80 protein-coding genes, 1 tRNA gene and 4 pseudogenes are annotated in these 106,346 nt (G+C 66.8%); 39 read left to right on the forward strand and 46 right to left on the reverse strand.

Going from position 1 to position 106,346, the window contains the following annotated elements; translation table 11 throughout:
* Positions 1–137 precede the first annotated feature (137 nt).
* The 8 genes from L6Q96_10715 to L6Q96_10750 form a co-directional block, all read right to left on the reverse strand.
* Entirely contained in the window at positions 138–476 is a 339-nt protein-coding gene (locus L6Q96_10715) for a type II toxin-antitoxin system PemK/MazF family toxin (protein ID MCK6555034.1), read from the reverse strand.
* Positions 473–709 carry a ribbon-helix-helix domain-containing protein gene (locus L6Q96_10720; protein ID MCK6555035.1) on the reverse strand — a complete coding sequence of 79 codons (237 nt, stop codon included), beginning with the start codon at positions 707–709 and terminating at the stop codon, positions 473–475. The genes L6Q96_10715 and L6Q96_10720 overlap by 4 nt, the downstream gene beginning before the upstream one ends.
* Positions 710–1,269: 560 nt before the next feature.
* The gene (locus L6Q96_10725) at positions 1,270–1,680 is read right to left on the reverse strand and encodes a type II toxin-antitoxin system VapC family toxin (protein MCK6555036.1); all 411 of its coding nucleotides are present in this window, start codon (positions 1,678–1,680) and stop codon (positions 1,270–1,272) included.
* Positions 1,680–1,937, reverse strand: a complete 258-nt coding sequence (locus L6Q96_10730) for an AbrB/MazE/SpoVT family DNA-binding domain-containing protein (protein ID MCK6555037.1) — start codon at positions 1,935–1,937, stop codon at positions 1,680–1,682. The genes L6Q96_10725 and L6Q96_10730 overlap by 1 nt, the downstream gene beginning before the upstream one ends.
* A 253-nt stretch (positions 1,938–2,190) precedes the next feature.
* On the reverse strand, positions 2,191–2,433 hold the full coding sequence (locus L6Q96_10735; protein MCK6555038.1) for a type II toxin-antitoxin system Phd/YefM family antitoxin: 243 nt from the start codon (positions 2,431–2,433) through the stop codon (positions 2,191–2,193).
* Complete coding sequence (locus L6Q96_10740; GenBank protein ID MCK6555039.1) at positions 2,430–2,729, reverse strand: type II toxin-antitoxin system RelE/ParE family toxin; 300 nt, start codon at positions 2,727–2,729, stop codon at positions 2,430–2,432. Before L6Q96_10740 ends, L6Q96_10735 begins: the two co-directional genes overlap by 4 nt.
* Before the next feature lie 677 nt (positions 2,730–3,406).
* Positions 3,407–3,697: a putative addiction module antidote protein gene (locus L6Q96_10745; protein ID MCK6555040.1), complete on the reverse strand. Its 291-nt coding sequence runs from the start codon at positions 3,695–3,697 to the stop codon at positions 3,407–3,409.
* A complete protein-coding gene (locus L6Q96_10750; protein MCK6555041.1) occupies positions 3,694–3,957 on the reverse strand; it encodes a type II toxin-antitoxin system RelE/ParE family toxin in 264 nt (87 codons plus the stop codon). Before L6Q96_10750 ends, L6Q96_10745 begins: the two co-directional genes overlap by 4 nt.
* A gap of 467 nt (positions 3,958–4,424) precedes the next feature.
* Here L6Q96_10750 and L6Q96_10755 point away from each other — a divergent pair, with 467 nt between their 5' ends.
* The 5 genes from L6Q96_10755 (at position 4,425) to L6Q96_10775 (ending at position 10,750) form a co-directional block, all read left to right on the forward strand.
* The gene (locus L6Q96_10755) at positions 4,425–4,673 is read left to right on the forward strand and encodes a hypothetical protein (GenBank protein ID MCK6555042.1); all 249 of its coding nucleotides are present in this window, start codon (positions 4,425–4,427) and stop codon (positions 4,671–4,673) included.
* 23 nt (positions 4,674–4,696) lie between these two features.
* On the forward strand, positions 4,697–5,017 hold the full coding sequence (locus tag L6Q96_10760; protein MCK6555043.1) for a type II toxin-antitoxin system PemK/MazF family toxin: 321 nt from the start codon (positions 4,697–4,699) through the stop codon (positions 5,015–5,017).
* A gap of 519 nt (positions 5,018–5,536) precedes the next feature.
* Complete coding sequence (locus L6Q96_10765) at positions 5,537–6,328, forward strand: SDR family oxidoreductase (GenBank protein MCK6555044.1); 792 nt, start codon at positions 5,537–5,539, stop codon at positions 6,326–6,328.
* An 82-nt stretch (positions 6,329–6,410) separates the two neighbouring features.
* Positions 6,411–9,530 (forward strand): hypothetical protein, encoded by a 3,120-nt coding sequence (locus tag L6Q96_10770; GenBank protein ID MCK6555045.1) that lies wholly within the window; start codon positions 6,411–6,413, stop codon positions 9,528–9,530.
* Between the two features lie 146 nt (positions 9,531–9,676).
* Entirely contained in the window at positions 9,677–10,750 is a 1,074-nt protein-coding gene (locus L6Q96_10775) for an ecdysteroid 22-kinase family protein (protein MCK6555046.1), read from the forward strand.
* Positions 10,751–10,851: 101 nt separating this feature from the next.
* Here L6Q96_10775 and L6Q96_10780 read toward each other — a convergent pair whose 3' ends face one another.
* Positions 10,852–11,364 (reverse strand): Uma2 family endonuclease, encoded by a 513-nt coding sequence (locus L6Q96_10780; GenBank protein ID MCK6555047.1) that lies wholly within the window; start codon positions 11,362–11,364, stop codon positions 10,852–10,854.
* Positions 11,365–11,458: 94 nt separating this feature from the next.
* Positions 11,459–12,835 carry a nucleotide sugar dehydrogenase gene (locus L6Q96_10785; GenBank protein MCK6555048.1) on the reverse strand — a complete coding sequence of 459 codons (1,377 nt, stop codon included), beginning with the start codon at positions 12,833–12,835 and terminating at the stop codon, positions 11,459–11,461.
* 153 nt (positions 12,836–12,988) lie between these two features.
* Here L6Q96_10785 and L6Q96_10790 point away from each other — a divergent pair, with 153 nt between their 5' ends.
* Both L6Q96_10790 and L6Q96_10795 read left to right on the forward strand, forming a co-directional pair.
* On the forward strand, positions 12,989–14,599 hold the full coding sequence (locus L6Q96_10790; GenBank protein MCK6555049.1) for a fumarate hydratase: 1,611 nt from the start codon (positions 12,989–12,991) through the stop codon (positions 14,597–14,599).
* A gap of 159 nt (positions 14,600–14,758) precedes the next feature.
* Positions 14,759–15,250 carry a hypothetical protein gene (locus L6Q96_10795; GenBank protein MCK6555050.1) on the forward strand — a complete coding sequence of 164 codons (492 nt, stop codon included), beginning with the start codon at positions 14,759–14,761 and terminating at the stop codon, positions 15,248–15,250.
* Positions 15,251–15,383: 133 nt separating this feature from the next.
* On the opposite strand, the gene L6Q96_10800 is transcribed toward L6Q96_10795, so the two are convergent.
* From L6Q96_10800 to L6Q96_10810, 3 genes are all read right to left on the reverse strand, one after another.
* Complete coding sequence (locus tag L6Q96_10800) at positions 15,384–16,841, reverse strand: glycosyl hydrolase family 57 (protein ID MCK6555051.1); 1,458 nt, start codon at positions 16,839–16,841, stop codon at positions 15,384–15,386.
* Between the two features lie 118 nt (positions 16,842–16,959).
* The gene (locus tag L6Q96_10805) at positions 16,960–18,150 is read right to left on the reverse strand and encodes a glycoside hydrolase family 57 (GenBank protein MCK6555052.1); all 1,191 of its coding nucleotides are present in this window, start codon (positions 18,148–18,150) and stop codon (positions 16,960–16,962) included.
* A 197-nt stretch (positions 18,151–18,347) separates the two neighbouring features.
* Complete coding sequence (locus L6Q96_10810; GenBank protein MCK6555053.1) at positions 18,348–19,682, reverse strand: aspartate aminotransferase family protein; 1,335 nt, start codon at positions 19,680–19,682, stop codon at positions 18,348–18,350.
* 122 nt (positions 19,683–19,804) lie between these two features.
* Here L6Q96_10810 and L6Q96_10815 point away from each other — a divergent pair, with 122 nt between their 5' ends.
* Both L6Q96_10815 and L6Q96_10820 read left to right on the forward strand, forming a co-directional pair.
* Entirely contained in the window at positions 19,805–20,953 is a 1,149-nt protein-coding gene (locus L6Q96_10815; protein MCK6555054.1) for a nitronate monooxygenase family protein, read from the forward strand.
* Positions 20,954–21,083: 130 nt separating this feature from the next.
* Entirely contained in the window at positions 21,084–21,461 is a 378-nt protein-coding gene (locus L6Q96_10820) for an RNA-binding protein (GenBank protein ID MCK6555055.1), read from the forward strand.
* Positions 21,462–21,600: 139 nt separating this feature from the next.
* On the opposite strand, the gene L6Q96_10825 is transcribed toward L6Q96_10820, so the two are convergent.
* Genes L6Q96_10825 through L6Q96_10835 form a run of 3 tightly spaced genes read right to left on the reverse strand, consistent with a single transcriptional unit; the run spans position 21,601 to position 25,677 of the window.
* Positions 21,601–22,602, reverse strand: coding sequence for an NAD(P)H-quinone oxidoreductase (locus tag L6Q96_10825; GenBank protein ID MCK6555056.1), 1,002 nt, complete (start codon positions 22,600–22,602; stop codon positions 21,601–21,603).
* Between the two features lie 42 nt (positions 22,603–22,644).
* Positions 22,645–23,964: an MOSC N-terminal beta barrel domain-containing protein gene (locus tag L6Q96_10830; GenBank protein MCK6555057.1), complete on the reverse strand. Its 1,320-nt coding sequence runs from the start codon at positions 23,962–23,964 to the stop codon at positions 22,645–22,647.
* Between the two features lie 36 nt (positions 23,965–24,000).
* Entirely contained in the window at positions 24,001–25,677 is a 1,677-nt protein-coding gene (locus L6Q96_10835; GenBank protein ID MCK6555058.1) for a hypothetical protein, read from the reverse strand.
* 177 nt (positions 25,678–25,854) lie between these two features.
* On the opposite strand from L6Q96_10835, the gene L6Q96_10840 reads away from it, so the two are divergent.
* Complete coding sequence (locus L6Q96_10840; protein ID MCK6555059.1) at positions 25,855–26,610, forward strand: TetR/AcrR family transcriptional regulator; 756 nt, start codon at positions 25,855–25,857, stop codon at positions 26,608–26,610.
* 71 nt (positions 26,611–26,681) lie between these two features.
* On the opposite strand, the gene L6Q96_10845 is transcribed toward L6Q96_10840, so the two are convergent.
* Positions 26,682–27,881 carry an arabinogalactan endo-1,4-beta-galactosidase gene (locus tag L6Q96_10845; GenBank protein ID MCK6555060.1) on the reverse strand — a complete coding sequence of 400 codons (1,200 nt, stop codon included), beginning with the start codon at positions 27,879–27,881 and terminating at the stop codon, positions 26,682–26,684.
* Between the two features lie 266 nt (positions 27,882–28,147).
* Between L6Q96_10845 and zwf the strand changes: the two genes are divergently transcribed.
* Both zwf and L6Q96_10855 read left to right on the forward strand, forming a co-directional pair.
* Positions 28,148–29,668: a glucose-6-phosphate dehydrogenase gene (gene zwf / locus L6Q96_10850; GenBank protein ID MCK6555061.1), complete on the forward strand. Its 1,521-nt coding sequence runs from the start codon at positions 28,148–28,150 to the stop codon at positions 29,666–29,668.
* A gap of 677 nt (positions 29,669–30,345) precedes the next feature.
* Positions 30,346–31,053, forward strand: a complete 708-nt coding sequence (locus L6Q96_10855) for a PEP-CTERM sorting domain-containing protein (protein MCK6555062.1) — start codon at positions 30,346–30,348, stop codon at positions 31,051–31,053.
* 407 nt (positions 31,054–31,460) lie between these two features.
* Here the strand turns inward: L6Q96_10855 and L6Q96_10860 are convergent, their stop codons facing one another.
* Positions 31,461–34,343 (reverse strand): hypothetical protein, encoded by a 2,883-nt coding sequence (locus L6Q96_10860; GenBank protein ID MCK6555063.1) that lies wholly within the window; start codon positions 34,341–34,343, stop codon positions 31,461–31,463.
* A gap of 655 nt (positions 34,344–34,998) precedes the next feature.
* Between L6Q96_10860 and katG the strand changes: the two genes are divergently transcribed.
* Positions 34,999–37,194: a catalase/peroxidase HPI gene (gene katG / locus L6Q96_10865; GenBank protein MCK6555064.1), complete on the forward strand. Its 2,196-nt coding sequence runs from the start codon at positions 34,999–35,001 to the stop codon at positions 37,192–37,194.
* Positions 37,195–37,404: 210 nt separating this feature from the next.
* On the opposite strand, the pseudogene msrA reads toward katG, so the two are convergent.
* Together msrA and L6Q96_10875 are read right to left on the reverse strand one after the other, a co-directional pair.
* A pseudogene (gene msrA, locus L6Q96_10870) lies at positions 37,405–37,887 on the reverse strand (peptide-methionine (S)-S-oxide reductase MsrA).
* 150 nt (positions 37,888–38,037) lie between these two features.
* On the reverse strand, positions 38,038–38,835 hold the full coding sequence (locus tag L6Q96_10875; GenBank protein MCK6555065.1) for a hypothetical protein: 798 nt from the start codon (positions 38,833–38,835) through the stop codon (positions 38,038–38,040).
* 807 nt (positions 38,836–39,642) lie between these two features.
* Between L6Q96_10875 and L6Q96_10880 the strand changes: the two genes are divergently transcribed.
* From L6Q96_10880 to L6Q96_10890, 3 genes are all read left to right on the forward strand, one after another.
* The gene (locus L6Q96_10880) at positions 39,643–39,930 is read left to right on the forward strand and encodes a hypothetical protein (protein MCK6555066.1); all 288 of its coding nucleotides are present in this window, start codon (positions 39,643–39,645) and stop codon (positions 39,928–39,930) included.
* A 114-nt stretch (positions 39,931–40,044) separates the two neighbouring features.
* The gene (locus L6Q96_10885) at positions 40,045–40,317 is read left to right on the forward strand and encodes a type II toxin-antitoxin system Phd/YefM family antitoxin (protein ID MCK6555067.1); all 273 of its coding nucleotides are present in this window, start codon (positions 40,045–40,047) and stop codon (positions 40,315–40,317) included.
* A gap of 34 nt (positions 40,318–40,351) precedes the next feature.
* The gene (locus L6Q96_10890; GenBank protein ID MCK6555068.1) at positions 40,352–40,600 is read left to right on the forward strand and encodes a type II toxin-antitoxin system RelE/ParE family toxin; all 249 of its coding nucleotides are present in this window, start codon (positions 40,352–40,354) and stop codon (positions 40,598–40,600) included.
* Positions 40,601–40,891: 291 nt separating this feature from the next.
* On the opposite strand, the gene L6Q96_10895 is transcribed toward L6Q96_10890, so the two are convergent.
* Positions 40,892–40,964, reverse strand: a tRNA-Thr gene (locus L6Q96_10895).
* 216 nt (positions 40,965–41,180) lie between these two features.
* On the opposite strand from L6Q96_10895, the gene L6Q96_10900 reads away from it, so the two are divergent.
* The 11 genes from L6Q96_10900 to L6Q96_10950 all read left to right on the forward strand — a co-directional run bounded on the left by L6Q96_10900 (position 41,181) and on the right by L6Q96_10950 (position 52,826).
* Positions 41,181–41,585 carry a hypothetical protein gene (locus L6Q96_10900; GenBank protein MCK6555069.1) on the forward strand — a complete coding sequence of 135 codons (405 nt, stop codon included), beginning with the start codon at positions 41,181–41,183 and terminating at the stop codon, positions 41,583–41,585.
* Between the two features lie 221 nt (positions 41,586–41,806).
* Positions 41,807–42,442, forward strand: a complete 636-nt coding sequence (locus L6Q96_10905; GenBank protein ID MCK6555070.1) for a carbonic anhydrase — start codon at positions 41,807–41,809, stop codon at positions 42,440–42,442.
* Positions 42,443–42,481: 39 nt separating this feature from the next.
* Positions 42,482–44,809, forward strand: a complete 2,328-nt coding sequence (locus tag L6Q96_10910) for a sulfate transporter (GenBank protein MCK6555071.1) — start codon at positions 42,482–42,484, stop codon at positions 44,807–44,809.
* Between the two features lie 163 nt (positions 44,810–44,972).
* Positions 44,973–45,281, forward strand: a complete 309-nt coding sequence (locus L6Q96_10915) for a cytochrome c (protein MCK6555072.1) — start codon at positions 44,973–44,975, stop codon at positions 45,279–45,281.
* Positions 45,282–45,347: 66 nt separating this feature from the next.
* Positions 45,348–47,540, forward strand: coding sequence for an OmcA/MtrC family decaheme c-type cytochrome (locus L6Q96_10920; protein MCK6555073.1), 2,193 nt, complete (start codon positions 45,348–45,350; stop codon positions 47,538–47,540).
* A gap of 43 nt (positions 47,541–47,583) precedes the next feature.
* A complete protein-coding gene (locus tag L6Q96_10925; protein ID MCK6555074.1) occupies positions 47,584–48,990 on the forward strand; it encodes a hypothetical protein in 1,407 nt (468 codons plus the stop codon).
* A complete protein-coding gene (locus L6Q96_10930; GenBank protein ID MCK6555075.1) occupies positions 48,987–49,640 on the forward strand; it encodes a hypothetical protein in 654 nt (217 codons plus the stop codon). Before L6Q96_10925 ends, L6Q96_10930 begins: the two co-directional genes overlap by 4 nt.
* Entirely contained in the window at positions 49,637–49,954 is a 318-nt protein-coding gene (locus tag L6Q96_10935) for a hypothetical protein (GenBank protein MCK6555076.1), read from the forward strand. Before L6Q96_10930 ends, L6Q96_10935 begins: the two co-directional genes overlap by 4 nt.
* Positions 49,951–50,667 carry a hypothetical protein gene (locus tag L6Q96_10940; GenBank protein ID MCK6555077.1) on the forward strand — a complete coding sequence of 239 codons (717 nt, stop codon included), beginning with the start codon at positions 49,951–49,953 and terminating at the stop codon, positions 50,665–50,667. Before L6Q96_10935 ends, L6Q96_10940 begins: the two co-directional genes overlap by 4 nt.
* Positions 50,664–51,281: a hypothetical protein gene (locus L6Q96_10945; protein ID MCK6555078.1), complete on the forward strand. Its 618-nt coding sequence runs from the start codon at positions 50,664–50,666 to the stop codon at positions 51,279–51,281. Before L6Q96_10940 ends, L6Q96_10945 begins: the two co-directional genes overlap by 4 nt.
* A 45-nt stretch (positions 51,282–51,326) precedes the next feature.
* Entirely contained in the window at positions 51,327–52,826 is a 1,500-nt protein-coding gene (locus L6Q96_10950) for a NapC/NirT family cytochrome c (GenBank protein ID MCK6555079.1), read from the forward strand.
* 71 nt (positions 52,827–52,897) lie between these two features.
* Here L6Q96_10950 and lspA read toward each other — a convergent pair whose 3' ends face one another.
* Positions 52,898–53,419: a signal peptidase II gene (gene lspA, locus L6Q96_10955; protein ID MCK6555080.1), complete on the reverse strand. Its 522-nt coding sequence runs from the start codon at positions 53,417–53,419 to the stop codon at positions 52,898–52,900.
* A complete protein-coding gene (gene ileS / locus L6Q96_10960; protein MCK6555081.1) occupies positions 53,416–56,235 on the reverse strand; it encodes an isoleucine--tRNA ligase in 2,820 nt (939 codons plus the stop codon). The genes lspA and ileS overlap by 4 nt, the downstream gene beginning before the upstream one ends.
* 131 nt (positions 56,236–56,366) lie before the next feature.
* On the opposite strand from ileS, the gene L6Q96_10965 reads away from it, so the two are divergent.
* From L6Q96_10965 to L6Q96_10975, 3 genes are all read left to right on the forward strand, one after another.
* Positions 56,367–57,449, forward strand: a complete 1,083-nt coding sequence (locus tag L6Q96_10965) for a phosphotransferase (GenBank protein ID MCK6555082.1) — start codon at positions 56,367–56,369, stop codon at positions 57,447–57,449.
* Positions 57,437–58,183, forward strand: a complete 747-nt coding sequence (locus tag L6Q96_10970) for an NDP-sugar synthase (GenBank protein MCK6555083.1) — start codon at positions 57,437–57,439, stop codon at positions 58,181–58,183. Before L6Q96_10965 ends, L6Q96_10970 begins: the two co-directional genes overlap by 13 nt.
* A gap of 294 nt (positions 58,184–58,477) precedes the next feature.
* Complete coding sequence (locus L6Q96_10975) at positions 58,478–59,824, forward strand: patatin-like phospholipase family protein (protein MCK6555084.1); 1,347 nt, start codon at positions 58,478–58,480, stop codon at positions 59,822–59,824.
* A 304-nt stretch (positions 59,825–60,128) separates the two neighbouring features.
* Here L6Q96_10975 and L6Q96_10980 read toward each other — a convergent pair.
* From L6Q96_10980 to L6Q96_10995, 4 genes and pseudogenes are all read right to left on the reverse strand, one after another.
* Positions 60,129–60,257: pseudogene (locus L6Q96_10980) on the reverse strand (hypothetical protein).
* 335 nt (positions 60,258–60,592) lie between these two features.
* A pseudogene (locus L6Q96_10985) lies at positions 60,593–61,213 on the reverse strand (M48 family metallopeptidase).
* An 8-nt stretch (positions 61,214–61,221) separates the two neighbouring features.
* Complete coding sequence (locus tag L6Q96_10990; GenBank protein MCK6555085.1) at positions 61,222–61,434, reverse strand: hypothetical protein; 213 nt, start codon at positions 61,432–61,434, stop codon at positions 61,222–61,224.
* 3 nt (positions 61,435–61,437) lie between these two features.
* Positions 61,438–62,211, reverse strand: coding sequence for a TrmJ/YjtD family RNA methyltransferase (locus L6Q96_10995; protein ID MCK6555086.1), 774 nt, complete (start codon positions 62,209–62,211; stop codon positions 61,438–61,440).
* A gap of 168 nt (positions 62,212–62,379) precedes the next feature.
* Here L6Q96_10995 and gap point away from each other — a divergent pair, with 168 nt between their 5' ends.
* The 3 genes from gap (at position 62,380) to gltA (ending at position 67,078) form a co-directional block, all read left to right on the forward strand.
* On the forward strand, positions 62,380–63,414 hold the full coding sequence (gene gap / locus L6Q96_11000) for a type I glyceraldehyde-3-phosphate dehydrogenase (protein ID MCK6555087.1): 1,035 nt from the start codon (positions 62,380–62,382) through the stop codon (positions 63,412–63,414).
* Positions 63,415–63,506: 92 nt separating this feature from the next.
* Positions 63,507–63,980 (forward strand): universal stress protein, encoded by a 474-nt coding sequence (locus L6Q96_11005; GenBank protein MCK6555088.1) that lies wholly within the window; start codon positions 63,507–63,509, stop codon positions 63,978–63,980.
* 95 nt (positions 63,981–64,075) lie between these two features.
* The gene (gene gltA, locus L6Q96_11010) at positions 64,076–67,078 is read left to right on the forward strand and encodes an NADPH-dependent glutamate synthase (protein MCK6555089.1); all 3,003 of its coding nucleotides are present in this window, start codon (positions 64,076–64,078) and stop codon (positions 67,076–67,078) included.
* Between the two features lie 73 nt (positions 67,079–67,151).
* On the opposite strand, the gene ald is transcribed toward gltA, so the two are convergent.
* The 5 genes from ald to bioF all read right to left on the reverse strand — a co-directional run bounded on the left by ald (position 67,152) and on the right by bioF (position 72,029).
* Positions 67,152–68,264 carry an alanine dehydrogenase gene (gene ald / locus L6Q96_11015; GenBank protein ID MCK6555090.1) on the reverse strand — a complete coding sequence of 371 codons (1,113 nt, stop codon included), beginning with the start codon at positions 68,262–68,264 and terminating at the stop codon, positions 67,152–67,154.
* Positions 68,265–68,367: 103 nt separating this feature from the next.
* Positions 68,368–69,099 carry a dethiobiotin synthase gene (gene bioD, locus L6Q96_11020; protein ID MCK6555091.1) on the reverse strand — a complete coding sequence of 244 codons (732 nt, stop codon included), beginning with the start codon at positions 69,097–69,099 and terminating at the stop codon, positions 68,368–68,370.
* A gap of 58 nt (positions 69,100–69,157) precedes the next feature.
* Positions 69,158–69,319 carry a hypothetical protein gene (locus tag L6Q96_11025; protein MCK6555092.1) on the reverse strand — a complete coding sequence of 54 codons (162 nt, stop codon included), beginning with the start codon at positions 69,317–69,319 and terminating at the stop codon, positions 69,158–69,160.
* Positions 69,320–69,507: 188 nt separating this feature from the next.
* The gene (gene bioA, locus L6Q96_11030) at positions 69,508–70,863 is read right to left on the reverse strand and encodes an adenosylmethionine--8-amino-7-oxononanoate transaminase (protein ID MCK6555093.1); all 1,356 of its coding nucleotides are present in this window, start codon (positions 70,861–70,863) and stop codon (positions 69,508–69,510) included.
* A complete protein-coding gene (gene bioF / locus L6Q96_11035; protein ID MCK6555094.1) occupies positions 70,863–72,029 on the reverse strand; it encodes an 8-amino-7-oxononanoate synthase in 1,167 nt (388 codons plus the stop codon). Before bioF ends, bioA begins: the two co-directional genes overlap by 1 nt.
* A 162-nt stretch (positions 72,030–72,191) precedes the next feature.
* Here bioF and L6Q96_11040 point away from each other — a divergent pair, with 162 nt between their 5' ends.
* A complete protein-coding gene (locus L6Q96_11040) occupies positions 72,192–72,545 on the forward strand; it encodes a 2Fe-2S iron-sulfur cluster-binding protein (GenBank protein ID MCK6555095.1) in 354 nt (117 codons plus the stop codon).
* Between the two features lie 275 nt (positions 72,546–72,820).
* On the opposite strand, the gene L6Q96_11045 is transcribed toward L6Q96_11040, so the two are convergent.
* Positions 72,821–74,323: a hypothetical protein gene (locus tag L6Q96_11045; GenBank protein MCK6555096.1), complete on the reverse strand. Its 1,503-nt coding sequence runs from the start codon at positions 74,321–74,323 to the stop codon at positions 72,821–72,823.
* Entirely contained in the window at positions 74,320–75,246 is a 927-nt protein-coding gene (locus L6Q96_11050) for a hypothetical protein (GenBank protein MCK6555097.1), read from the reverse strand. Before L6Q96_11050 ends, L6Q96_11045 begins: the two co-directional genes overlap by 4 nt.
* A gap of 227 nt (positions 75,247–75,473) precedes the next feature.
* On the opposite strand from L6Q96_11050, the gene L6Q96_11055 reads away from it, so the two are divergent.
* Genes L6Q96_11055 through L6Q96_11070 form a run of 4 tightly spaced genes read left to right on the forward strand, consistent with a single transcriptional unit; the run spans position 75,474 to position 82,399 of the window.
* Complete coding sequence (locus tag L6Q96_11055) at positions 75,474–75,941, forward strand: GNAT family N-acetyltransferase (protein MCK6555098.1); 468 nt, start codon at positions 75,474–75,476, stop codon at positions 75,939–75,941.
* Between the two features lie 3 nt (positions 75,942–75,944).
* The gene (locus tag L6Q96_11060) at positions 75,945–80,813 is read left to right on the forward strand and encodes an NAD-glutamate dehydrogenase (GenBank protein ID MCK6555099.1); all 4,869 of its coding nucleotides are present in this window, start codon (positions 75,945–75,947) and stop codon (positions 80,811–80,813) included.
* Positions 80,814–80,826: 13 nt separating this feature from the next.
* Positions 80,827–81,582: an MBL fold metallo-hydrolase gene (locus tag L6Q96_11065; protein ID MCK6555100.1), complete on the forward strand. Its 756-nt coding sequence runs from the start codon at positions 80,827–80,829 to the stop codon at positions 81,580–81,582.
* A gap of 13 nt (positions 81,583–81,595) precedes the next feature.
* Positions 81,596–82,399, forward strand: a complete 804-nt coding sequence (locus L6Q96_11070; protein ID MCK6555101.1) for a crotonase/enoyl-CoA hydratase family protein — start codon at positions 81,596–81,598, stop codon at positions 82,397–82,399.
* A 336-nt stretch (positions 82,400–82,735) separates the two neighbouring features.
* On the opposite strand, the gene L6Q96_11075 is transcribed toward L6Q96_11070, so the two are convergent.
* The 12 genes from L6Q96_11075 to L6Q96_11130 form a co-directional block, all read right to left on the reverse strand.
* Positions 82,736–84,658: a thrombospondin type 3 repeat-containing protein gene (locus L6Q96_11075; protein ID MCK6555102.1), complete on the reverse strand. Its 1,923-nt coding sequence runs from the start codon at positions 84,656–84,658 to the stop codon at positions 82,736–82,738.
* Between the two features lie 490 nt (positions 84,659–85,148).
* Entirely contained in the window at positions 85,149–88,220 is a 3,072-nt protein-coding gene (locus L6Q96_11080) for a DEAD/DEAH box helicase family protein (protein ID MCK6555103.1), read from the reverse strand.
* 217 nt (positions 88,221–88,437) lie between these two features.
* Positions 88,438–88,611, reverse strand: coding sequence for a hypothetical protein (locus tag L6Q96_11085; GenBank protein ID MCK6555104.1), 174 nt, complete (start codon positions 88,609–88,611; stop codon positions 88,438–88,440).
* A 38-nt stretch (positions 88,612–88,649) separates the two neighbouring features.
* Positions 88,650–89,765 carry a hypothetical protein gene (locus L6Q96_11090; protein ID MCK6555105.1) on the reverse strand — a complete coding sequence of 372 codons (1,116 nt, stop codon included), beginning with the start codon at positions 89,763–89,765 and terminating at the stop codon, positions 88,650–88,652.
* A gap of 118 nt (positions 89,766–89,883) precedes the next feature.
* Positions 89,884–91,239, reverse strand: coding sequence for a hypothetical protein (locus L6Q96_11095; protein MCK6555106.1), 1,356 nt, complete (start codon positions 91,237–91,239; stop codon positions 89,884–89,886).
* 522 nt (positions 91,240–91,761) lie between these two features.
* Complete coding sequence (locus tag L6Q96_11100) at positions 91,762–92,148, reverse strand: PIN domain-containing protein (GenBank protein MCK6555107.1); 387 nt, start codon at positions 92,146–92,148, stop codon at positions 91,762–91,764.
* On the reverse strand, positions 92,145–92,363 hold the full coding sequence (locus L6Q96_11105; GenBank protein MCK6555108.1) for a type II toxin-antitoxin system VapB family antitoxin: 219 nt from the start codon (positions 92,361–92,363) through the stop codon (positions 92,145–92,147). The genes L6Q96_11100 and L6Q96_11105 overlap by 4 nt, the downstream gene beginning before the upstream one ends.
* Before the next feature lie 259 nt (positions 92,364–92,622).
* Positions 92,623–97,230, reverse strand: a complete 4,608-nt coding sequence (locus L6Q96_11110) for a right-handed parallel beta-helix repeat-containing protein (protein MCK6555109.1) — start codon at positions 97,228–97,230, stop codon at positions 92,623–92,625.
* Positions 97,231–97,399: 169 nt separating this feature from the next.
* Positions 97,400–99,727, reverse strand: coding sequence for a hypothetical protein (locus L6Q96_11115; protein MCK6555110.1), 2,328 nt, complete (start codon positions 99,725–99,727; stop codon positions 97,400–97,402).
* Positions 99,728–99,799: 72 nt separating this feature from the next.
* Entirely contained in the window at positions 99,800–101,347 is a 1,548-nt protein-coding gene (locus tag L6Q96_11120; GenBank protein ID MCK6555111.1) for a hypothetical protein, read from the reverse strand.
* Between the two features lie 125 nt (positions 101,348–101,472).
* A complete protein-coding gene (gene rnr / locus L6Q96_11125; protein MCK6555112.1) occupies positions 101,473–103,806 on the reverse strand; it encodes a ribonuclease R in 2,334 nt (777 codons plus the stop codon).
* Between the two features lie 704 nt (positions 103,807–104,510).
* Positions 104,511–105,116 carry a hypothetical protein gene (locus L6Q96_11130; protein ID MCK6555113.1) on the reverse strand — a complete coding sequence of 202 codons (606 nt, stop codon included), beginning with the start codon at positions 105,114–105,116 and terminating at the stop codon, positions 104,511–104,513.
* A 498-nt stretch (positions 105,117–105,614) separates the two neighbouring features.
* Here L6Q96_11130 and L6Q96_11135 point away from each other — a divergent pair.
* Positions 105,615–106,073 (forward strand): annotated as a pseudogene (locus L6Q96_11135) (phage integrase N-terminal SAM-like domain-containing protein).
* Positions 106,074–106,346 lie beyond the last annotated feature (273 nt).

Consider the following 106,346-nt stretch of genomic DNA (forward strand, 5'->3'; position numbering starts at 1 on the left):
GAGACACCTGTACGATTCACGGGTGAGCGGTGGGGCAGAGGAACTGACGAGACGTCGACATGCGCGCCCCGCAACCGCGGGGCTCGGAGACAGCCACGCTGCCACCCGTCCAGGTGATGCTGCATATCGACGGGGACTCAGTAATCCCAGCGGAGATCGAGGGCACACGCCAGGGCGCGATCGAGCTCGACGAGCTTCGCCGCCGGCAACATTCCGACGAAGTGTGTCAGCTTAGACTTGAACATCAGCGTGAGGAAATCACACCGAATCGCACTGGTCTTCGGCAAGCCGTCTTGCTCCCCGAGAACCACTTCCGTCGTCAGCCCGAGCACCTCGCTGTACGCCGGGGCGCAGATGACGGTCGACACATCATCGTTGCGCGCAATGAAGCTGCGCGACACCACGACATAGAACCCCGGCTTGTCGCCGCGCTCCGCCACGCGCTCGCGCGTGCGATAGATCTCGCCGCGGTTCATGAACCCGCTTGCTCGGCGATCAACGCCCGCGCCTGCCGCGACAGGCGCTGCCGATGCTTGCGCACCACCTCGCGCTCACGCTCCTCTGCCAGCCGGCGCAGCTCGTCCGCCGCAAACGCCCGTACGGCAACCCGGACCACCGCCGACCGAGTCCGCAGGAGACTCGATCCGGCAACGAGTCGATCCACGGTTTCGAGGGTCGATTCGTCTATGCTGATCGCAATAGTTTTCATATCGGCGATACTATTATGATTGGATGCGTTCGCAAGTCCTTCCACGAGCCGCAGGCGATCGGGACAGGGAACTGACGAGACACCCACATGCGCGCCCCGCAACCGCGCACGCGGATTGGCAATCGGCAAGCGGGCGCGCCGACGGCGGCGTGACACGGCGGTTATCCGAGTGCTCTTCGCAGCACGCGGGACTCCCGACCTCGACGTGTTCGACGTGACCACGGCGTTGCCCACGTTCACGCGGGTCGCACCACGACAACCCGCGGTAATCCCTGGCATTCGCTCACCGGAGCGGGTCGATTTCGCGTCCATGGCTTCGTTTTCGACGGCAAAACCGGCGCCATACGCTCCCGCGTCCTCGCGCTGGACAGCCGAGTTCTCGATCGCGTCGATCGCGCGAAGATGTCCGCGGCTTCCCACCTCGCGCTGCCTACGGGTGACGAGCTCGCGACCTCCCGCCGCCAGGCTCTCGGTGCCGTGCGCCGGCCGCTGCCGCTCGACCGACACCACCGTGTCCTCACGCACGCAGTGTCGTGGCCCCAACGCCGATCTCGCCGCCCTCACTCGCGCCGCCAGTTCTCGATCACAAGGCGCGGCACCCGGGCGAACTCCCGTTCGTTGTCAGTTACAAGCACCGATCCGAGAGCGCGGGCATGAGCGGCGATCAGCAGATCGTTGGGTCCGATGGGCGTTCCGGCGCGTTCGAGGTACGCACGGATGTCGGCGTAGTGCTTGTCGATGGGCGCCTCGATCGGCAGCTGCGGAATCTCTCGAAGGAGGACATCGAGCCGCCTCGCCAGGCGCTTCGAACCGCTCTTTACGGCACCGAAGCGGACTTCGCAGGCCACCACGACGCTCACCGCGACGTGCTCGGCGCCCACCTCGGCCAGATGCCGGGCAACCGCGCCCTGAGGATCGCGCGCCAGGTCGGAAACGATGTTGGTGTCGAGGAGATAGCGCGGGGCCGCCATTAGGACTCTACATCCTCGAGCGGCAAGAGACCTTCATCGACGTCAGGGAACGGATCGGGAATCGGCTTCCAGCGGGCGAGCACCTCGACGAGCCGGCTGCGCTGGACGATTGGCTCGAGGACGACTCGCTTCCCTTCCTTGTAGATCCGCACCCGGTCGCCGGGCATTTCGAGCTCGCGAGGAATGCGGACGGCCTGGTTCCGGCCGTTACGAAACAGCCGGGCCTGACGATCAGGAGCTTTTGCCGTCGAAGGCATAGGCCAAGCCTATGCTGCACCGCTGCGACGATCAAGTTCTCCTGCCGTTCCGGGCAGGAGCTTTGGAAGGAACTGACGAGACACCTGTACGATTCACGGGTGAGCGGTGGGGCAGAGGAACTGACGAGACGTCGACATGCGCGCCCCGCAACCGGCGCCCGAATCGGCGACATGTTCATGAGCCTGATCCACACCGCCGAGCTGAACGGCGCCAATCCCTTCGAGTACCTGGTCGCGCTGATGCGGCCGGTGTTCACACGTCGTCGAGCGACGTCCAGCCCTTGTTCTCGGCGCGCCGCAGGGCACGGTCGTAGGTCTGCCAGAAGCGCTTGTTCTGGGAGATCGCCACGATCTCGAGGTCGGTGTCTTCCGTCACCGGCATCAGGACGGCGCAGGGCCGACCGTTCTTCGTGATCACCACCGACCCCTCCTCCGCGAGGGCACCGACGATCTTGCTGAGATTGGCCTTCACCTCGCGAATGCTCTCGATCTTCATAAGATGAACCTCTTGCCGTCGATGATCAGAAAACTGCCGCTCTTCCGGCCGACCAGGACCACCTGCACGGTCTCGTCGACGACCCGATAGAAGACACGCCAATCCCGAATGCGCAGCTCGTAGTCTGCAACCCGAGAAGGGCGCCGCAAACGGAAGCGGTTCCGCGTCTCCTGCGTGGCATCCGATTCGCCGAGTTGCTCACGCATCTGGTCCTGCACGAGACGGCGATCGGATGCGCGGAGCGCCCGCAACTGACGTACGGCATCCGGGGAGAGCGCCACTCGCCGCTTGACCACACTCCGCTACGTAGTCTCAATTGAGACTACACGCAAGCAAGCCCTCGCGGCGACCGGCGCGACTGAGTTCACGCGGGTCGCACCACGACAACCCGCGGTAATCCCTGGCATTCGGTCACCGGAGCGGGTCGATTTCGCGTCCATGGCTTCGTTTTCGACGGCAAAACCGGCGCCATACGCTCCCGCGTCCTCGCGCTGGACAGCCGAGTTCTCGATCGCGTCGATCGCGCGAAGATGTCCGCGGCGTCCCACCTCGCGCTGCATACGGGTGACGAGCTCGCGACCTCCCGCCGGCAGGCTCTCGGTGCCGTGCGCCGGCCGCCTCGATCGGCAGCTGCGGAATCTCTCGCAGGAGTGCCCATGACCTGGCGGTCGTCTCAAGACGATGAAAACGCGGTCCCCTCTGCGGGGTCGGGGTCGGAATCGCTATCGGGATCGGGGCATTCGAATCGATACCGATTCCGATACCGATGCCGACCCCGATGGCTGCCCGCCGTTGCGCCTGGTCGGGCGTTTCCGGACCCCACCCACCGCCGGCCACCGCTCCCCCCAATTTCCGAAGGAGTACATCGAAGCCGCCTCGCCAGGCGCTTCGAACCGCTCTTTGTGGCACCGAAGCGGACCTCGCAGGCCACCACGACGCTCACCGCGACGAGCTCGGCGCGCACCTGCCGGTCTCACGCCGCTCGCGTTCGCTCGACGCTCAGCTTGAGGCCGAGTGCGCGAAGCAGTTCCATGACGGTCTCGATCTTCGGGTTCCCCCGGCGCGACAGCGTGCGGTAGAGACTCTCACGGCTCACCCGGGCAGCGCGCGCCAGAGTGGCCATCCCGCCCTTCGCCATCGCCACATTGCGCAACGCCTCCAACAAGACGGCCGGCTTGCCATCCTCCAGAGCGGCGTTGAGATAGGCGACGATGTCCTTCTGCGTCTTCAGATAGTCCGAACCCTTGTATGCGGTTGCCTTCATGCTTGCCTCCGATACTCTCGCCAATACGACCGGGCTCGCGTGATGTCGCGGCCCTGAGTGGATTTCTCTCCCGCACAAAGAAGCACGACGACGGTCATTTTCTCCCTTGCGAAGTAGACGCGATATCCCTTGCCTTCCCGAATCCGCAGCTCGAACACCCCCGCACCGACCGCTTTCCAATCGCCCGGAAGTCCCACCCGCAGGCGATCGAGTTGAACGAGGACCCGGGCCTTCGCACGCACATCCTTCAGCGTCGCCATCCAGCGATCGAACGGAACGACACCATCGTCGCGACGATACTTCCGGATTTCGACCACCAGCCGACCGTAGCCCATAGGCTACGGCGGCGCAACGCGAGGCTCTAGGTGCCGGGGGCAAGAAGATAGCCTTCATGCGCGGCGCGCCTGCGCGACATTGCGCCGGCGGAGGGAGGGACAGAAGACGCTCGATGGCATCTTAGAGTGTCAGGGGACGATGGTACTCTTGGCACGGCACGCGAGGGGGGATTCAGTGACGCGGGGATTACTGGCACGAATCAGCCGCGAGCCTTGACAATACCTGTCGGTCACGTCTGGTCACGCGAGGGGGGCATGCTCGTGAAAGATTCTGCCGTCAGGGCCCCTTGCTCGTGAAAACCAACCCTGCCGACCCGCGCCGCAGCCGAGCAGGTGCCGCGTGTCGCAAGCCCCGCGTTGCGTCCGGCGCGGTCGTCAGGCATTACACAGGTATGAAATCTAATGCAAAATCGAGCATCACCCTGCCACCGGCCGAGGTCGATTTGGTGCAGTCGTTGAAAGCGCGTCTGAAGCTGAAGAGCAACGTCGAGGTCGTGCGCCGAGGGCTTCGCCTGCTGCAGGAAACCACCGAACGTCGGGCGCTTCGCGACGCCTACCGTGCGGCATCTCGCGCCACGCGTCGATCGCTGGCTCGTGAGATCGACGAGCTCGATCATCTCTCCGGCGAGGGGCTCGATTGAAAGCGCCGATACGCCAAGGAGGCTTGTATCTGGCTGACCTGAATCCGCGCCAGGGCACCGAGCCGGGCAAGGCAAGGCCGGTCCTGGTAGTTCAGAACGATCTGCTCAACGACACCGACCACCCATCGACCTGGGTCCTTCCCTGCACGACTCGACTCACGGGGGAGAACCTTCTGCGGGTGCCGCTGCCGCGTGGCATCGCCGGCAACACAGCGGACTGCGAGGTCATGATCGACCAAAGTCGTTCGATCGACAATCGCCGCTTTCGGAAGGCACTCGGCCGATTGCCTCGACCGCTATTGGACGAGGTGAAGGTCAAACTGAAACTGCTCGCCGACCTGTAGTCGTGCCGTTCGGCCTCGCGCCTTGTCGGCGCCACCCTGGAGAAGGTTTTAGCCAATCGCTTCCGCTGAACCGCTTGGCGCGGTTTACGCGGGTCGGACCACGACAACCCGCGGTAATCCCTGGCATTCGGTCACCGGAGCGGGCCGATTTCGCGTCCATGGCTTCGTTTTCGACGGCAAAACCGGCGCGCTACGCGCCCGCGTCCTCGCGCTGGGAACTGACGAGACACCTGTACGATTCACGGGTGAGCGGTGGGGCGGAGGAACTGACGAGACGTCGACATGCGCGCCCCGCGCCGTGCACGCGCGTTGGCAATCGGCAGCCGGGCGCGGCGGCGGTCTGATACAGCGCTCCTACGACCCGTCGTCACGCCGACCACTTCTAACGTTTCTTTCAGGGGCCGTATCGAGGGGCGGCGGCAGATTCACGAATAGCCCGGGTCAGCCCCGGGTTGACCTCGCAACCCGGGGCCAAGTTCCGCTACACCTTTGGCGTACGACGCAACCGTGGAGGACTGCATGACCGATCTCAGAGGCAAGACCGCGCTGGTCACCGGCGCGTCGAGCGGTTTGGGCGTGGACTTCGCCACCATCCTCGCCGAGCGTGGCTGCCATCTCGTCCTCGTGGCGCGACGCGAGGACCGTCTGCGCGCGCTGGCGAACGATCTGGCGCAACGCCATGGGGTGCAGGCGCAGGCGATCGCCATGGACCTCGCGGTGCCGGGTGCGGCGCAGGCGCTCTACGACCGCCTCGCGGCGCAGAAGGTCGCCATCGACGTGCTCATCAACAACGCCGGCTTCGGCGTTCACGGGGCGTTTCTGGAGATCCCGTGGGAACGCGAGGACGAGATGTTACGGCTCGACATTGTCAGTCTCGTACACCTCACCAAGCTCTTCGTGCGCGACATGGTGGCGCGCAATTTAGGGTACGTCTTGCAGATCGCGTCGATCGGCGCTTATCAGCCGACGCCTACCTACGCCAGTTACTCGGCCGCGAAGGCGTTCGTACTGAGCTTCGGGGAGGCGCTCGGCTACGAGTTGCGCCACACCAACGTGAAGGTATCCGTCCTTTCCCCGGGCGTTACCGCCACCGAGTTCCTCGCAGTCGCCGGCCAGCGGCACAGCCTCTTCCAGCGCCTGTCGATGATGCAAAGCCGGCCGGTGGCGGAGATCGGTATCGACGCCATGCTGCGCGGCCGTCCGAGCAAAGTCGCAGGCGCGATGAATGCTCTCGCCGCCTGGAGCCTGCGCTTCGTGCCCCGTCGCTTGCAGGCCGCGATGGCGAACTTCGCGATGGTTGCCGGCGCGTAGAGGGCTCGGTCGACCTCGGGCGCTAATTCGGCTTGCGACTTCCAGCCCGCTGTTGCAGTGTGGCGGGCGAAGGGGGTTGCCCATGCACGCACGAATCCTCCGCTGTCTCGTTCTGCTCGCGCTCGTCGCCGCCACCGCGGCGCGGGCGCAGCCGGCGTTCGTCGCCTTCGAAAGCGGGCCGGTGCGCCCGTTGGCGCTGTCGGCGGACCGTACTCGTCTGTACGCGGTCAATACGCCCGACGGGCGGCTCGAGATATTCGACGTCGGGCGCGGCGGCATCGCGCGCCGAGCCTCGATCGCCGTCGGTCTCGAGCCGGTTGCCCTCGCCGTTCGCGGTCAGGGGGAGGTCTGGGTGGTCAACCACCTCTCCGACAGTGTGAGCATAGTCGACACTATCGCCGTGCCGCCGCGTGTTGTCCGTACGCTCCTGGTCGGCGACGAGCCGCGCGACATCGTTTTTGCGGGGCCCGATCGCGCTTTCGTTACCACGGCGCACCGCGGTCAGCATCGCACCGATCCGTCGCTGACGAACGTGCCCGGCGCTGGCGATCCGAAACTCACCACGCCGGGTGTCGGCCGTGCCGACGTCTGGGTCTTCGATGCGCGCGATCCCGGCCCCGGCCTCGGCGGTACGCCCCTGCGCATTGTCGAGCTCTTCGGGGACACACCCCGCGCCCTTGCGGTCAGTACCGACGGCAACACCGTCTACGCCGCCGTCTTGCACTCGGGCAACCTGACCACCACCCTCTCGGAGGGGGTCGTGTGCGACGGCTTCGCCCCCGAGAAGCCGTGTTTGGTCGGCGGCGTCACCTATCCGGGCGGCAATCCGGGACCGGCGAAGAATCACGAGGGCCGCAATGCTCCGGAAGTCGGTCTCATCGTCAAACTCAATCGCGATTCGGGGCACTGGGAGGACGAACTCGGCCGCAACTGGGACAATGCCGTTCGTTTCAATCTGCCCGACAAGGACGTGTTCGCGATCGACGCCAACACGTTACAGCCGGGGAGCACGTTCGCCGGTGTCGGGACGACGCTGTTCAACATGGTCGTGAACCCGGTCAGCGGGAAGGTGTACGTGTCCAACACGGAGTCGCGCAACGAGGTGCGGTTCGAAGGACCGGGCGTATTCGGGGGCAGCACGGTGCAGGGACACCTTGCCGAGGCGCGCATCACGGTTCTCGCCGACGGCGTTGCCACCGCACATCACCTCAACCCGCACATCGATTATTCCGTTCGACCCGCGCCGGCGGGGGTCGGGGAGAAGAGCCTGGCCACGCCGCTCGATATGGCCGTGTCGGGCGACGGTCGGACCCTGTACGTTGCCGCCTTCGGTTCGGGCAAGGTCGGCGTGCTGGACACCGAGAAGCTGGAAACCGGGGCCCTGGACCCGGCGGTGGACAGCGCGGGGTACATCGCACTGAGCGGGGGCGGCCCCAGCGGGCTGGCGCTCGACGAGACGCGTCGCCGTCTTTACGTCTTGACGCGGTTCGACAACGCCATTGCGGTCGTCGATCTCGATGCGCGGACTGAAGTCGACAAGGTCGCCCTGCACAACCCGGAGCCGGCGGCTGTGGTCGGCGGTCGGCGCTTCCTTTATGACGCGCTGGAGACCTCGAGTAACGGCGAAGCGTCGTGTTCGAGCTGTCACATCTTCGGCGACATGGATCACCTCGCCTGGGACCTCGGCGATCCGGACAGCAACGTCGCATTCAATCCGATCCCCATCCGCCTCGAGAACGGGGCCGGGGTGTCGTCCTCGCCCATCAACGGCACCGGCAACACCAAGCACTTCCATCCCATGAAGGGACCCATGACCACGCAGACCTTGCGTGGCATGGTGAACTCGGGGGCGATGCACTGGCGCGGGGACCGATCGAACGGCTTCTTCGGCCGCGACGCGTTCGACTCCGATCTGTCGTTCCGCAACTTCGTGGTCGCCTTCGACGGCCTCGTCGGCCGGGCGGAGAAGCTATCCGAGACCGACATGCAGGCGTTTAGCGACTTCGCGCTGTCGCTGGCGCTGCCGCCGAATCCGGTGCGTGCCCTCGACAATTCGCTGACCCCGGCGCAGGCGGCGGGCCGCGCATACTTCCTTGGCGAGGACGGACCGGACAGCGGCGGTGGGCACCGCGCCGACGGCGTCCCTTTCCTCGCCGACATGGGTTTCACCTGCAACGGATGTCACGTCCTCGATCCGGCGCAGGGTTTCTTCGGTACCGACGGGCGGGCCAGCTTCGAGAACGAGACGCAAATCGTGAAGATCGCGCACTTGCGCAATCTCTATCAGAAGGTCGGCATGTTCGGCATGCCGGACATCGACTTCATCGATGCCGGCGGCAACGGGCCGCAGGGCGATCAGATCCGCGGCTTCGGCTTCCTGCACGACGGCAGCATAGATACGGTGTTCCGCTTCCTGCGCGCCTCGGTGTTCCGCTCGGCGTTCGAGGGCATGGTCGGGTTTTTCAACGGCGATCCGCAGCGGCGCGACGTCGAGCAGTACATGCTCGCCTTCGACACCGATCTCGCACCCGTGGTCGGGCAACAGGTCACTCTCGACAGCGGTAATGCCGCCGTGGTCGGTCCCCGCATCGACCTGCTCCTGGCGCGGGCCGCGGCGCCGTTCACTTCGAAGATTCTCGGACCCAACGCGACCGAGTGCGATCTTGTCGCTCGGGCCGTGGTCGGCGGGGGCGAGGTGGGATACGTGCGCCGGGCTGGCGGCCTATTCGAGCCGGACGATGGCAGTGCCGGACTCGACGACGCGGCCTTGCGCGCTCTGGCGTCGGCGCCAGGCGGGCGGGTGACGTATACCTGCGTACCGCCGGGCTCGGGCGAACGCGTCGGGGTCAACCGCGACGGCGACGCCCGGTTCGACGGCCTCGACAATTGCCCGGAGATCGCCAACGACGCTCAGGAGGATGCCGACGGTGACGCTGTAGGAGACGCCTGCGACAACTGCCCGGCGGTCGCTAATGCCGGGCAGGGCGACCGCGACGCGGATGGCGTGGGGGACGCCTGCGACGATCCCATCGGCGACTGCAACGGGGACGGATCGGTGACCGTCGACGACATCGTCATCGGGGTCGACATTGCGCTCGGCAATACCACGGTAGAGACTTGCCCGGCATTCGATCCGGACGGCGACGGAACGGTCGACGTCAGCGCCCTGGTCGCGGCGGTGAACGCGGCCCTGGGGCTATAGAGCCGGACCGGGGAGCCGAACGGAGGATGGGCCGGTCGAGAGTCGAACGTCGGAGTTCGAGGCGCGAAGGTCGGCGCTCGGCTTGACGCGATAGTTCCGGGTCCTAGAGTCCCAGCGCACCAACGCCGACGCAGGAGCACAGTTGCATGCCCAGTATTCCGACACCGGAGACGATCGACGCCGCCTGGTTGACCGAGCGGTTGCGCGAGGCGGGCCACGCGGGGGCCGCGGTACGCCAGTTCACGGCAACCCCCATCGGTACCGGCCAGATGGCGAAGAGCGTGCGGTTCGAGTTGTCGCTGAACGGTGCCGCGGCGACGGTGCCGCGCAGCCTGGTTGGGAAGTTCCCGTCCGACGATCCGATGAGCCGCCAGACCGCGGTGCAGCTACGCAATTACATCAAAGAGGTGTCCTTCTATCGCGAGCTGCGCCCGCGGCTGACGATCTCGGTGCCGCGCTGCTACTTCGCGGCGATCGAGGGCGACGGTCCGGAGTTCGCCCTGCTGCTCGAGGATCTGGCGCCCCGGCAACAGGGTAATCAATTAGCGGGTTGCTCCGAGGCGGTGGCCAGTGCGGCAGTGCTCGAGTTGGTGGGCCTGCACGCGCCGACGTGGTGCGACCGTTCATTGCTCGGCATCGGGTGGCTGGGAGAGGCGACGGCGGAAACCGCCGAGATGGTCCGCGGCCTCTACCGTGCCACGCTGCCCGGTTTTCTCGATCGATTCGCGGGGCAACTGTCGTCGGACGAGGCGGCGATCATCTCCCGGGTCGGCGAGGGAACGGGGGCCCCGTTCCTGCCGCTGCGCGATCCTTTTTCGCTCATCCACGTCGACTACCGGCTCGACAACCTCCTGATCGACGAGGTCTCGAACCCGCCGCGAGTTGCGGCCGTGGATTGGCAGACCATCACCATGGGCAGCCCGCTGTCGGATGTGGCGTACTTTCTCGGCGCGGGTATGCAGCCCGAAGCGCGACGCCGGGCGGAAGGCGATATCGTGCGCGAGTATTACGAGGCTCTATGCCGCGCCGGGGTTTCCGGTTACCCGTTCGAGCGTTGCTGGGAGGATTACCGGCGCGGCACGTTTGCGGGGTTTGTCGTTACGGTGATCGCGACGGTGATGGTGCAGCAGACCGCGCGCGGGGACGAGATGTTCCTCGCCATGGCAAGACGTCACAGCCGCCACGCACTGGACCTCGGCGCGGAGGAGTTCCTCGGCTGACGGGTGGCGGCACCGCCTGGAACGGTAGTCGCGCCGGGCGTGCACTGCCCTTCCAGGGATATGGTTCGGAAGGGACCAGATCCCGGCGGACCGTAGTCTCTTCAGCCCACCAGCCACCAGCGCGCGAGTGCCAGCTCGATGGCATCGAACGGCTCGGCGCGGACGACATCGCTACCCGCGTGCGTGCCGGCAACGATCCATTGCCGGCCGTCGAGTCGGTACACTTCAAGCGTCTTCGCCAGCGGGTCCACCAGCCACAGGTGCCCCACCGACTCGCGCGCATAGATGCGCGTCTTGCGAACGCGGTCCATGGCCGCCGTTGCCGGCGAGACGACCTCGCACACCCAGTCGGGCGCCTGCGTGAAAGCGGCGACGTTCGGCAGGACGGGCATCCGCTCTCGCCGCCAGCCGGACAGGTCCGGGACGACCACATCCGGCCCGAGGTGGAGTTCCGGCTCGTCGAGGATCCACCACCCGCCGGGGTGCCCCGGTCCGTCGGCGTTGCGGTGAAACGGGCCACCCAGGTCAATGCCGATCGCCGAGCTGGCCAGCGCATGCGGCGACGACGGCCGTGGCGTGGCGTAAAGCTCGCCGTCGAGGATCTCCGCCACCATGGTGTCTGGAACCTCGCGCAGATCCGCGTACGTCGCGCGTCGCCGGGCCGTGTCCACGTGACCGACCATAGCACGACCGCGCGGCCGAGAACCATTAATACCGGGTCAGGTCCGCGCGGCCGATGGGCACCACCTCGAAGCCGATTTCGAACAGGCGCTGGTGATCGAGGACGTTGCGGCCGTCGAACAAGAAGGCCGGCTTCTGCATCTCCTTGTAGATGTGCGCGTAGTCGAGGTCGGTGTACTCCTGCCACTCGGTGCACACGGCGATCGCATGGGCGCCGGCCGCCGCCGCGTACGGATCGTCGGTGAACTCCACCCGGTCGAGGACGTCGCGCAGGTCGTGCCGTGCTTCCGGGAGCGCCTTCGGATCGGTAATCACCGGAATCGCCTGCTCGGCGAGCAGATCGCGGACCACGGTGAGGGCCGGTGTCTCGCGCGTGTCGCCGGTGTTGGCCTTGAACGCAAAACCGAACACCGCCACCCGCTTGCCGGCGATCGTGTTGAACATGTGACTCAACATGCGGCCCACGAAGCGGTGCTGCTGCCAGTCGTTCACCCGCACCACCGACTCCCAGTAGTCGGCGACCTCCGGCAGGCCGTAGTGGCGGCAGAGGTAGACCAGGTTGAGGATGTCCTTCTTGAAGCACGAGCCGCCGAAGCCGATCGATGCCTTCAAGAACTTTGGACCGATGCGGCTGTCCCGGCCAATGGCGAACGCGACCTCGTCGACGTTCGCGCCGGTGCGTTCGCATAACGCCGAAATCGTGTTGATGGAACTGATACGCTGCGCCAAAAATGCGTTGGCAGTGAGCTTGGACAGCTCGGACGACCACACGTTGGTCGTGATGATGCGCTCGCGCGGCACCCAGTTGGCGTAGATCTCGACGATCTGCTCCAGTGCCCGTTTACCCTCCGCCGTGTCGCGGCTGCCGATGAGCACGCGGTCGGGATTTTCCAGATCCGCTATCGCCGTTCCCTCGGCGAGGAACTCCGGGTTCGACAGGACATCGAATCGAATGCCGCTGCGCTTCGAGTCGAGTATACGCTCCATCGCCTCGGCGGTACGGACGGGAAGCGTGCTCTTCTCGACGATAATTTTCGAGCGGTCGCTCGCTTCGAGGATGCGGCGCGCGGTCTTTTCGAGGTACTGCAAGTCCGACGCATACCCGGCGCCATGGCCGAACGTCTTGGTGGGAGTGTTGACGCTGACGAAGATGATGTCCGCCTCGCGGATGCCGGCATCGACGTCGGCGCTGAAGAACAGGTTGCGCCCGCGGGCCCGCTTCACCACGGCGTCGAGGCCGGGTTCGTAAATCGGCAGGGTCGACGAGTTCCAGGCGTCGATACGGGCCTGGTTGATGTCGGCGACGGTCACTTTGTACTGCGGGCACTTGTCGGCGATCACCGACATGGTGGGACCGCCAACGTACCCGGCTCCGATGCACAGGATGTCCTTCGCGAAAGCCATGGATGCCACTATATCAATCGCGGCCACGACAATTAAACGCGAGCGAACGAGAGAATTCGGGGGGCCGGTGGGCCGCCGCATCGCGTCGTGCACCCGTCGCCTCGCCCTGGCGCGGCCCGGGCGCTAAGAAGCAGGCAGCGAAAGGTGGCGCCGATGGACGAGTTCAGTTTCGAAGAGATGTTTCCCCACGGGGAGGACGCGACCGCGTACCGTCGTCTCGACGGGGATTTCGTATCGACGGACGCCTTTCGCGGCGAACGGCTGCTGATCGTCGATCCGGCGGGCCTTACCCGCCTGGCTGCCGAGGCGGTGCGCGATGTCTCGCACCTCTTCCGCCCCGGTCACCTGGCGCAACTGCGTGCCATTCTCGACGATCCCGAGGCCTCCGATAACGACCGCTTCGTTGCCCACAGCATGCTGCGGAATGCAAACATCGCCGCCGGCATGGTCCTGCCGTCGTGTCAGGACACGGGTACGGCGATCGTGATCGGCAAGAAGGGCCAGCGCGTGTGGACCGGAGGCAACGACGAAGCGGTGCTGGCGCGCGGCGTATACGATACCTACACGGGCACCAACCTGCGCTACTCGCAGCTCGCGCCACTGTCGATGTACGACGAAGTCAACACGGGCACCAATCTGCCGGCACAGATCGAGTTGTATGCCGTGGCGGGGGAGGAGTACCGATTCCTGTTCGTTACCAAAGGTGGGGGCTCGGCGAACAAGACTTTCCTCTTTCAGGAAACCAGGGCGCTGCTCGATCGCGCATCGCTTCTCGCCTTTCTGGAGCAGAAAATCCGCCACATCGGCACTGCCGCCTGCCCGCCGTATCATTTGGCGATCGTCGTGGGCGGTACGTCCGCGGAGCTGACCCTGAAGACGGTCAAGCTCGCCAGTTGCCGCGAGCTGGACGATCTGCCGGTGCGGGGCAACCGGCGCGGGCACGCGATTCGCGATCGCGAGCTCGAGGGCGAAGTGCTGGCCCTGACGCAGCGCACGGGCATTGGCGCTCAGTTCGGCGGCAAGTATTTCTGCCACGACGTGCGCGTTATCCGCCTGCCGCGTCACGGGGCCAGTTGTCCCGTGGGTGTCGGCGTGTCGTGCTCGGCCGACCGCCAGGCCAGGGCGAAGATTACCGCCGACGGGGTGTTTCTCGAGCGGCTCGAAACCGACCCGGCACGCTACCTGCCCGACGTCGACGAACGGAAGCTCGGCGGCGCGGTGGAGCATATCGACCTGCGCCGGCCGATGGACGAGATTCGTGCAACGCTGTCGCGTTACCCGATCGAGACGCGCCTTGCGCTCACCGGGCCGATGATCGTCGCGCGCGACATTGCGCACGCCAGACTGAAGGAGCGCATCGACCGCGGCGAGGGCTTGCCCGGTTACGTCAGGGATCATCCGATCTATTATGCCGGTCCGGCCAAGACACCGCCGGGTTACGCCTCCGGTTCCTTCGGGCCGACGACCGCCGGGCGCATGGATTCCTACGTCGACCTGTTCATGCGGCACGGCGGCAGCTACGTCACCCTGGCCAAGGGCAACCGCTCCCCGGCGGTGACCGCGGCGTGCAAGAAGCACGGCGGCTTCTATCTCGGGTCGATCGGCGGGCCGGCGGCGGTGCTGGCGCAGGACCACATCAAGAGCGTCGAGATGGTCGAATATCCGGAGCTGGGCATGGAGGCGATCTGGAAGATCGAAGTCGAGGACTTTCCGGCCTTCATCGTCGTCGACGACAAGGGCAACGACTTCTTCGGACGACTGTAGCGGGCACCGCCCGCGATGGCGGTTTGCGAGATCGCCTTCGCTATGACGCCGAGGCTCCCGCCTCGGGGTCAGATTTAATTTGACTTCCGGGGGGGCGAGGGCGTAGCGGAAGAAGCTGGTGAAAAGGCAACTCACGCAGTCTCGGAGGGAGGATCGAACATGTATCGCAACTTAGTCGGACTGCTGGTCTGCGGGGTCGTGTTTGGTGCGGCGTGGGTCGCTGCGCCGTCGGTCTCGGCGTTGGAACGGGACCGGGCGTGCATCGACGATGCGGTGGCCGCCAAGAAGGACTGCAAGCTGCGCTGCAAGACCGATTTCCTGTTGGCGAAAGATGCCTGCTGGAACGTCGACCACGAGTGCGCGGACGCTTGCCGGGCCCAGCGCAGCCTGTGCTACGACGGTCCGCTGGCGACGTTGGAGGCATGCCTCGCCCAGGCCCACGCCGACCTGGAGGCCGCCAAGACGGCGTGCCGGACTCAGGAGCCGCCGCTCGACCCGGTGGCGCTCGATGCGTGCATAGATGCCGCTCAGGTGACGGCGTTCACGCGCCGAGACGAGTGCCGCGAAGCGCTCGATCGTGATGCGATCAAACGCTGCCGGATGGATTTCCGCGCGTGCATAGGGCTCTGCCCGCCGCCGGCGGCTAACTGAGCGTCCGGCCTCCAGGCCGAAGGCCCGGGAGCGCGGACGCGCGGTCAACCGGAAGGCGGAACCGCCTGACGGGGGCCGGCGCCTCCGCGCTGCCCGGGTATGCCGCAGCGGTGGAAACGCTCGGAAGTACCGGTCAGAACTCGTGGTGCAGAATCTCCATCGTGCGCCGGCACAACTCGCGCCCGTAGTCGGTCCACAATCCCTGTCCCCAGTAGCGGTAGCAGCTCGTCTGTGAGGTCAGGAGGTGGAACAAGGCGTTGCGGAAGCGCGGCTCGCTGGTCGCGACGCCGGGTTTGAGTGCCTTTTCGAAGAAGAGAGCACTGGCCTCATCCATGGGACCGAGAACGTTCTCGTAGCCGCGTACCCACGAGAGGTTGTTGGTCCAGCTCCCGCCTTCGACGCTGAAGCGGCTGTCTTCCCGCTTTAGACTTTCGATCGCTTTGGCCAGCTTCTCGGGGCCGTCGCCGGGCTTGAAGCGCTCCCAGATCCGTTGCTGGAAGAGCGGTTGCACGGGCGGCAGATCCGCAGCCCGGATGCCGAGGCCGGCGAGGTGTTCGAGGTACTCGGTGACGTTGACGAGCGGCGTCGCGGAGCCGCTGGCCTCGCGGACCACCTCGAAGAACTTGGCGGGGAATTCGTTCATCATGACGCCGCCGTTCTCGCCGTCGGCGATCTGGCTGACCAGTGGCGGGACGCGGTGGCCGGCGAGTTCCCAACGATCGAGCCCTTTGGCTTCGTAGTAGGGTTGCATCTGTGCCACCAGTTTCGTGTCGCTGCCCTGGGTCTTGATGATGGCAACGATACTGACCTCGTGGCCCGCCGAGTTGCGGCAGACCAGTCGGTGCGGCAGGTGCTTCTTTTCCGGCCCGCGTCCGGTTTCCGGCTGCTCGATCGTGTGCTCCTGAACGAGCACCCAGTCGTAGCCGCAGTCTTTCAGCGTCTTGACGAACTCGTAAGCGACGTCCGGATGGTTGGGGAGTGCCATCTCGGACGGCGAAAAGCCGCGCAGCCGAGTCAGAGCGTCGGTACCGAAGATGGCGGCGAAGTGCTGTTGAAAGGCGCGCACGTGGAGGCGGAAGTCCTGGACGGGGGTCGACGGCGCGACGGCGTGGCCCCACGGCGCGCCCAACCATTCGACGCAGCGGCCGTATTCCGGGTGTACCGTGATGGCCTGCAGCGCCTCGATGACGTCGTCACTGCCCATCTTGCGCAACCCGTGCAGCAGCGTGCCCGAGTATTCGAGCATCACCCGGGGTTGCTTGCCCTCGCCGGCGAGTTGCGGGATGAACTCGCCGATGCGCTTGTAGCACCACGCGAACACCGGGGCGTTGTGATTATCGCCGATGCCCTGATGCTCCATCATGTATTGGAGGTTGCTGACGATCGCCGCCGTGCGCAGGTCGTCGCCACCGGCGGGTATGAGGGGCTGATGCATGTGCAGCGCGATGGCGCAGGCGCTGCGTATATTCGGGAAGTCGATCGAGCTCGGGCTGAACGCCGTGGCCGGCCGGGAGCGGATCACGCCCTCGATTACGGCTTCTGCGCCGCAGATATTAGGGACGTCGTCGATGTACTCGGGCAATTCTGGCATAGGGTCCTCGTTCGCTGGAAATCGTCCGTGAGGTCGCATCGCTGCGGAAGTTGGCGGGGGGCGCGCCCCGAGCTACCGGGCCATGACAAAGCCGGACCGCGCCCGGTGTGCGGGGCGCTCATCGCCGTTCCCCGACAGGCCGGGTGGCCTGCGCCAGGCTGGCTGCCGCCGCCTCGAGGTCATCATCGCAGCGCTCCACCCATGCCTCGCCCCAGAAGAAGTTGCAACTGGTCTCCGCTCGGAGCAGATGCCACAGGGCGTCCTCGACCGCGTGAGCCAGACCGGGATCGTGCCCGAATTCGCCGGCGATGCGGCGGCGGGCCGCATGGATGGCCGCGCTCAGGTCGGCGACCCGCTGCAATGCGTTGCGTTGAGCCGGGGAGCCGGTCCATTGGCGGAAGTCCCCTCCGTGGTGCCAGCCGGTGTTCCAGGCACCGGTGCGAACGCGAACCTCTCCCGTAGGGCCGTGGTCGCGGAGATAGTCGTGGATGAATACCGGGCGGATCGGGCTGTCGCGGTCCATGCGCTCGAGCAACTCGCGGTAGAAGACGCCCCAGAAGTTCCCCCTGGGGTTGGTGTTGCGGAACCAGCCGCCGTTGTCGCCGTCGGTGCAGGTGGTGACCAGGGGCACGAAGTCGCAGTGTTTCGTGCGCTCCCATACCTCGTGCAGAAACCAGCCGAAATCCATACCGGACTCCTGCGCGTCGGAGAGCTCACGGTCGCGGACGACGACGACGATCTCCTCGCCACCGTAACGCGCCACGTGCGGCCGGTAACGGATCTCGTCCCAGCGCATCGGGGTTACCGGGTCGATGTGCTCGCTGTCGACCAGAACGTAAGTGTACCCGAAGCGCTTGAGCAGCGGGATGATCTCCATGCAGAAGCCCATCTCCGGCGGCCAGAAGCCGTGGAAGTCCTCGCGCCAGAACAGGTGGCGGGCGATGCCGCGCCAGCGGGCAAGGTGTTCGGGTCGGTCCGCGGGTGGAATGAGCGGCAGGACCGGGTGGTAGTACGCGCCGCCGAGGATGTCGATGATGCGCCGGTTCTGGAGGTGCCAGAGTAAGCTGCCGCAGTCGACGGTTCCGTAGACGCGGGATTGGAAGGCCGGGTCGGTGAGGGTTTCGAGCAGAGTGCCGGAGATCGCCAGGTGGACGCGGCCGCGGTCTTCGTAGCCCCAGAGTGAGCGGGGTATGCGGTCGAGCGCCCACAGGATCTCCTTGGCCTCCCACTCGTTGGTGTTGAGCAGATGCTCGAGGTTGAACGGAGGCTGGTGGAGGTTCAGCACGAGGGCGTGGGCGAACACTTTCACCGTGGGCGCTCCTTTCCGCTCCGCAGGATAGACCGCATGGTACCGGTCTGGGTGGGGGCGGGCTAGGAGCCTGTCGGAGAAAGCGGCCCCTCGCCCTTCGACGGGCTCAGGGCGAGCGAAAAATGCTGTGAAATCAAGGCAGAGCCCGCTCGTGCTGAGCTTGTCGAAGCACCAGCGGGCCTCTCTCCGACAGGCTCCTAGGCGCCGACCCAACTCACCGCCGTGTCGATGGCTGCTTCCAGCGCCCGCGCGATCTGTTCGACGTGCTCGTCTTCGATGATAAACGGTGGGCCGATGGTGATCACGTCGCGTGCTGGATCGGTGCCGCCGGGATAGAAGAAGACCCCGTTCGCCACTCCGGCCATGACCACTTTCATCGTCAGGCCCGCGGACGCCGGGAACGGTTCGAGCGTCCGTTTGTCGCGTACCAGCTCGACACCGAGGAGCAAGCCACGGCCGCGCACCTCGGCAACGTGCGGGTGCCCCTCCAGCACGGCCAGCCGTGTCCGCAGGCGTGCGCCCATTTCGGCGGCACGCTCCACGAGATGCTCGCGCTCCATGATGGCCAGCACCGTGTCGGCCGCGGCGCAGCAGCCGGGGTGGGCGGAGTAAGTGTAAAACATCAGCTCGTCACCGTGGGCCGCCAGCGGCGCAACGACCTCGTCGCGCACGAACAGCCCGCCCATCGGAGCGTAGCCTCCCGTGAGGCCCTTGCCGCCGACCAGGATGTCGGGCGTCACGTTCCAGTGCTCGACCGCGAAGCGCCGGCCCGTGCGACCGAAGCCGGTCATCACCTCGTCCGCGATCAGGAGGATGCCGTGCCGGCGACAGATCTCGGCGACCGTTGGCCAGTACTCGTCGACCGGGGCGATGCCGCCGCCGGTCGAGCCAACGATCGGTTCGGCCACGAACGCGGCGATGGTATCGGCGCCCTCTTCCGCAATCAGCCTTTCCAGGTCGGTCGCGCAGGCAACCGCGCACAGCGGGTAACGTAGCCCCAACGGGCAGCGCAGGCAGTAACACGCCGGCGCCTTGGGCATCGGGACGAGCAGCGGTTCGAAGCCGGCGCGGCGCTTGAGATGTCCGCCGACCGCCAGCGTTGCCAACGTCGTGCCGTGATAAGAAAGGTGGCGGCCGATGACCTTCCAGCGCCCAGAACGCCCGGCGGAAACATGGTGCTGGCGGGCAAGCCGGATGGCCGAGTCCATCGATTCCGACCCGCCGGAGGTAAAGACAACCCGCGTCAACTCGGGTGGCAGCCAGCTCCTGCGCAGCCGTTCGACCAGGCGGACCCGACTCTCGGTGGCGAACGGCGGTACGACGAAGGTGGTTTCCGCCGACGCCCGGGCATAGGCTTCGCCCACCTCGCGCCGCCCGTGACCGATGTTGACGACGACGGCCCCCCCGGCCGCGTCGATGACACGCTGACCGCCGGCGGTAACGAGGTAGACCCCCTCGGTGCGGTCGATCACGACCGGGACACTGCCCGGCCCGCTGACAAACGGGTATAGTTGCGCACGCTCGGCTTCCATCGCACAGCCTCCACTGGTGGCGCCTAGCACGATTGCGCGCCGCTGTACCACCGGGCCGGCGCTACGGCCCGCCGCGATGGAGTCCCTTTCCCGTCGAGACGCAGCTTGTTAGGAACGATGCCATGCAAACCAACGTCACCCGGATGCTCGGAATCGACTTTCCAATCCTCGCCTTCACGCACTGCCGGGACGTGGTGGCGGCGGTCACCAATGCCGGCGGCATGGGCGTGCTCGGGGCAGTGGCGCACTCGCCGGAACAGCTCGACGTCGACCTGACGTGGATCCGCGAACAAACCAGGGGCCGACCGTTTGGCGTCGACCTGCTCATCCCCAGCAAGTTCGTCGGTGCGGAGACTGGCGGCATCGAACCCGGTGGCCTCAAGCAGATGCTTCCTGCGGAGCACCGCGAGTGGATCGAGGAGCTGCTGCGGCGTTACGACGTGCCGTCGCTGCCTCCGCCCGGTCCGGACAGTCAACGCGGCCGGCGCGACATGGTGGGCCTGCGCGTCGACCCGAAGAGCATGGCGCCGCTCATCGAAGTTGCCTTCCGGCACCAGGTCTCGCTGATCGCCTCGGCCCTCGGCACCCCGCCGGAGTGGCTGATCGAACGCGCCCACGCCGCGGGGATACCGGTGGCGGCGCTCGCCGGCCGGATCGACCACGCCGTTCATCACAAGCAAGCGGGTGTGGACCTGATCATCGCTCAGGGCACCGAGGGCGGTGGGCACACCGGTCAAATCGCCACCATGGTGCTGGTGCCGCAGGTCGTCGACGCCGTCGCGCCGACGCCGGTGCTCGCGGCCGGCGGCATTGCCTCGGGCAGGCAGATGGCGGCCGCGCTCGCCCTTGGCGCCGAGGGCGTGTGGTGCGGCTCGGTGTGGTTGACCACGGTCGAGGCGGAAACCACGCCGGTCATCAAGGAGAAGTTCCTCGCCGCCACTTCGGCCGACACGCTGCGCTCGCGGTCGCTCACCGGCAAGCCGGCGCGCATGCTGCGCACGGCGTGGACCGACGCATGGGAGGCCCCCGGCGCACCCGACGCCTTGCCGATGCCGTTGCAGAGCATTCTGGTGCTCGACGCCCAGCGCCGCATCCATCGCGTTGCCCACAAGTCCGACTCCGGCGCCCGCCAGCTCGCGACCTACTTCGTTGGTCAGGTCGTGGGGCAGATGAACACGATCAAGTCCTCCCGGGATGTCGTCCGTGAAATGATCGAGGAACTCGTGGATGCCATGGAGCGGATAAACGGCCTGGTGGCAGGCGGCGAGTGAGCGCGAAAGGAAATTGGCCCCTTCCTTGGCGCGGGGCCTGGCTACGTCTATAGTGCGGGTGCAGCGGCGGGGAATTCCGCCGACGACCGGTTACTAACGAAAGGAGTGCACCATTAATACACGAATCTTTGTGGGGAACCTGAACTTCGCGACCACCGAGAGCGCACTGCACGCTCTGTTCGCAGAAGTCGGGGAAGTGGCAGAGGTCTTTCTTCCGGCCGACCGGGAGACCGGCCGGCCGCGGGGCTTCGCCTTCGTAGAGTTCGCCGATTCGGCTTCGGCGGCACGAGCTGTGGAACGGTTCAGCGGCTACGAACTGGACGGGCGCACGCTGCGGGTAACGGAGGCGGAAGAGCGGCGACCGCGGCTGGGTGGGGGCGGCGGCGGCGGGGGCGGGGGCTGGGCTCCGGGCCCGGACCCGGGGCCACCGATGGGATTCGGCGGCCGCGACCGACCGAAACCCAAGGGTAGCCGGCGCGGTTTGCGGGCGCGCAAGCGCAGTCTCTGATCGCCGCTCCGATCCTGTCCACAGGAGCACGGAATCGGGAGCCGGGGACGAGCGCCGGAACGCCAAACGCGTTAGTACGACGAGGGCGTTTCCCGCTCCGTGCTCCCGAATCCGGGCGGTTTTTTTGCCGCAGCGCCGGTCAAACTTCGAGCACGATCTTACCGATGTGCTGGGCGCCTTCCATGAGGCGGTGCCCCTCGGCGGCGTCCGCCAGGGGCAGGCGCTTGTAGATCAGCGGACGGACCTTGTCGGAGGCGATCAAGGGCCATACCCGCGATTCCAGGGCGCGGGCAATCTCGCCCTTGCGCTCGACGGACTGAACGCGCAACGTCGACCCGGTCAGCGTCAGGCGCTTGAGCATCACGGGCATCAGGTCGATTTCGACTTTGCTGCCCTTGTTGAACGCGATATTCACGAGGCGACCGTCGCGGTTGAGGCAACTGATGTTGCGCTGCACGTAGTCGCCCCCGACGATGTCGAGAATTACGTCGACCCCCTTGCCGCCGGTGCATTCCTTGATCGCCGCCACGAAGTCCTCGGTGAGGAAGTCGACAGCGCGAAACGCCCCTAATGCAGTGACGCGCCCGCAGTGTTCGGGGCCAGCCGCCGTGGCGAACACTCGGTGGCCAAGGGCGGCGGCGATCTGAACTGCCGTGGTTCCGATGCCACCCGCGCCGCCATGCACCAGCAACGTCTCGCCGGGCGCCAGACCGGCTCGATCCCAGATGTTGCTCCATACGGTGAAGCAGGTTTCGGGCAACGCCGCTGCCTCGGTCATCTCGAGGCCGTCCGGAACGGGCAGGCATTGCAGAGCCGGGGCGACGCAGTACTCCGCATAGCCGCCGCCGGTGGTCAACGCGCAACAGACATCGCCGGTACGCCACCGATCGACCGCTGCGCCGGCCGCCACAATGGTGCCGGCGATCTCGAGTCCAGGTAGGTCACTGGCGCCCGGCGGGGCCGGATACATCCCCTTGCGCTGGTAGATGTCCGGCCCGTTGATGCCCGCCGCGGCGACGCGAATCAGCACTTCTCCCTGGCCCGGCACCGGTGTGGGCCGCATCGCCGGCACCAGGACCTCGGGGCCCCCGGGCCTTGAGATCTCCACACACCGCATCGTCGGCGGAACGGTTTCAGTCATCGCCCGCTTCCCTTGAGCGAGAGGCGCAGACCGGGCAAGCCCTTAAGCTCCTCGCACCGCCACCGCTTTGATCTCGACGCGCATCTGCGGCATCGCCAGGCCCGTGACCCCGACGGCCGTCCATGCCGGCTGATGGTTCGGAAAGGCTTCGCGCAGGGCGTTGACGACGGGAGTCATCTGGCTCATGTCGAGATGGTACGACGTGATTTCCACGACGTCGTCCAGCGAGGCGCCGGCTTCGGCGAGCACGCGAGCCATGTTGCGGAACGCCTGACGGGCCTGTTCGCCGACATCGTCGGAGATGCTGAAGCTCTCGTTGAAACCGGCCTGCCCGGATACGTAGATGGTGTTGCCGACCTGTACACCCTGGGAGAAGTGGAACTGGTCGCGCATGATTTCCGTTCCGGCGGGGACAAGCAAACGTCGATCGGCCATGGCGGCTCCTTTAGTTGCGACCGCAGCCGCGGTCTGGGTTGGGATTGGCGCGTGAACGGGCGGGCGGGCGACCCACTCCACGGTGTCGCCCGCCGCGACGGCGCCGGGTATGAGCACAGAGGCGTAAACGCCGAGGTTCTGATCGGCATGGCGGACGATGGCGCGCAGGAGGGCCGGGTCCTTGGGAAGGTCCGGCTGCGGCTGGATGGGCATGGCGCAGCGAAAAGCGGGTAGATGAACGGCGATTTCGGCCTTGCCGACACGCAGTTTGCCCCCGCACCAGTCGAAATCGGCGAAGTCGGCGGTGTCGCCGTCGGGCTCGATCAGGAGGTTCGGCCGGAATCGGCGTACCGCGGCGTCGCTGCCCGGGCTGAGGCGGCGCAGTGCCGCCAGGGCGGTGGTGGTGACGAGGTGCAGCGGAAACGCATCGAAGTACGTACCCGGGGGCGAGACGAATTCCATCAACTCGCGCGGGAACTTCGCGAAGTTGGGCAACGGTTCGTTGTCGAGTCGTCCGAGCAAACGGCGGATCTCCTTGAAAAGGTCCGGGTCGTCCGGGCGACCACGCCGGTAGTGGGCGAGGTCGTCGGCCGGGCGGAGTGGGCAGAGGGTTACCGGCCGGCCGATCAGTTGCGACAGGCGAACGGATATTTCCGCCGAGTCGCTGCGCAGGACGGTGCCGTCCGGCATGGTGATCGCGGCGGGCGGCGAGCCGCCGTCCGAGGGCTCTTCGAGGTATTGCGCGCGGCAGAGGAGCAGCGCCGGGAAGTTGCGCGCCCCGCGGATTTCCCCTGCCTGCTCGTCACGAAGTGCCCAGCCGCGGTCGCCGGGGATCCCGCGCGTGCCCAGGGCGGCGTGCGGGAGTTGTTCGCCGCCCATCGATTTCACCGGGTAGCGCCAGACTTCGCGCACCTTTCCGATCAGCATTCACCCTCCCGTACGCGCGTGGGCGTTGCCCGCCGGCTATGCCGCTTGCTTGACGATCGTCGGCGCGGCGCCCGGACGGTAGTACGTCCAGCGGGTCGGCGGTTCGGCAACTCCAGCCGGCGGCGTGGGATGCTCCGCGAACGCGCGGATGCGCTCGGCAAACGTCTCTCCGAGCGCGACCAGGTTCGGGTCCGGCTCGCCAAGCGCGGCTTTCCACCGGGCCTGCACCTCGCGGGCCCGCTCGGCGACCCGCGCGGAGGGGGCGTTGGCGAGGACTGCGACCAGGGCCGGGTATTGAGCGGTCGCGGTTTCGCGCAGCAGCGCACCGCGCGTCCGTAACGCGGGATCGCGGTGGTTGTGCAGCCTCAAGTAGCCGCGCAGAGCCGTGTCGACCGCTTTGAGCGCCGACGGTCCCGTTTCCAGGTAGAGCCGCCGGTGCGCAGCGTCGATCGCTTCCTCTAGCTGCTGCCACGTCATGTGCAGCGGCTGCGCTACGGGATTGGCTTGGAAGCCACCGGCGACGGTCCAACCGAACGTTGTCGACAAACGCTGCTGCTTCTTCATGCGTTCGTACAGGCGGGTGCCGGCACACGGTACCAGGGGGGTTACCTGGGCGATCGTCGGCGCCAGGCGGACGAAGGCGTCGACGTCTTGCGGCATGTTCTCGGGCGTATGGAAGTCGAAGCCGAGAATCAGCGACCCGACCACCGTGATGCCGACCTCGCGCAGGCCGTCGAACAGCGCCTGCACGTCGCCGCCCTTGCGCTTACGCAGGTGGGCGTCGTGTTGCAGAACGTCATCGAGAGTCGACTCGACGCCGATCCACACCGTCGCGAGCCCATCGGCAGCGAGCTCCTCGGGATCCAGCTTGGAGAGCGTCCGGACGCTGCCGAAGGTGAAGTAGCCAAGGCGGCCGGCAGTCGCTTCGTCGCCGCGGATGCGCCGGCCGAGGGCGCGCGGATACTCGGGGTCCGTGAAAAGATCCTCGTCGAACAGCTCGAACATGCTGCGTCCCGCGCCGTCGTTGACGAAGTGATGGCGCATGAAGGTGTAGGCTTCGTCGGGCGAAGCGACCTGGAACTTCTTGTACTTGAAGAACGCCGAGGTGTTGCAGAAGTCGCAGGCCGCCGGGCAGCCGAGCGAGGCCAGCACTGGCCGTCCGCCGACGACGCGCAACTGCGGTCCGAGGGCGGCCAGGTGCGATCCGGAGCGCGGCATCGTGTACTGGGTGATGGGCCGTTCCGCCGGCAGATCGCCAATCAGCCGGCGCATGAAGCGCACCCCCTCTTCGTGGCACAGATGATGGGCGCCGGTGCGGATAGTTTCGGCCACGGCAACGTCCGCCGGCAGCGGGTCGAGCACTTGCGCGATCGCGTAGCCGCCGACGACGCGGATGGCGTCGGGCGCCAGAGCCTTCGCCCGCTCGATCATGTCCGCCGTCTGGCGCAGCGTGTTCCAGTTCACCTGGAACCCGACTACGTCGCAGCCTTTGCGCAGCTCGGCCTCGAACTCGGCCATCGTCGGGTGTTCGAGCACGCAGCACTCGGCGTTGAGGTTCTCCGCCATCAGATAGAAAGCCCAGTAGTGGCCGTGCATCGTCATCGCGAACGGACCCTGCGACGGCGATAGTTGCCCGGTGAACGGATCGAGCGGATCCCACCCGTCTTCGGAAAGCGGGAACGGCTTGTATGGGCTCGCAAACAATACGCGCATGGCAGCCTCCTTGGAAATCGGCCTGGCGCGTCGGGCCGCGCCGCGCGATCGCCAGGCAGTTGTGGGAGTTCTCTTCCCGGCTAAGCCTCCGGAACCCGAACTTGACAAAACGTACGTGTTTCCTTTATCCGACTCAAGGCGGAGCGAGCAAGAGAAAAAGGAGGCTTTCGAAAACGCGTGCGGCGCAAGTCGAATCGAGTTGCCGCCGGCAAGGCGGCGGCGGTGCGCGAGCGAGCCGGACGGCACCCAGTCCGTCTCTTGCCGCTCGATCCCGGTGCGCCGCCGCGCGGGCGTCCGGCCCAGCCGTCGAGCCCCGGCGAGCGTTCGGAGGCGTTGCGAGCGCGAGTCTTGTTGGCCGCCGCGGAGGCGTTTGCCGACAAGGGCTACTTCGCTGCAACCATCGAGGACGTGATTGCCCGCGCGGGCATGTCGCGGCGTACGCTCTACCAGATCTTTGCCAATCGTGAGGACGTTCTGGCCGCGCTTTACGAGGATGTCGAAGCCCGGATGCTGGCTGCGATCGAGGCGGGGGTGGCGGCGGCACCCGATCCGGCGAGCAAGGTGTTGGCGGGAATCGAAACCTGGTTGATGGCGCTGGCCAGCCACCCGGGGTTGGCGCGGGTTCTGATCGTCGATGCGCCTGCTGCCGGGCCGCGTCTGGCCCGCATCAGCGAGCGGGCGCACGCCGCGGTGGCGGACCTGATTGCCCGTCTGCTCGAGGTGGCGGTGGCGGAGGGTAGGGTGCAACGGCCGGATCCCCTCATCCCGCGGGCGCTGGTCGGTGCCGTTAACGAGGTGATTGCGCACCTCCTGCGCCGCGGCGAGCGTCTCTCGGACACCACGCCGATCGTGCTCGAGCTTTTCATCCGCCTTGTCGGCCCGCCGCTGGATGGCTCTGCGGTGCCGACGTTGCCACCTCGGCGTCGTGCATGAACGCGGTCGAGCGCGCGACTGAAAGCCGCCGTTCGGGTTCGTAGCGGCCTCTGCGGGGGCGCGGAGGGGACTCAGGGGCCCGGGGCAGCGAGGGCGGCGAGAGCCTGGCGGGGGCCCGGGGCGTGGCCGTCGAAAGTGGGCTGGAAGAGGCCCATGGCAGACCAACGAAACAGACGCACCGCCTCTTCCGGCGACCAATACACGGCGCCGGCGAAGCGTGGGTCCTCGAACACCCGCCGCCGCAGGTCGCGGACGAAGCCGGCCTGTCCGGCCTCCGTCAACGGATAGCCATCGATCGCGCAGCGGTGGCAGCAGCAGAAATGCGTGCAGCAATAGCTGCTCAGGCGGCAGCAGTTCGTCGACGAGGCCTCCGCCGGGTAAGCGTACTCGGCGACGAAGACGGGCAGAGCCAGATCGGTGACGAGACGGCTGACGGTTGTGTCGAACTGTGCGGTACGGTCCGCCCCCCAGTCCGAGGGGTAATACGAAAGTCCGGCCAGTGAGACGGGTATGCCGTGGGCGCGCATCGTGGAGAAGAACGCCGCCGCCAGACGGGAGTCGTAGCCGCGCGATATGTGCAGAATGATCTCGAGGTCGTTGCGCCCGGTGGCGTCCTCGATGCCCGCGAGAGTAGCGCGCATCAGTTTGGCTGCATCCGGCCAGATGTTGCGCCGCAGGTAGTCGAGATCGTCGGAGATCTCGAAGGCGCCACAGAAGCCATAGTCGGTTTCGTTGCCGATTCCGTACGTGGATGTCCTGAGCCCGTCGGCGAGCAGGAGTCCAACGGCGTCGCGAGCCCAGGCGCGGGCCGCTGTGGCCCGGTCGTCCACGGACAGGTTTGCCCATGCGGCGGGGGCATCCTGACGATTGTCCGCTCCCCAACCCTGGCTCATGAACAGAGTTGGTATGACATACAGACCCGCCGTCTGGGCGCGTCGGGCGAGAGCACGCGCGTGGCGGTCGAGGGTGCCCGGCTCGAGGTTGCCGGGTTGGTCTTCCACCCACAGGCGCAAGCGGAAGACATCGGCGCCGTTTCGGCGCATTTCCTCGATCGGATCGACCCGCACGCCTCCGGTACTCCAGGTGCGCCCGCTTTCCTCGAAGGCCATGACGTAGTTGGCATCAATGCCCCACAGTTTCGCCGGCCGTGCCGGCTCCCGGTCGGGCGGCGATTCGGACGAGGATGAGCCGCAGCCAGCGGCGAGGACGGTCGCGAGGACCATAACAGCCGCGCGCACTGCGGGATGCGCCGTTGCCGTTCGCGTCGCCATTACTCCACTTGCCGCGCGGTCTGCGGGCATCGTCCGAGGTTCGGGCGATGCGGGTTTTCTTGCCCTGCCGCGACTCTGCGACGAGTATCCATCTTCGCAACTCGATTGGCAACGGCAGTTTCCCGGCCTTCCGCGCGGGTGGCGAAGGCGACGGCTGGTAGCCAGGTCGGCGTGGTTGGATGTGCTCTGTGTGGTAGAAAGAGTTGCATGCGGCAAACGAGCAGGTGAGGGGACTAACCCCTTGCGGAAAGGGTAGGAGGGTCTCGATGGGAGCGACGGGGAAGGCGATAAGGACGGCACGGGCGGCCGATCCGTGTGTGATGGCGATCTTCGGGGGGGCGGGCGACCTGACCAAGCGCAAGCTCGCACCTGCCCTTTACAACCTGGCGCATCACGGATTACTGGCGTCGCAGTTCGCCATCGTCGGCGTAGCCATGGACGACTACGACGACGAATCGTTTCGCGCCCGGCTGACCGAGGCCGTGCAGAGTCACGGCGGGGTTTTTGAGCCCGATGAGTGGGCGCGCCTGCGGCGCAACTGCTTCTACGTGAGGGGGAAGTTCGACGACGCGGCGACCTACCAGAAGGTTGCGGAGCGCATCGCCGCCGCGGCCAAAGCCAGTGGAGCGCCCGGCAATGCGTTATATTACCTGGCGACGCCGCCGCAGTTCTTCGGCACGATTGCGACGCACCTCGGGACGGCCTCGCTGGTCAAGCCGGTGGGTGACGCCGGGGGTTGGTCGCGTCTGGTCGTCGAGAAGCCCTTCGGGCGCGATCTCGCCTCGGCGCAGGCGCTTAATCGCCAGTTGCTGGCGGCTTTCGACGAAACGCAGATCTTTCGCATCGACCACTACCTCGGCAAGGAGACGGTTCAGAACATTCTCATGTTCCGCTTCTTGAACGGTATCTTCGAACCTATCTGGAACCGCCGTTACGTCGACCACGTGCAGATACTGGTGGCCGAGACCCTCGGCGTCGAGGGCCGCGGCGCTTACTACGACACCGCCGGGGCACTGCGCGACATCCTGCAGAACCATATGTTCCAGTTGCTCTGTCTGGTGGCCATGGAGCCTCCGGTTTCGTTCGAGGCCGAGGACGTGCGCAACGAGAAGGTGAAGGTGCTGCACGCGATCCGGCGTCTGAAGGACGAGGAGGTCTTGCAGCAGACGGTACGCGGGCAGTACGGGTCCGGGGCCATCGAGGGCCACGACGTGCCGGCGTACCGCGCCGAGCCGAGTGTCGATCCGACGTCGTCCATCGATACCTACGCGGCGATGAAGCTGTACGTCGAAAACTGGCGCTGGGCCGACGTGCCGTTTTATCTGCGCACCGGCAAGCGGCTGGCGAAGCACGACACGGAGATCGTCATTCAGTTTCGTCGTGCGCCGCTGACCCTGCTACCCGGCGAGTGCGGGCAGCAACCGAACCGCCTGGTCATTCACATTCAACCCGACGAACGCATCTCCCTGAGCTTTCAAGCCAAGGTGCCCGGTCCCGTGTTGCAACTGGCGCCGGTGGAGCTGCAGTTCTCTTATCGTGACCTCGGTGAAGACACGGGGGCCACGGGATACGAGACGCTCATCTACGACTGCATGATCGGCGACTCGACGCAGTTCCATCGCGCCGACATGGTCGAGGAGGCCTGGAAAGTGGTGACGCCGGTGCTCGATGTGTGGCAGGCCTTGCAGCCGCGCGACTTCCCGAACTACCCCGCGGGCTCCTGGGGGCCGACCGCTGCCGACGCTCTGCTGGAGCGCGACGGCCGCCAGTGGGTGGTGGCCGTATAGCTCCGAGTCCGGGAGGACCCCGTCCTCCCGGCGTTTCTACGCGCTGTGACGGCGTGCTGCCGTCGCCCGTCGCTGCCTAGCGTTCGGTATCGGTATCCTCCCGCGATGTGCTCCGCGATCGAGCCCGGAGCGGGTGTGTGCCGCGATGCCGATTCCGATCGGGATCAGGTCGGGCGTAGATCTGAGAGTTCACTCGCGGCGAGCAGGCAATCGCCAGTGGCGATGTGCGCCGCCCGGGGGCTCCGCGCTAGTGCTGGATTGGGGGGCTGGACCTGGCTCGCCGCGCGCATGCGAGGACGCACGCCATGTGTCACGGATAGTGAAGATGCGGCCGATTGGGCACGTGCGCGTCGGAGGTCTTGACAGTTCCAGAGCCTGCACTTGTCTTGTGGAATCGGCCGGTTGCGGACTCGGGCGACATGGCGCGTCGGAACGGTTTACGCCCTCGGGGATGCCCTGCGGCGTCGCGGCTGTCGATCGGGCCACGGTGCGGCCGGCCTTCTCTGGCACGCATCGTGCTGTAGCTCTGTTGTGGCGTCGTCTCTGAGCCGGAAACCCCGGTTATGGAGACACGATCGGTTGACCGGGGAAGGGCACGGCGGAAAAGCCGGGTTGCCGGGTCAGCCGGTGGGGCGGTGAGGGGAGGCTGCAACACAAGGTTACGCGGAGGAGAAGCGATGAAACGCATGGTGGCAAAGGTTGTTTTCCTGGGAATGCTGACGTTGTTGGCGACGGCGCCTGAAGCTCGGGGGTTGAGTGTCACGATATCGCGAATCAACGGTTACTTCACGGGGAGCGGGGGGGAGTTCAACGTCAAGCCCATCTCGGGCGACCCGTTAACTAGCGTGCTGAATTACTACCACGCGAACGCCGTGGTTAACGGAGGGTTCGAGTCGTTCTGTTTGGAGAAGAACGAATACATCGGTACCCCCGAGACGGTTAATTACGCGATCAGTGGCGCCGCCGTGAACGGTGGCGTCGGCGGCGGCAACCCGGATCCGGTTTCGGTCGGCGCGGCGTTCCTGTACATGGAGTTCGCCAAGGGTACGCTGCTCGGGTACAACTACACGCCCGGAGCCGGTCGCCAGTCGTCGGCGGGTTTGCTGCAGGATGCGATCTGGTGCCTCGAGGACGAGCACGCCTGCGGGAGCAACGCCTTTATCACGCTGGCGACGACGCAGTTCGGGTCGCTCGCTGCGGCAAAGGCTAACAACGGCGGCCAGTACGCCGTGGGGGCGCTGAATACCACGCACCTCACCAATGGCAGTCTGCGGCAGGACATGTTGGTGCTGACCGAGGTGCCGGAACCTGCGACGCTGCTGCTTCTCGGCAGCGGGTTGGCGGGGTTGTCGGTACTGCGCCGAAAGATCGGCCAGCGCAGTTAGCGCCGTTAGCGGAGTCGTTTTCGGAGAAACGCGCCCGTGCCGCGCTCGTCGCGGCACGGGCGCGTTCGTTCTCGGGTGCGGATGCATCGCGATTCCCGCGTGGTGCGTGCCGGCACGCGCGACCAAGATCGCGTTCAGAGCCAGGGACCCAGGGCTCGCTCGTGCCGCATCACCTCGGTTAGCTCGATGCCGGGTTGACCGCGCAAGTGGCCAGCTCCGACGGAACGTGCTGGGACGCGGAGTTTCCCAGCCCGCCTTCGAGGCTTACGAGCGAGGTGTTCAAGGACACCGGAGAAATAGGCGCGGGTCGACGCGATGCCCGATCGGCCGCCGGACGCCCGCCCCGATCCGGTGGGAGTCGGGGTAGGCGTCCGGCGGGCCCGGCGCGTCCTGCCGGAGCATCTCCTTTACGGCACGTCGCGACAGGCCAGGATGCGAGCGCCGCGCGCCGCGCAACTGGCGATCGTGTCCTGCCGCTCTGTGTAGTTCGACACCGTCTGTACGCGAACCCGTAACGGGGTTTGACCGACTCCCGGCAACGAGAAGGTCAGCCCGTTGCCGACCGCGCGCACGCGGAAGAACAGCGGTACGCGTCGTTTCGAAAACCGCACATAGCTCTTGGTCGCGGCGTCCTTGCAGTGGATGCTGCCGCGCTTCACCGTGCACTGGGCGCCCGTGAACGGCAGCGTCGCTACCGTTCCAACGGTGCTTTCGACGACGAGAACGGCACCGTTGTTGTCGACGTCGTCAACGAACGTCGGACCGGTCGTGGCATCGAGTTCGGCGCGCAGGCGGATACGGTCGGTATTCGGCACCTGCCCCTGGTTCAACGACAGGTAGCCTACGCTCAGGCCGGCAATGCTGCAGAGACCGTCCTGACAGGCCCCGCTGGAACACGCCGAACCGTTGGGTAAGAGCGCGTACGGGCACGATCCGGCCGGCTCCACGCAGGCGTCGCTGGTGCATTCGTTGCCATCGCCACAAACCACCGGCGTGCCCGGCACACACACGCCACCTCCGATATTGCACGTCTCGACCCCGTTGCAGCCGACTCCGTCGTCACAGTCCGAGTCCTGCGTGCATGCCACGCACGGTGACGGGGTGGTGCGGAACGGGGAGAAGTTCACGCTGCCCACCACCGAATCGCAGCCGGCGTTCCCGGGTCCGGCAACGCAGCCCCACCAATTGTCTTCGGCATCCAGGCTTCCGAGGCTGATGCTCGAGGCGTCGACGCCGATGGCGTTCCCGGTGATGGAGTTGTCCTCCACCGTGTTGAGGGCCGTGTCCGAGGCTACGCCGCTCTCCGTGAACGGGTTCGGTAGATCGTCCGGGTTGGCGATGACCTGGTCGTGGCCGGTAATCAGGTTGCACGACGCGGTGTTCCCGGTGGCATCCCCAGGCGAGCACAGGCTGAAATCCCCACCGGCGAAGACGATGCCGCTGTTGTTCTGCGCAACTGAGTTGCTCGTAATGACGTTGTTCTTTGCAGAGAAGATCAACACTCCGGCGCCCGTGCCGTTGTCCGGGTCGCCGATGTACCGGTGGCCGCTGATGACGTTCCCGCTGATGGTCACCGGACCCGCGCCGAATCCAACCTGGACGCCGTTCTGCGCAATCAGCGGCGTCGCGCCGGCGCCCGTCACGGTGGCGCCGGTAATGGACCCCGTCGCCAACCCGTCGGGTGTATCCGCACACCCGCAACCGTTGAACGTGACCCCGTTCTTCTGATACCCGCTCACGGCCACCCCGGCGATGTCGACGTCGGCCACGTCGGGTCCTTTCGCCTGGACGAGTATTCCCAACCCGCCCTGTACCCCATCGAGCGGATCGTTACGGATGTTCGTCACCGAACCGCCGTTAATCGCTCCGGAGGCATTCCGATAATAGATGCCGACGAAGCGCGTTGGATTGAAGGCAGCGGCAAGCGAACCGTCGACGCTCAGATTGTTGAGGGTTACGCCTGTCGCCCCCGACACCAACACAATCGCGGTGCCATTGCCATTCGAGCATGGGCTCCCCTGCGTCGTGTCGGTTACTACCGTCGCCGGCCGCACGAGCGCCCCGGGCTGCGCATTCACCGTCGTGCCGCTCACCGTAATGCTCACCTGCTCCGCATAAGTCCCGGCCAGCACCTCAACCGTGGTGCTCGCCGGCAACAACGGCGACCCGGCGACTGCTTCGATGCTCAGCGCCACCGTCCCATCGGGTCCGTCCACGTACACGCCTCGGTCGAAGCCGTTCGCCGCAACGAGACTGCCAACGGTCTGCCCGGTGGCCTGCGTGTACACGTGCCCCGTACCCAGCGGAGCGGTTGGAACGGTGCACGAGGCCACAAGCCCCGTGCTGATGAACGAGTTGCCGCTCACCGTCGTGCTCGGGCCCCGGGCCCGGAAGCTGGTCGCCGACCGCGCCGTCGTCCCGGAGAACGTGTTTCCACTGATCGTCGCCCCACTGGCATCGATCGTCACCAGGGTGTTGCCCTGTTCCTGTCCGACGGCCGTACACCCGCCGACGCCAATCCCGCTGCTACTGCAGCCGCCGGCCGTACCGCTTACGACGTTCCCGGTAAAGGTAATACCGGAATGCGATCCGCCCCCGGAACCACCGCTGATGACGACGAGCTGGCGGGGGACGTTTGCCAGCGTCCATTGCGACCCGAAGCCGCATCCGGCGGGATTCGCTCCGGTGAACGTCTGGCCGCTGAACGTGTTTCCCGAAATGACGAAACTGGAGATCGTCGCCCCGTACTCGGTCATTAACCCGGCATCGCCGGCCGCGACAATCTCGTTGTCGCTGACCACGGCACCGGCGTGATTCCCCTGGAAGTACACCGCCGCGCTTTCCAGGCCCGGACTCGGGTTGTCGATGCCGACGATCGTGAAGCCCTGTCCGATGTCCCCGATCTGCACCCCGTTCACGCCCGCAGTTATTCGTATTGTGCCAAGCGCGCCGTTCGTGATGCCGGTAATCGTTGTCAGCGCACGTCCGTTGCGCGACTTCAGCACGATCTGGCGGTCAATACCAACGTTCTCAACGTACGCACCGTCGTCCACAAGGACGGTGTCCCCACCGCCAGCCGCCGCCAGGGCCACGCCCGCACCGATAGTCGCGGCGCCCAGACCCGAAGTGCAGCTCCCGTCGATGCCGTCATTCGGCACGCACACCACCGCGGCCCTCGCCGGGACGGCCGTGCCCAACCAGCCGATCGCGATCGCCAGACCAACACACGCGGCTATCCGCGACCAGGTCGCCGGCTCGCCTGCCCGGACTACGCTCTTTCCCGTACGCATCGTGTACCCCCTCCATTCAGTTTGGGAGCGACGGCCGGTTGAACACCACCCGCGCTCGTCATTTGGCGTCGTGCGCAAGTATCGTTTGTCCAAAGAAATCGCAATATGGGAATTACCCGTGGCACCCCACGGGTTTTCCCTGAGGTCGCTGCTCTACTGGCGATGATGGAGGGCGGTGCCAGAAACGCCACTCCAGCCGTGGGAGATTGCCGCGAGCTTGCCGTCGCCGGCCATGGGAAGCGCTGAGGCTCCGCCCTTCGAGAAAGCGCGGCACCGCACGCGTTCGACGGCTGCTCATGGCCAGTATTGAGCAGGATGCCATCTGTACTCTGTCCGCATGCCATCCGGCGCGGGAGGACTTCGAAAGCCAGGGATGACCGCGGTGTGCGACGCCCGCCGGGGGTACTTGGATACCCGGGCATCCTGCTTCGTCCAGATGAGCCGAATGGCCTCCGACTCGTCGATGAGGCGAGGGGGTTGCCCGAGGCTGTCGACCTGATCGGCTCTCTCGCGGCTTGCCATGGAAAATCACGAGGAGTAGCCGTCACGCTGAACACATGGCGCCGCCCATCGGATGGATCGGTTGGAAGCATTTGATCGAGGGACGAAGCAGGGTTACGGTCGACGGAGCGTCAATCCTCAGGGAGGAGTCCTTATGAATAAGGAAGCCACATGTCCATTCGCCTCGATGACCGGCTCCCGAACCGTCGCCGGCGCGCAATCAAACCGCGACTGGTGGCCGAACCGACTGAACGTCGCGATGCTGCACCAGCACTCCGAGCGCTCGAACCCGCTGGGTCGCGACTTCGATTACCCGCAGGAGTTCAAGAAGCTCGACTACGCCGCGCTCAAGCGGGACATCGCGGACCTGATGACCGACTCTCAGGACTGGTGGCCGGCCGACTGGGGCCACTACGGGGGTCTGTTCGTCCGCATGGCGTGGCACGCCGCGGGCACCTACCGCATTTCGGACGGTCGCGGCGGCGCCGGAAACGGCGACCAGCGCTTCGCGCCGATCAATAGCTGGCCGGACAACGCCAACCTCGACAAGGCCCGCCGCCTGCTGTGGCCGATCAAGAAGAAGTACGGCAACCGGATCTCGTGGGCCGACCTCCTCATTCTCGCCGGCAACGTGGCGCTCGAGTCGATGGGTTTCAGGACCTTCGGCTTCGGCGGCGGCCGCGCCGACACCTGGGAACCGCAGGACCAAGTCTACTGGGGCCAGGAGACGACCTGGCTCGGCGATGAACGGTACAGCAGCGGACGCCAGCTCGAGAACCCGCTCGGTGCGGTCCAGATGGGTCTCATCTATGTGAACCCGGAAGGGCCGAACGGTAACCCGGACCCGGTCGCCTCGGGCCGCGACGTGCGCGAGACCTTCGCGCGCATGGCGATGAACGACGAAGAGACCGTCGCGCTGGTCGCCGGTGGCCACACCTTCGGTAAGGCGCACGGCGCCGGCGATCCGGCGCTGGTCGGTCGCGAGCCCGAAGGCGCGACGATCGAGGAGATGGGCCTTGGCTGGAAGAACGCGTTCGGCTCCGGGAAGAGCGTTCACACGACGACCAGCGGCATCGAGGGCGCGTGGAAGCCCAACCCGACGAAGTGGGACATGGGCTATTTCGACATACTCTTCGGCTACGAGTGGGAGCTGACCAGGAGCCCCGCCGGGGCGCAGCAGTGGGTGGCGAAGGACGTGAGGCCCGAGCACATGATACCGGACGCGCACGATCCGTCGAAGAAGCATTCGCCCATGATGACGACGGCCGACCTGTCGCTGCGTTTCGATCCGATATACGAGAAGATCTCACGGCGCTTCCACCGGAATCCGCAGGAGTTCGCCGACGCCTTCGCGCGCGCGTGGTTCAAGCTGACCCACCGCGACATGGGTCCGAAGTCGCGCTACCTTGGCGCCGAGGTTCCGGCCGAAGACATGATCTGGCAGGACCCGGTCCCGGCGGTAAATCACCCGCTCGTCGGCGCGGCCGACGTCGCGGCGCTCAAGGCGAAGGTGCTTGCTTCCGGCCTGTCGATCCAGGACCTCGTCGTGACGGCGTGGGCCGCGGCGGCCAGCTTCCGCAATTCCGACAAGCGAGGCGGCGCCAACGGCGCGCGCATCCGCCTCGCGCCGCAGAAAGACTGGGCAGTCAACCAGCCCCGCGTCCTCGCCAGGGTGCTCAAGACGCTCGAAGGTATCCGGAAGGACTTCGACGCGACGGCGGCCGGCGGCCAGAAGATCTCGATGGCCGACCTTATCGTGCTCGCCGGCTGCGCCGCGGTCGAGTCGGCGGCGAAGGCGGCCGGCCTCGCGGTGACGGTACCTTTCTCGCCGGGTCGCACCGACGCGTCGCAGCAGCAGACCGATGTCGAGTCCTTTGCGGTGCTCGAGCCGCACGCGGACGGCTTCCGCAACTATGTGCGCGAAGGCATCGACGCACCGGCGGAGGAATTGCTACTCGATAGAGCGCAGTTGCTGGCGCTGACCGCGCCCGAGATGACCGTGCTCGTCGGCGGCATGCGGGCCCTCGGTGCCAACGCAAACGGATCGCGCCATGGCCTCCTCACCGACCGCGTCGGCACGCTCAGCGCAGACTTCTTCGTCAACTTGCTCGATATGGGTACCGAGTGGCGGCAGTGGTCGGAGAAGGGGGTCTACGAAGGCGTCGACCGCAAGACCGGAAAGGTACGGTGGACCGGCACCCGCGCCGATCTCGTTTTCGGCTCGAACTCGGAGCTAAGGGCGCTGGCCGAGGTTTACGCTCAGGACGACAACCCCGGCAAGTTTGTCGCCGACTTCGTGGCGGCATGGACCAAGGTGATGGAGCTCGACCGCTTCGACCTCCGCCGGTAAACGTGCGTCCCGTGTCGGGGGCACGGCATGCCGCCCTCGGGGACGTCGTGCATTCTCCGGCGCTCGCGGTAGACCTGCCGCTGGCGGAGACATACCGGGAGGTGTTTCCCGCGTTCCAAGCGGCCGACCGGGCGAAGGTGCCGCGAATCGACCCCGGTCCCCGGCCGCGACCGTCACTGCCACCGATCGGTGGCGGGTCGGGTGTAAGCGTTTGGAGGCGTCGAGGGCCTCCTTCGAGGCTTCGGCGAGACGTTGCTGTTCCTCGTCATGGAAGAAGATGGCGGTCCGGTACTGATCGCCGGCATCGCAGAACTGGCGGTTGGGGGTAACGGGGTCGACGTTATGCCAGAAGACGTCGAGGAGTTTCTCGTAGGAGATCTTCTCGGGGTCGTAGACGATCTGGACAGCCTCGGCGTGGCCGGTGCCGCCGGCGGAGACTTCTTCGTAGGTCGGGTTAGACCGGGTGCCGCCGGCGTAGCCGGAGGTGGTGGAGACCACGCCGTCGAGTCCGTCGAAGGGTGCTTCCATGCACCAGAAGCAGCCGCCGGCGAACGTGGCGAGGCGAAGGTGCGGCGTGAGAGTCGGCGCGGCATAGGCGGAGTCGCGTATGAGCAGGACAGACAGCGCCACGCCAACGAGGAGACTCGCGGTCGGTAGGTAACGGTGCCGCAGCGGGACAATGGATCGGTACATGCCAGCCAGGATGCGGCACGGTCGCACAATGTTGCAGGCGACCTGCCGTTCGACCATTTGCTCACACCCGCTCGCGAGGGTCACCGAGACACCGACCAGAGAGGCAATCCGCAGTCTGCGCATCGGCCCACTGCGAGCCGGCCGCGAAGTTCAGTTGTGAGTCACTCTGGTGATCGTCCCGGTAACGTCCAACGTGAACGTTCCCGTGGCGCCGTGGAATACCAGGCCCTTTGCCATCGTCACGCCGCTGGCGTGAAAGCGCAGCGCCCCACCGCCGGCGTCCTCCAGAACCAGCGCGCCGCCGTTGGCTGCCCAGTTGTGGATGAAGTTCTGTGTCGGATCCAGGGTGACCTTCGTTTCCATATACGAGAGGCTCAGGAACGGTGGCACCGGCGATGCCACCGCGTATGCTCCCGCCTTGATGCGATCGGGTTGCCCGATGCCCTGCAACGCGATGGCGCGCGCCGGCTCGCCGGGGACTGCCGTACAGACGTTGCCGCTGATCACCCAAATGTAGGTGTTACTCGACGGATCGATCTGGTCGACGGCAGTGACCTTCCCGAGGTCGAGCGTCGCCGTGTTGGCGTTCGTGTCGCGGGCATCGGCGAAGGCCACGCGGAAGAAGCCGTCGGCGCAACTGCTGATCGGGCTCGGTTCGGGGGTTGCCGTCGGCGTCGGGGTCGGTACTGCCGGCTCGGCGCAACCGCTCAACGCGCTGTTGACGGCGCCGATGATCTCGTCGACCGTGACTTCACCGTCGTTGCTGGTATCGACCGACGGACACTGCCCGACGTCCGCCGCCCCGAGGCTGATGTTCACGCTCAGAATCAGATCGTCGACGGTAACTTCCCCGTCGCCGCCGCAGTCTCCCTGGCAGGCCGCCGCTTCCTTAGTCGCACCGCCCACCAGCGCCAGAATCAGCGCCGCCGCAATGAAATGTCGGATCATCCCGTTTCCTCTCCGAAAAATCAGCACCGTCCGGCCGGTTCGACCCGGGATAGGGGCAACGCGACGGACCGCTGTTCATCCGGCTCAGCTAGCGTTACCGGACGTGTTTTGGAAGGACGAAGTTCCCGCGGGGTCGTCCCACCGGCGGGAGCAGTGCCCGCTTGGTGTGGACCTCGACGATAATCGCGATGACGGCGGCCGGCCGACCAGTGCGCCGGCTACTCGCCAGCCTCCTCCGCGGCCTCACCGGCCTTCTTCTTCGCCGCGCCGCCGGCGCTCGATGCCAACCCGGACCGATCCGCCGGGGTTGCTGTCGCGACTGGGTACAGTTCCCCCACAAGTTCGTGTGCAGTTCCACGGGCTGGCACTGCCCCCCTTAATCCCCCCGCAAGCGGGGGGAGGCCTTCAGGCTGCGCTCTGGCGGCGCTCCCTCCCGCTTGCACCTGGTACAAACGGGGCACAGGGGTGAGATGGCCGGGCCGCCGCGCCGAGAGGGAGTCCGCAGCCACAAGGCCAGGAAACCCGACAGGCGCTGAGGCTGCTGGCCGCCCGTCGCCGCGGGAAATCGCCAGCGTCGCACTGACCCCGGTCGACCCTGTTTTCCCTCTGCCGTGCTTCCGGGTTGCTTCAGGGCACTTTCTGTCACGTCCCGACCTGCCGCGCCGAAAACGCAGAAAGCCACGATTTGTCGGGGCTTTCCTTTAAGCTGGCGAGCGGATTCGAACCGCCGACCTGCTGCTTGCGAATCTCGCATGGGCCATGTGGACACCGTGTGATAGAGTGCGCTCCTTCGCGATGAGGGTACTTGTGGGCCGCCCGCGAGGTGGCGAAGACGATGCTGGCGCGCGGCTGTCGGAAATCCTGACGCTCATGTGGGAGCACGTCGACTTCGAGGGGCGTGGTCTGAACCTGCCCGACTCGAAGAGCGGGGCGAAGACCATCCACCTGAACGCCCCGGCTCTCCAGATTCTCGCCGGCCTGCCGCGCGAGTCCGAGTGGGTACTGCCGGGCCGGTACGGGAAGAAGCCGTACGTGAACGTGAAGGACCCGTGGCAACGGTTACGCACGGCCGCCGAGCTGCTCAGCTCCGCGTAAGCCCTCCCCCGTCGTCGGCAGCAGGCAGCGGGAGCGGGCCTGTTCTCCGGAGACCGATTGCGGCCGGCGGGGCCGCCGTGATAGGTTCCGAAATGTACGTTTGGGAGGGTTTCCATGGCGGCACCGAACGATGAGACGATGACCACTGTGGAGGCCCGGGAACACTTCTCGGACCTCATCAACCGCGCCGCCTACGGGAAGGCGCGCGTGGTCCTCACGCGCCGCGGAAAGCCCCTGGTGGCGGTCGTGCCGGTGGAGGACGTGAACCTACTCAACGCGCTCCTTCGGGAACTGGAGGACCGCCTCGACGTGGCGGCCGCACACGAGGCCCTAGAGGAACCCGGTACCGAACCATGGGAGGCCGTGAAGGCCCGCCTTGGCCTCTGAGCGCCGCCCGGTCCTCGGGCCACGGGTTTATCGTATCGAACTGAAGCCGGCCGCCGCCCGTGATTTGGCCGCCCTCGCCACGCGGGACCGTGTCCGCGTGAGCAAGCGGATTGACGCCCTGGCCGCAAACCCTCGGCCGCCCGGGGTGGAGAAGCTGAAGGGGGCGGAGAACCTCTGGCGGGTGCGCGTGGGGGACTATCGTATCGTCTACACGATTCAGGACAATGCTCTCCTGGTCCTCGTGGTTCGCGTGAGACACCGCCGCGATGCGTACCGGCAGTAGACCCGGCCGCGCATGGACGAACCGGCCTGGTGATGACTGACAGGGGTCGAACAGGCCGCGGCTCCCCCGCGGCGCCCGCCGCCGGCCGCTCCGGCCGCTGCGCGACCTGAGCGACGCCGAGCTGATGGCCCGGCTCCGGCGCCTGCTTCTGGAAGAAGGCTCCGGCGTGCGCCGCTGACCCCACCCCGACCCGGCCGATTTCCGTTGCCGTGCCTCCAGGCGCCCGAATGGCCGTTGGCGACGCCTGCGCCAGAGACGCAGAAAGCCCCGATTTCTCAGGGCTTTCTCTTAAGCTGGCGAGCGGATTCGAACCGCTGACCTGCTGATTACGAATCAGCTGCTCTACCGACTGAGCTACGCCAGCATCCCTTGGCCGCGACCGCCGCTCTATAGCGAATGCGGATGGTGGAGGGAAGGGTTCTGCGGCCTGGCGGTGTAGTTTCCACGGACGGAGGGACGCTCTGTGAACCCGCTCGCGCTGCCGTTCCGACCGCTGCGATGTGACCGCGGAGGGTTGACGGACCCATCCTCGTCCTTTAGCGTCAAGGGCCCGGTTGGGTCTGTTGTCGAGAAGGACGCGATGCTCCCTATGCCTGCGGCGTGCCGCAATATCCTGTCGAGCGTTGCCCTCGTCAGTCTGTCGGTGGCGGTCATCCAACCGGCCTTCCTCGCAACTCGCGCTCCACGGCAGAACCGAGCCGGCATCTCGCGCCGTGCTGGCGGCGACACTCGGCGTAACAGCGGCGCCCTGACGGGGACCGTGCGCTGGGCGGCCGGGGCCGCCGTCGCCGTCATTACCGGTGGGACCCCGGGCGCTGCGAGCGCCGGCGGTGCAGGGTTCCGCACGCCCCTCCTTTCCGGACCGCGATTCGCGCCCGAGTTTGCGGGCGCAGACCGCCTCCTTACCCACCCGCCCGAACTGTTTGCGATCGCACTGCCTGCCCGGCCCCAGGCGCAGGCGTTCAGACGCCCTCCTCCTGCCTGATCGTTCGCGGACCGCCAGCGTTTTTCGCTCCGCTCTCGTCTTGCGCATCGGCGATCGGTCGCCCGGGGGTAAACGTGTGCGAAGAAGACGCCGGTGTGCATACGTTCGCGCCCACGCCGGCCCGCTCCGGAGGCGCCCTCGCCCGGTCGAGGGCGCGCCGTCGGGATAAACCGGCGCGGGTCAGGCCGACCTCAACCCGGTAAACAAGGAGCAGGTACATTATGAAGAAGCTCATCGAAGGCGCCCTGCATTTTCAGAAAGCGATCTATCCGCGGTACCGCGACCTCTACCACGAACTTGCCCACGGTCAGTCGCCGCCTTGCCTGTTCATCACGTGCAGCGACTCGCGGATCGTGCCCGACCTGCTGGTTCAGACCGAGCCGGGCGAACTGTTCGTGTGCCGCAACGCGGGTAACATCGTGCCGGCCCACGGCGAGCCCGCGGGCGGCGTTTCGGCAACGATCGAGTTCGCCGTCCTGGCACTCAACGTCAAGCACATCATCGTTTGCGGCCACTCCGACTGCGGCGCGATGAAGGCGGTGCTGCACCCGGAGACGGTGGCGGCAATGCCGGCCGTGGCCCACTGGATCGCGTTTGCGGAACGCGCGCGTGCCGTGGCCCTGGCGACGGCCGGCGGTGCCGGCGAGGCGGAGCTGATCGACCGGGTAATCGAGGAGAATGTCGTCGCGCAACTCGACAACCTGCGCACCCATCCCTGCGTCGCCGGCAGGCTGAGAACCGGCGCCCTCGAATTGCACGGCTGGATCTACGACATCCGGACCGGCGGTTTCAGGGGATGGGATGGCGCCCGGCTGAGGTGGCGTCCGATCGAGGAACTCGCCGCCGCCTCCAACTGACGGACGCCAGACGGCACATACCGAAGAGAGGATCTCGCAATGGCCTCCGCATCGACCCGCACCGCGCCGAGCGTCGGCACGCTCGGCGCCGACCTATCGGCCGGTATCGTCGTCTTCCTGGTGGCGGTACCCCTTTGTCTCGGCATCGCTCTGGCCTCCAACGCCCCGTTGTTCTCGGGCCTGGTCGCCGGAATCATCGGCGGACTACTCATTGGCCCGCTGAGCGGCTCCCACACCAGCGTCAGCGGCCCCGCCGCGGGACTGGCGGCCGTGGTCGCCGCACAGATCGCTACCCTGGGCTCTTTCGAAGCTTTTCTCTGCGCCGTCGTGGTTGCCGGCGTGTTTCAAATCCTGCTCGGGGTCGCCCGCGCCGGCTCCATCGCCGACTTCGTTCCCACCGGCGTCATCCGCGGTCTGCTCGCCGCTATCGGCGTAATCATCATCCTCAAGCAGGTGCCGCACCTGTTCGGGTACGACGCCGACCCCGTCGGCGAGATGTCCTTTCGCCAACCCGATCGGGAAACCACCTTCAGCGAACTGGCGAATCTCTTTCTGGGCTCGCGCCTCCACACCGGCGCGACCCTGATCGGCTTACTCTCGATCGGCATCATGCTGCTCTGGGAGCGCGTTCGTCCGTTGAGGAATTCGCTCGTACCCGGCCCCCTGGCGGCGGTTCTCCTGGCGGTCGGCGTGAGCGCCCTCTTTGCCGGCCTCGGGGGTGGATGGGCGATCGGAGCCGATCGCCTGGTCCAGGTTCCGGTTGCGGATAGCATGGCGGGTTTCGCCGGCTTCTTGAAACTTCCGGACTTCGCCGCGTTTGCCGATCCGGCGGTGTACGTCGCGGCGATCACGCTGGCCCTCGTGGCCTCCCTCGAGACCCTGCTGTGTCTCGAGGCGGTCGATAAGCTCGATCCGCAGAAACGCACCTCGCCTCCGAACCGCGAGCTGATTGCCCAGGGAATCGGCAACGTGACCGCCGGCCTGATCGGCGGGCTGCCGATGACCTCGGTGATCGTGCGCAGTTCCGCGAACGTGAATGCAGGCGCCAGGACGAAGCTGTCGGCGATTTTTCACGGCGCACTCATACTCCTCTGTGTCGCCTTCGTGCCGGCATGGCTCAACCTCATTCCGCTTTCCGCTCTGGCCGCGGTCCTGATCATCACCGGGTACAAGCTGGCAAGCCCGAAGGTGTTCGGACAGATGTGGCAAGCCGGCTTCGATCAGTTCATGCCGTTCATCGTCACCGTGACGGCCATTCTGTTCACCGATCTGCTGATCGGCTCCCTGATCGGCCTGGGGTTCAGCTTCGTCTTCATCCTGCGCAGCAACCTGCGCCGCCCCCTGCGGCGCCGGGTCGAGAAGCACGTCTTTGGCGACGTCTTGCGGATCGAGCTCGCCAACCAGGTCAGCTTCCTTAACCGCGTGGCGCTGCGCAACGCCCTTGCCGAAACGGCCCCCGGCGGGCACGTCCTCATCGACGCACGCGGGACCGACTACATCGACGCCGACGTCGTATCGGTCATACGCGAGTTCGAGCAGGAAACCGCACCCGCGCGCGGCATCGAAGTGAGTCTCCTCGGCTTCAAGCCGCACTACGAGCAGGTCGAGGACCGGGTGCAGTACGTCGACTTCGTCACTCGCGACCTGCGGGAGAGCCTCACGCCGGACCACGTCGTGCAGTTCCTGCGCGACGGTAACGAACGCTTCCGCCGGGGCGAGATGCTCTCCCGCAACCTGGAGCATCTGCGTCAGGGCACCGCGAACGGAAGGCACCCCCTTGCCGTCGTCCTGAGCGGTTCGAGTTCGCGCACACCGGTCGAGATGATTTTCGACGTCGGCCCCGGGGACATCTTCTGCGTCCGCACCACGGGCAACGTGGCGGCTCCGACCACTCTCGGCAGCCTGGAATACGCCTGCCGGATCGCCGGCGCCAAGGCGATCGTGGTCCTCGGCCATAGCGACAACAAAGCGGTGCGCATGGCGGTGGAGGACTTCGTGCGAGGGAGCGGAACCGCCAGCGCCGACGACTGCGTGCACCTCGATCCGATCCTTCTCGACATTCAACAGTCGGTGGACCCGGCGTGGAGCGCGGATTGGACGAAGGTGTCGGCTGCAATTCAGCAGGCTCGCATCGACGAGGTATCGCGCCGGCACGCGCGGCGCACGATAAGGCGGCTCCTCGAACTCAGCCCCTGCCTCGGACGTTTACACCGTGAGGGGAGGATCAAGGCGGTGGGTGGCATCTACGACCTGTCCTCGGGCGCGGTGGAGTTCATCGACCCCGGCGAGAACCACGACAGCCGTGCCGTTGCGAGCCTGGAGCGCCGGTCGTCCGAAGCCGCGGCGGGCGGTTTTCCGGGGAACTGACGGGTTGGGCGCCCGAGCGGACTCCCGGCCGACGGTGCAGGCTACCTCGCTCCGGGCAGGAACCACGGAAGAATTTCTCCCACCCCTTAAATCGTCAACCGAACCGTGATACGGGGACACGTCCGCTACGGGGGGCGTAAGGCGTATACGGAGGAGGAGACCGATGAGGGGACTCGCACTGCTCGGATTGTTCAGCGTTGCCCTGGGCACCTTCACGCCGGTGCGCGCCGCGGAAGAGCCGCCGATCTATAAGAAGAAGTGCTTTCTCTGTCACAGCATCGGTGGCGTGGGCGGCAAGAAGCAAGACAAGGGTGGAAAACTCGATGGCGTCGCTACCAAGCGCGGCGAGGAGTGGATCCGCGCCTACCTGGAGAAACCCAAGTCGAAGATCCCCGACTCGAAGATGAAGAAGATCAACATGTCGCCGGAAGACGAGGAAGCGTTGATGAAGTTCTTGATGTCGCTGAAGTGATGCGAAGTCCCGGCCTCTTGGCCGGGAGATTGTTGCAGCGTTCCAACTTTGCGGAGGGCACGAGGAATGGACGCGAAGCGACTCGGAACGGGAACAGGTCGCGTTTCGGCGACGATAGCCGCATTGCTCTGCGCGGCGGCGTGGGCCGGTTGTGGGGGTGACGACAATGGAGCCTCGCATCCGACGCCGATTTTCTCGGCTGCAACTCCCACCCCCACGGCCGTGCCGATCCCGTCTCCCGGTCCCGGCTTGGTTGCCGCTATCGACGATGCCACGCTGCAGGGCAGCACGGTTGTCGTCGCCTTCAGGCTGACGGACGAAGATGGGACGCCGATCGCGCCGGTGCTAACGAGCGGGCAGACGGACCAGCAGGCCCGCGTGCGTTTCACCGTGGCCCACCTGGTCGAGTACGGCGGCGGGGAACTCCCGAATCGCTTCTACAAGTACGTCAATGACGTGAACGATACGAACCCTGCGTATGACAGTCGCGGCACGCTCTCGACTCTCGACGCGGCCGCCGGCCTGTACAGGTTTACTTTCAGCGTGCCGCTGCCCGCCAGTTACGAGGCGACCCAGACCGTCAGCGTCGGCATGCAGGTCAATCGCAACTTCCAGGGCACCGCCTACCGATTCAACGATGTCTTCGATTTCGTTCCCACCGGCGGCCCGCCGACGATCTGGGAAGACACCACCACGGCGCAGTGCAACCATTGTCACAACCCGATGACCGCGCACGGCAGCCGCTACGAGGTGCGCCTCTGCAAGCTCTGTCACACCGAAGCCGCACAGGCCGCCCCCGACGAGCCGATCGACTTCCGACTGATGATCCACAAGATCCACGCCGGCATCGACCTGCCCTCGGTGGTCGAAGGACCGCCGGGTTCGAAGTACGCCATCGGCGACGAGGTTTTCGCGGAGAAGCACGCCGACGGCACGATTACCGGCGTCGGTTTTCCGCGTACCCTCCTGAGCTGCGCCTCCTGTCATGCCGAGGGACCCACGGCCAGTTATTACAGAGAGAAGCCATCGGCGGCGGCCTGCGCGACCTGCCACGACGACGTCAACCCGTCCCTTGAACCGACCGACGCCGGCCCGCCCGGGACCAAACACTTCCAGGACAAAGGCTATCCCGACGGCCAGTGCAACGCCTGCCACGCGGCCGAGCAGGGAACGGAGTTCGACATCACCGTTCCCGGCGCCCATGTAATCCCCGCGGCATCGACGCAGCTCAAGGGCGTCAATTTCGAGATCGTCGACGTGACCGACCACCACGCCGGCGAGAAACCGACCATCGCCTTCAAGATCACGCGCGACGACGGTACGGCCTACACCGACCTCGGTGTCTTCAATCGGGTCGCCTTCGCTCTCGCGGGTCCGACCGCGGACTACGCCACCGTTCTGACCCCGACGGCGGTCGGCGGCGGGGCGTCGGGAACGCTGATCGGCCCGGATCAGGACGGAGTCTTCAACTATACTCCGGCGGCGCCGATTCCGGCCGACGCGTCAGGTACCTGGTCGATTGGCGCCGAAGCGCGCACCCGAATCACCCTTGCTACACCGCCGGAGTCGTCGCCGAAGGTTGTCGAGGAGGCCGCCGGCAACCCGGTCGTCAGCTTCGTCGTGGACAACTCGGCGAAGGTTGACCGCCGGGTCGTCGTCGACGATCAGAAGTGCAGTGCCTGCCACGGCCGGTTCTCGGTCGACTTCTCGGTGCACGGCAACCTGCGCAACCAGATCGACTACTGCGTTCTCTGTCACAATGCGAACAGCTCCGACTTCGCCCGGCGCAAGAACGATCCCGACGCGGTCGCGGTGCAGTCGCCCGATGCCTCTATCGACTTCGATGTCCTGTTGCACAAGGTTCACCGCGGCGCCGATCTGGAGCAGCAGCCGTACATCGTGTACGGCTTCGGCCCGCCGCCGAAGAACTACACGGCGTTCGACTTCGGCCACATCCTCTTCCCGGGTGACCTGCGGGATTGCCGGACCTGTCACCTGCCCGGCACCTATCTGATACCCCCGTACCCGGGCGCTGCGCTGCCGACGAAGGAATCGCACGTGGAACAGGATGGCTCGACGGTTATCGAAGTGATCGACGGCTATACGGCACCGATTACCTCCGCGTGCCTGTCCTGCCACGACTCCGATAGCGCCGTCGCCCATGCCGCCACGAACACGGCCCCGGACGGCACGGAGGCGTGCATTGTCTGTCATCAGGAAGGGCGCACGGCAGCGGTCTCCACCGTGCACATACCGTAAGGAGCCCAGAGGCGGCACTCTCCCAGGGGCGAGGGACGTACAGGTGAGGCGGACGCCAGTCGCCGTGATGCTGTGGAGCGCGGTCGCTGCAATTTGCGCGGCGGACCGTGCCGTGGCTGCCGACATCGAAGCCCACACCAGGGTGGTCGGCCAGGTGCGTCCGAGCTACTACGATGGAGCCACCGAGGCGCCTTTCTGGTTTTACGGCGACCTCGGCATCAACCGCCTGCCGCACGGCATCAACGGCGAGGGTTACTTCAGCCTCGACGAGAACTTCGGGCCGAACACCGGCGGCGGGGACTTCTACACCGGTGTCGTCCGCATTCCCAACGCGGTGACGGGGCTGGACATGTCGTTAGGCCGGCAGTTCCTGTCCGAAGGGCCGCGTGGCAGCAACAACGCCGACGCCGGCCGGATCACCTACGACGCTTCCCACGCCGGAGTCCCGCTCGCCGTCACCGTTTTCGGCGGGCAGCCGACCTACTTCGAGCCAACCTACGGCTCGCCCAGCATCTCGCAGGACGAGCAAATGTTCGGGGGGCGGATCGTCGCCCGAGGACTCACCGACACCTACGCCAATGTCGGCTATCTCCAGTACATCCGCCAGGGCAACATCCTGAGTCAGAACGTGCTGACCAACGTCGGCCACACGTTCCGCGGCCTGCCGGGCCAGCCCCTTACCTACGGCTACTTCTCGTACGATGCGGAGCACAACAACATCGACATGGTGCGCGGCGGCATGTCGATCTTCCTCCTGCCACCGCGGCTGTACTACAACGTCGAATCGACCTACTACAATCCGTCGCTTACGGGTAAGCGCATCCCGGGCGACCCGAACCTGCGGGTCGATCCGCTGTTCGACGTGTTCTCGGTCAGCGACGAATTTCAGGCCAAGAACAGCCTGCGCTACGTCTTTACCAGGGCGTTTTCGGTGTTCGCCAATCTCGGCTACCAGCGCTATCAGAACACGCAGTACGACCGGACCCTGAAGACCGCCGCACACGGCGTCTACACCAACGGCTACCTGAGCGGCGCCGGGCTGCACTGGCTGCCCGGCGGCGACGGGCTCGAATCCGTGCGGCTGGAGTACTACGGCGCGAACGGCCGCGGCGGCAACCTCAATGGCGGACGCTTTTACTACGACAACTGGGTCTATGACCGCATCTATTTCCACGTCAAGGTGGACGTCGGTTACTACGAGAAGATCACCAACCAGTCGGGCACCGTCGTCGCAACGCTGTTGGGCCTGGGGTACGACCTGGCGCCCGGGCTCTACTGCGAAACCTACATGGAGGCTAACCACAGCCCGCGCTTCGATGCGGATATCCGCTTCGGGCTGAACCTCATCTACAACTGGGCACACCGGTTCCAGCAACGTTCCGCGCCGGCCGCCGCTCGTGGCGGCGCCGGCACCGCGCCGGGGGCGCCCGGGACAACGGGGGGCGCGTGAACCGCTGGGGCCGCACGCTGACCTTCGTCGTCGGATGCGCCGCCGTCCTGGCAGCCTGCCGGCAGTTCGTCCCCCTGCCGCAGAACAGCTTCCTGCGCCTGCGCCAGGAGCCGCGGCCGTCGATGAGCACAGCCGACGCGCGGCAGTACTTCGCCCACGACGGGCACGCCAGAGCGTTCCGCACCGCCGGCATCCAGTGCATCGACTGCCACCGTTTCGACTTCACGATCGACACTGCCGATCCCAAGATCTACGAGCCGCTGTCGGCCCATGCCCTTTATCCCGGCAGTGCCACCTGCCACCCGTGCCATACCGAGGGACCGGGCAAGATGGCCGCCGCGCCGCCGGCGTGCACCAATTGCCACACCAACATGGCGCCGCTCGAACCCGAGGATCACCAGATCGCGTGGCTCAAGGTTCACGGCACGCAGGCGCGCGCCAATCCGGTCCACTGCGAGAGTTGCCACCGGCAGTCGTACTGCATCGACTGCCATGAACGACGCGACACGATCCAGACCGTGGCGCATGAACGTAACTTCTTCTTCGTCCACGGCATACAGGCGCGCACCGATCCGATGCAGTGCAGTGCCTGTCACCGCGAGGACTACTGCATCAATTGTCACCTCCTCGGCCGAAAGGCGCCGTCGTGAACACCTACCGCTGGATTATCCTGCCGGCATGTCTGGCCGTCGCCGCTTGCGGCAGCGAGGGATCGAACGAGCCGGAAAATTACGGCAACCTGCTGGCCTCGCCCGCCGGGTTGATCGTCTTACAGGAAGAGCATCCCGACGGCTGGGGCCGGCCCGATTGCCTCGTGTGTCATAACGCCGGTTACATCCATACCGTGAACCGCACCGGGCTTCCGGATGCGCAGGTCGATCTGCCTGGCGTTCGGCAGCTGGTGCGGAGCCAGGGCCAGGCGAGCTGTCCGCAGTGCCACGGGGACAATGGGGTGCAGCAATGATCGCCGGCGTCCTTGCCCTGCTGCTGGTGGCGCTCTCAATGGTGCTGCCGGTCCCCGGCTACGGCGCTGACGCCGGCGCAACGGAGGGCGCCAGGAAGGCCGGCGAGGCCGCGGGCGACAACGACGAGAATGCCGGCGGCGACCGGAACGGCGGCGATGGCGATGACTCCGAAGCCGGCGACGACGAGGCCAGGGGCGACGAGGACGAGGACGAGGGAGAAGAGAACCCGCACGTCATGGTGTTGCCGGACGGCACCAGGGATATGGACAAATGCGGTTACTGTCACACCGACGACAACAAGACGCTGGAGCGTTCGCCGGAGGAGACCTGCACGAATTGCCACGACGTCGCTATCCACGGCGGCTCGCTGTCGCACTCCCAGGCGACACCGGAAGATGTGAAGGAGCGCCTCGCGTCGTCTCAGCCCGGCGGTAAACCATTCCCGCTGACCGAGAAGGGCGCCATTTACTGCGCAACCTGCCACCTCTCGCACGACGCCGACGGGCTGGTAGACGGGCACAAGTGGCTGCCCGGCGGGTGCGAGGAATCGACCATGCCGTTCTCGGTCGGCGTGCGTAAAGCTCTGGAGAAGTACCGTGACCGCATTGCCAGTCCGGAGGCGGCTCATTTCGTAAAGGAAGGCACCCGGCTGTTGCGCCTGCCGGCGTGCGACGGTCAGTTGTGCGCCCATTGCCACGGGGATCTGCGATGAGGACGCTCGCGGCATCTCGGATCTCGGCCGGCATCGGATGCGCCGCCCTGCTGGCCGTCCTCGGCGCCTGCGGTGATCCCGGCGCACCGATCGAGGACGGGCAGACTCCGGCTGTCGACCCGATCGCGGTGTACGGCGCTTGCGCCGAGTGCCACCATGACCTCGCCGCCGGCATGACGACCACCGGTGGCCACAGCAGTCCGGCAGTGAAGTGCACGCTCTGCCACGAGCAGCTCCTGGATGTCCCCGGACCCGGCCACGAGAGCGTACCGCGTTGCGCCACCTGTCATGCGAAGCAGGAAACGCACTTCGATCCTGCCGCCGGAACCCCCGGAGAATGCCTCGTCTGCCACACTCCGCATGGCAGCCCGAACTTGCTGCTCGTCAATCCGGCGATCGTCACACCGGAGGGCGGGGAGGCGCCGATTACGTTCGCCAACCTCAAGGGCAAGGCCGATGGCAGCTTCGCCAGCGCAACGGCCCCGGGCACGGGTGTCTGCGAGGTGTGCCACGCGGCCACACGTTTCTATAACAGCGCCGGCACGGGCCAGCCGCACTTCACCTTTCCCTGTTACACATGTCATCCGCACGGCGCCGGCTTCAGCCCCGACTGAGGTTTGCGGCGGGGCGATGAGGTTCGCCGCAACGGAGAGACGTGAATGATCAAACTCCCGCCGCTGGTACACAACTGGGTGACGTACGCCGGTGCGGCCATCGCCGGCATCGCGTTTGCCGCGATGGTTTTTCTGTTCGTGTTCGACATCGTCAGCGGCGGGCAGTCGCCCTACGCGGCGATTGTCACCTTCATGGTTCTCCCCGCGGCGCTGATGGGCGGTCTCTTGCTGGTCCCCGTCGGCATGGGACTGGAGTGGCGGCACTGGCGCCGCACCGGGCAGCGGTCGATTCAGAGATTTCCCGTGCTCGATCTGAACCAGCCCCGACAGCTCAACGCCGCGATCGTCTTTGTGATCGTAACGCTGTTGGTCGTCTGCGGTTCCGTCTTCGGCAGCTACCAGGCCTACGAGGCGACGGAGTCCGTAGGCTTCTGCGGCACCGTCTGCCACACGCCCATGGAGCCGGAGTACACCACGTACCAGAACTCGCCGCACGCGCGTGTGCGCTGCGTCGACTGTCACGTCGGGCCGGGGGCGGACTGGTTCGTGAAATCAAAACTGGACGGGCTTTATCAGGTGTACGCCGTCGCCTTTAACAAGTTTCCGCGCCCGATTCCCGGGACGATCGAGAGCCTGCGCCCGGCACAGGAGACGTGCGAGCAATGCCACTGGCCGGCCAAGTTCTTCGGCCAACAGATGATGCGGCGGGTCTACTATTTTCCCGACGAGAAAAACTCGCGTTGGGAACTCCGCCTGCTGCTCAAGACGGGCGGCAGCGAACCGTTCGGACAGCAGGGCCAGGGCATCCACTGGCACATGAACATCGAGGAACGCATCGAGTACATCGCCACCGACAAGAACCGCCAGAGCATCCCCTGGGTGCGTGCGACCAACAAGACCACCGGTGCGTCGGTGACCTACATGTCGACCGAGGATCCGCTGACCGACGAACAAATCGCCGGCGCCGAGAAGCGGCAAATGGATTGCATCGACTGCCACAATCGGCCGAGTCACATACTCCTGGCGCCGCGCGAGGCCATCAACCGCGCGATCGAGCACGGCGACATGGACGCCGCGCTGCCGTTCCTCGTGAAGACCGGCACGCAACTACTGAAGGGCGATTATGCGACGGTCCCGGAGGCACTCGAAGCGATCGACACCGGTCTCGCCGGTTACTACGCCGACAACTACCCGGAGGTCGCCGTTTCGCGCGCAGAAGAGATCCGGCGCGCCGTCCGCGTCCTGCAACAGATCTACCGGGAGAACTTCTTCCCAACCATGAAGGCCCGCTGGGACGTCTACCCGACCAACACCGGACACATGAACTTTCCCGGCTGTATGCGCTGCCACGATGGCAAACACGAAAGCGCGGACGGCGAGACGATCACCGACAAGTGCATCTCATGTCACGTCATCGTGTCGCAAGGGTTCGACGGCAGCCAGGAGTTCACGATGGAGCCCGACGGTCTCGAACTGGAACACCCGGAGGAAGTCCAGGAACTCCTCGAAGACAACACCTGCTACGACTGCCACTCCGAGGATTGAGGCGGACAACGTTTGCGCAGCGGGCGCCCGGATCGTCCGCGGTCGGCTCCGGTCGCGGCGCGCGGCTCGTCTCACGCCGACGAGCGACGTTCGCCCGCTTCGCGGCGGGGCACTTCGTTTTCGTCCGCCGCCACGAACGAGTGCACGACGAGAATCAGCATGCCGACCGTGATGAACGAGTCGGCGACGTTGAAGGTCGGCCAGTGGTAGCCGCGCCAGTAGACGTCGAGGAAGTCGGTTACCTGCCCGAATACGGCGCGGTCGATCATGTTGCCCGCCGCACCGCCGAGAACCGCCCCCAGCGCGAACAACAACACCCGCTGGCGGGGAGACACCCGGCGCACGAAGTGCAACAGCGCGGCAATCGCCACCACCGCCACCAGCAGGAAGAAGGGTACGCGCCAGGCCTCGTCCGCCCCCGCGAACAGACTGAACGCACCGCCGGTGTTACGCACATGGGTGATGCTGAACAGACCGTCGACCACCGGCACCGACTCGTACACGCCCAACTCGGTGCGGACGATCCACTTGGTCAGTTGATCGAAGACAACCACGAACGCCGCCACGGCGCCGACGAAGCCGTATCGGCTCATGCGGCCGTACCTGCGACTACCGGTAGGCACCTCCCGCACAGCCCCGGGTGAGCCGTGTCGGTGCCGACCGCCTCGCTGTAGTTCCAGCACCGTTCGCACTTGCCGCCGCGTGCGGCCTCCACTGCGACGCGCAACTCGGGCAGCAGGGGGCTTGCCGCCGCTTCGTCGAGGCCGCCGGCCAGATCGACCTGCGACACGATGAAAAACGCCGGCAGCTCCGCCGCGAGCCGGTGCAGGAGTGGGCGTAGCCCATCGGCGGCGTCGAGACGCAAGCGAGCGTCGAGCGAGTGCCCGATCGAGCCGGCCTTGCGCGCTTCTTCCAATGCCTTCGTGACCGCGCCGCGCACGGCAAGAAGCCGATCCCAGCGTGCCAACAGCGTCGGGTCGGCGGCACGGATCCGCGTCGGGAAGCCCGCAAGAAATACGCTTGCCGGCCGGTCGCCCCCGGGGAGCTTTTCCCAGATCTCCTCGGCCGTGAACGACAGGATCGGCGCCATGAGCCGAACCAGTACGTCGAGGATCTCGCAGAGCGTCGTCTGCGCCGCCCGGCGCTCCTTACTCGCCGCGGCCGAGCAGTAAAGCCGGTCCTTGACGATGTCGAGGTACAACGCGCTCAGGTCGACGGCGCAGAAGTTGACGAGATGCTGTACCACGTGGTGGAAGGTGAATCCCTCGTAAGCGCGCCGGATGCGCTGGTCGAGGTCGGCCGTGCGCAGCAAGATCCAGCGATCCAGCTCCGGCAGCTCGTCGTAAGCCACCGCGTCGCGTCCGGGATCGAAGTCGTTCAGGTTGCCGATGAGGAACCGGCACGTGTTGCGGATCTTGCGATACGATTCCAGCAACGGCGTGATCAGGCCCTTCGAGAAGCTGGTGTCGGCCGTGTAGTCCACCGACGCAAAGAGCAGGCGGAGGATCTCCGCCCCGTGCGCCTTGATGACTTCCTCGGGGGAAACCACGTTGCCGAGCGACTTCGACATCTTCTTGGCCGACTCGTCGAGAATCAGTCCGTGCGTGAGGACCGCACGGTAGGGCGCCGTGCCGTGGGCCGCCACCGACGTGATCAACGATACCTGGAACCACCCGCGGTGCTGGTCGACCGCCTCCACGTACAGGTCCGCCGGCCAGGCCAGCTCCGGGCGGCGGCGCAGCACCGCTTCGTGAGAGCACCCGGCGTCGAACCACACGTCGAGGATGTTGTTGTCCGGCTCGAAGTCGGCGCCGCCGCATCCGCAGCGATAACCCGCGGGCATGAGCGCCGTGGCCGGCAGCTCGTACCACACGTCCGAGCCGCGTTCGGCGAAGATCGCCTCGACGTGGCGGACGACATCGCCGTCGAACACGAAGGCGTTGCAGCCCCGGCAGCGAAAGGCGGGGATCGGCACACCCCACGCGCGCTGGCGCGACAGGCACCAGTCCGGCCGCGTCTCCATCATGTGGTGAATCCGGTCGCGCCCCCAGGCGGGGACCCAGGTGGTGCCGTCGATCGCCGCCAGCGCCGTCGAGCGCAGACCGGCGTGATCGACGCGCAGGAACCACTGCTCGGTGGCGCGGAAGATCAGCGGGTTCTTGCAGCGCCAGCAGTGCGGGTAAGCGTGCTGCTGGCGCTGCACGTGCAACAGCGCCCCGCCGCGGCGCAATTCGTCGACGATATGCTCGTTCGCTTCGAAAACCAGCTCGCCGGCGTACGGTCCCGCCTCCGGCGTAAACCGGCCGACGGCGTCCACCGGCGTCAGCACGGGCAGCCCGTATTTCTGCCCGACGGCGAAGTCCTCGTAACCGTGGCCCGGCGCCGTGTGCACGCAGCCGGTGCCCATGTCCGCCGTGACGTGCGCTTCGAACACCAGGCGCGAGGCCCGATCGATGAACGGGTGGCGGAAGACGTCGCGGCCATCGAGGGGCGTGAGGTCGACCGGAATGCGGCGGCCGCGGTCGTGCAGCCCCGTGGCCGCGAGGAAAGCGTCCGCCAGGCGCGCGGCGACGATGTAGTACGCGCCGTTGACCGGTATGGCCACGTAGTCGAGGTGGGGGTTGAGACATACGGCCAGGTTGGCCGGGAGGGTCCACGGTGTCGTCGTCCAGATCGCCACGGCCAACTCGGCGTGGTGACGTCCCAACTCCTGGGCGTCGCCCGGGTGGACGGCGAGCGCCGCCGCGTCGTCCGCCGATCCGGCGAATCGGAACTTCACGTAAATCGCCGGCGAGGTGTGCTCCGTGTACTCGACCTCCGCTTCGGCAAGAGCCGTGGCGCAGACCGAGCACCAGTGTACCGGGCGCAGGCCGCGATAGATGAAGCCGCGCTCGGCGAGCTCGCGGAACACGCCGACGATCGACGCTTCGTAAGCGGGCGTCATGGTCAGGTAAGGATGCTGCCAGTCGCCGATCACCCCGAGCCGCTGGAATTCCTCGCGCTGCACGGCGAAGAACTTCTCCGCGTACTCGCGGCAGCGCCGGCGGATCTCGACCTGGCCGAGCTGGCGGGCCTTGCCGCCGAGTTGCTTGAGCACCTGGTGCTCGATCGGCATGCCGTGGCAGTCCCAGCCGGGCACGTACGGGGTTTCGTAGCCCGCCATCGCCTTCGACTTGACGACGATGTCCTTGACGATCTTGTTGAGCGCCGTACCGAGGTGAACGTGCCCATTGGCGTACGGTGGGCCGTCGTGCAGGACGTACCGCGGCTTGCCGGCGTTGACGCTCAGGATCTGCTCGTAGATGCCGATGGCCTTCCACCGGGCGACCACGTGCGGTTCGCGCTCGGGCAGATTGGCCTTCATCGGGAATGTCGTCTGCGGAAGGTTGAGCGTGCTCTTGTAGTCCATGCGTTGTCCGGAGGGAGCGAGAGTCGATCCCATCCCATACCAGCGGGCATTTGGCGATTCAAATTGGGGTCTCGAACATCGGGTGCCGGCTTTTTTTGACAAGCTCGGCCGGCGCTGCTAGTGCCGCCCGCGTGCCGCCGGAAGTGCCGCCCCTTTTCGACGCACTGATCCGCGACCGCTTCGGCGGAACCGCTGCCGTCAGGGAAGTCGTGCCGCTCGCCGGCGACGCCTCGACTCGCCGCTACGCCCGGCTTTACCTCGCCGGTGCCGGCGTGCCGCCGACGGCGGTTGCCATGCTGCTGGCCGATCGCGGCATCGCCATGTCGTCCGACGAACTGGCGGTGTTCGAGGAAGCCCCGCGCGAGCTACCGTACCTGAACGTTCATCGCTTTCTCGCCCCGCTGGGCGTGCCCGTGCCCGAGGTCTACGCGGACGCCTCCGAGCAAGGCGTCGTCATCCTCGAAGACATCGGCGACACGGCGCTGTGGGACGCCGTGCAGGGTCGGGACGACGACACCGTGCTCGCGCTGTACCGGCGGGCAATCGACGAGTTGCTGCGGCTCCAGATCGAAGGCACTACCCGGCGCGACCGGCGCTGTATCGCCTTCCAGCAGGCGTTTGACGAACGCCTCTTTCTCTGGGAACTCGAGCACTTCATCGAGTACGGCATCGAGCGCCGCCTCGACCGGCCCCTGCCGGCGGAAGACGCCGCGTTGCTGCGCGCGCACTTCGCGATTATCGCCCGCCGCCTCGACGCCCAGCCGAGGTATCTGAACCATCGGGACTTCCATAGCTGGAACCTCTACCTGCACGGCGACCGTATCCGGGTGATCGACTTCCAGGACGCCTTGCTCGCCCCGGCCCCGTACGACCTGGCCACGTTGCTCGGCGACCGCGATACGCCGCTGATCGTGCGCCCCGATCTCGAAGCGGCTTTGCTGGACTACTACGCGCGCCGATGGATCGAACTGGCGGGGCGGGCGCCGGGAGGCGACGCCATCGAGGAGGTGTACGTCCTTTGTGCCCTGCAGAAGGCGCTCAAGGTGGTCGGTCGCTTCTACTATCTGGATATCGTCAAAGGGAAGAAGGGATACCTGCGCTACATCCCGTCCACGGTGCGCCAGATCGAGCGGCTGCTGCCTCGCTTCCCGCAGCACGTCGAGATGGCGGCGGTGATCCGGCGGTACCTGCCGCGCGACCAATGCGCGCGATGATTCTCGCGGCCGGGAAGGGTACCCGGCTGCGGCCCCTCACCGAGACCGTTCCAAAACCTCTGATCGAGGTGGCCGGACGCCCGATGATCGCCTTTGCGCTCGCTTGCGTGCGGGAGGCCGGCATCCGCGATGTGATAATAAACCTGCACCATCTGGGCGGGCAGATCCGTGCCCGGCTCGGCGACGGCAGCGCATACGGGGTGCGGATCGCCTACACGGAAGAGGATCCCATCCTCGACACCGGCGGTGGCATCGCCAACGCGCGCCCGTGGCTCGAGGGCGATGCGTTTGCCGTGCTGAACGCCGATACGGTCATCGACGTGGACCTGCGCGCGGTCGCCGACGCCCACGCGCGTCGCCGGGCGCTGGCGACAATGGTGTTGCGCGCCGACCCCGACGCCGCCCGTTACGGCGTCATCGAGATCGACGCCGACGACCGCATCCGGCGCTTTCTCGGCCACGCCGACCCGACCCTGACGGCGGCGGAAGCGCCGGGGTTGCGGGCCCTGATGTACCCCGGCGTGACGATCTTCGATCCTCGGATCTTCGCCTACCTCGGCCCCGGAATTTACAGCATCACGCGCGACGTCTTCCCGCGGTTGCTCGACGCCGGCGAGCCCTGTTTCGGCTACGTCTACCACGGGTACTGGCGCGTGCTGGACAACCCGGCAGATCTGGAAGCCGGTCGCGCCGAGATTGCCGGGCGGCTCGGCCGTCCGCCTCTCGGACGCTAAGGGCGACGCAGCCGAACTTTCGGAGTCGTGTGCCGAGACCTGAGAACGGCCGGCGTCGAGGTTCCGGAATCTGGAAAACCTCTTCGCCTTGGCTGCCCGAAATGACGTTCGGCTGCTGGCGTGAAGATTTGGCAGGAAATTTGTTTGAAATTCGTATTAGACTTCGTGTGCAGTGTCCACCGGCTCGGCGAGCCGATACGGGGCGGCGCAGAGTTGGGTGCGTCGGGGGTGGAGCGCTTGCGACGCGGGGCCTGTGGAGGACGGGGAGCAAATCAGACTGACGAGGTAAAGTGAATGGGCATCACGATCGTGCAGAAGAGCGACCTGACCGTCCGCAAGCGCGATCCGAAAATCGCCCTGGTACTGGCCGGCGGCGCCATGACCGGGGGCAGTTTCAAGATCGGCGGGCTCAAGGCGCTCGACGATTTCCTCGTGAATCGGAAGACGACGGAATTTCACTGCTACGTCGGGTTGAGTGCCGGGGCGCTGCTGGCGGCCCCGCTGGCGTCGGGCATTACCCCGGCGGAAATGCACAAGAGCCTCGAAGGGAAGTCGGATCAGTTCACTCGGTTCCGGGTCCTCGATTTCTACAATCCGAACTTCGGCGAATACCTCTCGCGCCCTCTGCAGTTCGCGGTCGATGCGATCTCGTTCCTGCCCGGGACGCTTGGCGACCTGCTGAAGCAGGTGCCGGGCCTTACCGGTCGGATTCAGGAGCCGCTGGCGCAGGCCTGGCGCCGGCCGTCGATGGCCGCGCTGCGAGAGGTCGTGGCGCCGATCGCCGAGGCGCTCGACCGACGCCGCAGCTTTCCGTCTCCGCTCGACTACCTGCCTTCGGGCATCTTCGACAACTCCAGCATCGGGCACTTCCTGCGTCAGAACTTCGAGCGCACCGGTTATCCGATCGATTTCCGCGACCACTATCGTCTGGTGAAGCGCGAGCTTTATATCGGTGCGATGAATCTCGATACCGCCGAGCGGGTGATCTTCGGGCACGACGAAGACACCTCCGCGACGATCCCGGAAGCCGTGCAGGCGTCAACCGCACTCCCCGGTTTCTACAAGCCGGCGCGAATCAACGGTATCGACTACGTCGACGGCGGCGTCCGGCGTACGGCTAACATCGACGTGGCGATCGAGCACGGTGCCGACCTGGTTATCTGTTACAACCCGTTCCGGCCGTTCTCGAACCGTGTCCGCCGGGTTCCGACGAAGAACGGCGGCTACCGGTACGAAGGGGTGCCGATGGCGGAGCGCGGCGTCATAACGGTCATCAACCAGGTGTTCCGCACGCTGCTCCACTCGCGTCTGCAGTACGGCCTGCGCCAATACCAGGACGACCCGACCTTCTACGGCGATATCGTCGTGATCGAGCCGAAGGAAACCGACCTTCACTTCTTCCAGACCAATCCGATCAACTACTGGGAACGCATCCGTGCTGCACAGTACGGGTATCTCTCGGTCACCGAATCGATCGAGCAGAACTACGACCTCATCAAGCAGATCCTCGAAAGCTACGGCGTTTCGATGACGCGCAAACAGGTGCGTGTCGGCGTCGAGCGCATTCGCGAAGCCTCGACGGAAGACGCCGAGGACGTGCTCTCGCGCGAGGTGCCGGCGCGGTCGCTGAGCGTGGCTTGAGGGGCCGAGGCCTCGAGGTCAGTCCCCGGCTTCGGACGGGCGGGGGCGGCCGAGGAATTCGGCGAGGTCGGAAATTTCCGCGTGGGTATCCTGGGCGCGGCTGCTGCCCGGTGGCAGCAGAGGCTCGGCCTTTTCGAATTGCGTCAGGGCCTTGTCGAGGTCGCCACGCAGCTTGAACGCCTTGCCGAGGTGATAAAACCCGTCGCCTTGCTGTCCGGCTCGACCTTGCAACATGCCGAGATCGTAGTGCGCGTCGCCGAGGGTCGGCGCCAGCTCGATGGCCCTCTCGAAGGCGCGCGCCGCGGCCTGGCCGTCGCCCAGCGCGTGCAGCGCCTTGCCGAGTTCGTACTGCGCCACGGCGTCGCCCGGGTCGGTTTCGGCGGCACGGGCCAGGTACTCGCGCGCTTTGGCGGGCTCGCGCAGTCGTAACCAGGCGCGGCCGACCTCGCGATCGGTGGCTGCGAAGCCCAGTTCACGTGCGGCCTCGAACTGCGGCAAGGACGCGTCGACCATCCCGCTCTCCAGATAGGCGAGGCCGAGGAGGTAGCGAGCGCGCCCGTCCGCAGGCGCGGCGTCGACGCGCCGGCGGTACAGGTCCATGACGTCCTGGGCGGGTTGGGAGCGCACGCGCGTAAGGAGCTGAGCCCGCTCGAGTTGCAGGCTCGGCGGGCGGCGCGGCTTGCTGTCCCATTGCGGCGTGCGCAACGAGGCCTCCAGATTGCTCAGGCGCTTGTCGGTGATCGGATGCGACGCCAGGTACGGCGCCGATCGCGGTGCGTTGCGCTGCAAGTCCGACAGCCGCTTGAAGAAATCCAGCATGCCGCGCGGGTCGTATCCCGCTTCCCGCATGTAGCGCGCGCCGAGGTAGTCCGCTTCTTGTTCGAACTCGCGCCTGTACTTCAGCCGCGCCGTCGCATTGGCCGCCGCCGCGCCGGCGCCGAGCGCCGGTTCGACGACCGACAGCAGTACGCTCAGGAGCGTGGCGTAGTTCATGAGCTGGGACGCCTCTTCCTGGCGGGCCAGATGGTGGGCGTTGATGTGCGCGATTTCGTGGCCCAGCGCCCCCGCCAGCTCGTCGTCGTTGGCCACCTGCGTGAGGAGACCGCCGTGCACGTAAACGTAGCCGCCCGGTACCGCGAAGGCGTTAATGCGCGGATCGCGCACGACCTGGAACTGGTACACGAAGGACCGGTCCGGCAGCGCGGCCACGATGCGCTGGCCGATGCCGTTGACGTACTGCGTGACCTCGACGTCGTCGACGCTGGGCAGCCGGTCGCGCGCCTCGTAGGCGAACTTCCTTCCGAGCGCCTTCTCTTCCGAGGTCGACACCGCCTGCACGGGCGGGACGAGGGCCAGTGCCGCAATGAGGCCGGCCGCGACGGCTCGCATCGGGATAGTCACGGCAGACGCACCGCGTATTCGAGGATCGCGCTCAGGTGCCGCACGCGGCGTGCGAAGACCGGGCGCAACTCGGGTCCGGCAGCATCGAAGGCGTCGAGATTGGCGCGCAGGTTGGCACTCAGGATGTCTACGCACTGCTCGACGCAGGCGCGCTCGGCATCCCGCCGCCGCGCCCGGACGATGTCTTGCATCGGAATCACGACCGCCATCGCTTACCCCTCCGCGCCGATGCCCGCGGGTTCAGTTGCCCCGTCGCCGCGAAGTCGCCAACCGTCGCGGCCGAACCACTCTATCTGCCGTGCCAGACCGAGCAGGATGCGCACGTCGCGCTCGTCCAGACCGGCCCGGCCGAACATGCGTCGGAAGGCGAACATGATGTGGTCGGGGTTATCCCGGTGCAGGAACCCGATCGACAGGAACGCGGCTCGCAGATGCGTCATTGCCTGTTCGACCCGATCGGCCGTCGCCAGTTCGGGCGGGCTTACTGCCTCCGCCCCGCCGTTGGCGGCGAGGAACAGTTCGTAGCAACACAGCATTACGGCTTGCGCGAGATTTAGCGAGGCGTACGCGGCGTCGGCCGGAATCGCGGTCAACTGGTGACAGACGGCGAGGTCGTCGTTGCTCAAGCCGTGGTCCTCCGGACCGAACACCAGTGCGACCCGGTTCCGCTCGGCCGCGGCGAGCCACCGCGGCGCCGCCCGGCGCGGCTCCTCCGCCCCGGCGCGGTACGGGCCGTCGCGGCGCGTGGTGCCGACGACCAGCCCGCAGTCCGCCACGGCCTCGTGCAGCGTGGCGACGGTGCGCCGCCCGGCCAGTACGTCGGCGGCGTGAACGGCCATGGCCGCGGCGGGCAGCCGTCCGCCGAGACGCGGCGCCACGAGCACGAGCTCGGTCAGGCCCATGTTCTTCATGGCCCGCGCCGCGGCCCCGACGTTGGCCGCCCCTCGCGGCCGCACGAGCACCACCCGGATGTTGCGCAATGGCATGCCGAACTCATCGTAACCGCAATGCAACCGAAGCGCGAGTCGAGCCTGCATGGTTCCAGGAGACCCCCGGGGCGTTGAAAGTCGCGCCGCTTCTCTATAGGGAAAGCGTTTTCGAGGGGTCCCCGCGGCAACGGGAAGCCCACCCACAGCGGTCGGAAGGAGAAGCAAATGGCGATCCGGATTGGCATCAACGGCTTTGGACGAATCGGCAGGCTCGTGTACCGGGTCGCCGCCGAGCGCGGTATCGACGTGGTTGCGCTCAACGATCTCGTGCCGGCGGACAATCTGGCCTACCTGCTGAAGTACGACACGACACACGGGCGATTCAGGCTCGGGGGCAAACCCGCCGAGGTATCCGCCACCGAAGACAGCTTCACCGTCAACGGTAAGACCACCCGGACCATGTCGGTTCGCGATCCCGGCCAGTTGCCGTGGAAAGACCTCGGCGTCGACTACGTGCTGGAATCGACCGGGCTGTTCACCGACTTCGAGAACGCGAGCAAACACGTGGCCGCCGGCGCCAGGCGCGTTATTATCTCGGCGCCTACGAAGAGCGGACCGGAGCAGGTGCCGACCGTGTGCCTGGGGGTGAACCAGGACACCTACGATCCGGCGAAGCATACGGTGGTGAGCAACGCCAGTTGCACGACTAACTGCCTGGCCCCGGTTGCCAAGGTCATCCACGACAACTTCGGCCTCGAAGAGGGTCTCATGACCACGGTCCACGCCGCCACGGCAACACAGCCTACGCAGGACGGCCCGAGCAAGAAGGACTGGCGCGGGGGCCGCAACGCGTACATGAACATCATTCCGGCCAGCACCGGCGCCGCCAAGGCGGTGACCCTCTGCATTCCGTCCCTGAAGGGCCGGCTTACCGGCATGGCCTTTCGCGTTCCCACCGCCGATGTCTCCGTCGTCGATCTGACCTTCCGCACCGCCAGGGATGCGGGTCTGAAAGACATTCACGCGGCGATGAAGGCGGCGGCCGACGGGCCGTTGCAGGGTATCCTGGGTTACACGGAAGAGGAGATCGTCTCGGCGGATTTCATCGGCGACCGGCGCAGCAGTATCTACGATGCCGGCGCCGGCATCGAGCTCAACAAGCGGTTCTTCAAGGTGGTGAGCTGGTACGACAACGAGTCCGGCTATGCCACCCGCTGCGTCGATCTTGTCGAGTTGATGGCGAAAAGGGACGGGAAGTGAGCGTGGTGGCCGGCGGCGGCGGGTTGCCCCGCGATCCTTGCGCCGGTCGGCGGCACGGTGATATCAGCGGCTAACGAGAAAGGGCAGGGCGCATGTCCATTGAACGGATTCTGGTGCCAATCGACTTTTCCGACGACTCGCTGAACGCGCTGAGCTACGCGCGCGAGTTCGCGGCGGCATTCAACGCCGAGCTGCTGCTCCTGCACGTCATCGAGCCGATTTACTATGCCACGCCGGCCGACATGTACGTGACCAGCCCGAACATTTCGATGCTTCTCGACGAGCAACGCTCGATTGCCGAGCAGCAACTCGAGCGGTTGTCCGCCGAGTTGAGCGCCCAGGGGCGAAAGCATCGCACTATATTGAAGACCGGCACCCCCGCGCAGGTGATCGTGGAGGCGGCCGAGGCCGCCGGCGCCAGCCTGATCGTCATGTCCACCCACGGGCGCAGCGGACTCGCGCATATCCTCCTGGGCAGCGTGGCCGAGAAGATCGTGCGCCACGCAGCCTGTCCGGTGCTCACGATCCGCCGCCTCGACGCAACCAAGGACAAGCCCGCCGGTTAGGGCGCAGGCCGCCTGCCGGTCTTCGGTGCGCCGGCACCCACCCGTCTCCCGCCCGCCCTCCAGTAACCTCGTTGGCGAAGGCCTGTCGAGAAGACATGTACAAGATCGTCCGACGCGAAGCCTTCTCCGATACGACTTTCCTCTGGGAAGTCCTCGCCCCCGATGTCGCCCGCGCCGCACAGCCGGGACATTTCGTAATGGTCCGACTGCACGAAGGCTGCGAGCGCATTCCGCTCACGGTCGCCGATTACGATCGCGAGCGCGGCACGGTGACCGTTGTCGTCCAGGCGCTGGGCAAGTCGACGCGCGAGATGATGGAGCACTACGCGGGCGGCGACACCTTCAGCGACTTCGTGGGACCGTTGGGTCAACCCCAGCACATCTCCCACGTGGGCCATGTGTTGCTCGTCGGGGGCGGACTCGGCGTTGCGCCCGTGTATCCGCAACTGCGCGCTTTCAAGGAAGCCGGTAATCGCACCACCGGCATTGTCGGGTTCCGGCGGCGTGATCTGGTATTCTGGGAGGACCGCTTTCGCGGTTACTGCGACGAGTTGATCGTCTGCACGGACGACGGCAGCTACGGACGCCCCGGCCTGGTGACCGCCGCTCTCGAAGACGTTCTGAAGCGCGACCGGCCCGACCTGGTCGTGGCCATCGGCCCGCTGCCGATGATGAAGGCCTGCGCCGAGGTGTCGCGGCCGTTCGGGGTCAAGACACTGGTCAGCCTCAATGCCATCATGGTCGACGGTACCGGCATGTGCGGTTCGTGCCGGGTCACCGTCGGCGGCCAGGTACGCTTCGCCTGTGTCGACGGGCCCGACTTCGATGGGCACGCCGTCGACTTTACCGAGTTGACGATTCGGCAGCGCCGCTTTCGCGGCCAGGAGTCGCGGGCGGGGGAAGAGTACGAGCAACTCTGCAACCTGGAGAAACAGCTCTTCGCGGAAGAGAAGCGCAACTACAAGAAGATCAAGGACCTCGCGCCGCGCCAGACCGCGATGCCCGAGCGCGACGCCGCCGAACGGTCGAGCAACTTCAAGGAGGTCAACCTCGGTTACACGCTCGCCGATGCGCTTGCCGAGTCCGAACGTTGCATCCAGTGCACCAGGCCGACGTGCATCGCCGGCTGCCCGGTGGCCATCGATATCCCGCGCTTCATCCGTCACCTGATCGTGCGCGACATCGACGGGGCGCTTGCCGCAATCCGGGAGAGCAACGTGTTTCCGTCGGTCTGCGGCCGCGTGTGCCCGCAGGAGACGCAGTGCGAAGCGCAGTGCATCATCGGCAAGAAGGTCGAGCCGGTCGCTATCGGCCGCCTCGAGCGTTTCATCGGCGATCGCGCCAAGCCGCCGCGCGGCGAGCCGCCGCGGTTCGCGGATGGTTGGTCGCTGGGTAAGGTCGCCGTCGTCGGCTCGGGTCCGGCCGGCCTGTCGTGCGCCGCGGACCTTGTCCGCTACGGGGCCCGGGTGACGATCTACGAAGCGCTGCACGTCGTGGGCGGCGTGTTGCGTTACGGAATCCCGTCGTTCCGGCTGCCGCGCGAGATCATCGACCGCGAGGTGGAGTATCTGCGCGAAATGGGCGTGGCGATCGAAACCAACAAGGTCATCGGGAAGACCTTCACGATCCCGCAACTGCTCGGTGAGATGGGCTACGATGCGGTGTTCGTCGGCGTCGGCGCCGGAGCGCCGACGTTTCTCGGCATTCCCGGCGAGTTTGCCTGCCAGGTATACAGCGCCAACGAGTTTCTGACGCGCGTCAATCTGATGGGCGCGGACAGTTTTCCGTACCTCGACACGCCGCTCGGGGTCGGCAAGAGCGTGGTTGTCATCGGCGCCGGCAACACGGCCATGGACTGCTTACGGGTGTCCAAACGTATCGGCGCCGAACGGGTGCGCTGTGTTTACCGGCGCACCGAGGCGGAAGCCCCCGCGCGCGTCGAGGAAATCCGGCATGCCAGGGAGGAGGGCATCGACTTCTTCTGGTTGCACGCGCCGACGGCGATTCACAGCGACGCGGACGGTAACGTCCGCGGCATGACGGTGCAGAAGATGGCGCTGGGCGACCCCGACGAGTCGGGTAGGCGCAAACCCGTGCCGGTCGACGAGTTTGTCGAGCTCGATTGCGATACCGTGATCTACGCACTCGGGACCAGGGCAAATCCGATCGTCACCCAGTCGACCCCCGGCCTCGGCCTCAACCGGCGGGGCTACATCGTCGCCGACGACGCCACGCAGGCCACCAACCTGCCGGGGGTATTCGCCGGCGGCGACATTGTCACCGGCGCCGCGACCGTCATCCTGGCCATGGGTGCGGGCCGCCGCGCCGCGCGCGCCATCGGCGCCCACCTGAGCGGCGGGCGCACGTGGCCGCTGTCGAAGGAGCAGGTCGACGCGTTCGCGCCGCGTACCCCGCTCGGCCCCGCGCCCGTCATTACGGCTGGCGCCGCGTCCGAGCCAACTGTGCGCGCCTGCCCGAAATGCCGGCGGCCTATGGACGACGACGAGGAGTACGTGTGCTGCGCGACCGCCACCCTGGCGTGGCGGTGCGAGCAGTGCGCCAAGGTCTCCGAGGGCTTTGCCTTCCCGTACGGCATGTGCCCGGCTTGCGGCGGCAAACTCGCGATGGTGACCGAGCGCGATGTGACCGGGCCCGAGGCACACGACGCCATCCGTCTCGCTTTCGAAATCGAACTGGGTGGCATGGCGTTCTACGCGCGGGCGGCCGCCGAGACCGCGGACCCGGTGCTGAAGAATCTATTCGAGAAGTTCGCGGCTATGGAGCACGAGCATATGGCCACCCTTGCCCGCCGTTATCACGTCGAAGTGCCGGCCCCGTCGGACAGTTTTGCGATCGAGCGCGCGGCGATCTATGCAGGCATCGCGTACCGAGCCGAGGACCCCGCCAACCTGTTCCGTATCGCTATCGCGTTCGAAGAGCGGGCCGTGCGCTTCTTCACCGAGCGGCAGGAGAGGTGTCCCGAGGGCTCCGTCGAGCGCCAGCTTTACCGCGAGTTGGCGGCCGAGGAACGCGAGCACGTCGAGACGCTGACGACGGAGTTGGCGCGCTGGCGCGCGGGTAAGCCGGGTTTGCTGTAGCGGGCGGGGATTCCCGCCCGCCGCACTCGGACTGGATCGAGAGGGCAGGGCGTTGTGGTCGTGCCGGGACCGCTCACAGCAACCTCTCGATCGCGGTGTGTTCCAGATCGAAGGCCGCCGCGACGCCGGCGTGGGTGATGCGTCCGGCCATGACGTTGACGCCGCGGCGGAGCGGCTGGCTTTCCTGCAGGGCGCGGCGCGGGCCTTTTTCCGCCAGCTCCAGAGCGTACGAGAGGGTGGCGTTGGTGAGCGCGAAAGTCGAAGTGCGCGGCACGATGGCCGGCATGTTCGTCACGCAGTAGTGCACAACGCCGTCGGTCACGTAAATCGGCGCGTCGAGAGTCGTCGGCCGCGCCGTCTCGACGCAGCCCCCCTGGTCGATCGAGATGTCGACAATTGCAGCCCCGGCCTTCATTGCGCGCACCATCTTGCGCGTCACCAGCTTCGGCGCCTTGGCGCCGGCCACGAGGACCGCACCAATGACGAGGTCGGCCTCGACCACTTCTTCTTCGATGTTGGCGCGGTTCGACATCACTGTCGTGACATGCCCACCCAGAATGTCGTGCAGATAGCGCAGGCGCGCGGGGTTGCGGTCGATCACGCTGACGTTGGCGCCGACACCGTGCGCGATCATGCAGGCGTTGGAGCCGGCGATGCCGCCGCCGAGAATGACCACCTTTGCCGGCCGCACCCCCGAGGCGCCGCCGAGCAGGATGCCGGCACCGCCGTTGGGCTTCTGCAAACACCAGCTTCCGAATTGAATGCTGAGTCTGCCGGCAACTTCGCTCATGGGCGTGAGCAGCGGCAACGAGCCGTCGTCGATCTCGATGGTTTCGTAGGCGATCGCCAACACCCGCTTCGCCTGCAGAGTCCGTGTCAGGTCCGCACTCGCCGCCAGGTGCAGATAGGTGAAGATCGCCAGTCCCTCGCGCAGGTAGCGGTACTCGCTCGGCATCGGTTCCTTGACCTTGAGGATCGTCTCGGCGCTGCCCCAGACCTCGCGCGCAGACGCAACCACCCGCGCCCCCGCAGCACGGTACTGCGCATCGGGCATGCCGCTGCCCATCCCCGCCGCGCGCTGTACCAAGACCCGATGCCCGTGGGCCACGAGCGCACTCACGCCAGCCGGCGTCAACGCGACTCGATTCTCCTCCGCCTTGATCTCTTTCGGCACGCCAATGATCATCCCTGCCTCCGGTGTCGGAACCGCCCGTTGCGCATCGCCTTTCCAACCGTATCCCGCTTTTCTGCCGTGAAGAAACTCCCCGCCGCACCTGCGGCCGCAGACCTCACGCCCGCGTCAACGCCGCAAGGCGGACGTGCCGGCGGAACAGCCCGGCCAGACGGTCCCGGGCAGCGGCAGTAGGGGACACGTCGCCCAGATACGGAACGACCCCGAGCGGGGGTCCAAGCCACTCGCCGAGAACGTCGACGTTGGTCTGCGCGGCGATGTCGACCGCTGCCGGCGCCGGAAAGTTCACGACATAGCCGAGCACGGACAACCCGAGTGCACGTGCGCTGCGCACCGTGAGCAAAGCGTGATTGATCGCGCCAAGACGAGAGGCCACAACCACCAGGACCGGCAAACGCAGCCGGACAGCGAGGTCGGCGAAAGTCAGGGAGTCGGTCAGTGGTACCAGCAGTCCCCCCGCCCCCTCGACGAGAGTCACGTCGTGCGCCCCGACAATCCGCGCGTGGGCCGCAACGATCGCATCGAGATCGATTCGTACCCCGGCGCGCCGGGCGGCGAGGGCCGGCGCCAGCGGCTCGGGCAATGCATACGGACAGACGTCGCCGAGATCGGCCGAGCACCCGGAGAACCACGCGAGCCGATGAGCGTCTTCGGCGCGGCGCTTCCCGTCGTTCCCGAGGTCGCAGCCCGTCTCGGTCGGCTTGAAGACCCCCACGCGGTGGCCCTCCGCCACCAGGGCAGCAGCCAACCCGCAGGCTACGGTGGTCTTGCCGACACCCGTGTCGGTGCCGGTGATGAAAATGCTTTGGGGATGGACGGTGCCCGTCATGCACGGGCGCCGTACCGCAAGGCGAGAAGACGGAACGAAGCGAAAACTGCGAGAGCTCTTACGCCAACACCGACCAGACGGCAAAGCCGATCATACCCCAGAGCCCGAGGCCGATCGCTACCGCGTTGACAAACCCGGTCAGAGGCACGTCGGTCGTCTGATCCGGCGAGGCATCGTTCTCCGTCGTGAAGCGCCGCAGTTGGTCGTAAGTAAGCTGCATCGCACGTCCTCCTGCCAGAAACTAATGCAACCATCATACCTCTTGCCGAAAGCTCTCAAGTCGCATGGCATATCGCCCGTCGCGGTAAACTAAGCTCTCGAATTCACGACAGTTGCACGGATATAAAGTGCAACAGCCGGGAAACGGCGAATTGGTCGCCGCCGGCGAAAGAGTGACGATGCGTCGAGTCATTGCCGTTCCGTAACGGCGACAATGGCGTCGCGGATTACCGTGCAGAGCGTATCGAGTTGGGCGGCGCTCAGGCAAAGCGGCGGCATCAGCACGATAACGTTTCCGAGCGGGCGCAGGAGGACGCCGTGGTCGCGCGCCTCGCGGATCACCCGCATACCGATCCGCGCTCCCACGGGATACGGCCGGCGCGCGGTTCGATCCTCCACCAGTTCGATGCCGACCATGAGGCCCCACTGGCGCACATCGCCGACGTGGGGCAGCGGGGCGAACTCCCGCTGCAGCCGCGCGGCAAGCTCTGCCGCCCGGGTGCGCGTCGCCGGCAGGACGCCGTCCCGCTCGAAGACGTCCAGGCTGGCGAGTGCGACGGCACAGGCCAGCGCGTTGCCCGTATACGTATGACCGTGGAAGAAGGCCTTGAACTCGTCATAGGGGGCAACGAAGGCCTCGAACACCTGTTCCGTCGTCAGCGTCGCGGCCAGCGGCAGGTACCCGCCGCTGATGCCTTTGCCGACGCACAGGATATCCGGCGCGACATTCTCGTGCTCGACGGCGAACATGCGCCCGGTGCGGCCGAACCCGGTCGCCACCTCGTCGCAAATCAGTAACGTGCCGTGGCGCGCCGTCAGTTCGCGCAACGCGCCGAGGTATCCCGGCGGCTGCGCCCACATGCCGGCGGCACCCTGCATGAGCGGTTCGACGATGAGCGCCGCAAGGCTGCGCCCGTGCTCGGCAAACAGAGCCTCGGCCGCCGCCACCGCGGCCGCCATGGCGGCGTCTGGCTCCATGCCCCTACCCCAGCGGAACACGTGCGGCGGATCGAGCTTGTGGCACGGGAAGAGCATCGGCTTCAGGAAGCGGTGGAAAGCTTCGGAGTAGCCGACGCTGACCGCGCCCACCGTATCGCCATGATAAGACTCGGTCAGCGCAGCGAACTGCGTACGCGCGTGGTCACCGCGCAGTTGCCAGTACTGCGCCGCCATCTTCAGCGCGATCTCAACCGCGGTCGCCCCGGCGTCGGAGTAGAATACCCGCGTCAGGCCGGAGGGAGCGATCTCGACCAGCCGTCTCGCCAGGACCACCGAGGGCACATTCGCGAGACCCAGCAGGGTGGAGTGGGCCACCCGATCGAGCTGGGCACGCAGCGCCGCGTCGAGCGTCGGATGCCGGTGCCCGTGTACGTTGCACCACAGCGACGATACGCCGTCCAGGTAGCGGTTGCCGTCGACGTCGAAAAGATACGGCCCCTCGCCACGCGCGATCACCAGCGGCTCCTCGGCCAGCCATTCGTCCATCTGGGTGAACGGGTGCCACACGTGAGCGTGGTCCCAGCGGGCCAGCGTAGCGCGGTCCATCAGTCGGCCAGAGTGCGCGCCCGGTCGAACGCGGCAAGGGCGACCCGTAAGTCGTCGGCGTTGTGGGTGCTCATGACGGTGGTGCGCAGGCGCGCCGTTCCCTGCGGCACTGTCGGTGGCCGAATACCCTGGACGAAGACGCCGGCGGAGAGCAGGTGCTCGGACATGCGCATGGTTAGAGCCGAGTCGCCGACGAGGACGGGCACGATGTGGCAGGGCGACGACCCCACATCGAATCCGCGCGCGCGCAGGCCCGTCGCCAGCAGCTCCGCGTTGGCCGCTAACTGCTCCCGCCGCGGTTCGTCGCCGCCGGCCAGATCCAGGGCCGCGAGGGCCGCCCCGACCACCGGCGGCGGTAGCGCCGTGGTGTAGATGAACGATCGCGCCACGTTGACGAGCAGGTCCACGACCGGGCGGCGCGCGGCGACGAATGCGCCGAACGTTCCCAGCGCCTTGCCGAGCGTGCCCATCTGCACGGTGACCCGTTCCTCCAGACCCTCGGCGGCGACGACGCCGGCGCCGTTGGGCCCGACACAGCCGGTCGCGTGCGCCTCGTCTACCATCACCATCGCTCCGTATCGCTCGGCCAACTCGCAAATCGTCCCGAGCGGCGCCGTGTCGCCGTCCATGCTGAAGATCGAGTCGGTTACCACCAGCCGGCGCCGAGCGCGCGAGCGGGCGAGCTGCGATGCCAGAGCCTCCATGTCGCAGTGCGGATAGACGTTGACCTCCGCCCGCGACAGACGGCACCCGTCGACGATGCTGGCGTGATTCAGTGCGTCGCTGAACACGGCGTCCTCCGGCCCTACCAGTGCGGCGATCGTCCCGATGTTGGCGTGGTAGCCCGACGAGAACAGCAGCGCCGCCTCAGCGTGCTTGAAGGCGGCGAGGCGTTCTTCGAGACGCTGGTGCAACCTCGTCGACCCGGAGATGAGCCGTGAGGCGCCGGCGCCGAAACCGTAATCCATGGCGGCCCGTACCGCCGCCTCCTGCAGCGCGGGATGGTTCGCCAGCCCCAGGTAGTTGTTCGAGCAAAGCAGCAACACGCGCCGTCCGTCGATCGTTACCCAGGCATCCTGGGGGCCGTCGATCGGGCGCAAGCGGCGCGTCAGCCCGGCCTCGCGCCGTGCCGCCAACTCCCCCAGCACGAACTCGTGCGCCGACATGAAGAATCGACCATTAGTCGCCACGATCCGGACTGTCAACGCGGCCGCAAGGGCCATCTTGCCTTTTCGCCTGCCATCGGCGACCGTACGCGGGTGGAGCGGCGGTGTCGGCGGCGAACATCGCCGGCCGGCATGACGGTTTCGACGGTGTGGGCGACACGCATGGCTAAGATACGAGTCATCTTCGAGAACGGCGATCCCGAACGCTTCATCGAGTACGATCCCGCCAGGGCGCCGTTTCAACACGACGGTAAACCCGGATCCATACTGGACGTGCTGCTCGGGCATGGGATCCATATCGAACACGCCTGCGGCGGCAATTGCGCCTGTACGACCTGCCACGTGATCGTCAGGCAGGGCTATGAATGCCTGTCCGAACCCCAGGAGAACGAACTCGATCTCCTCGACAAGGCCCCGGGCCTGACGCCGACATCGCGCCTCAGCTGCCAGGCCCTCGTCGGCGACGCACCGGAAATCACGGTGGTCGTCCCCCGATTCACGATCAACCAGGCCTGACCCCGCGAGGGCGTACCCGTTACCTTGCGGCGTCGTTCCCGGTGCTGCTGAAACTTCGCACGTTGCCGCAGGGCAGCATCGCTCGCGCGCCCCTCGGCGGGCACGTGCAGCGGTCACTGCTGCCCCGGGGCAGCACGCAGGGCAGATGCGCTGTTGCCGGCGCATCCGAGGCGGTCCTGGCGGATGATGGCCTGCCGCGCGGCCCGAAGTCGAGGGGTCGCGCCGGTCGAGTGTCGATCCCAACCAATATGCGCGGGGACCGATCTCGCCGATCCTCAGGGCAGATCGATCGTGGCCGAGCGGGCACCTTCCAGGTACGGAAGGTTGCTCGAACTGGACAGTGCGCCGGAGCCCGGTACGGTGAAGCGATCGATGACCAGGCCGATCACCGGTACGTCGACGCCCCGGACAATCGCGTGCACGGTCTCCGTGCCGGCTGTGCTGCGCCGCAGCGGCGGAATCGTGCTGAAACGGCGTCTCGAGTAGCAGTTAAGGGGGATGGAGCCGGAGAAGGAATTCTCCCATTCGTTGATGACCGCGAACTGCACGGCTGTCGATGCCGCCACCTGGTTGAGCAGATCTTCGGAACAAGGCACCAGAATCAACTCGCTGTCGGAGCCCGACTGACTCGTCAACGCCTGGAAGTGCAGTCGATCCGGGCACGATTCGTACTGGATGCCGTCGAGACGGATGGCGCCCGTGTACGGCCCCGGAGAAAGCCGGCGGAACGCGTTGGCATTGTAGCCGACGGTCTGGAGATTCGTGTCCGTAACGATTGCCCGCCCCTGCAAGACATTGTGGGCGGCGGGATCGCCGGACTGTGTCGCCACAACGCACTTGAGCTCCCCCTCGCCGGTAAACGGGGGCGCGAGGCGGATGCCGCCGCCGTTGAGGCCGGTGCTCGCCAGCCACGACACCGGCTGCTGGGGTGTGAGCGCGAGACGGAAGCCGAGTTCGTTGCAGGTGACGCTCGTGACGTAGAAGCAGTACACCGACACCGAAAGGTTACTCAGATTGACCAATTCCAGTCGGGTCTCGACCGTGGCCGACGTCTGCACCAATGGATACACCACCAGGGCTGCCGGCAACTTCTGCGCCGGGGGCACGCCGGCTACCTGAAAACCCGTCGGGTCCTGCACCGCTTGCGGCGGTGTGTTCGTCGGCGCGGGCACGGCCGTGAAGGTCGGCGTCGCCGATGCGCTGGGGGTCGCACTGGCCGTTGCGGTGGGAATCGCGGTCGGCGTGGAGGTGGGGATTGCACTCGGCGTCGCCGTTGGGATCGGTGACGGTGTGGCGGTCGGTACCGCTGTCGCACTGGTAGTTGGGACGGCGGTTGCCGTCGGAGTTTGCGTCGGGGTCGACGAGCTGGAAGCCGTCGCCGAAGCGGTCGTCGTCGAGGTGGGCGTTCGGGTTGCCGTATGCGAAGGGCTGGCAGTTGGCGTCAGGGTTGGCGACGAGGTTGCCGACGCTGTCGGCGTCGCCGTGCCGGTGGCCGTCCGGGTGGCGCTGGGTGTCGGCACGGGGGAGTGGGTCGGGGTAAAAGTCGCGGTGGCGGTGGGGACGGCGGTCGCAGTCGACGAAGGGGGCGCGGTTGCCGTCATCGTCGGCTCCAGGGTGGGGGTCAACGAGGGGGCGGTGGTGGGCGTGGCCGACACGGTTGCCGCCACGCGCGGTGTCGGCGGTGGCGGCCTCAGCACCGGCGTCGGCCCGATCATTTGCGCCAGCATCTGGTACAAGATCGCCAGATACGCGCTCAGGAAGCGCAGGAACTCGATCATGGTCGCTCCGGAAACACGACCGTGGCCGAGCTGCCGCCCTCGAATGACGGTTCGTTACCCGCCATGCCGACGAACCCGTCGTAGGGTACCGCATCCACGACCAGGCCCAGCAGCGGCCCGCCGACACCGCGTAGAATCAGGTGAGCGGTATCGGTAGCGGCAATGCTGCGGAGTAACGGATCGGCAACTTGCGACAGCACCCTCCGATCGAAGCACGTGAAACCGTACGAGGCGGAGTAGGTCTGTTCGAACTCGTTGACCACCAGCACCTGGACAGTCAGAGTCGTCGGCTTTTGCAGTAACAGGTCCTCCGTGCAGGGCACCACGACCACCTCGCTGGCGGCCAGGGAGGTTTCGGTCAGCACATCGAAGTGCAGCCTGCGCGGGCATTGCGCATAGGCCGACCCGTTCAGGTTGATCGTTCCCGTATAGTCGCCGTCGCTCAGGCGTTGGAAAGCCACGGCCCCGTACGACAGGGTGCGTCCGTCAAGGCCGAACGCCGTGGCCCGCCCTTGTATGGTGTTGTGATAAGGCGCTTCGGGACGAGGCGGAACGACCACGCACTTGAGTTCGCCTTCACCCCAGAACGGGGGTGCCGCGCTACCGCTGGTAAGGTCGACGAGGCCACTGCTCGCCAGCCAGGTGAGCGGTTGATACGGGGTGAGGATCAGCACGAAGCCGATCTCCATGCAGGCGCTGCCCTCGACGAAAAAGCACTCCAGCTCCTGCGGATTACCGCTGAGGTTGACGATTTCTATGCGGGTGTCGCGATAACCGGTGGATTCGATGAGCGGAAACACGAGGAATGCCGAAGGTAGACCCTGAGCCGGCGGACCCGCGCTTACCGGTGAGACAATCCAAAGCAGAGCCACGAAAAGGGCGACCGCAAAGGCCGCCGATTTAAGGCCCGGGCGTTCAATCATCGTCCACCACCACACGGCCCGATGCTAGACCCCACCTACCGTCAAATCAACTCAAAATACCCCGCGGTAGGCCCGGGGGAGGGTCGTTTGTCTTGCATTGCTTGCTTCTGCCTCGCTTCCGGCTATTTCCCCCTCGCCGCGCACCGCCGCCATCATTGCACCCGGTCCTCCGGCTCCCGGGGCTTGACCGCGTTGCGCGAACGCGTCACGTCTGGCAAGCCCCTGCCATGCCCACCCGGCTCCACATCCGGCGCTGCCGCCGTACCGATCTCCCGGCCGTGATGCGTTTGCTTGCCGCCGCCGGGACCCCACTGCCGGTACCCGACCGGCGCACGCTGCACCGGTTCCGCCGCCTGGTGGCCGATCTTGGCAGCGACCTCTATCTGGCCCTGGTTGACGACGACACCGTCGGCCTGCTGCACGTCACTTACGCCCGCCAGCTTGTGCGGCCCCCGCTGGCACGGGTCGAGTGCCTGCTGGTCTCGCCGGCGGCCCGCCGGCGGGGCATCGGCCGGGCGCTGCTTGGTTTTGCGGAAGATCGTGCCCGCCGGCGGGGATGTGGCGCGATTCGGTGGAGCCTGCCGGCCGAAGATCCGGCCGCGCGTCACTTTGCGGAGAACGCCGGCCTGCTGCACACTGAAACTACCGTTTCCCGTCCCCTGCAGGCGGCCGGGAACGACCGTAAGCCGGAGTGACCCGTGGCTGAACTGTCCAAGGCAATTGCTCGTCTGATGCAGGAGCGGGAACGAACGCGTCCCGCCAGTACGGTCGAGTCCCCTCAGGTTCGAGCCGTAGTCGAGCAGCTCCGTGGCGCCGTGGTGCCCATGGACAGACCGCTGGTCGAGGCCTTCGCCCGCCAACTGCTCGATCACCTTGGTCCCGAGAGTCCTGACGGTGGCGACAGCACGTACCGCCTCGCGCTGGCCCGCTCCGCCTACCGGCTCGCCGCCGACCCCGAGGCCACCGAACCGCGAGTCCGCATCTTCGACCCGGACCTGTCCGGTGAAGGATGGGGCGTTCCCTGCACGGTGGTGCAGACGCTCATGCGCGATCGGCCGTTCATCGTCGATACGGTTCGCGAGACCCTGCGCGAGGCCGGCTGCTCGTTGCGTCGAATCGTTCATCCCGTCCTGATCGTCGAGCGCGACCCCCACGGGGCGCTGGTCGCCGTGCCGCCACCCGGAGCGCCCGGGCAGCGGGAGTCCTTCGTCCACGCGGAGGTCGACCGGGTTGGCGACGCCGAAGCGCTGACCGGGCGCCTGACCGAGCGGCTGCAGGCGGTGATCGCCGCGACCGACGACTACGGGGCCATGCGAGCGCGGGCCGAAGAACTGGCGGCGGCGCTCCGCGGCGGCGCGCTGGCACGTCCCTGGCGGGAGTATGCCGAAGAGACGGCGGCCTTCCTCGACTGGTTGGGGCAGAAGAGTTTCGTCTTTCTCGGCTATCGCGAGTACCAGTTCACCGGGCAGGGCGCGCAGAGGGCGGGCGTGGTGCGCCCGGGTTCCGGCCTCGGTATCCTCCGCGACGACCGGCGCTCGCGGCGCGCCACGTCGCAACCGCTGGGGGAAGACCTGCGCCGCCAGCTCAACGAGCTGCCGCTCCTGATCGTCTCCAAGACCACCGCCGAGAGCCCGATCCATCGCCGCGCCCACATGGACTATATCGGCCTGAAGGAGATCAACGCCAACGGCATGGTCGTCGGCGAGCGCCGCTTCCTCGGTCTGTTCACCGCCAAGGCGTATGCCGAGGATCCGGCCGCTATTCCGCTGCTGCGCGAGAAGCTCGCCGCGGTCATCGAGGCCACCGAGGCCGCGCCGGATTCCCACGACTACAAGGCGATCGTTCGAACCTTCAGCGAAATGCCCCGCGTTGCCCTGCTGGCCAGCTCGGCTCGCGAGCTAACCGTCGACGTGGCCGGCATCGTCGCCGCTGCCGACAGCAGCGAAGTGCAGGTCCTCGCCCGTCCCGATGCGCTCGGTCGCGGCGTCTTCGTCACGGTGCTGGTTCCGCGTTCCCGCTTCTCCGACGCGCTGGCCCGCCGCATCGAGACGACGCTGGCCACTACGCTGGACGCCACCGCCGTGCTGGCCGACCGGCTCCTGCTCGACGACAGCGCCCAGGTGCGCGTGCACTTCTACTTTGCCGCACCGACTTCGAGCTTGCGCAACCACCCGGCACCGGAGTTGCGCCGTCTCGTGAGCGCCTTGCTGCGTACGTGGGACGACCGGCTGCGCGAGACGGTTGCCGCAACGGCCCCGGCCGACCTCGCGCCGACGCTGCTCAACCGCTACCTCCCGGCTTTCTCCGAGCCCTACAAGGCCGCCACCGACGTTTCTCTGGCCGCCCGCGATATTCGTCACCTGGAGGCAGTTCGCAACACCCGTTGTACGCAGGTGGCGATCGCCAATGACAGCAGCGTCGGTGCCGGCCGCTGGACGGCCATTACGCTTTACGTTCCCGGTCCGGAGCTCGTGCTGAGTGAGTTCCTGCCGGTCCTCGAGAACCTCGGTCTTCGTGTCTCCTCGCAGGATACGCTCGAGGTCGACGTTCCCGATGCGGGGCCGGTCCGCATCCACACGTTTCTGACTCAGGATGCGCGCGGTACCATCCTCGATGTCGCCACGGTCGGTCCACTCCTGGAGCCGGCGCTGCTGCTGTTGCACGCCGGCCGTGTCGACAACGATCGCCTGAACAGCCTGATCGTGACGGCGCGCCTGACCTGGCGCCAGGTCGACCTGCTGCGCGCCTACGTGTACCACGGGGTCCAGCTCGGCAGTGCCCCGAGCCTGCACGCCCTCGTGCAGGGGCTGGTCGCGCATCCCGGGTTGGCCCGGCTGCTCTGGGATTACTTCGCCGCCCGCTTCGATCCGGCGCTGGAAACCTCGCCGCGCGAGCGCGCGACGAGCACTCTGGCGGCACTCGATCAGCAATTCCTGCAGGGCCTCGACGACGTGCAGAGCCTTCCGGCCGACCGCGCGCTGCGGGCGCTGTACAGGCAAATAGCGGCGACGCTGCGTACCAACTACTTCGCGGGTGCCGGCGCCGCCGAAAACGGTACGCCGTCCCCCATTGCCCTCAAGGTAGACCCGCGTGGCATCTCCAACGCGCCCCCGCCGGAACCGGTGGCGGAGATCTTCGTACACGCTCTCAACGTCGCCGGCGTCCACCTGCGCGGCGGCGCCGTGGCCCGGGGTGGCATCCGCCTCAGCGAACGCCCCGACGACTTCCGCCGCGAGATCCTCGATCTCATGAAGACGCAGACGGTCAAGAACGCCGTCATCGTTCCCGCCGGAGCGAAGGGCGGCTTCGTCGTGCGCCGGCGCGCCGACGGTCCCGCGACGGCGGCCCAGCACGAGGCCGCCTACCGTACGTTCATCGGCGCCCTGCTCGACGTCACCGACAACATCGTCCAGGGCGGAGTCGTGGCCGCCCCGGGAGTCCGGTACGACGAGGCCGACCCCTACCTGGTGGTTGCCGCCGACAAGGGTACGGCGGGCTTCTCGGATCTGGCGAACCGCATCGCCGCCGAGCGCGGATTCTGGCTGGGGGACGCCTTCGCCTCGGGCGGCTCCCGCGGTTACGACCACAAGAAGCTCGGGATCACGGCGCGCGGTGCGTGGGAGTGCGTCCGGCGCCATTTCCGAGAGTTGGGCCGCGATGCCGACTCGGAATCCCTTACGGTCATCGGCATCGGCGACATGGGCGGCGATGTCTTCGGCAACGGTCTGTTGCTCTCGCGCCGCCTGCGGCTGCGCGCCGCGTTCAACCACGCCCACATCTTTCTCGATCCGGAGCCGGACCCGGCCCTGGCGTTCGCCGAACGCGAGCGCCTGTTTCACCTGCCGCACTCGAGCTGGACGGACTACAACCCGACCCGCCTCAGTGCCGGCGGCGGCGTTTACGCGCGGGCCGCAAAGCGCGTTCCGCTGAGCCCCATCGCCAGGCAGATGCTCGACCTGCACGTCGAACATCCCTCGGGGGAGGATGTCGTGGCCGCGATCCTGCGCATGCCAGCCGATCTGCTCTGGAACGGCGGTATCGGCACGTACGTCAAAGCCGGCGACGAACCGCACAGTGCGGCCGAGGACCCCGCCAACGACGCGGTGCGGATAGATGCCGCCGCACTGCGGGTGGCGGTGGTCGCCGAGGGCGGCAATCTGGGTTTCACCCAGCGCGCTCGCATCGAGTTCGCCCTGCGCGGCGGACGCATCGACACCGACGCCATCGACAACTCCGGCGGCGTCGATCTGTCCGATCACGAGGTCAACCTGAAACTCGCGCTGGCTGCCGCCGTCGAGGGAGGCCAATTGTCGCTTGCCGAGCGCGACCGGATCCTCGCCGAACTGGTCCCGGAGATCGTTGGCCGCGTCCTCGCACACAACGGCCGGCAGGCGCTCGTGCTCAGTGTGGACCAGATTCGCAGCCAGACCCGCCTGGCCGGCTTCCGCACGCTGGTCGCCGAACTCGAAGCCGGCGGCCATCTCGATCGCCGCCGCGATCGCCTGCCGGATCGCGAAACGCTGCGCGATCGCCGAGCGACGTTTCTGGGTCTGACGAACCCGGAGCTCGCCGTGATACTGGCGCACACCAAGCTCGATTTGCAGCAGCGGCTGCTCGCGTCGTCGCTGCCCGACGAACCGTTTGCCGAAACCTATCTCCGTGGCTACTTCCCCGATCCCATCAACCGGCGCTTCGGGCAGGGTGTCCGCAGCCATCGACTGCGCCGCGAAATTATCGCCGTCGAGATTGCGAATGCGGTCGTCGACCGCATGGGGACGACGTTCGTGACCGGAGTGGCGCACGATACGGGCGCCGCTCCGGTAACCGTCGTCCGCGCCTGGGCGATCGCCGCGCAGGTGGCGGACGCGGCTGCGCTGTGGACCGACCTCGTCGCCCTCGATCCCCCCATGCCCGTGCCCGCCGAACGCCAATGCTGGTTGGCTCTCGAGGCCGCGCTCGAACGGGCGGCGAAATGGGTGGTCGAGCGTCAGGCGAGCGATCTGCCCGCCACGGAGGTCGTCACTCAGCTCGCTGCCGGTGCCGGCGATCTGTCGAGGATCGTCGGCCTCTTGCCCGCCCCGCCCGCTCCAGCGCTGCTCGATTCGCTCGCGGCAATCGGCGTTCCGCGGGCTCTTGCCGAACGCCTGGCGGCGCTCGACCGGCTCGCGGACGTCTTCGAGGTCGGCCAGATCGCCCGTGACCTCGACCTGCCGCGCGACCTGGCCGCCGAGGCGTACGCACAGGGATCGGTCGTTATCGACCTCGACTGGTTGCGCCGGGCGGTCGCCGCGCTACCGGGCGAGGACCGGTGGGAACGCCGCGCGGTCCAGGGCCTCGCAGAGGATGTAGCGCGGATGCGGCGACGTCTGACCCACGAGATCCTCGCGCATCACGTCGCCGGCGCCACCGTGGCCGAGTGCGTCGACTCGTACGTCACGGCGCATCAGGGGCGGATCGACCAGGTGCGTGTCACGATCGACGATCTCAAGAGCGCCCCCCACGCGTCGCTGTCCGCGGTGGTGGTTGTCGTCCACGAGCTCGGCCGGCTGCTGGCCGGACGTGAATGAGCGGAGTCGCGGCGTGAGCGGTACGAACGGATCGACGCGCGTCACGTTTCTCGGCGCCGGCGATGCCTTTGCGGCCGGCGGCCACTTCCATGCCGCCTACCTGGCCGAAGGCGACGACGCGACCGTGATGCTCGACTGCGGCGCGACCAGCCTGACGGCGATCAAACGCCTCGGCCTCGACCTCGGCCGCCTCGACGCCATCGTCATCAGCCATCTGCACGGCGACCATTTCGCGGGCTTGCCTTTCCTGTTCATCGAGTTCAAGTACCTGCAGGCCCGCACACGACCGCTGCGCATTGCGGGCCCGCCGGGAACCCCGGAACGCGTGCGGCAGCTCTTCGGCGCCATGTACCGCGAACTGGCCGGGGAGGCGCTGCCCTTTCCGCTCGAGTTTGTCGAACTCCGTCCCGGCGTGCCGGCCGAAGTCGGAAAGGTTCGTATCGAACCCTTTCGCGTTCCTCATCAGGAACGCGACATCTCGCTCGGGGTCCGCGTCGGGATCGGCTCGGCAAACATTCTCTACTCGGGCGATACCGGCTGGACCGAGGACCTGATCCGGTATGCGGAAGGCACCGACCTGTTCATCTGCGAATGCTGCTTTTTCGAAACCCGCACCCCGACGCACCTGGACTATCCGCGTATTGCCGAACAGCGCCGGCGTTTCGGTACGCGGCGCCTGGTGTTGACGCACCTCGGAGACGAGGTGCTGGCGCGCCGGGGCGAGATAACGGAAGAACTGGCCACCGAAGGCCTCGTGGTCCAGGTATAAGGAGAACCAACCGATGTCCGAACGAATCACCGTGAACCGAACCGGCGGCGTGGTCGAGGTCCGCATGAATCGGCCCGACAAGATGAACGCCCTCGACCGCGCGATGTTCGAGGGACTCGTGGAAGCCGGTAAGGCGCTCGTCGGCGATCGTTCGGCGCGGGCGGTTGTGCTCTCGGGCGAGGGCCGCGCCTTCAGTGCCGGTCTGGATTTCATGAGTTTTATGGCGATGGCCGGCGACGCCGACCCGGGTGAAAGTCTCCTTCGTCGCGAAGGCGACAGTCCCGCGAACTTCGCGCAGCGGGCGGCGTGGATCTGGACGGAGGTGCCCGTACCCGTGATCGCGGCCGTGCACGGCGTCGCCTTCGGCGGCGGCTTCCAGATCGCCCTTGGCGCCGACATCCGCATCGCCGCACCCGACGCCAGACTCTCCGTGATGGAGATCAAGTGGGGTCTGGTCCCCGACATGGCCGGTACTCAGACCTTGCGCCGCCTTGTCCGACTCGACGTTGCCAAGGAACTGACCTTTACCGGCCGCATCGTTTCGGGGACCGAAGCGGCAGCTCTCGGCCTTGTGACCCGGCTCGATACCAACCCGCGCGAGGCGGCCCTTACTCTCGCCGGCGAAATCGCCGGGAAGTCGCCGGATGCCGTCCGCGCCGCCAAGAAGTTGCTCGATCGGTCCGGGGTAATCGGTGTCGGCGAAGGTCTGCGCCTCGAGGAGGAGGTGCAGCGGACACTCCTCGGAACCCGCAATCAGATCGAAGCCGTGCAGGCCAACCTGCAGAAGCGTCCGCCGGAGTTCGACGACCCGGCGTAGCTCCGATGCTGAGTGTTTAGGCGCCGTCATGCCCGGCGGACATCCTTCGCTACGGCCAGTTTCGACTTCTTTGTGTGGCGCGAGGACTTCGTCCGTCAGGTCGAGTTCACGGTTCTTGCCGATGCGTGCAAGGTGCGAAGAAATCAGGCGGCGGCTGGAGAGGCGAGCCTGCGGGTCCTTGCCTTCTTCCGCTGGCCCACAGTGGTTGTCTTCGGAGTAACAACCGGGAGCAGAAACCTGTCGTGCTGGTGGGCACGGCAAACGCACGTCCGGTACGTCCGGTACGTGCAGCGGCCGGCAGGGTGGGCTTGAGCGCGGGTGTCTTGCGACGGCGGCTCACTCGCGGCAGCGCGCCCGTGTGGCCGTGACCACGCATGCCGGCGGACTGAACTCGTGCTCACCGCACTGCCCGGCACTCTGGAGTGCAGTGTCGCCGAGCGCGACCGCGATGCGCAGCGGCCCGACGATCGGGCCGTACGTCCCGTCTCGACCCTTGATCAAGAACTTGACCCCGTTGAACGCGGCGGTCCGGTCGAGGAGGGTGGCTCGGAAAACGCCAAGACCGGAGCCGGGCATGCAGCCCGGCGGAATAGCATCCGTTGCGTTTCCGTATCGCTGCCGCGTGAGCGTGGAACTCGCTCGCCATCCGTCGGTTGCGCCGCAGTGTGTGCCGATCGCGCCGCCTGGGATGAAGTGGTCGAGGATGACCGCACCTCCCGCACCGACGTCGAGAATCTGCAATCGCATGCCGCTGCCGATGGCGTCCAGCGGCGGAACCGGAAGCGCACCCGGAAACGCAAGTGTGCCCCTGAGGGTCAGTCTGTCGTCGTTGGCGCCGGGACCGAGTCGGATGGAAGCATTGGGAGCCATGATGGTGACGCCGCCGGTGCAGACGTCGCAGTCATCCCCGTCGCCGTCACCGTCGGTATCTGTCTGGGCGGGGTTGCCGACATCGATGCAGTTGTCGCACGCGTCGCCGACTCCGTCGGCGTCGCCGTCGGTCTGGGCCGGGTTCGCGGTGGCGGGGCAGTTGTCGAGCGGGCAGGTAGTCGCCGGATAGCCGGAATCGCCGAACCCGTCCCCGTCGGTGTCCGTGCACGTGTCGCAGGCGTCGCCGGTTCCGTCGCCGTCCGCGTCAGCCTGACCGGCGTTGGCGTCGGCCGGGCAGTTGTCGCACACGGTGCCTACGCCGTCGGCGTCGGGATCGTCCTGATCGTTGTTCGCCACGGCCGGGCAGTTGTCGCAGGCGATGCCGACGAAGTCGCCGTCCGGGTCCATTCCCAGAGAGACGGCGTCGACGTCGTCGGCGGGGAGGAGTCCCAGCGCTGCAGCCGGCACCACCGCGAATGCGGCGCACGGCAGGGCGGGCGGAAGGAAGAGCAGAAGATCGGCGGTTGACCAGGCGCAGAGGGCGAGCGACGGGGAGCCCGGCGCGAGGGAAAACGCGATGTAGGCGCCGCCGGCGCCGACGTCGAGGGCGTCGATGGCATCGCACACCGGCGGGGCGCATCCCAGGGGTCCGCCGACGAGTCCGAGCGCACCGGCGGCAACGGCCACCACCGGCGGCCCGCCACCCGGTGGGACCATGAGGACGTCGGCAGGCGAGGCGGTGGCCGCGGCCAGCGTCGGAGAGCCGGGCGCGAGCGTCAGGTACACCGCCGCGGTCAGAGCGGCTCCGCCGTAGACGAACGATGCCGGGCACATGTCGAGCGTGACGATGTCGTCCGTCGGCGGCGGCCCGAGTTCGGCCAGCCCGAGGCCCGGCGACGCGGGCGGCCCGCAGGGCGAGTCGGCGGCTCCATTGCCGTCGAGGTACGTTACGTTCAGGAGTGGCGGCGGTGGCGGCGGCGGGAAGAAGGCGGCGTTGAAGACGTCGGCCTGGGCCTGCCCGCCGGCGGCCTCGCAGGTTGCGAAGGCCGGCGGCGGTGGCGGCGGACCTACCACCGCGGCGCCCGCCGAGGCGGGCGTTACGGAGAAATAGATTTGCGCCAGCGGACCCGGAGCAGCGGCGGTTCCGGTCGAGATGCCGCTCAGGATATCGCCCGGACCGAGGCCGAGCGCGGCCGCCGGGATGCCGACGACAGGTGGGGCGAGGCCGGGGCCGGGCGGCGCGGCGGGGATCATGACGTCCGCAGGCCCGGCAGCGCCGAGGCCCGGGGAACCCGGTGGGAGACTGAACGAGGGACTCGTCGCGTGGCTCGGGGCAGCAGCCAGAACAGCGATCACGACGCCGACACGACTCGCGAACGCGCGGAGCATGGCAACCTCCGTATGACCGACGATGTAACTGTGCAGTACGTCGCGCCGTCAGTTCATGTCAAGGTGCCGTGCACGACCATAACTCCGCTCTAACCCGCCGGGTCGTAGGCGCGACCCCTGTCCAGCCAGCGTTTCCGGCGCCGGCTCGCTCGCCCAACGGGCGAGAATCTCCGCTCCGATATGGAACATGGCGCGTCGAGTCCCGCCCTTTCAGGGCTCGGTGTCCACGCTCGCCTTGACCCGGGGGCGTTGCCCCGGGCTGATGCCTTTTGCCCCTTCGGGGCGTGCGCGCGAGCCGACGTTCCATCCGATGCTCAGGCCCGAAGAGACGGCCATTCGCCAGCCCGGGGCAACGCCCCGGGGAACGATTCAAAGACCGGAAGCCGAACCCCCGAAAGGGCGTCATGCGACGGCGAGCCACATCGCACCGGGGCCTGCACACACAATGGCCGGCGTCCTTTCGCAAAAGAACCGTCCCTTAAGAGCGGAGTTATGGCCTCATCTGCCCACTGGCCAGGTGCTCCAACTCCCGCCCCAACACCTGCGGATCGCGGCACACGTGTAAACCCCATCGCCCTTCACGGCCCCAGTTGTTCACCGCTGCCACCCAGCGCCGCGCGGCCTGATGCTTTGCCCGATCATGGTTGTCCTCGTAGCCCTTGATCTCCAGCAGCAGCGTCACGCCGCTGCTGAGGCGCACGAGGTAGTCCGGCAGGTACGCGTGACTGACTCCGAGGTGCTCGTACGGAATCGCGCATTCCAGGTGATCGTTGCGCGCATAGAACGCCGCATGCCGTGACTGCTCCAGTCGAAACGCGGCCGACTGCTCCCACGTCGCAGTGTCAGACACGACCTGGTTGATGTGGCTCTTGCCCGTCGGATCGCAACGCCGCGTGGTCTTGAAGTCCACGCCGGCCGTCGAACCGACCGGCTTGTAGCGGTTCAAGATCGGCAGCAGCGGCGGCTCGCCCTGCGCGTCGTCGGGTTCAATCGCATCGATGAACCGCTCGGTGATGCGCCTTACGTAGGTTTCCAGTCCCAACTCGCTCGGATTGCACCCGTGCCAATCGACCTTGCGGGCGACGTATTCGTCGACCAGCCGCAGCACCTGAGGGAACAACTGATGGCGCGAGCGCAAGCGCAGCTTGGGCTTGCCGTCGCCGGCGCCTTCGCTCAGCGCCCACACAACCTGGCGCGCGATCTCGAACTTGATCGTCTGCCGATGCGTGCTGGCGTAGAACGCCTCCCGATCTTGTTCGACGAACTCGAATCCACCACCGACCGACGGACGCCCCACCTGATACCCGACCTGCGGCTTCACAAACACCGCGGTCGGAGTGCGATTGGGCTCCAATTGGAGCGACTCCATCGCGCCGATGTCGGCCTTGATCAGGTTCTGCCGCAGCGCGAAGGCGTATCCTTCGACTACCGGGAAGCGAATCTCGAAGTGCCTGCGTTCTTCCAGGGCGCGCACCTGGTTCTTCGGCTTGTCCTCCGGCGCCGGTTTCTTCGTCTCGCGGCCCTTGAACGGAATGATGGAGAACGGAATCCCGTAGACGTCGACATACTCCGGCGTGAGCAAACCCGTCTGCGGGTCGGGCGTGTAGTCCATCCGCCGCAACCCGCGACCGACCACCTGCTCACACAGAAGCTGGCTGCCGAACGCACGCAGGCCCAAAATGTGCGTGACGTTGTTCGCATCCCAACCCTCGGTCAGCATCTGCACGGACACGACACAGCGCACCTGCTCGCCGGGTTGGCCAGTCCTGCCGACGGTGGCGACGATCTCGCGCAGCGCCTCGGCCGCCTCGCGCCGATTGGCGTTCGGGTGTTCACTCTCAGCCTCGGCCAGGAGCTTCGAGTCGATGCGTAGCGCCGCGCGGAAGCCCTCGCGATTGGAGAACAGCTCCGGGAACAACTTGCCGTTCCCGTACACCGTCTTCGTCTTCGCCCTCTTCTTGCGACGACGACCTCCGTTCGTCGTGTCCTCCTCGTCCCCCTCGTCATCGTCGTTGACGGCATCAACCGCCTCTTCGCCCGAGATGTTGCGGTAGAAAAGCTCGGCGATGTCGGTGTTGTCGCAGACAATGATCAGCACGGGCGGCGTGTGCTCCTTTTCGGGGGCGGCGTCGCGGATGTACTCGAAGCGCTCTTTCCACTGACTGGCGAGGGTGATGAGCGCGTCCTCCGCGTCGCGCCACACGACCTCGGGCTTCGGCTTACCACCCGGCAGCCGCTCGCCCGGTTCGAGCCCCTTGTTGATCGTTTCCCACAGCCGAAAATACTTCGGTTCGGGTCGGCCGGTCGTGTCGCTGACCGGCAAGCGCGGAATTTTCACGATGCCCGACTCGATCGCGTCAACCAAACCGAAATCGCTCACCACCCATGGAAAGGGGGAGCCCTCGATGTAGCCGCTGCCCTGGATATAGAACGGCGTGGCCGACAGGTCGGCGCAGAACTTGATCCCGCATGCCCGGTTGATCCGGTCGAGCCCGGAGATCCACACCGTGGCTTCTTCGCGTTCGGCTTTCTCGGCGGCCGACAGCCGTGCGGTCTCCTCCACCGGCGCCGGCCGATAGGCATGATGCGCCTCGTCGTTCAGCACCATGATCGGCGCGCGCTCGTACAGATCGCCCAGCACACGCCGCGCGAAGGCCTCGGGGCTCTCCGCGCCTTTGTTCACCACCGCGTACGTCTTGCCGCCTTCGCTGTGCGGCGACTCGGGGGCAAACAGGTGCCAGTTGGTGACCAGCACCTTGCCTTTCTTGATCTCGGGCATGAGTTGCGCCGGCACGAGATCGAAGGCGGCGTAAAAGTTGTCGTCGTTCTCCGCCCGCAGCACTTGCAGGCGTTGCTTGATCGTCAAGTTGGGGCAGACCACCAACACGGCCGAGGGGAACCGCTCGTCGCCCGGGACGCGTCCGCGGTTGCAGAACGCCCACGCCACCAGCATGCCCATCACCACCGTCTTGCCGCTGCCGGTGGCCATCTTGCAGCCGTAACGAGTGAGGCGCGGCAGCCCCGGTTCGTTCGGCGTATCCACCAGGCTCGGGAAGACGCCGAGTGCGGTGTGCGTCACGACAGACGGTCGCTCGTTGGCACAGAGCCGCTGATAGTCCTCGACGCTCAGCGCCGGCCGCCAGCGCGGACGCTTTCCCGAGGCGAGGATCTCGGCGAGGTAGATGATGGTCTCCACCGCTTCGCGCTGGCAGAAGAACAAGCGCCGCGGCCGATCCGCGCGGGTCCAGTGCGCGAGCAACTGCTTCGTCACCGGCGTGGCGCCTTCGTAATTGGCCTGACGCCAGCGTTTCACGTCCTCGCGCAGCGCGTTCACCAGCGGCAGATCGTCGCGTTCCTCCTCGGCAACGAACTGCATCTGCACCTGCGCGCTACCGGTGCGCTGTGTCTTGTACCAGTAGCTCGCCGGACGCCGTCCCAGCATCCGCTGCGCCTCGCCCGTCGCCGTCGAGTACACCCAATGCGCGGTCGGCTCCTCGTACGGGTTGCAGATGATCGGTTCGTTGACCGGTTGAACCGGCAGCAGTTGTTGTTGCGGCTTCATGGCGGGGGAACTTGTGCCAGGTCAAAGACGTCGAGCGCGACTGTTCGGGCCGGGCGGCCTGCGCCATGTGCCAGTTGCCGGATGCGCTCGGTCGTCTCACGCGAGAAAGCCGGCTCTCCGCAACGGGCGCAGAGATGGGCTGGGATGTGTTCCGCCAACACCCGGCGGCCACCGCTGCCCTGGGACCGGGCAAAGCGACGCGGCGCGCAGGTGCGGGCTACTTGTCGCGCGACTTGTCCGGCAGGAAGCGCACCGACACGTGGTCGCCATCCCGAGTGACGACCGGGCGCTCGGGGCGGCCGGACTCGGAGATAAACCGCTCCAGGTCCCGAGCGGTTTGATCGAGTCTGCGGTTCAGCTCCTCGACGCTGATTTGCGTGTCTCGTGCCATTCCCTCCTCCGTATTTGTACGATAACACAGCGGCGACCCTAATGTCTCACGTTTCCGCTGCCCGCCTCGGTTGCATCACCAGCCACTGCGGCTGTGGCCGACTGCCTCAGCCGCGCCAGCAACAAGAGTAGTGTGGACGAAAACGGTCCGGCTAGAGCGGAAAACTGATCCAAGACTTCAGCCTCGGCTACTGCTCTGCTCCGGAGGATACCCTCCCGGTTCCGGTGAATATTGAGCACGGCAACCGGGCGTTCGTCACGCAGTTGCATAAGCGGAAACGACACGAAGCTGCGTACCGATTGCTGGCTGCGGAAGTACTCGTCGACCTGATTGCAGACGCTTTCGCTGAAGTCGCCCTTTTCCCGGCACCATTGGCCGAGGGTGCGGGTGTCGGCGTAAATGTCCAACACACGCTCGCAGAACGCCCGCGGCGCTCCGGGTAGCACGCGACTACGTCGCCCATCCGGGCTGCGCTTGATGCGGGGTAGAGGCAGTGCCATCGGCTGCAAATCCCTATCGGGGCCGTACCCTTTCGCTTGCGTGGTGGTCGACAGCTCGACACGCAGCTCCAAAACCCCATCCAGGGCGGCCAGGTCGGTTTCGGGTTCGGCGAACCGTAGGCGTTCGGTGAGCGCGGCCTTTGCGGAGGCGACCAGTTCGTTAGGTCGAAACAGCATAATGTTGGCCGCGTACACCACGTCGGCCGGCCGGCCGTCGAAGTCGTGGGCTAGCGCCGCTACTTCACCCAGGACGATGCGGATTGCCCGCTCAACGGCGTCCTGGGGCAGTTCGGCAGGTGGCACGCTCAAGACGTCCGTGAGGACCTCGCTACAGTGCCAGTACAGTTGTCGGAAGGTCGATAGGAATCCCGCCGGCGGCAGCGTGCGAATCAGTTTGACGAGATCGTCAGAGCGGCGTGCCAGCGTCTCCTCGGACTCCCTACGGGCAGCGTCGATGGCTCCCTGGCGCAAGAAGAACAGCAGCGCCGTGGCGATCGCGGTGCCCCAGAACAAGCCTGGGTGCCACGGAATCGCATCGCCAATCCACGAAAAGGGGAACGCCGCACCTATCTCCGCGCTGTAGACAGAACCGAGCGCGCCCGCCAACAGGCCCAGTAGCGTGACACCCGCAGCGTAGACAGGACGGCGGGACACTCGGCGGTGCCAACGTTCGCGAGGTGCCGGCGGCGGAGCTGAGGAGTTCGACACGCGCCGTCTTTGGCCCGCCCGCGGTGGTTCTGTCAACCCCGCGGGTTGCGGCGCTGCCACCCTTTCATTGCCGTGTCCCCCAGGTCTCCCCCTTTCCAGTCGGCAGCCGATGCACGCCCATCACTTCGTTGCCGCGCGGGTCGATTACCTTTACCGCCACCCGCCGGTGCTTGCCGGCGGGGAAAGGCAGCGACACCGTGCCGCTCAGCAGCGCGAAGCGCTCTTCGTCAATTACACTCTTGAGCGCACGCGCCAGCTTGTCCCATGCGCTCTTGTCCGGGAAGAACGCCTGCGTGATGCAGAACGTACGCCCGTCGTAGTCGGTGTCGAGGAACCACGCGGCCACCTTGTCGGCGTTGGTCGGCAGGAGCGTGTTCTCCACCGGGTTGTAGATGTCGACGCCCTGCATCTCGACCTCGAACATCCCATCCTTCAGCGGGCGCAGCTCGGTGCGCGGCATGCCGAAGACGGTGAAGAGCTGGCTGTTCGGCGTCTCTTTCAGCAGGTCGCCCATGTTCACGTCGGGCCGGATGTGTGCCAGGTGGCAGCGCACTTGCGGGTTGGCGTCCTCCTGAATCACCGCTTGCGCCGAACCGTCGAAGCTGAAGCCGGCGAACACCAACTCATCGAAGCCGCGCCGGTGCGCTTGCCGTAAGGCGTTCTCGACCTGGTACGCGGTGACCGGCCCGAACTGCGGGCCGATCGATACCGCGACGCGGCGCTCGTGCCCGTTCTCGGCGCGCCACTCCCCTTCAGCGTGGAGGAACTCGCCCTGAAACGGATCGAGACGGCTGAACCTGGCGACCTTGTTGTTGGGGAAGCGGACGCCGTCGGCGCGCAGCAAGCGCAGCATCTTGTCGAGATAGGCCTCGGCGTTAGCGGGTTCTTCAGGGCGACCACGGAGGGTCGCCCCTACAGCGGACTCCTCTTCTCCGAATGTTTCCAATTCTTCCGGTTCGCCGCCAATCGGCGTCGGCTCGTCCAGCGACTCCTCGGCCGGCATCACCGCTTCCATCGTAAACGGACCCGAGACGCGGACGATGCCGCGTTCGATCTGCGGCTGATCGACCAGCTCCTCCTGCTCGGCGTTGGCAGCGATGCCGGCGTTGACTTCGTCCATCCTGGCGCGCCACGCCGCGCGGTACTCCGCGAGCGCTGCCTTCAGCTCGGGCGGCCATGCGTCGTCGGCATCGAACGGCACTTCCCATTCGCGCCACTCGCTCCTGGGCAACAGCCAGCGGCGGCGATCGGCGTCGGTCAGCGCGCGCCGGCCCTCGATCCGTTCCTGCGCCGCCAGGCCGGCAGGCGGAATATTCTTGCGCTTCGAGTCATGGCGATACTCGCGCACCAGGCCGTCCCCCGGCGCGGCCGGCGTCGAGCGCCTGCGGCTACCACCAACTCTGCGCACCTGCTTCGCCATCAAGTCCCCGTGACCAACCAGGGCCGGTTCAAATCACAGGGCCGGTATCGACTTCAAGCGAGCACGGCCACGGCAAAGTCGTTCACCGAGGGCAAGGCGCCCCTCGATACACGGCCCGCAAGACGCGGGCCGTTACTCGGGGCGAACGGCTTTCAGGCATTACGGAACCTGGAATCCGTTCGGGCCGAGTAGCCGCCTCCCTCTGGCGGCGTATCGAGGCCCCGTCAGCGACTTTGCCGTGGCCCTCTCAAGCGAGCGAGGTGGGTGTCCGGCATGCGCACTCGGCATGCGCACTGTGTGCTACGGTCTGATCTTCTGTGGGACGCCGACGAAGCCTTCGATCCAGTTCCGGCGTGATGAGAACCCGGTCGAACGAGTCGTCGGTCAGTGTCGTGTCCGTGGCGTTGGCAACTCGAAAGTCGATGTTGCGCGAGCGGTTCTTGCTCTGCGCTCGCGCGATCTGACCGGCACCGAGATCGACCGCAAGAATGCTGGCAGTGGGAACCGCGTCGAGACACTCCGTCAGGGCCGATGCACTTCGATCAGCCCTATACGCGCCATGCGTGCGAAGTCGGCGTCGAGCGACCACACCTGCGCGTCTCGTTGGGACGCCAGTGCGGCGATGAGCAGGTCTGCGAAACCGAACCGCTCTCCGGCAGCGGCGGCGCGATCGATCCACGAGTCGATGCGTGTCCACGTGGCCGCATCCGGGTAGAACACCGGCAAAGCCGACAGCAGGCGGCGCAAGCTAATGCCGTCGGCCCGGCTGGCGCCGAGGAGGATCTCGACGCGCACGGGCGCAGCAAGGGCCACATCGTCTCGATCGAGCAGCCCCCGCAACCCCTCGGCCTCGGTGCCGGCGCGATTACGTAGCGCCGCCACCCACACCGACGTGTCGACCACGATCATCGCCGCCGCCGGCGCGCCCTGGACGGCCTGCGGCGCGACGATTCGATGTCGATGTCCAGGCGGACCGAACCGAGCAACGACTTCAGCTCGTCGATGCGTTTGCGGCGAATCAACTCCTGCAGCGAGACGATTACAGTGTCGGTCTTGGACTTGAAGCCGAGGAGTCGCCGCGCTTCCTCGAGCAGCGGGTCCGGAATATCGAGCGTTGTCCGCATATCGGACGCCCTATTTTATGTGCGATAAGATGTCAATTCAGGCGTTCCTGGGGCACCTCGGAACGGAGTGCGTTCGAACTGCAACAGCCTTCGGGGCCGCAGGCGAACGAGTGTTGGCCACCTGCCCTGCACCGGCGCCCGCGAAAGGCGCTTCGTGCGACGGACCCACAGCGCGGCGAGCGACAAGAGAGCAGCCCAGCTTCAGGACCGTTTCAGCTCGAATACGGTCGCTGGTTTGCGCCCTCGATCGGTTCGCCGGTTATTGCGCCGGCGGGAAGTGATACCCCAGATCGAGTCGTCCTGTGTCTGGCGTGGTTCCCGTTGCGCTGCGCAGGCCGAGCGCGACGCCGAGAGTGCGAGGCAGGACGTCGCCGGCATCGATTGCCGGGCTGTCTTGCCGGAGGCGGAAGTCTCCGCCGCCGGGGAACTCGAACCCGGCGTCGCGGGGGATGTCGTTGGCGCCGGTAATGTCGGCCGGCAGATACGTTGGCGGGTAGACGAGGTTGTAGTCGCCGGCGTAACCGACCTCGCTGGCCGGCGTCGTGAAGACCTTGATATTCTCGAGAGGCGTCGGGGCGCCGCTACCGTTCTCTTGCAGCACGTTGTTACGCACTTGCGCACCGGGTGACGCGGCGCGGCTGGTGCCGATCGTAAGCCCGCGGCCGCCATTACGTGCGATCGTATTGCTGATCACCCACGCGTCGGGCGACCCGCCGGCCTGGCCGACGACAGCGATGCCTTCCCCTGCATTATCGTGCACGAGGTTGTTGAAGATAACGGCCCGAACCGAATCCTGTATGCGGATGCCGCTGCCGGGATTGCCGCGCACCCGGCAATTCCGCACCGTGGCGTCGTCGCTGCCGCTCTTGAGCACGACGCCGCCATCGGCAGCGCCGGTGATCTCGAAGCCATCGACGACAACACCGGGAGCGTTGGCGAAGCGGAACCCGGCTCCGACTGCACTGCCGGCAGCGTCCACGACCACAGGACCAGGCAAGTCGCCCGTGAGTGCCCCGGTCGGGTCGGCGAGGAAGGTCACCTGGCGGGCCGGTCGACCGCTCCCGTCGGTAGTTACACCTTCGCGGTAGGTCCCGGGACCGACGACCACCCGGCCGCCGCGCGGCGCGAGCCGTGCCGCGTGGTTGATCGTACGCACGGCTTCAGTCGCGCTCATGCCGCTGCTCGCGTCGTCGCCGGTGGCGCGAACGTAGAGGCTCTGAGGCACCGGCGTCGGCGTGGGTGTCGGAGTCGGAGGCGGAGTCGGGGGTGCGACGCAGCCGTTCTGGGCGCTGGCTACCCCGAGCAACAACTCATCGACGGTCACAACCCCGCTGCCGTCGCGGTCGAATCTGAGGCAACGCAGCAGGTCGTCGAGGCCGAGGGCCATGGTCACGCCGGCCACGATCTCGTCGACTGTGACGGTGCCATCGTCATTGCAGTCGCCGGTGCAGACACGGCCGATCAGCGACACTGCCACGCTGCCATCAGCTCCATCGACATCCGCGATGCGGGCGCCAGCCGGATCGATCGCGATGGCGACGGCGTTGGCGATGCGAAACGTCGCCGGGAGTGCCGCAGCGGCAATGCGCACCGGGCACGTGTAGAGCACACCGTCAGGGATGGGGCTGGTGTCGGTTTCTGCCTGGAGCACGACACGGACGACGGTTGCCGTCGCGTCGGCGCGGAGAACACTTGCCCGCAGCGTTCTGTTGATCGCGGGGTTAGCTCGGCACAGCGCCGGGTCGATGCTCAGGACACCTGCCGGCAGCGTGAAGTCGTTCACCGTCGCAACTACCGGCGTACCATCGGAGGCGATGGTTACTACAAGGTGCACGAGATCATCCGGAGCGCCACGTGCCGTGCCGAGATCGATCTGCACCGTGGCCTGCGCCATGACGGGTGCAGACATGAGGGCGGCGAAGATCCACAGACTCTTGCCGGTTCTGTCGCGTCTGCGCGCTCCGCCCGTGCGCACGAGCGCCCGGCGCCCCGGGCGGCGCAGCCACGGCACGGCGGGCAGTAAGAGAAGGACCCAGGCCGCTGAACTGGCACGGGACGTCGTTTGGCACCCGCCGTTGCTGCTTCCATTCTTCTGCTGCGTGGTGGGGGCGGCCGCCGAGGTGCGCGTCGGCGTAGGCGGCGCGGAGGAGGGGACGGTCGGTGTAAGAGGCTCGCCCGGTGCTGCTTTCGTTGGCGATGGGACCGGCGTTATGGCGGCAGTCGAGGGCGTCGGCGTCGGTGACGGAACGGGCGTAAGTGCCGGCGGCGTGATTGCCGCTCGGACGAGCCCTTGCTCGGACGTTGCTGCGTAGACCGCGCTGAAGCCATCCTCGTTTGCCGCGATGCCGGCGCCGAACAACGTAGCCTCCTCGAAGCCTGACGCCGGGGCGGCGACAACGAAGGTTCCGTCCGGGGCCCGCCTGAGGATCTGCCGTGTCCCGACGTCGGTGACCCACAGACCGCCGTCGCCACCCACGGAAATGCCGGCGGGACGGCTGCCCGGACCCGGCAGATTGATCTCCGTGATGATTCCGTCAGGTGTGATTCGGCCGATGCGCCCGCCGCGGAACTCGGTGAACCAGATAGAACCGTCCGGTGCAGTCGTTATGTCCAACGGTGCGCTGCCCGCCGCCGGCAGGGGATACTCCGTGATCGTGCCGTGGGCGCCGATGCGCCCGATGCGGTTAGCGTTGTACTCGGTGAACCACACGTTCCCGTCGTCAGCGGCCACGATGCCCATCGGAGCGGCGACGTGCGTGGGCAATGGGAAGTGCGACAGCGCGCCGCCCGGCGCCAACCGGCCGATGGCGTTCGCGCCGGTCTCGGTGAACCAGATCTCGCCTTCCGGTCCGACGGTGACACCAAACGGCTGGGAGGCGCGCGGCAAGGCGATCTCGTCGATCCTGCCGGTCGCCGGATCGAGGCGGGCGATGCGGTTGCGGTCGTTGAGCGCCACCCACACGGTGCCCGCCGCGTCGACGGCGAGACCAGCAGGTCCGCTCAGGGAGCGCAGGCGAATCAGCGTCAACGCCCCGGAGGCTTCGAGCCGGCCGACACGGTCCAAGCCAGCATCGGTGAACCAGAGGTCACCGGCCCGTCCGGCTGCGAGGCGTACCGGCCGGCTGCCGTCGACGGGGATGAAGCCGTCGTGCGGTTCGGGGGCCTTCGCCAGTGTCGCCTCGTAAGGCTGAGGCCCCGGCGCATCGTGTGCCAGGAGTCGTTCGGTTGGGGCGGCAGCCAGCGTACCTGAATTACCGATGCAGCCATCCGGGCATTCGACGACCGCATGTACGGGGGCGACCTCCAGGCGTTGCCCTTGCGGGGTTGCGGCCACTGCGTTCGCGACCTCGACGGTCGTGGGGAGGCGGGCCGGGTCGAGCACTTCGAACGTGCACGAGTAGAGGGATCCTTCCGGAATTGGACGTGTGTTCGTGAACGAGAGCACGATTAGTCGGGCGCGGCTGCGCGGATCGAGATCGGGGGCCGGGCAGTTCTCCGGCGAGGGGGCGTCGAAGCAGGGCCATTGCCCCCGGTTGAGGAGCGCCTTGCACGGAGCTGTGCTTGCGTCACTGGCGCAGTCGGGTGCCGTGTCGCCGACCGCCGGATCGATGGTGCACGATTCGGGCGACGGCATGCGCAACGCCCGGCGGTCGAAGACGAGATCGTTCTGCGCACCGGCGATGAGCTCGCCACCGGCGTCGAGCGTGACACCGATGCGGACGTGTCCGTCTTGCACGGGATGCGCCACGGCGATGAGGCGGACGTGGGGTGTCGGCGCGGGCGTGAGCGTCGGACGCGGCGTGGGCGTGGGTGGGGGAGTGAGGGTCGGCGAGGCTACTGGCGTTTGCGTGGGTGTGCGTGTCGGCGGCGGCGTGAACGGCGCGTCGTTGCATCCACCGGGACAGACGACGGTCGCCGCGAATGGCCGGCGGCCGACGGGTACAACCGCCACCTCCTCTTCGGCGACGATGTCGACGACCGACACCGTGTCCGCATCGAAACCGGTGGCGAAACCGGCGGCACCGGTCGGCAGCAGCGCGAAGCTGTACGGGGAAGCCTCGACGCCGATCGCGGCGACGGTCTCGTGCGTGCGGGCGTCGATGACCTGCACCCGTCCTCCGAGTCCGCAGACGTAGACGAACGCGCCGTTAGGGTTCACGGCGACGTGTGCCGCGCGCCCCCATGCCGGCAGCGTGTCGATGACGGCGCTGGCGGCGGTATCGATGACGGATACGGTCCAAGAGTTGAAATTGGTCACGTATGCGCGGCGGCCGTCGGGTGAAAAGGCGACCCGCCCGGGGCTGTGCTGCACGGCGATGGCGCCGATGACGGCGTTGGTGCGTGCGTCGACGACGGTGACCGTTCCCGGTGACTTCGATCGCGAGTTGGTAACGTACACCACGTTGCCGTCGGGGTGGACGGCGACGCCGTTCGGACCCGGTCCCGTCGACAGGGTGGCGACCGGCACCCCTGTGCCCGCGTCGAGAACCGACAGGGTGTTCGAGAGCTTGTTGGCGACGTACAGGCGTGTCCCGTCGGGGCTGACCGCGATGCCGACCGGGCCGGTGCCTACCGGGATGGTGCCGATGACGGTGTCGGAGGCGGTGTCGATCCGGGAGACGTCGTCGGAGACGAAGTTGCTGACGAATACGGTGCGGCCGTCGGGTGTGGCGGCGATGCCATCGGGGTCGGTGCCCACAGGGATGGTTGCCGTCACCGTGTTCGTGCCGGCGTCGATCGCCGATACGGTCGCGGCGCCGAGGTTGGCGACGTACACACGGGGTGCGGCCTGGACAGGGGTAGCGACGGCGACCGCCACGAAAGCCCACGCCAAATGGTGAACGCGGCTGCGGCGCGGCCGGATCATAGGCTCCGTGGGTGAAGACCGTGCGCAGCCATTCGGGAGTCCACCTGTTCCGAGCATGAGCAAGGGCCGCGCCAACCGAAGGCAAGAGCAGGTGCGTGCGAGCAAGCGGCCCTGTGTCGTTTCCACGTGACAGCGTCGGCCCGCTGGGAAGACGGCACTTATCCCGGGGTCAGTCGCCCCTGGCCTTGAACATCTCCGTCGAGTTGCGGGTGTTGCCGCTGTACCGCACCTCCCAGCACGTCGAGGCGTTTCCGAGCTGGACAGTTACGGTGCCGTCTTGCTGCAGGGGCAACGCGGCCATGTCGAGGCATGCGCCGCCGCCCTTGACGGTGATGCTTGCCCGGCCATCGCTTCCGGGCTTGAGGCGTACAGACGACATACCGTCGCTCAGCTGGTCGCGATCACGATATGCAAAGCCCGCTGCGGTCGCCGTCCAGTTGGGTCCGGCTGGGATCTCGTGAGCCATGACGAGCTGATCGATTCCGCCCACCTCGTCGAATACGCATAGCGCGTAGCTGTCGCTCGAAACGGGGTTGCCGAACTCCGACTGCGACGTCGCGCTGCCGCGCGTCCACTTCCAGGTGAGGCGGTCGCGGTCGTCCGGGGTCAGGTCGCGCAGCGCGAGCACGCCGCTTCCCGGTGCGATCGGCAAGCGACAGCCCGTGCGCGGCGTGGCGCCTCCGGCGCAGTTGCCGGCCTGGCACTGGTCGCCGTCGGTGCACGGGTTACGATCGTCGCAGGCGGCGCCGTCGTCCGCGATGCCTGCGCACGCTCCGGCAGCACAGGTGTCGTTCTTGGTGCACGGGTTGGCGTCGTCGCAGGTGGCACCGTCGGGGGCGCAGTTCCCGAACGGCCACGGCACGCGGATGCGCCACAGCGACGCGGGGGAGTCCTCGTCGTCGGCGATGTGCGATTCGAATGCGATCCATTTGCCGTCGGGAGACCACGAGGCGGCGCCGTCACCGTGTACGGGTGCGAACGTTACCCGGGTGGGCGTGCCGCCGCCGGCTGCGACTACGAACAGGTTTGGCGCGGGGAGGTCGCCGTGGTCGGACGAGTAGACGACCCACTGGCTGTCGGGAGACCAGCTCGCGTCCGTGTCGCTGTTGGCGCTGGTGATCTGGGTCAGCGCACTTCCATCGGCAGCCATGGTGTAGAGGTTCCACACCTCGCTGGCGCCCGTGCGGCGCTGAAACAGGATCTGGCTCCCGGCGGGCGACCAGTTCGGTTGGCGGTTGTCGGTGTCCGTCGCGGGTCCGTCGACGAGCTTGGTGAGGCTGGTGCCGTCCGCCTTGACCTTCCAGATCGTGCCGCGCTGCGCCAGATCCGCGGCGTCGTTGACGGACTCGAATACGATCCACTGTCCGTCGGGCGAAAAGCTCGGTTCCTGGTGGTGCCGGAACGGCGGGCTCTGCGTGGTCACACGGAAGAGACCGGTGCCATTCGGTGCCGCGGTCCAGATTTCGTCGGTGTCGAGGCGATCGGAGGAGAAGGTGATACGGTTCGTGGTTGCGTTCCAGCTACTGCCGGGCAGGTTCACGCTCTGGTGGTCGGGTTCGTCGAGAACCGGGGTCGTCGAGCCATCGGTCAGGGCGAGCCTGTACACTCCACTGTCGCCCAGGTTGTAGCCGGAGTGGAAGAGCGTGAAGAGCAGCGTCTGGCCGTCCGGCGAATACGCCGGATTCTGCGCGCTGGAGCCATCGGCTGGTGCGTGCAGCGGGGCGGCGTCGTCGTCACGGCAGCCGGCCGGCGCGGCGGGCGGGCGCACGGCGGCCAGTTCCTTCGACCAGTACGACCCGGACGGCAACGTGTCCCATGGGTTGGGGAGTCCGTCGGGGGTAACGTACACCCAGCCGGCGTTGCGCGTTTTGCTGAGGGCGATCGCGTCCAGCATGTGGGCCGGCGACGTCCCGTGTACGAGGTGCCAGAAGCGGCTCGGCGGGTAGCCGGTCTCCCAGCCCATCGGCGTCCATGCGAGGTAGTTGGCGTAAGTGTCCTCGAAGTTGAGCAGGATGTCTCCGGCGCTCGCGAAGCACTCGGGGATCAGCGTGCCCGGATTGAGGATGGTGAGGGCCTGGCCGCCCATGGTCTTCACGTACGCGTTGAGGCCGGCGTAGTAGGGTTGGTCGGCGCAGTTGGTGCTGACTTCGTCGAAGAAGATGCCGTCGACGCCGTACCAGGTGTAATAGGCGTCGACGTCAGCCTGTACGGCGGACGCGCTGCGAGTTCCGTAGCTCGTGTACACATACCCCACCACGACGATGCCGGCCGCACGCGTGTGACCGATCTGGGCCACGTAGTTCGGGTCCTGTACCACTCCCGGTCCGCTGTTCGGGTTGACGATCGCCAGGCCGACCGTCGGAGCGGCGTTTTCCATCTGGGTCCACAGCGATCCGGGGTAGAAGTACGCGGGGACAGCGATGGTTTGCGCGGCAAGCGCGGTGGAGCCGGTGCCGAGCAGGCAAAGGAGGGAGACGAAGCCAAGGGTGCGCGGCATCGAAGAGGTTCTTCCCGCCTCGGATCGTAACACGTTTGCCGGACAGGTCGCCAAGGCGACCACAATCCGCCGCTAGAACCCGACCTGGATCTGGCCGCGGACCATAACGCCGTCGTCCCCGATCCGATACCCGGGAGCACTGTTCTGAGCCGGACTGTGGCGCACGCGCGTGGCGTCGACGGTGAACTTCCAGGTCTGGGTGCCGTTGATGAACCAGTTCGCGACCCCGCCGTACTCCGCGCCCCGGCTTCCGAAGCGGCCAAGGATGTGCGACATCCGCCCGCCGATCTCGACGTACCGCGGCACGATCATGTAACCCGTTTCCAAATAGAAGCCGTGGTCGAAGAAGCTGTACAAAGGCAGCGGCCCGTCGGCGTGCAGGCCGTCGATCCAGCGCAGGTAGTATTCCCAGTTCACACCGAGGCCCTTGTACTTGGCGGCAAAGTCGATCGCCCACAGGTAGATGTCGAACTCGTCGACCGTGATACCCGGAGCCAGAGCTCCGGTCTGGGTCAGGCGCGTACCGTCCGAGAGGCGGACGAAGTTTTGCTCGATAGACGGCTGACCCACCGGGCCGGGGCCGTCCTGCTCGGCCATCGTGAACGAGGTGCCCGTAAGGATCCCCGGGCTGGCGTGCCCTTCGAGGTCCGACCAGCCGCTACCGAAGTTGCCGAAAACGTCCCACCACACGGAGGTTGCCCAGGCGAAGTTCCGGTCGATGTCTTCGAACGTGAGATCGGTGGTGTTGAAGCCGTTCGAAAGCATGCTGCGGTAGTAGACGTCTTCGATCGGTTCGCCGAGCGCCCAGATGCCGATGCTGCGGTCGGGACGGAAGAACGTGGTGGCCATGGAACGGTCGGCGAAGCGCGTGGTCGTCGAACCCATGAGCCACTCACGGCTGCCGGGCACGAAGGCCTTACCGGCGTGCAGGATGAACGCATCGCCGAACAGGTAATAGATCCAGAAGTCGTGAATGATGACGTCGTGGTTGTCGTCGGTGTCGAAGTCGAAATTGATGAAGTAGCCGAGCTTTGGGTCCAGCGCGTAGCCGTCGAAGGTCAGGCGTCCGCGCTCGATCTCGAAGTCGTTGCGGTCCTCGATCGTGTACACCTTGCCGGAGCTATCGGTGTAGCGGCTCTCGTCGCGCTGAAATAGCGTGTAACGGAACTGCATGCGTCCGGTGATGCGCAGCCGGTAAGGCGTCTTCTCGCGATCCACCGGCTGGATGACGAAGCCCTTGTCGTAGCCGACCTGGAACGGACCCAGGGTCGTGCTGAGGGCGGCCTTGGCCTCGGCGCCCGTCGCCTCCGGCTGGCGCACCGTCTTCGGCACTTCGGTGCGGGGGGGCTGCGCGGCCGGCTCCGCGGCGGCCGGCGGCGGTTGAGCCTGGTCGCGGATCTGCTGGCGCAACTCCTCGATGACGCGATTCTGCTCGCGGATCATCTGCCGCATTTCCTCGAGCTGCTGCTCGACGTCCGACGCCGTCCGTTTCCTTGTCTTCGGCGCCTGGGCGCGAGCCGGCCCGGCAGCGAGGCAGAGGCCGACGCACAGCGCCAGCACGATCGAGCACATGGAGGTTCGGCGCGCCGACGCTCGGGACAGCAGCAGGGATATGCCCACGGTTGGTATCCTGTCGTACCGGATTACGCCCCCCGTCGGGTCGCCTTCCAATGTCCCCGCCGCGAAGCGCGCCAGCGTTTAGCAGACGGCCGCGCCGGGGTTCAAGGTCCCCCCACGCGACACGGTCACGATTTACGCGACCGCCGGTTCTGACGCCGGCCCGGCGGCTGCCGCCGGCTTTGCTTGGGGCGCGGCGGCAACTCCGGCGTCGGCTCTCCCAGACGCCGCAGCACGGTGAAGTCGATCTGCCGGCGCTCCAGAGACACATTCGTGGCCTCAACGACCAGGCGGTCGCCGAGTCTGTAACGCTGGCGGCGGCGCGCGCCGCAAAGCGCCTGCTCCGCCTCGATGTAGCGATAGCGGTCGTCGGTCAGCGCCTCGCTGCGCACCAGACCTTCCACGGGATAGGCGTCGAGTTCCACGTAAAACCCATAAGGCGTTATCGACACGATCGTGGCCGGCTCCGGCTCGAGCAGGTGTTCGAGCATGAACTCGGCCTTCTTCAGGTCGAGCATCGCCCGCTCGGCTTCCATCGCCTGGCGCTCGGCCTGCGAGCTGCGCACGCTGGACCCTTCGAGCGCCTCCGCCTGGGCACGGGCAACGTCGGCGTGTCCGTCGAATACGAGGCCGAGCTGACGGTGCACGAGCAGGTCGGGGTAGCGTCGGATCGGCGACGTGAAGTGGCAATACAACGGGAACGCGAGGCCGAAGTGGCCGACATTGGTGGTGCTGTACTGCGCCTGGGTCAGAGAGCGCAGCACCTGGCGCGACAGCACGCGGGCCAGACGATGCCCTTCGAGCCGATCGAGGAGCCGTTGTACGTCCTGCGGACGCGGTCGGCCTTCGTACCGGACGTGCAGCCCGAACGGGCCGAGGAACCGGTTGAGCTCGTCGATCGCTTCGGCGCTGGGCGGTTCGTGAACGCGGTACGGCAGTGGCACGTGCCGATCGGCGAGGAAGGTCGCCACGGCGTGGTTGGCTTCGAGCATGAATTCCTCGATGAGCCGGTGCGCGTCGTTGCGTTCGAGCAGGCGCACCCCGATGCTGCGCCCGGCCTCCGAGAGATCGACCAGTGCCTCGGGCAGGTCGAGGTCGAGCGAGCCGGCCTGCACCCGGTTGCGGTTGAACACCTGCATCAGGGCGCGCATGCGGTGCAGTTGCGGCAGGAGCGGTGCCAGTGTCGTACGCCAGGCGCGCACCTCGGGCGTGTCGGTCTCCGAGAGCACGGCGGCGACCTGGGTGTAGGTCAAGCGGGCCCGGCTGCGCATGACGCCACGGTAGAAGCGGGCATCGCGGCGGTGGCCGGCGTCGTCGTAGGTCATCTCGGCCACCAGCACGAGGCGATCGCGTTCCGGATTGAGGGAGCACAGCCCGTTGGAGAGCCGCGGCGGCAGCATGGGAATGGCGCGGTCCGGGAAGTAGACGCTGGTGCCGCGGCGCGCCGCTTCGGCGTCCAGTGGGGACCCGGGCGTGACGTAGTGGGAGACGTCGGCGATGGCGACCCGGAGGCGATGGCCGTCGGCGCCGGCGGGTTCGAGGCAGACGGCGTCGTCGAAGTCGCGCGCCATTTCGCCGTCGATGGTGACGAACGGTAGAGCGCGGAGATCCTCGCGGCCGGCGAGGTCGCGCGCGGCCGGTTCGTCGCCGCAGCGGCCGGCGGCGTCCAGCACTTCGGGCGGGAACTCGACGCGCAGGCCGTGCTCGCCGGCAATACTGAGGAACTGCACGTCCGGGTCGTCGGCGGTACCGAGGACGCCGTCGAGCACGCCGCCTGGCCAGCGGTTGGGCGACGGCGGGCGCGTCAGCCGGACGCGGGCCACCAGGCCGGCTTCGTCCGGACGGGGAAGGGTGTCCCCGAGGAGTTCGACGGGGGGCAGCAGCTCGTTATCCGGCACCAGCACCCAGCCTTTGCGGGTGCGCTCGAGTTTGCCGATCAGGCATTCGTGGGCCCGGTCGATGACGGCGACGACTTCGCCGGCGGTGCGACCGGCGCGGCGGTCGCGGAGCTTGACCGCCACGGCGACGCGGTCGCCGTGCAGAGCGTCGCCTTCGCTACCGGCGGGGATGAGGATGTCGCGCGGGAAGCGTGCGGCGTCCCGGCCGAGGGCCTCGACGAATCCGTAGCCGGCACGCACCCGGGTGTAGCGTCCTTCCACCCGGCGACCGGGGCCCGACTGTTCCCGACGGCTGCCGCCGGCGGCGCGGCCCCGGCCGGTTCGTGAGGCGGCGGTCGCCCGAGGCGCTTTGTCCACGTCGCGCAACCACTGGTAACGGGTCTTGCCGATACGCCGTAATCGGCCCTCGGCGACCTGCCCTTCGAGCACGGCCTTGACGGTGCGCTGCTCGTAGCGGCCGAGGTCGAGCATCCGGGCCATCTCGGGGATCGACAGCGGACGCGGGGCCTTGTCCTCGAGAAGCGCGATGAAGCGGTCGGTAAGCGAGTTCATGAGTTCGGCCATCTATCGACGGGGAACCGCCGGGATCCGTTCTTATCTTGCCCCGCCGGCGGAAACCATTCCCCGCCTCTATCTCGACCCCGTTATTGGGGCGATGCGGTTCTTGTGCATAACGGGGCGGACCGGCTAGCGGCTGCGCCGGGCAAGGACGAGGCCATCGTTTAGCACGGAGGAGACTCCGCCCCCGGTGACGGGAAGGACTCGGAAGCATCACGAAAACCGCACCGCAACGCTTCCCGGGCCCGCGCGAGACCCGCGGCGGGAGGCGTGGGTCTCGGATTTCCCTGGTACAGATGAGTGTAGTTCGGCTTGAACCAATCGGGGTCGGGGTCGGGGTCGGAATCGAGGACGACATAAGCTGCGGCCACGAGCGACTTGAGGTCTCCCGAGCAGCCATCGAGTCCGCCGGCCGGGTACACCGGGCAACGGATCGATTCCGATCCCGATACCGATTCCGACCCCGAGGGGAACTCGCTGCCAGCCGGCTTCGACCGGCCCGCACCTCACCGGAAGACCGATCACGACGGCGGGCGAACGAGATCTAACCCTCGTTAGGTTTCCACTCCGTACACGTACTCGGCGGGAGCCTCGCCCTCCCAAACGCATGGCCGGTCAGGCCATGGGTCGCGGGTGCCAGCCCGCGCTGTGTCTCGCAAACGTGCCGTGGCGAAGGGCTTGCGCCGAAGCCGTCTACGCTGGTCCGCGCGTCACGGCACCGAGAGGAAACCCGGCGAACCGTACGAATATCCCGCGAACCCGGTGGGGTAAGCGCTCGCGCATTGAATCGCGGTCGTTGCGCAGGACGGATTCACCTGGGTACCGCTCAGAGTGACGGTCGGCCCGGCGGGATACCCGCCGATCTGGTTCACCGTCGCCGTAAACGGGCCCGGGCAGGGGCCCGACACGTACGTCATTGGGCTCCCGTTTCCGTTGTAATACATGGTGTTGACCCACCCGACCGTGTTGTTACTCGAGTTGAAATAGTACCACGTGACCCGGAGCTTCGCGTAATACGAGGGTCCAGCCGACGCCGGGCAGGTGTTGGGCCCAGAGTGCCAGCCACGGAATTTGAAGGAGGCGGCAACCACAGGATCCCCGCTGTTGCCAGTATTGTCGCAATTGGTTGCCCAGCCCAGGCCCTTGAACTTCCACATCATCGTTCCGGTGGCGTAGAGCTGCTGCGGGATAGCGACGTTGCCGCTGACCGCGTTGCAACTCCACGAACCCACCGGCTGCGCATGGGCCGCGGCGCCCCAGCCAATCGCCGCCCCCAGAACAACTATCCCGACGGATGACACGATGTGTCGGTTCATGCACGCCTCCTTCACCTGGTTGCGCCACCCAGCCACGAGAGGGTGGGCCGTGAGCGAACAACTCGAACGGAAACGGACGGCGAAGAACGGAAAGGAACGGTCCCGGATCGAAAGGGACGGTTACCCGTACTCCGAGATCGGTTCGGCAGTCAAGTGAGATTTATGCGCCCATCGAGCATGGGACCGGCGGGACGGTTGGATCGGCGTGCGACAGAGTTTGCGGGACGGCCACCCACGCGGTTTTTGCTGCCCCTTGCCCCCAGGCTGCCGAGCATCCGTTAGCGCCGGATCGGGGCGCAGACCACGGGTGCCCACCGCCTCGGACTCCTGTTGTAGTGGTGGCGGTGGGTGCTGCGCCAGCGACAACGGTCTCCCGGCGCACGGAGCGGCGAGCCTGCGAGCCCGTGCGCGGGCCGGGCAGAATCGTAGTCTTTACTGGTTACTGTTACACGATCTTGACGGAGCTGCCTGTTCGCTATATGTTCGCCCACGAAAGGGCGCCACATCCTGTTCCATCGCAAGCGGCATCCGGTGCAGATGGGTCCGGCGGAGATCGCGGCGTCCCTGATTGCGCTGGCGGTGCGGCAGCGCGTGATCGCGTCGACGCAGAATCAGGCGTTGTCGGCGTTGCTCTTCCTGTATCGGGAGGTGTTGGGCTGCGATCCGGGCTGGCTCGATGGGATCGTGCGCGCCGGGCGGCCGCGGCGGCTGCCGGTAGTGCTGACCCGAGGGGATGTCGGTGAGCTTCTGGGCGGCGGCGCGGCGGGTGCGGATCGTAAAGCCGGTGAGTCCGTACACGTTGAGCCACGTTTCGCCACGGATCTGCTGGCCGCGGGCTACGATATCCGGACCGTGCAGGAGTTGCTCGGGCACAAGGACGTGACGACGACGATGATCTTCACGCACGTTCTCAACCGGGGTGGCCGGGGCGTGGTGAGTCCGGCCGACCGGCTGTGACGGCGGGGAGACGGATAGGGTGTTCACCCGCCGGCGCACGCGGGCCAACACGGCGTGAGGCAGCGGAGGGATCCGGCGAAAACTCTTGACGCCGTTGTGGAGTCGGAAGTAGAAGGGCGCGAAGCAGGCGGTGTGTTAGCCCGCGAAGCCCGGCGGGGGTTGGGGATTTCATTGATACGCCTAATTCAAAGTTCGACTTTGACTCCGTACACGTACTCAGCGAAGCGGTACACGTACTCGTACACGGACTGAGGACCCGCGGCGGTAAAGTTG

It is taken from the genome of Candidatus Binatia bacterium (assembly GCA_023150935.1).
Classification (GTDB): domain Bacteria; phylum Desulfobacterota; class Binatia; order HRBIN30; family HRBIN30; genus JAKLJW01.

What these genes read in the sequence shown, in the direction of transcription:
- L6Q96_10715 (MCK6555034.1), bottom strand. Translation starts at nt 476, where the DNA reads ATGAACCGCGGCGAGATCTATCGCACGCGCGAGCGCGTGGCGGAGCGC.
- L6Q96_10720 (MCK6555035.1), bottom strand. Translation starts at nt 709, where the DNA reads ATGAAAACTATTGCGATCAGCATAGACGAATCGACCCTCGAAACCGTG.
- L6Q96_10725 (MCK6555036.1), bottom strand. Translation starts at nt 1,680, where the DNA reads ATGGCGGCCCCGCGCTATCTCCTCGACACCAACATCGTTTCCGACCTG.
- L6Q96_10730 (MCK6555037.1), bottom strand. Translation starts at nt 1,937, where the DNA reads ATGCCTTCGACGGCAAAAGCTCCTGATCGTCAGGCCCGGCTGTTTCGT.
- L6Q96_10735 (MCK6555038.1), bottom strand. Translation starts at nt 2,433, where the DNA reads ATGAAGATCGAGAGCATTCGCGAGGTGAAGGCCAATCTCAGCAAGATC.
- L6Q96_10745 (MCK6555040.1), bottom strand. Translation starts at nt 3,697, where the DNA reads ATGAAGGCAACCGCATACAAGGGTTCGGACTATCTGAAGACGCAGAAG.
- L6Q96_10750 (MCK6555041.1), bottom strand. Translation starts at nt 3,957, where the DNA reads ATGGCGACGCTGAAGGATGTGCGTGCGAAGGCCCGGGTCCTCGTTCAA.
- L6Q96_10755 (MCK6555042.1), top strand. Translation starts at nt 4,425, where the DNA reads ATGAAATCTAATGCAAAATCGAGCATCACCCTGCCACCGGCCGAGGTC.
- L6Q96_10765 (MCK6555044.1), top strand. Translation starts at nt 5,537, where the DNA reads ATGACCGATCTCAGAGGCAAGACCGCGCTGGTCACCGGCGCGTCGAGC.
- L6Q96_10770 (MCK6555045.1), top strand. Translation starts at nt 6,411, where the DNA reads ATGCACGCACGAATCCTCCGCTGTCTCGTTCTGCTCGCGCTCGTCGCC.
- L6Q96_10775 (MCK6555046.1), top strand. Translation starts at nt 9,677, where the DNA reads ATGCCCAGTATTCCGACACCGGAGACGATCGACGCCGCCTGGTTGACC.
- L6Q96_10780 (MCK6555047.1), bottom strand. Translation starts at nt 11,364, where the DNA reads ATGGTGGCGGAGATCCTCGACGGCGAGCTTTACGCCACGCCACGGCCG.
- L6Q96_10785 (MCK6555048.1), bottom strand. Translation starts at nt 12,835, where the DNA reads ATGGCTTTCGCGAAGGACATCCTGTGCATCGGAGCCGGGTACGTTGGC.
- L6Q96_10790 (MCK6555049.1), top strand. Translation starts at nt 12,989, where the DNA reads ATGGACGAGTTCAGTTTCGAAGAGATGTTTCCCCACGGGGAGGACGCG.
- L6Q96_10795 (MCK6555050.1), top strand. Translation starts at nt 14,759, where the DNA reads ATGTATCGCAACTTAGTCGGACTGCTGGTCTGCGGGGTCGTGTTTGGT.
- L6Q96_10800 (MCK6555051.1), bottom strand. Translation starts at nt 16,841, where the DNA reads ATGCCAGAATTGCCCGAGTACATCGACGACGTCCCTAATATCTGCGGC.
- L6Q96_10810 (MCK6555053.1), bottom strand. Translation starts at nt 19,682, where the DNA reads ATGGAAGCCGAGCGTGCGCAACTATACCCGTTTGTCAGCGGGCCGGGC.
- L6Q96_10815 (MCK6555054.1), top strand. Translation starts at nt 19,805, where the DNA reads ATGCAAACCAACGTCACCCGGATGCTCGGAATCGACTTTCCAATCCTC.
- L6Q96_10825 (MCK6555056.1), bottom strand. Translation starts at nt 22,602, where the DNA reads ATGACTGAAACCGTTCCGCCGACGATGCGGTGTGTGGAGATCTCAAGG.
- L6Q96_10830 (MCK6555057.1), bottom strand. Translation starts at nt 23,964, where the DNA reads ATGCTGATCGGAAAGGTGCGCGAAGTCTGGCGCTACCCGGTGAAATCG.
- L6Q96_10835 (MCK6555058.1), bottom strand. Translation starts at nt 25,677, where the DNA reads ATGCGCGTATTGTTTGCGAGCCCATACAAGCCGTTCCCGCTTTCCGAA.
- L6Q96_10845 (MCK6555060.1), bottom strand. Translation starts at nt 27,881, where the DNA reads ATGGCGACGCGAACGGCAACGGCGCATCCCGCAGTGCGCGCGGCTGTT.
- zwf (MCK6555061.1), top strand. Translation starts at nt 28,148, where the DNA reads ATGGGAGCGACGGGGAAGGCGATAAGGACGGCACGGGCGGCCGATCCG.
- L6Q96_10855 (MCK6555062.1), top strand. Translation starts at nt 30,346, where the DNA reads ATGAAACGCATGGTGGCAAAGGTTGTTTTCCTGGGAATGCTGACGTTG.
- L6Q96_10860 (MCK6555063.1), bottom strand. Translation starts at nt 34,343, where the DNA reads ATGCGTACGGGAAAGAGCGTAGTCCGGGCAGGCGAGCCGGCGACCTGG.
- katG (MCK6555064.1), top strand. Translation starts at nt 34,999, where the DNA reads ATGAATAAGGAAGCCACATGTCCATTCGCCTCGATGACCGGCTCCCGA.
- L6Q96_10875 (MCK6555065.1), bottom strand. Translation starts at nt 38,835, where the DNA reads ATGATCCGACATTTCATTGCGGCGGCGCTGATTCTGGCGCTGGTGGGC.
- L6Q96_10885 (MCK6555067.1), top strand. Translation starts at nt 40,045, where the DNA reads ATGGCGGCACCGAACGATGAGACGATGACCACTGTGGAGGCCCGGGAA.
- L6Q96_10900 (MCK6555069.1), top strand. Translation starts at nt 41,181, where the DNA reads ATGCTCCCTATGCCTGCGGCGTGCCGCAATATCCTGTCGAGCGTTGCC.
- L6Q96_10905 (MCK6555070.1), top strand. Translation starts at nt 41,807, where the DNA reads ATGAAGAAGCTCATCGAAGGCGCCCTGCATTTTCAGAAAGCGATCTAT.
- L6Q96_10910 (MCK6555071.1), top strand. Translation starts at nt 42,482, where the DNA reads ATGGCCTCCGCATCGACCCGCACCGCGCCGAGCGTCGGCACGCTCGGC.
- L6Q96_10915 (MCK6555072.1), top strand. Translation starts at nt 44,973, where the DNA reads ATGAGGGGACTCGCACTGCTCGGATTGTTCAGCGTTGCCCTGGGCACC.
- L6Q96_10920 (MCK6555073.1), top strand. Translation starts at nt 45,348, where the DNA reads ATGGACGCGAAGCGACTCGGAACGGGAACAGGTCGCGTTTCGGCGACG.
- L6Q96_10940 (MCK6555077.1), top strand. Translation starts at nt 49,951, where the DNA reads ATGATCGCCGGCGTCCTTGCCCTGCTGCTGGTGGCGCTCTCAATGGTG.
- L6Q96_10945 (MCK6555078.1), top strand. Translation starts at nt 50,664, where the DNA reads ATGAGGACGCTCGCGGCATCTCGGATCTCGGCCGGCATCGGATGCGCC.
- L6Q96_10950 (MCK6555079.1), top strand. Translation starts at nt 51,327, where the DNA reads ATGATCAAACTCCCGCCGCTGGTACACAACTGGGTGACGTACGCCGGT.
- lspA (MCK6555080.1), bottom strand. Translation starts at nt 53,419, where the DNA reads ATGAGCCGATACGGCTTCGTCGGCGCCGTGGCGGCGTTCGTGGTTGTC.
- ileS (MCK6555081.1), bottom strand. Translation starts at nt 56,235, where the DNA reads ATGGACTACAAGAGCACGCTCAACCTTCCGCAGACGACATTCCCGATG.
- L6Q96_10970 (MCK6555083.1), top strand. Translation starts at nt 57,437, where the DNA reads ATGCGCGCGATGATTCTCGCGGCCGGGAAGGGTACCCGGCTGCGGCCC.
- L6Q96_10975 (MCK6555084.1), top strand. Translation starts at nt 58,478, where the DNA reads ATGGGCATCACGATCGTGCAGAAGAGCGACCTGACCGTCCGCAAGCGC.
- L6Q96_10990 (MCK6555085.1), bottom strand. Translation starts at nt 61,434, where the DNA reads ATGGCGGTCGTGATTCCGATGCAAGACATCGTCCGGGCGCGGCGGCGG.
- L6Q96_10995 (MCK6555086.1), bottom strand. Translation starts at nt 62,211, where the DNA reads ATGCCATTGCGCAACATCCGGGTGGTGCTCGTGCGGCCGCGAGGGGCG.
- gap (MCK6555087.1), top strand. Translation starts at nt 62,380, where the DNA reads ATGGCGATCCGGATTGGCATCAACGGCTTTGGACGAATCGGCAGGCTC.
- L6Q96_11005 (MCK6555088.1), top strand. Translation starts at nt 63,507, where the DNA reads ATGTCCATTGAACGGATTCTGGTGCCAATCGACTTTTCCGACGACTCG.
- gltA (MCK6555089.1), top strand. Translation starts at nt 64,076, where the DNA reads ATGTACAAGATCGTCCGACGCGAAGCCTTCTCCGATACGACTTTCCTC.
- ald (MCK6555090.1), bottom strand. Translation starts at nt 68,264, where the DNA reads ATGATCATTGGCGTGCCGAAAGAGATCAAGGCGGAGGAGAATCGAGTC.
- bioD (MCK6555091.1), bottom strand. Translation starts at nt 69,099, where the DNA reads ATGACGGGCACCGTCCATCCCCAAAGCATTTTCATCACCGGCACCGAC.
- L6Q96_11025 (MCK6555092.1), bottom strand. Translation starts at nt 69,319, where the DNA reads ATGCAGCTTACTTACGACCAACTGCGGCGCTTCACGACGGAGAACGAT.
- bioA (MCK6555093.1), bottom strand. Translation starts at nt 70,863, where the DNA reads ATGGACCGCGCTACGCTGGCCCGCTGGGACCACGCTCACGTGTGGCAC.
- bioF (MCK6555094.1), bottom strand. Translation starts at nt 72,029, where the DNA reads ATGTCGGCGCACGAGTTCGTGCTGGGGGAGTTGGCGGCACGGCGCGAG.
- L6Q96_11040 (MCK6555095.1), top strand. Translation starts at nt 72,192, where the DNA reads ATGGCTAAGATACGAGTCATCTTCGAGAACGGCGATCCCGAACGCTTC.
- L6Q96_11045 (MCK6555096.1), bottom strand. Translation starts at nt 74,323, where the DNA reads ATGATCGAGTTCCTGCGCTTCCTGAGCGCGTATCTGGCGATCTTGTAC.
- L6Q96_11050 (MCK6555097.1), bottom strand. Translation starts at nt 75,246, where the DNA reads ATGATTGAACGCCCGGGCCTTAAATCGGCGGCCTTTGCGGTCGCCCTT.
- L6Q96_11055 (MCK6555098.1), top strand. Translation starts at nt 75,474, where the DNA reads ATGCCCACCCGGCTCCACATCCGGCGCTGCCGCCGTACCGATCTCCCG.
- L6Q96_11070 (MCK6555101.1), top strand. Translation starts at nt 81,596, where the DNA reads ATGTCCGAACGAATCACCGTGAACCGAACCGGCGGCGTGGTCGAGGTC.
- L6Q96_11075 (MCK6555102.1), bottom strand. Translation starts at nt 84,658, where the DNA reads ATGCTCCGCGCGTTCGCGAGTCGTGTCGGCGTCGTGATCGCTGTTCTG.
- L6Q96_11080 (MCK6555103.1), bottom strand. Translation starts at nt 88,220, where the DNA reads ATGAAGCCGCAACAACAACTGCTGCCGGTTCAACCGGTCAACGAACCG.
- L6Q96_11085 (MCK6555104.1), bottom strand. Translation starts at nt 88,611, where the DNA reads ATGGCACGAGACACGCAAATCAGCGTCGAGGAGCTGAACCGCAGACTC.
- L6Q96_11095 (MCK6555106.1), bottom strand. Translation starts at nt 91,239, where the DNA reads ATGGCGAAGCAGGTGCGCAGAGTTGGTGGTAGCCGCAGGCGCTCGACG.
- L6Q96_11100 (MCK6555107.1), bottom strand. Translation starts at nt 92,148, where the DNA reads ATGATCGTGGTCGACACGTCGGTGTGGGTGGCGGCGCTACGTAATCGC.
- L6Q96_11105 (MCK6555108.1), bottom strand. Translation starts at nt 92,363, where the DNA reads ATGCGGACAACGCTCGATATTCCGGACCCGCTGCTCGAGGAAGCGCGG.
- L6Q96_11110 (MCK6555109.1), bottom strand. Translation starts at nt 97,230, where the DNA reads ATGATCCGGCCGCGCCGCAGCCGCGTTCACCATTTGGCGTGGGCTTTC.
- L6Q96_11115 (MCK6555110.1), bottom strand. Translation starts at nt 99,727, where the DNA reads ATGCCGCGCACCCTTGGCTTCGTCTCCCTCCTTTGCCTGCTCGGCACC.
- rnr (MCK6555112.1), bottom strand. Translation starts at nt 103,806, where the DNA reads ATGGCCGAACTCATGAACTCGCTTACCGACCGCTTCATCGCGCTTCTC.
- L6Q96_11130 (MCK6555113.1), bottom strand. Translation starts at nt 105,116, where the DNA reads ATGAACCGACACATCGTGTCATCCGTCGGGATAGTTGTTCTGGGGGCG.